We start from the raw sequence: 108,577 nt of genomic DNA, 5'->3' as shown, positions 1-108,577 counted from the left end.
GCACCCAGGCGAAATACAGGACCTTCAATACGCCACCCTGCCTGTCAGTAAGGGATGCTCAGTTGGGCACGATGCGGGTGCTGGTGCGGCCATCGGGGCCGATCCAGGTCTCCACATTGCCGTCGCGCACCACCGCGCCGCCGCCCTGCGGGCTGGTGAATCCCTGGACGCGGCTGGTGCCGGCCGTCCCCGTCGCCGCCTGGCCGGAGGGGCTGGTCAGCGCCCGGCCCTCGACGCGGGGCGGGGGCGGGGACAGGGCGCCCGGTGAGGCCGGCGTCGCGGGACTGCGGGCGAAGTCGCCGGGCGCGCCGGGGCTGGCCGGGGGCGTTGACGAGCTGCGCCGCGCCGGCCGGTCGCCCGGCGTCGGCACCGGGGAGGTGGCGGCAGGGGCGCCATCGATCAGGCTCGGGCGGTAGTCCGGGATGTTGCGCATCGCCTCATCCGGCCCGCCGAGCAGCGTCGGCCGCGGGGCTTCGGCCGCCGGCCAGACATTGCCGGCCTCCGGCACCAGCGGGTCCACCGTCGGATCGGCGCCGCGCACCCGCTGTACCGTCAGGCTATCTGAAGCCACCACATTGGTCGGGCCCATGAAGGGCGACCAGAGGCTATCGAAGCCGGCGGAGATGCTGGAGCCGACCGAGGAGAGGTCGCCCGAGCAGGCGGTGGCCAGCAGGGCCAGGCCCAGCACCGGGGATGGCAGCCGCGCACGACGCGGGCCGGCCAAGGGGGCGGCCAGGGAGGCGGGGGGGAGGGTTGTCGAAGGGGCGGCGGCCATGACGGCTCCCGTGATCGCGGTGTTCGGGGCGAAGATGCGCTGCACCATGGCGAGCCTCAAGGGGTAGGCCCCATCAGTGCAACGGCGTTTGTGCGGGCTGGCCACCGGGATCCCCCGGCACGTCCCGCGGCGGGGTGGCGGTGCCGGTGACGTGGCGGAGCCCGGCCTGGAGATAGTCCCACCCCGTCAGCAGGGTCAGCACCGCGGCCGTCCACAGCATCAGTTCGCCGATGAGGGACACCGGCAGCCAGCCCAGCCCGACCAGCGGCGCGGCCGAATCGCCCGCCAGCAGCGTGCCGAGCGCGCCCATCTGGAAGCCTGTCTTCCATTTCGCGAGCTTGGTCACCGGCAGGCCGAGCGACAGCCCCGCCAGGTATTCCCGCAGCCCGCTGACCAGGATTTCCCGCAGCATGATGACGATGGCGGGGAACAGGCCGAAATCGGTCAGCCGCCCCATCCCCGCCAGCAGCATCAGCGCCGCACCCACCAGCAGCTTGTCCGCGATCGGGTCCAGCATCCGGCCGAAATCGCTGATCTGCTTCCGGCTGCGGGCCAGCTTGCCGTCGAAATAATCGGTGATCGCGGCCACCGAGAAGATGATGCAGGCCGCGAGGTCCGCCCAGGGTTCGCGGATGGCCGCGAAGACCACCAGCAGCGGGATGGCGGCGATGCGCGACAGCGTCAGCAGGTTGGGCAGGTCTGTCGGCACGCGATCATCCGGTCCCGGAAGGGGCGCTGGGAGTGGGGCGGGGGGCGGGGGAGAGGGTCATGCGTCCCCCATCCTACCCGTCCCGGCCCCCGGGTGGAAATGCCCATGGATGCGCCGCGCCACGGCGGGGCCGATTCCGGGGCAATTCTCCAGATCCTCCAGCCCGGCCTGTCGCACGCCGCGGGCCGATCCGAAGTGGTTCAGCAGGCGGCGCTTGATGGCGGCCCCCACGCCCGGCACGTCATCCAGTTCCGACCGCACCATCGCCTTGGACCGTCCGGCGCGGTGGGTGGTGATGGCGAAGCGGTGGGCCTCATCCCGCAGGCGTTGCAGGTAGTAGAGGACGGCATCGCGCGGCGGCAGCTGGAAGGGGTCCTTGCCGGTCTGGTGGAACCATTCGCGGCCCGCATCCCGGTCCGGCCCCTTGGCGATGCCGACCAGCGGGATGTCGTGCAGCCCCATCTCGTTCAGGATGTCCCGCGCGGCCGAAAGCTGGCCGACGCCGCCATCGATCAGCACCAGGTCGGGCCAGCCCTCCCCCTCCCGCCCCGGATCCTCCTTCAGGGCGCGGCCGAAGCGGCGTTCGAAGACCTCCCGCATCATGGCGAAGTCGTCGCCGCCCGTCGGCGCGGCACTGGCGGTGCCGCCCGTCGGCGCGGTGCCGGCGGTGCCGCCGGCCGTGGGTGGGCGGGCGCCGCCCGAGGGCCCCTTGATGCCGTATTTCCGGTAGGCCGATTTGAGAAAGCCGGAGGGGCCGGCCGCGACCATGACGCCATAGGCGTTGGTGCCCATGGTGTGGCTGTTGTCGTAGATCTCGATCCGCTCCGGCGTGTCCGGCAGGTCGAACACCCGCGCGACGCCGGCCAGCAGGTCGGCCTGCGCGGCGCCTTCGGCCATCCGTCGCTCGATCGCCTCCCGCGCATTGGTGGCGGCGTGCTCCACGGCGGATTTCTTCTCGCCGCGCTGGGGGCGGTGGATCTCCACCTTGCGACCGGCCTTGAGGCTCAGCGCCTCCGTCAGCAGGTCGGCATCCACGGGGTCGTGGCTGACCAGCACCAGCGGCGGCGGGGGGAGGTCGTCATAGAGCTGGCCGAGGAAGGCGCCGAGCACCTCCTCCGGCGGCTGTTCCGACTTGGCGTGGGACAGGAAGAACGGGCGGTTGCCGTTGTTGCGGCCGCCCCGGAAGAAAAACACCTGGACGCAGGACTGACCCGCCATCTGGTGCAGCGCCACCACATCGGCGTCGTTCACCCCATCCAGGTTGATGCGGTCCTTGCCCTGCACATGGGTCAGGCCCCGGATGCGGTCGCGGATGGAGGCCGCACGCTCGAACTCCAGCCGTTCGGCGGCCTCCTCCATCTCGGTCGCCAGGCGCTTCTGGATGGTCGGGATGCCGCCGGACAGGAACTCCTTGGCCTCCCGCACCAGCGCCCCGTAATCCTCCCGGCTCACGCGCTCCACGCAGGGGGCGGAGCAGCGCTTGATCTGGTGCAGCAGGCAGGGGCGGGTGCGGCTGTCGAAGACCGTGTCCCGGCAGGAGCGCAGCAGGAAGACGCGCTGCAGGGCCGTGAGGGTCTGGTTCACCGCCCAGACGCTGGCGAAGGGCCCCCAGTAGCTGGCGCCCTTCCGCCGTTCGCCGCGGTGCTTGGCGATCTGGGGATAGGGGTGGTCCTCCGTCATCACCAGCCAGGGGTAGGATTTGTCGTCCCGCAGCACGATGTTGAATCGCGGGCGGAGCTTCTTGATGAGATTGGCCTCGAGCAGCAGGGCCTCGGCCTCGCTCGCGGTGGTGATGACCTCCATGCGCCTGGTCTCGAACACCATGCGGCGCAAGCGTTCGGGCAGGCGGGCGACCTGGGTATAGGCCACCACCCGCTTCTTCAGGCTGCGCGCCTTGCCGACATAGAGGGCATCGCCCTTGGCATCGAGCATCCGGTAGACGCCGGGCGCCAGCGGCAGGGTGCGCAGCATCGCCTCGATCACCTCCACGCCCTGCATGACGGGGGGCATGACGGGGGCGTCGGCTTCCTCGGGCGGCGGGGGCGGGTTGTCGGGCTCGTTCATGGGCTGTCAGGTGGGGTCTGGCTGGTGTCCCGGCGACGGATGAAGCGCGGCTTAAGCCCCGACCATCTTGTCCACCGAAGCTGTGGAAAACTCTGTGGGTGAGTGGTGTCGGGAGGGGCGGAAATGGCCGTCATCCGCCAGTCACATAGCATTGCCTAGTTTTTGGGCTGTTTTGTTAAGTCCTTGATTCATCATGCTTTAAGGACTGCACAATTCTTGTCGGCGACGTCAAGCCCATCTTCGGCATTGACACGAAAAACCAAACTCGCGCGGTCGTGAGCCCGGTGGAAAAGTCATGCGCCAAACCCTTGCGCGGGCGACAAACATCGCCTCAGCCGCCCCGGATGCGCTCCACCACCACGCCGACGGAGGCGACATCGGGAAAGGCATCGGGCTTTTCCACCGTCACCCGCGCCCGCTCCACCCGCGGATCGGCCAGCGCCGCCAGGGCCACGCGCTCCGCCAGGGTTTCCACCAGCAGCACATGGCCGGCGGCCACCACCTCCCGCGCCGTTTCCACCAGGCGGGCGTAGTCGACCACCCGGCGGAAATCATCGGGGCCGACGGCGGCCGGCGCGGCATCGTCCTGCACCACCAGCTCCACCCCCAGCACGATGCGCTGCGGGCCCGCCTTCTCATGCGGATGGATGCCGAGGCGGGCCATCAGTTCCAGGCCGCGGACGAAGACCACCCGGCGGCCGGATTCCGCCTGCGGCGCATAGGTCATTCAGCGATCTCCGCGGCGCCGGCCACCGGCGCCCATTGCAGATGCTGCCCGCCATCCAGGGCGATCATCTGCCCCGTCATGGAAGGCAAGGCGAGGATGGCGAGCACCGCGCGCGCCACTTCCCCGGCACTCGTCCCGTGCTTCAGCGGCACGGAGGCGCATTGCCGGTCGAACTGTGCCTGGCTCTGCCGTGGTGACGGCATGGCCGGGCCCGGCCCCACGCCATTCACCCGGATGCGCGGCGCGAGCGCGAGCGCCAGCGTCTGCGTCAGCGTCCAGAGCGCGGCCTTGGAGACGGTGTAGGAGATGAAATGCGGCGTCAGCGACCAGACGCGCTGGTCGAGGAGGTTGACCACCACGCCCTCCGCCCCCGCCGGCAGCCGTTTCGCCACGGCCTGGGCCAGCACGAAGGGGGCGCGGAGGTTGGGCTCCAGGTGCCGATCCCAGCTTTCCCGCGTCGCATCGTCCCATTCGTCGCGCTCGAAGGTGGAGGCGTTGTTCACCAGCACGCCGATGGGGCCGAATGCGGCCTCCGCCGCCGGGATCAGCCCGACCACCTGGGCCTCCAGCGCGAGATCCGCCTGCAGCGCGATGGCGCGGCGGCCCATGGCCTGGATGCGTGCCACCGTCTCCGCCGCTTCGGGGCCGGAGCTGGCGTAGTGGATGGCGATGTCGAAGCCCGCTTCCGCCAGGGCCAGCGCCGTCGCCTGGCCCAGCCGCTTCGCCCCCCCGGTCACGAAGGCGGTGCGCGGGATCGACCGCGGGATGACGTCGGAGAGGAGCATGGAACCTCGCTGATAGCCCGCGCCGGGGCGGATGGCCAATCTTGACCCGGCGCGGGAAGGCGCCGAAGGCTGGGGCTAGCTTGGGGGGAAGCCGTGATGCGCAAGGTTCTGGTGGTGCTGGCCGGCATGGCGATGATCGCGCCGGGCCTGTCGGGTCCGGCCCTGGCGCAGGGGTTCAGCCTGCCGAACCTCGGCGGAGGCCAGGGTGGGGGCCAGGGGGGCGGGATCGGCGGCGCCCTTGGCGGTGCGCTGGGCCAGGGCCAGGGGCAGGGACAGGGACAGGGACAGGGACAGGGCGGCGGCGGTCATGCGCCGTCCACCATGTCCGCCCTCCAGGGCGTGTTCGGCCAGCAGACCCCGGAACAGAAGCGCGCCTTCTGCACCCGCGTCGCCGGTGCCGCGCGGCAATGCGGGCTGACGCTGGACATGACGGCGCTGGGCAGCTGCCTGATTCGCACCCTGCCCGGGGAGGATTCAGCCCGCGTCGCCCGCGTGGCCAATACCGCGCGCGGCAACCCCACCGCGCTGCTGTCGGAATGTGGCGTCGGCCTGCGCTGAAACGCGACCGCGAGGGGCTACACCCCCCGCAGGAACCGGTCGTTCAGCAGCGCATCCAGGTCGATATCCGCCCGCAGCACGCCCGTATCCCGGAGCACGGCCAGCGACCGCTCGGCCAGCGGGCGCAGCTCCGACGCCACGAAGGCGCGGTTGCGGGGCGGGTCCAGCCAGTCGAAATGCCGGGCGCTGCGCGCGAATTCCGCCGCGGTCTGGCGGGTGCGCTGGCCCATGATTTCATGCGCCCGGTCCGGTTCGCGGCGGATCATCGCGACCGCCGCGAACCAGGCGCGGACCACGCGCTGCACGGCTTCCGGATTGCGTTCGGTGAAGGCGGGGGGGAAGGCCAGGGTATCGACGACGCAGGGGTGGTCCAGCGTCGTCGCCAGGACCCGCGCCCGGTCGGGCCCCAATTCGCGCAGCTGGCCGAGATAGGGTTCCGTCGTCACCGCGGCATCCACCTCACCCTCCGCCAGCGCCTGCGCGGCCAGGCGGGGGTTGCGGGTTTCCAGGCGCAGCGCGTCCAGCCCCAGCCCGTTCTCCCGCAGCATGCAGGCCAGGACGAAGAAGGGCGTGCTGCCGGGCCGGTCCACCGCCACGCGCTTCCCGCGCAGATCGGCCCAGCCCTGCACCCCGGGCCGTGCAGCGATGCCGTCGCTGCCGCGCGACCGGTCCAGGACCAGCACCTGCTGCAGCGGCATCGTCGCCGCCCAGCCCAGCAGCGTGTCCAGCGTGGTGACCACGCCGTGCAGGCTGCCGGATGCCAGCGCCGCCGCGCGGTCACGCTGCGGCACGAAGCGGGTCTCCACCTCCAGCCCCTGGGCAAGGAAGAGCCCGGCCTGTTCGGCGAGCGTCAGCGGTGCGAAGCCCGGCCAGCCGGACATGCCGATGATGATCCGCGGAAAGGTCTGCGCGCGGAGCACGCGGGGCGCGCCCAACGCGCCCACCCCCAGGGTCCCGGCCAGGACAAGGCGGCGACGCATCGCTGTTGTTCCCCCGAGGGCCTCCTGTGCCCGCAAGGGTAGCCATCCCGCCGGATGGCGCAAGCCGAGGCCATCCGCGCATCACCGTGATGCGCGGGAAGCGACGGTCAGCGCGTGATGGCGCCCACCGCGGCACCGCCCGCGCCACCGATCAGCGCGCCGGTGACGGCTGAGCCGCCGGTCAGCGCGCCGATGGCCGCGCCGCCCGCCGCGCCGATCGCGCCGCCGGACAGCGCCCGCTGCTGCGTGCGGTTCATGCCGGAGCAGGCGGCCAGGGGGGCGATCAGGGCCAGGGCCAGGGCCAGGCGCGAGAGCGAACGGATCGACAGGAACGGCATGCGGAATCTCCCATGTGGTTTGCGGGGCCACGCGCAATACAGCGGGCGGTTGCGGCGGGGATACGGCGAAGCCTGCCTTTTCCCCGCCATGAGCGATCACGGTCCGGCGACCGGAACGGAACGCCCGCCGCGGATCAGCGCCGGCCGCGCCCCTTGCCCTTGCCCCCGCGCCCCTTGTCGGGGTCGTAGCCGCCGCCCCCGGGGCCGAGCGGCTTCGGCTTCCAATCCTGCTTCGCCCGCCCCCCCTTGCCCGTGCTGGCGGAGCCGTTCGCGCCGGTGGGCGCGCTGTCCTGCAGCGATCGCCCGGCCAGGTTGGGTTGCAGGCCGAGTTCCAGCGCCTCCAGCCGCTTGATCTCGTCGCGGATGCGGGCGGCTTCCTCGAATTCCAGGTCGGCGGCGGCGGCGCGCATGCGCTTCTCCAACTCCTGGATCGCAGCGCCGAGGTCCTTGCCGACGAATTCGGCGGTGCTGTCGCCCTCCACTGCCTCCACCGTGACGTAGTCCTGCTCATAGACCGATTGCAGTACGTCGGAGATGTCGCGCTTGATGCTTTGCGGCGTGATGCCGTGGGCGGCGTTCCATTCCTGCTGCCGCGTGCGGCGCCGCGCCGTCTCCCCCAGCGCGTTCTTCAGGCTGTTGGTCATGACATCGGCATAGAGCACCACGCGCCCTTCCGCGTTGCGCGCGGCGCGCCCGATGGTCTGGATGAGGGAGGTGGTGGACCGGAGGAACCCTTCCTTATCCGCGTCCAGGATCGCCACCAGCGCGCATTCCGGGATGTCGAGCCCTTCCCGCAGCAGGTTGATGCCGATCAGCACGTCGAAGACGCCGCGGCGGAGGTCGCGGATGATCTCGATCCGCTCCAGCGTGTCGACATCGCTGTGCAGGTAGCGGCAGCGGATGCCGGTTTCCGTCATGTAGTCCGTCAGGTCTTCCGCCATCCGCTTGGTCAGCGTCGTGACCAGCACGCGGCCGCCCTTCTTCGCGACCTCCTTGCATTCCGCTAGCAGGTCATCGACCTGGCCTTCGACGGGGCGGATCTCGGTCACGGGATCGACCAGGCCGGTCGGGCGGATCACCTGCTCGGCGAAGGTGCCGCCGGTGCGCTCCATCTCCCACGGCCCGGGCGTCGCGCTGACGAAGAGCGTGTCGGGGCGATAGGCCTCCCACTCCTCGAACTTCAGCGGGCGGTTGTCCTTGCAGCTCGGCAGGCGGAAGCCGAATTCGTCGAGGATCGATTTGCGCGCGAAGTCGCCGCGATACATGCCGCCGATCTGCGGCACGGTCACATGGCTTTCGTCCACGATCAGCAGCGCATTCCCCGGCAGGTATTCGAACAGCGTCGGCGGCGGATCGCCCGGCGCGCGGCCCGTGAGGTAGCGGCTGTAGTTCTCGATCCCCTTGCAGCTGCCGGTGGTCTCCAGCATCTCGATGTCGAAGGTCGTGCGCTGGTCCAGGCGCTGGGCCTCCAGCAGCCTTCCCTGCGCCGTCAGCTCCGCGAGCCGTTCCTTCAGCTCCGCCTTGATGCTGATGATGGCCTGCTGCATCGTCGGCCGCGGCGTGACGTAGTGGCTGTTGGCGTAGATGGAGACGCGGTCCATCTCCGCCGTGATCTCCCCCGTCAGCGGGTCGAATTCCTTGAGGCCGTCGATCTCGTCGCCGAACAGGTTCACGCGCCAGGCGCGGTCCTCCAGGTGGGACGGCCAGATATCCACCGTCTCGCCCCGGATGCGGAAGGTGCCGCGCTGGAAGGCGCTGTCGTTGCGGCGGTATTGCTGCTCGACCAGGCCCTTGATGAGCTGGTCGCGCTCGATCCTGCCGCCACGCTCCAGCTTCACCACCATGCGCGAATAGGTCTCGACCGACCCGATGCCGTAGATGCAGGAGACGGAGGCGACGATCACGACATCCGACCGTTCGAGCAGCGACTGCGTGGCGGAATGCCGCATGCGGTCGATCTGTTCGTTGATCTGGGCGTCTTTTTCTATGTAGGTGTCGGTGCGCGGCACATAGGCTTCGGGCTGGTAGTAGTCGTAGTAGCTGACGAAGTATTCCACCGCGTTGTCGGGGAAGAAGCTCTTCATCTCCCCGTACAGCTGCGCCGCCAGGGTCTTGTTCGGCGCCAGGATCAGCGTCGGGCGCTGCACATGCTCGATCACCTTGGCCATGGTGAAGGTCTTGCCGGACCCGGTGACGCCGAGCAGCACCTGGTCACGCTCCCCCTTGCGGAGGCCCTCCACCAGCGTCGCGATGGCCGTGGGCTGGTCGCCCGCGGGCTCATAGGGGGAGACGACCTTCAGCGGGATGCCCGATTCGGGCACCGGGCGCTTCTCGGGGAAGAACTGGACGGGGGACATGACGTTCATCGCGCCCCTAATGTGGGCGCATGGCTGCCCTTCCGGTAGCCTTCTCTTTCACTCCGGGAACCGGCATGGGCATCGAGATCGAGCGGAAGTTCCTGGTGGCGGGCGATGGCTGGCGCGCGGCGGCGTCGGGCCTACCCGTGCCGATCCGCCAGGGCTACCTCTCCGCCCCCGGCGCCACAGGCGCCACGGTGCGAATCCGCCGGGCCGGCGCGGACGCCTTCCTGACCGTGAAGGGGCCGGGCGGGCTGGTCCGCGCCGAATTCGAATACGCGATCCCGCCGGAGGAGGCGGAGGCGATGCTCGCCCTCTGCACGACGCCGCCGCTGGCCAAGGCGCGGTGGTCCGTTCCCTATCAGGGGCATGTCTGGACCATCGACGTCTTCGAATCGCCCGCCAGCCTGGCCGGGCTGGTGCTGGCGGAGGTGGAGATGGAGGCCGCCGACGCCGATCCGCCCCTGCCGCCCTGGCTGGGGCGGGAGGTCACGGGCGACCCGGCCTATGCCAATGCCGCCCTCATCAGCCAGGGCCGGCCCGGCTGAGCGGGTCCTTGCGCTCGCGGTGCTGTGCGCCCTCGTGCCGCCGCCGAGACGAACAATAGCGGCGCGCTGCCGTTGATCTCCTGGAAGGCGCATCGCGCGCCACAGGAGGAACAAGGCCATGCGCAGCAGGCAGACCGTCATCGCGGGTGCGATCATCGCCACCCTGGGCTTCACCACGGCCGGGGCCTTCGCCCAATCCGTCACGCCCGCCACGCCCGATACCCCCCAGCGTGGCAATCCGTCCTCCATGCCGCAGGGCAGCCGCGCGGGCGATGCGCCCGGCATGAACAGCGCCACCCCCGGCCAGCGCCCCACCGCGCAGCAGGTGAACCCCAGCCCGATGCCCCCGGGCAGCCGGGCCAACCAGGCGCCGGGCATGGGCGCCACGAATACGGAGGTGGATCGCGCCGTCCAGTCCCAGGCCGCCGGCGCGCTGCCGGGAAGCAGCTCCCCGGCCGATCCCTCCGCGCCCCGCCCGGGTGTCACGGCGCAGGGCACCGCCGTGCCGGGCGGCACCGCGCCGGGCATGACGCCGGGCGCCGCCCCCGCCATGCGCGCGCAGAGCGACCCGCCCGGCAGCACGCCGGCCCGCCCGGCCGACCCGATGACGCCGGGTACTGGCGCCGCCACAGGCGCCACCACCCCCGGCCCGGCGACGCAGGGCGGCGGCGCCAGCACCAACCCGCCGGCCACCACCACCCAGCACACCGCACCCCGCACCGCCGCGGCCCCTGTCGCCGGCGCGAATTCCTTCACCGAGGGCCAGGCCCGCGCCCGGATCGGTGATGCCGGCTTCAACGACGTGCAGGAATTGCGCCTGGACGAGCAGGGCATCTGGCGCGGCCGCGCCATGCGCAACGGCCAGCAGACCAGCGTGGCCCTGGACTACCAGGGCAACGTCGTCGCCACGCAGTGACCCGCCCCTTCCAAGGAGAGACCATCATGGCTTCACGCACCATCGCCCGCATGTTCGACACCTCCGCCACCGCCCATGCGGCGGTGCGGGACCTGGAGGCCGCCGGCTTCCCGCATGACGACGTCACCTACATGGGCAACCAGGACGCGGCAGCGGCGAATGACTCGATCGCCGGCGGGCGGGCCGATTCCGTCTCGGGCAGCGATGCCGACAACTCCGGCGCGGGCACGGGCGCCACGCTCGGCACCGTGGTCGGTGGCGGCGCGGGGCTGCTCGCGGGCCTCGGCGCCATCGCCATCCCCGGCATCGGCCCTGTCGTCGCGGCGGGCTGGCTGATCGCCGCGCTGACCGGCGCCGGGGTCGGCGCCGCGGCGGGCGGGCTGCTCGGCGCGCTCACCTCCTCCGGCCTGCCGGAGGAACATGCCGCGACCTACAGCGAGGGCCTGCGCCGCGGCGGCCACCTGGTGGTGGTGCGCACCGACGATGTCCGCGCGGCGGAGGCCGAGCGCATCCTGGAGGGCCACAACCCCGTGGACATGGAACGCCGGGAATCCGAATGGCGCGAAGGAGGCTGGGCCGGCGGCGTCCCCGCGGACCCGATGCTCGGCGCCGCCACCACCGGCAGCACCGCCGGTGTCGTGCACCCCAGCGGCGTCCGCATGGCGGATACCGTGCCGGGTGCCAATGACCCGATCCGGGACCGGCGCGGCGACGTCGCCTGACGCAGCCGCGCTCCTGCCCCTGAGCGCGATGGATTGACCGGCCCCGGGCCCCGCAAGGCCCGGGGCCACGCGCTTGTGAGGCAACAGCGATGGTTTGCCGTGGGACATTGCGCGCAGTGCGCGATCGATTCGTGCCCCACGGGAGAGCCGGCGCCGCATGCGCCTTTCGTCGCGCATCATTGGCCTTTGTGCAGCCGCCGTCCTGCCCGCGCTGGCCATCCAGGCCTGGCATGAGGTCGCGCTGCGCGAGTCCCGCATCGCGGGCGTGGAACAGGAAGCGCGGCGCTTCGCCCTGCAATCCGCGTCGGAGGTCGCGCGCCTGCTCGAAGGGGCGCGGGGGATGCTGGCCGCGGTGGGTGAAGCCCATCTGCGCAACGGCACCTTTCCCGGATGCTCGGAGGGCCTGGCGGCGCTGAATGGCCGGATGGAGCGCTACGGCTCCATCGGCATCGCGGATGCGGAAGGCAACATCATCTGCAGTTCCAACGGTGTAGGACCGCCGCGCAACATCGCCGACCGTGCCTATTTCCAGGCGGCCCTGGCCACCGGCCAGTTCCAGGTCGGGGAACTCGTCACCAGTCGCGACAGGCCGCCCTTCCTGCCTGTCGCGCTGCCCATCATGGAAGCCGGCGTGCCCGCCATCGTGGCGATCGCGAGCTTCGACGGCTCCTGGCTTTCCGCGAATCTCGTCGTCTCCGGCGCCCTGCCGCCCGCCGGGTCCGTCACCGTGGCGGACCGGGATGGCGTGATCGTCGCCCGCTACCCGCAGGCGGAGCGCTTCATCGGCACGCGCATCCCCGAGGCCTTCCGGCACCTGGTCCACGCACCGGAATCGGGGGTGATCCAGGCGATGAGCCAGGACGGCACGCACCGGATGCTCGCCTATCTGCCGATCGATGCGCCGCCGCTGCCCGGTCTCTATCTCAGCGCGGGCTACGGCACGGAGGCCGCCTTCGCGGAGATCGACCGCGCGACGCAACGCGCGGTGCTGATGATCCTGGCCGGGCTGGTCTCGGCCCTGGTTGCCGCCTGGGTCTTCGGGCGCCTGGCGCTGCGCGATCCCGTGGACCGGCTGCTGGATGCCATGCGCCGCTGGACGGCGGGCGATCGCGGCGCGCGGACGGCGGCGACGCAGGGCTGGGAAGTCGGCCGCCTGGCCGCCGGCTTCAACGCCATGGCGGACGCCGTGGCGCTGCGGGAGGAGTTGCTGCGGCAGGAGGAAGCCCGTCTGCGCGCCGTGCTGGACCAGATGCCGGTCGCGGTGGTGCTGGCGGCGATTCCCTCCGGCCGGGAGACCTATCGCAACGCCCGTGCCCGCGCCTTGCTGCCCCCGCCCGCGGATGGCGACGATCCCGAACCGCTGGCGGAACCGCTGCGGCGCGCGGTGGCGGAGGGCCTGGCGACGGAGGGGCTGGAACTGCCGCTGCGCCGCGCCGATGGCAGCGAGACCACGCTCTCGGTCAGTGCGGCCCCCGTGGCCGCGGCAGGGGGGGAGAGGATGGCCGTGGCCGCCTTCCTCGATATCGGCGCGCGGCGCCATGCCGAGCGCCAGCAGGCGCTGCTGACGGCTGAACTGCGCCATCGCGTGAAGAACGCACTGGCCGTGGTGCAGGCCGTGGCCGCGCAGACCCTGTCGCATAGCGAGACCCTGGACCAGTTCCGGCAGGCCTTCTCCGGGCGCCTGACCCATCTGGCCCGCGCGCAGGACGCGCTGTTCGATTCCGCCGATGGCGCGGTGGAACTCTCCGCCCTGCTCGCCGCCACCCTGGCGCCCTTCGGGGAGATCGTGCGCTGGCAGGGCCCCTCCGTGCCCCTGCCGGCCAAGCAGACCCTGGCCATGGCCCTGGTGCTGCATGAGATGGCGACGAATGCCGCCAAGCATGGCGCGTTGCGGCCGGGCGCCGGGGGGGGCGTCTCCATCCAGTGGCGCCTGGCGGAGGACGGCTTCATCGAGCTGGAATGGGCGGAGGCGGCGGAGCATCCCGTGGCGCATGCCGTGCGGCGCGGCTTCGGCGGGAAGCTGATCGACCGCTGTGTGGCGCATGACCTCCGCGGCCAGGCGGAGCGTGAGATGCGGCGCGAGGGCCTGGTGTGGCGCCTGCGCTTCCCGCGCCCCGGCCGCCCGGCCGCCATCGATGCCGAGCCGATCGAGATGCTGGGGTAGCCACGCTGTCCGGGCGAATGCGGGTAGGGGGCAGGGGCCTGACGCGGCTGACCGCCGCAATCCGGCGGAAAGACTGGTGCCGGGTGAGGGGATCGAACCCCCGACCTTCGGTTTACAAAACCGCTGCACTACCGCTGTGCTAACCCGGCCCCGCCGCAGCACTAGCGCGCCCGGGCCGCGCGCTCAACCGCTTCGGCGCCGCCACGTCATCCGCGAATCGGTCGCGCGGTCACGGTGTTTTGTGCGGGGTGCCGGCATCGCCGCCACCGCTGCCGCGTCTTCCGCGACGGCATTGCGGGGATTTCGCCACATGGTTCCGGTCCTTCTGCGCCAGGGTGGCTCGCGCGCCGCCCTGGCGATCGTCCTGCTGGTCGCCACGCTGGCCGTCGGCGGGGGCGCCCTGCTGCGCTCCGCCGAATATGACGAGGGCTATACCAGCCTCGTCACCTCCCCCGTCCCGCGCCCCGGCTGGCCGGAAGCCCCCTTCACGCCGCGGGACGTCGCGCCGCTGCTGGAGGCGGTGGTCCCGCCGGCCGAGGTCTCTCGCCAACTGCGGGAGACGGATGTGCACCCGCCCCTCTATTTCTGGGCGGCGGGGCTGCTGCGCCAGGCGGGCGTCACGGATCTCGGGGCGCTGCGGGCCTTCTCGGTGCTCTGTGCCGTAGGCGCCGTCGCGGCCTTCATGGCCGCGGCGCGGGTGGCGGGCCTTCCGCCCCTGGCAGCGGGGCTGCTGACGGCGCTGTCCTACGGCTTCGCCTATACCGGCGGTGTGGCGCGGGGTTTCGCGCTGGCACAGCTGCTGCTGGGCCTGGCGGCGCTGGCGGTGGTGGTGGCGTGGCGGCGGGGCGGCGGCCGGATGGGCCTGGCCAGCGCCGGCGCGGCGGGGCTCGCGGCGGGGCTTGCCACCTTCACGAACTACCTGGCTGCCTTCCCGGCGGCAGCGCTGCTGGGGTGGCTGCTGATCGCCCCCGGCCTTGGCTGGGCGCGGGTGAAGCTCATGGCAGCTGCGGCGGTGCCGTTCCTGGCGATGCAACTCGCCACGCTGAGCTACTTCCTGCCGCAACGTGGCAGCCGGCCGGAGCAGTTCGAGCCCTTCGCCCTGCTGCCCGCCCTGAAGCTGCTTGGCCAGTTCAACGCCGCCAACCTGTTCGGCGGGCTGCCGCTGTATGCGGAGGGCTCGGGCCGCGTCGTGCTGGGGGCCGCGCTGGCCGCGCTGCTGCTGGCCGGGGCGATCGCCGTCGCCTGGCGCTGGCGGGGGCTCGGGCCGACGCGGTGGCTCTGGCTCGGTGCCTTCGCGGCGCCCTCGGCGGGGCTGCTGCTGCTGGGCGCCCTGGCCGGTAACACCCCGGTGGAGCTCCGCTACCTCGCCTTCGCCGCGCCTTTCGGGGCGCTGCTGCTGGCCGGTGCCGCCGGGGCGCTGGCGCAGCGCCATCCGCGGGCGGCGATGGCCGGGCTCGGGCTGCTGCTGGTGGTGCAGGGGGCGGGTATCGCCGGCATGGCGCTGCACCCCGCGACGCGCCAGGCCTATCGCGATGCCCTGGCGGCGCTGGCGCCGGCGCTGGGGCCGGACAGCCTGCTGCTGGTGCCGCGCGGCAATGACGGCGTCGGCATCGTCGTCGCTACGCTGCGGGAGGCACCGCCCGACCAGCCGATGCTGCTGCTGCGCCGATTGCAGTCCGCGCCGCTGAACGCGGATCTGGCGCGCTACCGCCGCCTGGTGCTGCTTGGCATCACGGACAGGGATGGCGCGCGGCAGGCGGAAGCCGCGCTGGCAACGCTTCGCGCCGACCCCGCCTGGCGGGAGGCCGCGTCGCCCTGGCGTGATGCGCGCCGCGGCTTCGCGGCCTGGGTGTTCCAGGCCGCGCCCGCTTCGGGTTCAGGCGTGGCCGACCTGCCCGAAGGCGTCGTCATTGGTCGCCCGCACCACGGCGGCGAAGAGCCGTAGCGCATCCGGCCCGCCGCGGTCGGACAGCGTGCCGCTTTCCATCTCCTCGGCGAGCATCTCGGCGTGTTCCGCGAGGGTCTCCGCCGCGCGGCGCAGCGCTTCGCGCGAGAGCACGAGCTGCAGATCCTCGGGCAGGTTGTTCCAGTTGGCGATTCGCATGGCTTTCCCGTGAAAGGATGCCTTTCTGGCGAGTCGCCGCCCGGGTGGTCGCGGCAGGGACAGAATGCCCGATTCGGGTTGCGCGATGATGAATGCGCGCCGCCCGTCACCCGCGCGTCACGTGAATTCCAGCGAGACCTGGCCGAGCGTGTCGAAATCCACCAGCACCGTCGTCGGGCCCTCGATCCAGGCGGGCGGCGTGACGGAGCCGAGGAACACCACCTGGCCGGCCTTGAGCCCGCCGAAGACCTGCGCCGCGCCGGACCCCGCCAGCCAGGCCAGCGCCTCCATCGGATGGCCGAGCAGATCGGCGCCGACGCCTTCGCCATAGAGGCTGCCGCCGACCTCCATCCGGCCCCGCGTGGCGCCGAGGTCGAGGTCCCGCCAGCCCGCGCGCGGCGCGCCGAGCACGCCGCCGGCATGGAAGACCTGGTCCGCGATCAGCGTCGGCGTGCCGAGTGCGGCCAGGTCGCCATAGCGCTTCTCCACGATTTCGATGGCCGGGAACACCTCCGCCACCGCGGCCGCGGCCTGGTCCCGCGTGCAGGGGCCGAAGGGGATGTCGGCGCCGAGCCGCAGCCCGACCTCGCATTCCACGCCCGGGGCGACGAAATCGGCGAAGCGCAGCCGCGCCGGCGTGGCGTTCAGGCCGCCGGCGGGCACGAAGCCGGCGGCGGGACCCGTGAGGCCAAGATAGGCCTGCATCTGCTTTGTCGTCGCGCCGATCTTGAAGCCGGCGGGCGGCACCGCGCCCATTGCCGCGGCGACCTCATGCTGCGCGGCATAGCCAGCCGCCGCATCGGCCGGCGCCGCATCGCCGAGCGGCACGAGCAGGCGGCGCCCGTGGCGGGCTGCCAGGATGGAAGCGGCGGCGGGGCTGGTCATTCCTCGGTGTCCTCTTCCTCGCCGGTCGTGTCCGGCTGAATCGCGGCCACCGGTTCCGGCGCGCCGCGCGCGATCTCGTACAACGCCACGGCGGCGGCCGCGGCGACGTTCAGGCTTTCGACACCGGGCGCCATCGGCAGGCGCACCAGCTCGTCGCAGGTCTCCCGCTGCAGGCGCCGCAGGCCCGCATCCTCCGCGCCCAGCACCAGCACCATGCGGCGGTCGCGCGCCACGCCTTCCGCCAGCGTGCGCTTGCCCTCCCCTGCCAGGCCCAGCACCCAGAAGCCGGCGCGCTGCAGGCCCACGATGGCGCGGGAGAGGTTCACCTCCCGCGCGATGGGCACGAGTTCGAGCGCGCCGGAGGCCGCGCGGGCCAGCGCCCCCGTCTCCGGCGGCGCGTGGCGGTCCTGCATGACGACGCAGGCAGCGCCGAAGGCGGCGGCGGAGCGGAGGATGGCGCCGACATTGCGGGGGTCCGTCACCTGGTCCAGCACCAGCACCGGGCCGGGGCGCGTCGCGATGCAATCCTCCAGCGGCAGCGGGGGCAGGGGCTCGGTCAGCAGGGCGGCGCCCTGGTGGACGGAATCCTCCGGCAGGAAGGTCTGGAAGCGGTTCTTCTCGACCCGCTCGGCGGTCAGGCGCCAGGGCTTCGGGAAGGTTTCCTCCAGCGCGGCCTCGGCCTCGATCGTCAGCAGCAGCCGGCGAGGGCGGCGGCGGGGGTTGGACAGCGCCGCGGCCACGGCGTGCAGGCCATGCAGCCAGATCGTGCCGCCCGGCGCCGCATCCCGCTGGATCGCGGCCTGGGAGGGGCGGGGCAGCTTCACCGGGACGGCGGGCTCCACCGGCCGGGGCTTCACATCGCCCATGCCGCGCCGGTCGCGGCCACGCGGCGCGGGGGCGCCTTCGACCTCCTCGCGCGGTGCGCGGAGCGGGGTGGGGAAGCCTGTGACCTCGCGCATCGGCCGGGGCCGATCCTCGCGGGGCCGATCCTCGCGTTGCCGGTCGGCATGGGCGGGGCGGGGGCGATCGTCGCGCGTCGGACGGGCGCGGTCGTCGCGGTTCGTGCGCGGGCGTTCGTCGCGGTTCGTGCGCGGGCGTTCGTCGCGGTTCGTGCGCGGGCGTTCGTCGCGCGCCGGCCGCGGGCGATCCTCCCGTGCGGTGCGGGGGCCATCATCCCGGGTTGGGCGGGGGCGTTCGTCGCGGGACGGGCGAGGGCGCTCATCCCGCGTCGGCCGCGGGCGTTCATCCCGACTTGGCTCAGCACCCTTCTGGCGATGCGGCTTGCCGACCAGGGGCCGGGGGCCGAAGCGGCCGGGGCGTTCCGCGCCATCCGAATCGGGCCGGCCTTCGCCGCGTGGCGGGCGGGGGGCGCCGCGTGGAGCCCCCTTGCCAGGCCCCTTGGGGGCCCCTCGGGACGCCCCATCCGGGGAAGGGCGACGGGGCGAACGCGGGGGGGTGGACGGGGTACGGGCCATGCCGCCCATGTCGCGCGCCCGAGCCACCCTGTCCAGCACTTCAGGCCGTTATCGCCCAAGGCGCCGTTGACAGCGGGCCCGCGACCGGGCAAAGCCCCGGCCGCTCAAGCTGGCAGGTCCGGGACGGACTGCGGAGGGGTGCCCGAGTGGCTAAAGGGGGCGGACTGTAAATCCGCTGGCTCAGCCTACGTTGGTTCGAATCCAACCCCCTCCATATCTCCCCAGGCCCGCCGCGCATGAGGCGCAACCCGGAACCACCGGGCGGCGCAGCGCCGCATTCCGGCGTCGCGGCGCGGGTGTAGCTCAATGGTAGAGCACCAGCCTTCCAAGCTGGCTACGGGGGTTCGATTCCCCTCACCCGCTCCACGCGGGCTGGCGGGGCTCGGTCTGCGCGCGGGACAGCAACAGATCTCCGGGACAGCCCCGGGCGAGAGCGGGAACAGGGCAGATGGCCAAGGCGAAATTCGAGCGGAACAAGCCGCACTGCAACATCGGCACGATCGGGCATGTGGACCATGGCAAGACGTCGCTGACGGCGGCGATCACCAAGGTTCTGGCGAAGACGGGTGGTGCGACCTTCACGGCGTATGACCAGATCGACAAGGCGCCGGAGGAGAAGGCGCGCGGGATCACGATCTCGACGGCGCATGTCGAGTACGAGACGACGAACCGGCACTACGCGCATGTCGACTGCCCCGGCCACGCGGACTACGTGAAGAACATGATCACGGGTGCCGCGCAGATGGACGGCGCGATCCTGGTGGTGTCGGCGGCCGACGGCCCGATGCCGCAGACGCGTGAGCACATCCTGCTGGCGCGCCAGGTCGGCGTTCCGGCGCTGGTGGTGTTCCTGAACAAGATGGACCTGGCCGATCCGGACCTGGTGGAGCTGGTGGAGATGGAGGTGCGCGAGCTGCTCTCCTCCTACAAGTTCCCGGGCGACGACATCCCGATCATCAAGGGCTCGGCGGTCGCGGCGCTGGAAGACAAGACGCCCGAGATCGGCGAGAAGGCGATCCTGGAGCTGATGGCGGCGGTGGACAGCTACATCCCGCAGCCCGAGCGTCCGGTGGACCTGCCGTTCCTGATGCCGATCGAGGACGTGTTCTCGATTTCCGGCCGCGGCACGGTGGTGACGGGCCGCGTGGAGCGCGGGATCGTCAAGGTCGGCGAGGAAGTGGAGATCATCGGCCTGAAGGACACCGTGAAGACGGTGGTGACGGGCGTGGAGATGTTCCGCAAGCTGCTGGACAGCGGGCAGGCGGGCGACAACATCGGCGCACTGCTGCGCGGCACGAAGCGTGAGGATGTGGAGCGCGGGCAGGTGCTGGCGAAGCCCGGCTCGATCACGCCGCACACCGGCTTCAAGGCCGAGGCTTACATCCTGACGAAGGAAGAGGGTGGCCGCCACACGCCGTTCTTCACGAACTACCGTCCGCAGTTCTACTTCCGGACGACGGACGTGACGGGCATCGTGAAGCTGCCGGAAGGCGTCGAGATGGTGATGCCGGGCGACAACATCACGATGGATGTGGAGCTGATCGCGCCGATCGCGATGGACCAGGGCCTGCGCTTCGCGATCCGCGAAGGCGGCCGGACCGTCGGCGCCGGCGTCGTCGCCCAGATCGTCAAGTAAGGCGTCCTTCCCGCCGGGGAGGGCTGGGGGCGGGTCGCGCAGGCGGCCCGCCCTTTTTCGTTTCGGCCCGGGGCAGGCGTCCCTCGACAAGGCAGGGGGCGCGGTCGTAGGGCTTCGTGGTCGCTGCGGCGGAGACGGTATGGAACAGCAGGAACTGGCGGGCTTCTGGCGCCGCGCCTTCGCCAACATCATCGACCTGATCTGGCTGCTGCCGCTCGCCCTCCTGCTGGGCGTGCTGGCGGAGGCAGTGAACGGGGGCGCGATCTCCGCGGCCGGGGAGTTGATGAGCAACGTCATCACCGGCCTGGTGGTGCTGCTGTTCTGGGTGGAACGCGGGGCCACGCCGGGGAAGCTGGCGCTCGGCATCCGGATCATCGATGCCGAAACCGGCGGGACGCCGCCCATCGGCCGGCTGGTGCTGCGCTACCTCGGCTACATCGTCTCCGCCATCCCGCTCGGCCTCGGCTATTTCTGGATGCTGTGGGATGCCCGCCGCCAGACCTGGCACGACAAGATCGGCGGCACGCTGGTGGTGAAGACAAGGCGCTGATTGACGCGGGTGCTCTCGACAGGCCGTTGCCGCTGATATAAGTCACGGCCCTCGCGCGGCCCCAGAGGGGCGTAGCTCAATTGGCTAGAGCGCCGGTCTCCAAAACCGGAGGTTGGGGGTTCGAGACCCTCCGCCCCTGCCAGCCGGCCGCGCTGTCTTCGCGGCCGCAGGCCCCCCGAAACCCGGGGGGCCGGCGGACGCGCAGGCCGGGACTTTATCGGGAGTCCCGGGCACCGGGGTCCGGGTGACCGTCCCGGTGTTCGGGTTGTGTCATCGTCAACACCGTGAAGGGGCCCGTCTTGGCCAAGCTCGATCCCGCGCTGTTCGTCCGCGAGGTGCGGCAGGAAGTGGCCCGCGTCACCTGGCCTTCGCGCAAGGAGACGCTGATCACGACCGGCCTCGTGCTCGCCCTGTCGGCCGCCGCGGCGGTGTTCTTCCTGGTGGTGGACCAGATCATCGCCTACGCGATGCGGATGCTGTTCGGGGTGGGTGGGTGATGGCCGACAAGAAGTGGTACGTGGTCCACGTCTATTCCGGGTTTGAGAAGAAGATCTCCCAGCAGCTGCGTGAGCAGGCCGCCCAGAAGGGCCTGGCCGACGCGTTCGAGGAGATTCTCGTGCCCGCCGAGGAGGTGGTCGAGGTCCGCCGCGGCACCAAGACGAACCAGGAGCGCAAGTTCTTCCCGGGCTACGTCCTGGTGAAGATGGAAATGACCGACGACGCCTGGCACCTGGTGAAGAATACGCCGAAGGTGACCGGCTTCCTCGGCGAGAAGAACCGCCCGACCCCGATTCGCGAATCGGAAGCGCAGCGGATGCTGAAGCAGGTGCAGGACGGCGCCGACAAGCCGAAGCGCCCCGCCATCGTCTTCGAGGTGGGCGAACAGGTCCGCGTGGCCGACGGCCCCTTCACCAGCTTCAACGGCACGGTCGAGGAAGTGGACGAGGAACGCGGCCGCGTGAAGGTCAGCGTCTCCATCTTCGGCCGCTCCACGCCGGTCGAGCTGGAATACGGGCAGGTCGAGAAGCTCTGACCTGACCCGCGGAGGGCGCGGCCAGGCCCTCCGCACCAGCGGAACGCTGGAATACGTTGTATAGTCGAAACGACATGCTATCTGTCCCGCGGGGTGGATAGAGCCCCGATCCAGGCCGGGAATTGACATGTCGTTCAGTGCCGGGCGCCGCGTGGCGCCATTCCTGCTGCTCCCCCTTCTCGCGGCTTGCGGTGGTGGCAGCGGCTTCCGCCAGAACATCGCCGTATCGAGCGAGCCCGTCGGTGCCGCCTGCCGCGTGACGCAGGGCGAAGCCGTGCTCGCGCAGGTCGCGGCCACGCCGGGCGTGGCCAGCGTGCCGAAATCCTCGAACCCGATCGCGATTGCCTGCGAGGCGCCGAACCACCTGCCGGCGCGGCTCGACGCCGCCTCCCGCCAGGACGGCGCGATGGTGGCGGCCTATGCGCTGACCGGCGGGCTGGTCGGCATCATGGCGGCCAGCGCCAGCGGCGACCTGTATCGCTACCCCGATGCGGTGACCGTGCGCCTGGCGCCGCAGCGCTTCGCCGATGCCGCCGCGCGCGACGCCTTCTTCGATGCGCGGGAAGCCGAGGCGACCGCCTTCGGCGAGGCGGTGCTGGCCGCGCGCCCGGCCTGCGGGGCCGGCGACACCGGCTGCGAGAACCGCCGCGCGGCCGACCGGGCGGCGACGGAAGCCAGGCTTTCGGAACTCCGCACCCAGCGGGCATCGGCGGCTGTCGGCCCCTGACCTGATGGCGGGGATGACGCGACGGGGCTGGACTCACCCCAGCCCCCCCGCTATACGCCCGCCTCCGCAGAGCGGCCCGGGTTTCCCGGGCCGTTCGGCGTTGTGCGAAATTTGACATTGGAACGCGGGAGAGCCGGGCGACCGGGTCGTTCGAACCGCGGGCCTCTGCCACCAACAGAGGACTGATCATGGCGAAGAAGATCGTCGGCTACATCAAGCTGCAGATCCCGGCCGGCAAGGCGAACCCGTCCCCGCCCGTGGGCCCGGCGCTCGGCCAGCGCGGCCTGAACATCATGGCCTTCGTGAAGGAATTCAATGCGGCGACGCAGGGGATGGAGCCGGGCACGCCGACGCCCGTCGTCATCACCGCGTTCTCCGACCGCACCTTCTCCTTCATCACCAAGACGCCGCCCAACACCTACTTCCTGCTGAAGGCGGCGAAGATCGAGAAGGGCAGCACGACGCCGGGCAAGGGCCCGACGGTCGGCCGCGTCACCAAGTCCCAGCTGGTCGAGATCGCCAAGGTGAAGATGAAGGACATGAACTGCACCGAGATCGACAGCGCCGTGCGCATGCTGGCGGGTTCCGCCCGCGCCATGGGCATGACCGTGGTGGAGGGCTGAGTCATGGCAAAGCAGGGCAAGCGCCTCAAGGCGATCGTCGCTGGTCTCGACCAGGAGAAGTCCTACGCGCTGGATGAGGCGATCAGCCTCGCCAAGGCGAACGCCAAGGCCAAGTTCGACGAGACGATCGAGATCTCGATGAACCTCGGCATCGACCCGCGCCATGCCGACCAGATGGTCCGCGGCGTGGTCGGCCTGCCGAACGGCACCGGCAAGACGGTCCGCGTGGGCGTCTTCGCCCGCGGCCCGAAGGCCGAGGAAGCCAAGGCCGCCGGCGCCGACGTGGTGGGCGCGGACGACCTGGCCGCCCTGGTGCAGGAAGGCAAGATCGAGTTCGACCGCTGCATCGCGACGCCGGACATGATGGCCCTCGTCGGCCGCCTCGGTAAGGTGCTCGGCCCGCGCGGCCTGATGCCGAACCCGAAGCTCGGCACCGTGACGATGGACGTGAAGGGCGCCGTGACGGCCGCCAAGGCCGGCCAGGTGGAGTTCCGCGCCGAGAAGGCCGGCATCGTCCATGCCGGCATCGGCAAGGCGAGCTTCGAGGCCGAAGCGCTGGTCGCCAACGCCCGCGCCTTCGTGGACGCCATCCAGAAGGCCCGCCCGACGGGTGCCAAGGGCACATATGTGAAGAAGGTCTCGCTCTCCTCCTCCATGGGCCCCGGCCTGAAGGTGGATGTGGCGAGCCTGTCTTCCGGCGGCTGAGTGTTGCAGGCCCGGCGCAGGCCGGGCCGATGAAATTCGGCGCCCGATGAGGGCGCCGGGCAGGGCAGGGGCCGCAAGGCCCTTGTCCGAACCTGTCGGAGACCTCCTGTGGCCAACCCGGCTTCGGCCGGCGGGCCTTGATGCGGCGGACGCCGCGCAGGGGATAGATGGGGTGCCGAGAAGCTTTCCGCTGCCGGGGCAACCCGGCGGCCTGGCTTGGCGGTCCCGATCCAGCAGGCCATTCGGGGTCCGGTTCCCTTCGGGGCGCGACGGACCCCGCGCTTGAACCGGCCGGGGCCCTTCCAAAAGGCCCTTGCCACCATCCGGATCGCCTTCGGCGCGGCGGGCCTGGCCCGTGGCGCGGTGGGCGTGAATCCGGGTGGCAACTGTAACGGAGACGGGACGTGGACCGTTCGGAAAAGGCTGCCTTCGTGGCGGCGCTTCAGGCGGTGTTCGCAGAGACGTCGTTCGTGCTCGTCAGCCAGAACAAGGGCTTGACGGTCGCGGATGCGACGAAGCTGCGGCGCCAGATGAACAGCGCCGGCGCGACCTACAAGGTGGCGAAGAACCGGCTGGCCGCCCTCGCCCTCACTGGTACCAGCTTCCAGGGCATCTCCCCGCTGCTGAAGGGTCCGACCGCGCTTGCGTGGTCGAAGGATCCGGTGGCCGTGGCGAAGACGGCCGTGGAATTCGCCAAGGGTAACGACAAGTTCGTGATCCTGGGCGGGGCACTCGGCAAGCAGACCCTGAACGCCGATGGCGTGAAGGCCCTGGCCGAACTGCCGTCGCTGGATGCGCTGCGTGCGTCGCTGCTCGGCATGATCCAGACCCCGGCCACCCGCATCGCGGGCGTGCTGCAGGCCCCTGGCAGCCAGCTGGCGCGCGTTTTCAGCGCCTACGCCAAGAAGGACGAGGCGGAGGCGGAAGCGGCCTGAGAAGGCCGGTTTCGCACAGCCTGAGACACCGACGACGCCCTGGCGGGTGATGACCCGCTCGGGTGTTGCAAATACCAAGCCAAGCCATTAGATCGAAGGACATACACCATGGCAGACCTCGCTAAGCTCGTTGACGAGCTCTCCGCCCTCACCGTCCTGGAGGCCGCCGAGCTCTCCAAGATGCTCGAAGAGAAGTGGGGCGTTTCCGCCGCCGCGCCGGTGGCCGTTGCCGCTGCCGCGCCGGCCGCCGCCGCCGCCGCCCCGGTCGAGGAGAAGACCGAGTTCACCGTGACGCTGAAGGCGGGCGGCGACAAGAAGATCAACGTGATCAAGGAGATCCGTACGATCACCGGTCTCGGCCTGAAGGAAGCGAAGGACCTCGTCGAGGGCGCGCCGAAGCTGGTCAAGGACGGCGTGAACAAGGAAGAAGCGCAGAAGATCAAGAAGGTGCTGGAAGAGAACGGCGCCACGGTCGAGATCAGCTGAGCATCCAGCGGAACCGGCCCCGGCAACGGGGCCGGCACCGCGGAAGCATCCGGGGGACCCCCTTGGGGGTCCGCCGGGCACTATCTGGCGGGAACGGGCGGGACTCCCGGAAGGGAATCCCGCCCGCGCCCGCGTTTGACGGTGGTTTCACCACCGGAATTGGCGATGAAGCGCCGCAGGGCCGGACCATGTGGGCCGGGCGGGCGGGGCACTCTGGCGAAGATCCTCCGGGCGCGTTTCGCGGCCGGCAGGCACGGGAAGCGGGACAGGCATGAACGCTATCACGAAGTCGTTCACGGCGCGCAAGCGGATCCGGCGGTCCTTCGGGCGGTTGCCCGAAGTGGCGCCAATGCCCAATCTCATCGATGTGCAGCGCGCTTCCTATGAAGCGTTCCTGCAGATGGGGGTGGACCCGGACAGCCGCACTCATACGGGGCTTCAGGAGGTCTTCAAGTCGGTCTTCCCGATCGACGATTTCGGCGGCCGGGGCCGCCTGGAATTCGTCCAGTACGAACTCGAGGAACCCAAATACGACGTCGAGGAATGCATCCAGCGCGGGCTGACCTTCGCCGCGCCGCTGAAGGTGCGCCTGCGCCTCATCGTCTGGGACGTGGATGAGGACACGGGCAGCCGTTCCGTCCGCGATATCAAGGAGCAGGACGTCTACATGGGCGACATGCCCCTGATGACGGACAACGGCACCTTCATCATCAACGGGACCGAGCGCGTCATCGTCTCCCAGATGCACCGCTCCCCGGGCGTGTTCTTCGACCACGACAAGGGCAAGACGCACAGCAGCGGCAAGTACCTCTTCGCCGCGCGCGTCATCCCCTATCGCGGTTCCTGGCTCGACTTCGAATTCGACGCCAAGGACATCTGCTATGTCCGCATCGACCGGAAGCGGAAGCTGCCGGCGACGACGCTGCTCTATGCCCTCGACAGCCAGTGGACGGAGAAGCACCGCGGCGAACGCGCTTCCGCCGGCCTGCCCGCGCTTGAGATCGGCGAGATCCGCGGCATGGACGCCGAGGAGATCCTGAACGCGTTCTACGGCCAGGTCGCCTTCTCCCGCGGTCCCAAGGGCTGGTCCCGCCCCTTCGACCCCGACGCCTTCCGCGGCATCAAGCTGCAGGAGCCGCTGGTCGATGCGAAGACCGGTGAGGTCGTCGCCGAAAAGGATGTGAAGCTGACGCCGCGCGCGGCGCGGAAGATCGCGGAAGGCGGCACGACGGAAGTGCTCGTCGGCCGCATGGACCTGCTCGGCCGCTTCGTGGCCGAGGACATGGTCAACATGCAGACCGGCGAGATCTGGGCCGAGGCCGGCGAGGAACTGACCGAGCCGAAGCTGATGGCGATCGAGGAGGCTGGTCTCGACCGCCTGCCGACGCTCGCGATCGACCAGTCCGCCGGCCCCTGGATGCGCAACACGCTGGCGGTGGACAAGAATTCCAACCGCGAAGAAGCGCTGATGGACATCTACCGGGTGATGCGCCCGGGTGAGCCGCCGACCGCCGACACGGCGGAGACGCTGTTCCGCGGCCTGTTCTTCGACGGCGAACGCTATGACCTCTCGGCCGTGGGCCGGGTGAAGATGAACATGCGCCTCGGCTTCTCGGCCGAGGATGTGCCGGATACCCAGCGGACGCTCCGCAAGCAGGACATCGTGCAGACGATGCGCGTGCTGCTGCAGCTGAAGGACGGCAACGGCTCCATCGACGACATCGACAACCTCGGCAACCGCCGGGTGCGTTCGGTGGGCGAGCTGATGGAGAACCAGTACCGCGTCGGCCTGCTGCGCATGGAGCGCGCGATCAAGGAGCGCATGGGGTCGGTCGATATCGACACCGTCATGCCGCATGACCTGATCAACGCGAAGCCGGCCGCGGCGGCGGTGCGCGAGTTCTTCGGCTCCTCGCAGCTGTCCCAGTTCATGGACCAGACCAACCCGCTGTCCGAGGTGACGCACAAGCGCCGCCTCTCGGCGCTTGGCCCGGGAGGCCTGACCCGTGAGCGCGCGGGCTTCGAGGTGCGCGACGTGCACCCGACGCATTACGGCCGCATCTGCCCGATCGAGACGCCGGAAGGTCCGAATATCGGCCTGATCAACAGCCTCGCGACCTTCGCCAAGGTGAACAAGTATGGCTTCATCGAGACGCCGTACCGCCTGGTGAAGGACGGCAAGGTCACGGGCGCGCCGCGCTACCTCTCCGCCATGGAGGAGGAGCGCCTGGTGGTCGCCCAGGCCGATGCCGAGGTCGATGCCGACGGCACCTTCAAGGCGGAGCTGGTGAGCGTGCGCGATGGCGGCGACTTCCGCCTGGTGAAGCCGGAGGAAGTGACGGCGATCGACGTCTCCCCGAAGCAGCTGGTTTCCGTCGCCGCGGCGCTGATCCCGTTCCTCGAGAACGACGACGCCAACCGCGCGCTGATGGGCTCCAACATGATGCGCCAGGCGGTGCCGCTGATCCAGGCGGACGCCCCCCTGGTCGGCACCGGCATGGAAGCGGCGGTGGCCCGCGACAGCGGCGCGACCATCGTGGCCAAGCGGGACGGCATCATCGACAGCATCGACGGTGCGCGCATTGTCGTGCGCGCCACGGCGGATGACGGCACCACCAAGGGCGTCGACATCTACCGCCTGCGCAAGTTCATGCGTTCCAACCAGTCCACCTGCATCAACCAGCGCCCGCTGGTGAAGGTGGGCGACAAGGTGAATGGCGGCGACATCATCGCCGACGGCCCGTCCACCGAGTTCGGTGAGCTGGCGCTGGGCCGCAACGCCCTCGTCGCCTTCATGCCCTGGAACGGCTACAACTTCGAGGACAGCATCCTGATCTCGGAGCGCATCGCGCGCGACGACGTCTTCACCTCCATCCACATCGACGAGTTCGAGGTGATGGCCCGCGACACCAAGCTGGGCCAGGAGGAAATTACTCGGGATATCCCGAATGTCGGCGAAGAGGCGCTTCGGAATCTGGACGAGGCAGGCATCGTCTATATCGGCGCCGAGGTTCAGCCCGGTGACATTCTCGTCGGCAAGGTGACACCCAAGGGCGAAAGCCCGATGACACCTGAAGAGAAACTCCTCCGCGCCATCTTCGGCGAGAAGGCGTCCGACGTCCGCGACACCTCGCTGCGCCTGCCGCCCGGCGTCGCCGGCACCATCGTCGATGTCCGCGTCTTCAGCCGCCGCGGCGTCGACAAGGATGAGCGCGCGATGGCGATCGAGCGTGCCGAGATCGACCGCCTGGCCAAGGACCGCGACGACGAGAAGGCGATCCAGGAGCGGTCCTTCTTCTCCCGCCTCCGGGAGCGCCTGCTCGGCCGCAAGGCCTCTGGCGGCTTCAAGGGCGTGAAGGCCGGCACCGAGATCACGCAGGACGTGCTCGACCAGTTCGCCAAGGCGACCTGGCGCCAGATCGGCGTTCAGGATGACGCCGCGATGGCGGAGATCGAGGCGCTGAAGCGGGAATTCGACGCGGCTGTCGAGCGTCTGCAGAAGCGCTTCGAGTCGAAGGTCGAGAAGCTGCAGCGCGGCGACGAGCTGCCGCCTGGCGTGATGAAGATGGTCAAGGTCTTCGTCGCGGTGAAGCGCAAGCTGCAGCCCGGCGACAAGATGGCCGGCCGCCACGGCAACAAGGGTGTCGTCTCCCGCGTCGTGCCGATCGAGGACATGCCGTTCCTCGAAAGCGGGCAGCCGGTGGACCTCGTGCTGAACCCGCTGGGCGTGCCGTCGCGCATGAATGTCGGGCAGATCCTGGAGACCCATCTGGGCTGGGCTTGCGCGAATATCGGGCGCCAGATCAGCGACCTGGTCGAGGAGTATCGCCGCGGCGGTGCGATGCGCGAGGAACTGATCACCAAGCTGCGCGAGGCCTATCCGGACGACGTCATCGCCCGGGAGATCGACCCGATGGATGACGACCAGCTGATCGAGCTCTGCGAGAACCTGAAGAAGGGCGTGCCGATCGCGACGCCGGTCTTCGACGGTGCCCGCATGGCCGACATCGAGGGCATGCTGGACAAGGCCGGCCTCGACAAATCCGGCCAGGTCTGGCTGCACGATGGCCGCTCGGGCGAGAAGTTCGAGCGCAAGGTGACGGTCGGCTACATCTACATGCTGAAGCTGCACCACCTGGTGGATGACAAGATCCACGCGCGCTCCATCGGCCCCTACTCGCTGGTCACCCAGCAGCCGCTGGGCGGCAAGGCGCAGTTCGGTGGTCAGCGCTTCGGCGAAATGGAGGTCTGGGCCCTCGAAGCTTACGGGGCGGCCTATACCCTCCAGGAGATGCTGACGGTGAAGTCGGACGACGTGTCCGGCCGCACCAAGGTCTATGAGGCCATCGTCCGCGACCAGGACAACTTCGAGGCCGGCATTCCGGAATCCTTCAACGTGCTGGTGAAGGAACTGAAGTCGCTGGGCCTCAACGTGGACCTCGAGAACCGCCCCAGCTGACCGGGCCGTTTTACTGCCCGCGCCGCCCCAGGGCGGCGCGGTTCTCTCTCCCTTTTCGTGGCGCGCAGGCCCAAGGGCTGACGCGCCGGACGGAGTGGACCGCATGAATGAACTGATGAAGATCCTCGGCCAGACCGGCCAGGCCATGACCTTCGATCAGATCCGCATCTCGATCGCCTCCCCGGAGCAGATCCGCTCCTGGTCCTATGGCGAGATCAAGAAGCCGGAGACGATCAACTACCGCACCTTCAAGCCGGAGCGGGACGGGCTGTTCTGCGCCCGCATCTTCGGGCCGATCAAGGACTACGAGTGCCTCTGCGGCAAGTACAAGCGGATGAAGTTCCGCGGCATCATCTGCGAGAAGTGCGGCGTGGAAGTCACGCTCGCCAAGGTCCGGCGCGAGCGCATGGGCCATATCGAACTGGCGTCGCCGGTCGCGCATATCTGGTTCATGAAGTCGCTCCCGAGCCGCGTTGGCCTGATGGTCGATATGAGCCTGAAGGAGCTGGAGAAGGTCCTCTACTTCGAGAGCTATGTGGTTCTTGAGCCGGGCCTGACCGATCTGAAGCTCCACCAGCTTCTCACCGAGGACCAGTACCAGAACAAGCAGGACGAGTTCGGCGAGGACGCCTTCAGCGTCGGCATCGGTGCCGAGGCGGTGAAGCAGATGCTCGCCGCCATCGACCTCGACAAGGAAGCGACGCGGCTGCGCACGGAGCTGAAGGAGACGACCTCCGAAGCCAAGCGCAAGAAGCTGGTGAAGCGCCTCAAGATGCTGGAGAGCTTCGCCGAGGGTGGCGCGCGTCCGGAGTGGATGATCCTGGACGTGGTGCCGGTGATCCCGCCGGAGCTGCGCCCGCTGGTGCCGCTGGATGGCGGCCGCTTCGCGACCTCCGACCTCAACGACCTGTATCGCCGCGTCATCAACCGCAACAACCGCCTGAAGCGGCTGATCGAGCTGCGCGCGCCTGACATCATCGTGCGCAACGAGAAGCGCATGCTGCAGGAAGCCGTCGACGCGCTGTTCGACAATGGCCGCCGCGGCCGCGCGATCACGGGCGCCAACAAGCGTCCGCTGAAGTCGCTGTCCGACATGCTGAAGGGCAAGCAGGGGCGGTTCCGCCAGAACCTGCTCGGCAAGCGCGTCGACTATTCCGGCCGTTCGGTCATCGTGGTGGGCCCGGAGCTGAAGCTCCACCAGTGCGGCCTGCCGAAGAAGATGGCGCTGGAGCTGTTCAAGCCCTTCATCTACTCGAAGCTCGAGAAGTACGGCCACGCCACCACCATCAAGGCCGCGAAGCGGATGGTGGAGAAGGAGCGGCCGGAGGTGTGGGACATCCTCGAGGAGGTGATCCGCGAGCACCCGGTCCTGCTGAACCGCGCGCCGACGCTGCACCGCCTGGGCATCCAGGCCTTCGAGCCGACGTTGGTCGAGGGCAAGGCGATCCAGCTGCATCCGCTGGTCTGCACCGCCTTCAACGCGGACTTCGACGGCGACCAGATGGCGGTTCACGTGCCGCTGTCGCTGGAAGCGCAGCTCGAAGCGCGCGTGCTGATGATGTCCACCAACAACATCCTCAGCCCCGCCAACGGCAAGCCGATCATCGTGCCGAGCCAGGACATCGTGCTCGGCCTCTACTACCTCAGCCTCGAGACGCCGGAATACCGCGCGGCCGATGAGAAGGCCGCCCCGGCCTTCGCCACGATCGGCGAGATCGAGCAGGCGCTGGCCGCGGGCTACATCAACCTGCACACCAAGATCCGTGCCCGCCGCAAGGCCGCGGACAAGGACGGCAAGGTGGTGACGGAACGGGTGGTGACCACGCCCGGCCGCATGTTCATGGGCGCGCTGCTGCCGCTGAGCGCCGCGGTGCCCTATTCGCTGCTGAACCGCCAGCTGACCAAGAAGACGATCTCCGACGTCATCGACGCCGTCTATCGTCATTGCGGCCAGAAGGAGAGCGTGATCTTCGCCGACCGGCTGATGGGTCTCGGCTTCCGCCATGCGGCGAAGGCGGGCATCAGCTTCGGCAAGGACGACATGGTCATGCCGGACAACAAGTATACGTTGATCGGCAACACCAAGGACCAGGTGAAGGAGTTCGAGCAGCAGTACCTCGACGGCCTCATCACCGCCGGCGAGCGCTACAACAAGGTGGTCGACGCCTGGTCGCGCTGCACGGAAGAAGTGGCGCAGGCCATGATGAAGGAGATCCAGAAGCAGGAGATCGGCAAGCCCGCCAACTCCGTCTGGATGATGTCGCATTCCGGCGCGCGCGGCTCGCCCGCCCAGATGCGCCAGCTCGCCGGCATGCGTGGCCTGATGGCCAAGCCCTCGGGCGAGATCATCGAGCAGCCGATCATCAACTGCTTCAAGGAAGGCCTCACGGTTCTCGAGTACTTCAACTCCACCCACGGCGCCCGGAAGGGCCTGGCGGATACGGCGCTGAAGACCGCGAACTCCGGGTACCTGACCCGCCGCCTGGTGGACGTCGCGCAGGATTGCATCATCGTCGAGGATGATTGCGGCACCGAGCGTGGCATCACCGTGCGCGCCGTGATGGATGGCGGCGAGGTCGTCTCCTCGCTCTCCGAACGGATCCTCGGCCGGACCACGCAGGAAGACGTCATCGACCCGGCCGACGGCAAGGTCCTGGTGAAGAACAACATCCTGATCGAGGAGCCGGAAGCCGAGCTCATCGAGAAGGCGGGCGTGGAGGCGGTGAAGATCCGCTCCGTGCTGACCTGCGATGCGCGCGTCGGCGTCTGCGGCCATTGCTATGGCCGTGACCTCGCCCGCGGCACGCCGGTCAACACCGGTGAGGCTGTCGGCGTCATTGCCGCGCAGTCGATCGGTGAGCCCGGTACGCAGCTGACCATGCGTACCTTCCACATCGGCGGTGCCGCGCAGCGTGGCGCGGAACAGTCGGCGGTGGAGGCGATCGCGGACGGCACGGTGAAGTTCCTGAACCGCGTGGTCGTGACCACCAGCGCCAACGCGACCATTGTCATGGCCCGCAACTGCGAAGCCCTGCTGATGGATGCCAATGGGCGCGAGCGCGGCCGTAGCCGCGTGCCCTATGGCGCCAAGCTGCTGGTCGAGGAGGGCGCCGTGGTCGCCCGTGGCCAGAAGCTGGCGGAGTGGGACCCCTTCACCCTGCCGATCATCACCGAGAAGAACGGCAAGGTGGAGTTCGCCGACCTGATCGAGAACGTCACCCTCATGGACCGCATGGACGAAGTGACGGGCCTGTCGTTCAAGGAGGTCGTCGAATACAAGTCGGTCGGCCGTGGTGCGGATCTCCGCCCGCGACTCATCTTGCGCGATGGCCAGGGCAATGTCGTGAAGCGCGACAATGGCGCGGAAGCGATCACCGTCCTGCCGCCGGGCTCGATCCTCTCGGTCGACAATGGCAAGGAAGTCAGCATCGGCGACGTCATCGCGCGCATGCCGCGCGAATCGTCGAAGACGCGCGACATCACCGGCGGTCTGCCGCGGGTGGCGGAGTTGTTCGAGGCACGGCGCCCGAAGGACGCGGCGATCATCGCCGATGTCGATGGCCGGGTCGAGTTCGGCAAGGACTACAAGGCCAAGCGCCGCATCCTGGTGGTGCCTGAACAGCTGGGCGATGAGCCGGTGACGCCGCGCGAATACCTGGTGCCGAAGGGCAAGCACGTCTCCGTCCAGGAAGGCGACTATGTGAAGGCCGGCGACCCGCTGGTGGACGGCCCGCGCGTGCCGCATGACATCCTGCGCGTGCTGGGTGTCGAGGCGCTGGCGAACTACCTGGTGAACGAGATCCAGGACGTCTATCGACTGCAGGGCGTGAAGATCAACGACAAGCACATCGAGGTCATCGTTCGCCAGATGCTGCAGAAGGTCGAGATCCTGGATCCGGGCGACACGACCTACCTGATCGGCGAGACGGTGGAGCGAATCGAGTTCGAGATCGAGAACGAGAAGCGCATCGCCGCCAAGGAACGCCCCGCGCGCGCCGAGCCGGTGCTGCAGGGCATCACCAAGGCCTCGCTGCAGACGACCTCCTTCATCTCGGCGGCCTCCTTCCAGGAGACGACTCGGGTGCTGACGGAGGCCGCGACGGCGGGCAAGGTCGACAACCTGATGGGCCTGAAGGAAAACGTCATCGTCGGGCGCCTGATCCCGGCGGGGACGGGCTCCGTCATGAACAAGCTGCGCGCCGTGGCGGCGCAGCGCGACCGCGGCCGCATCCCGACCAGCCCGGCACCCCTGCCGGGGCCGGCGCGGGCCGCGGAATAGGCTTCAGGGGGCTTTCACGGCCCTCTCACGCCACGATCCCGACCCATCCCCTGGGGGATGGGCCGGGCCGGCGGTGTGGAACGTCGGCGCGGCCCCTGTTGGCGGCGCCGATCCCCGGGAAGCTTCCGGGGGGAAGTTCCACTTCGCTTGACTCAACAGGATGCGGCGAATATATCGCCGGTCCTTGGTCGGGGTCGGTGCACATGCATCGCACGGCCAGGCTGTAATTTTGGTCCACAGCGATGCGTCGCCGGCGCCGCCGTCCCGAAGTCCGGGAAGGCTGAGGCCGGTGGCAGGACGGTAGCCCGCAGGATGCGCAATTGCGCGTTCACGCGGGCCAACGTGCTTGGCAGCGTTGTGGCGAGACGGGACGGGCACGAAGGGGCGTCATGCCGACGATCAACCAGCTCATCGCCACGGGGCGAGAGCCCATTGCGAAGCGGAACAAGGTTCCGGCCCTGGCGGGCAGCCCTCAGAAGCGGGGCGTCTGCACGCGCGTCTATACGACGACGCCGAAGAAGCCGAACTCCGCTCTCCGTAAGGTCGCCAAGGTGCGCCTGACAAACGGCCATGAGGTCGTGAGCTACATCCCCGGCGAGGGGCACAACCTGCAGGAGCACTCGGTGGTGCTGATCCGGGGTGGTCGCGTGAAGGACCTTCCCGGCGTGCGCTACCACATCCTGCGCGGCGTGTTGGATACGCAGGGCCTGCCGAAGCGGCGCAAGCGGCGCTCGCTCTACGGCGCCAAGCGGCCGAAGTGAGGATCTGAGATATGTCGCGCCGCCATAGCGCTACGAAGCGTGAGGTCCTCCCGGACCCCAAGTTTGGTGACCTCGTCCTCAGCCGTTTCATGAACGTGCTGATGTACGACGGCAAGAAGAGCACGGCAGAGGGCATTGTCTATGCCGCCATGGACACGCTGAAGCGCCGCGGGGGTCCGAACAGCGACCCGCTGCGCGTGTTCCATGAGGCGATGGACAATGTGAAGCCCGCCGTCGAGGTCCGCAGCCGCCGCGTTGGTGGCGCGACCTACCAGGTGCCCGTCGAAGTGCGCCCGGAACGGCGCCAGGCGCTGGCCATCCGGTGGCTGATCGACAGCGCGCGCAAGCGCGGCGAGCACACGATGGAAGACCGCCTCTCGGCGGAGCTGATGGACGCGGCCAACAATCGTGGGTCTGCCGTCAAGAAGCGCGAAGACACGCACCGGATGGCAGAGGCCAACAAGGCCTTCAGCCACTACCGCTGGTAAACACGACCCGATCCTGAGGACCTGAAGCAATGGCCAAGGCGAAATTCGAGCGGAACAAGCCGCACTGCAACATCGGCACGATCGGGCATGTGGACCATGGCAAGACGTCGCTGACGGCGGCGATCACCAAGGTTCTGGCGAAGACGGGTGGTGCGACCTTCACGGCGTATGACCAGATCGACAAGGCGCCGGAGGAGAAGGCGCGCGGGATCACGATCTCGACGGCGCATGTCGAGTACGAGACGACGAACCGGCACTACGCGCATGTCGACTGCCCCGGCCACGCCGACTACGTGAAGAACATGATCACGGGCGCGGCGCAGATGGACGGCGCGATCCTGGTGGTGTCGGCGGCCGACGGCCCGATGCCGCAGACGCGTGAGCACATCCTGCTGGCGCGCCAGGTCGGCGTTCCGGCGCTGGTGGTGTTCCTGAACAAGATGGACCTGGCCGATCCGGACCTGGTGGAGCTGGTGGAGATGGAGGTGCGCGAGCTGCTCTCCTCCTACAAGTTCCCGGGCGACGACATCCCTATCATCAAGGGCTCGGCGGTCGCGGCGCTGGAAGACAAGACGCCCGAGATCGGCGAGAAGGCGATCCTGGAGCTGATGGCGGCGGTGGACAGCTACATCCCGCAGCCGGAGCGTCCGGTGGACCTGCCGTTCCTGATGCCGATCGAGGACGTGTTCTCGATTTCCGGCCGCGGGACGGTGGTGACGGGCCGCGTTGAGCGCGGGATCGTCAAGGTCGGCGAGGAAGTGGAGATCATCGGCCTGAAGGACACCGTGAAGACGGTGGTGACGGGCGTGGAGATGTTCCGCAAGCTGCTGGACAGCGGGCAGGCGGGCGACAACATCGGCGCGCTGCTGCGCGGCACGAAGCGTGAGGATGTGGAGCGCGGGCAGGTGCTGGCGAAGCCCGGCTCGATCACGCCGCACACCGGCTTCAAGGCCGAGGCGTACATCCTGACGAAGGAAGAGGGTGGCCGCCACACGCCGTTCTTCACGAACTACCGCCCGCAGTTCTACTTCCGGACGACGGACGTGACCGGGATCGTGAAGCTGCCGGAGGGCGTCGAGATGGTGATGCCGGGCGACAACATCACGATGGATGTGGAGCTGATCGCGCCGATCGCGATGGACCAGGGCCTGCGCTTCGCGATCCGCGAAGGCGGCCGGACCGTCGGCGCCGGCGTCGTCGCCCAGATCGTCAAGTAAGCGGCGACGCGAAGGGATACGGGCCAGAGCGCCATGGACAGCCAGAACATCCGCATTCGCCTCAAGGCGTTCGATCACCGCGTGCTCGATGGCAGCACGCGGGAGATCGTCAACACGGCCAAGCGGACGGGTGCGCGGGTGCGCGGGCCCATCCCGCTGCCGACGCAGATCGAGCGTTTCACCGTCAACCGTTCGCCGCACGTCGACAAGAAGTCGCGCGAGCAGTTCGAGATCCGCACGCACCGTCGCCTGCTCGACATCGTCGACCCCACTCCGCAGACCGTGGACGCGCTGATGAAGCTCGACCTCGCCTCCGGCGTGGACGTCGAGATCAAGCTCTGAGCGGCGGGAGAGGATAGTACCATGCCCGCCCAAGTGGGTCGCACCGGGCTGATCGCCCGCAAGCTGGGGATGACCCGGCTGTTCAATGAGGACGGCTCGACCGTCCCCGTCACTGTCCTGCACCTCGATGAGGTGCGGGTGATCGCGCAGCGCACGGCCGAGAAGGATGGCTACGTCGCCCTCCAGGTCGGTATCGGCCGCGCGAAGCCGAAGAACGTGACGAAGCCCCAGAAGGGCCATTTCGCGAAGGCTGGCGTCGAGGCGCCGCGCAAGACCGTCGAGTTCCGCGTCGCTGACGACGCGGTGCTGGCGCCTGGCGCGAAGCTCTCGGTCGAGCATTTCGTGAAGGGCCAGAAGGTCGACGTCACCGGCGTGACGAAGGGCAAGGGTTTTGCCGGCGCCATGAAGCGCTGGAACTTCTCGGGCCTCGAAGCCTCTCACGGCGTGTCGATCAGCCACCGTTCGCACGGCTCCACCGGCAACCGCCAGGATCCGGGCAAGACCTTCAAGAACAAGAAGATGGCCGGCCATCTCGGCGTTGAGCGCGTGACCACCCAGAACCTGGTGGTCGCGGGCCACGATGCGGAGCGCGGCCTGCTGCTGGTCAAGGGCGCGATCCCGGGTGCCACGGGCAGCTACGTGCTGGTGAAGGACGCTGTGAAGCGCGCCCGCCACGCCGACGCGCCGTACCCCGCTGGTCTGGCGGCCGAAGCCGGGGCGCAGGGGTAAGATCATGGCGATCCAGGTTCCCGTCATCACGCTCGACAACGCCCCCGCGGGCGAGATCGAGCTGCCGGAGGCGCTGTTCGGCGCCGCGCCGCGCGCCGACATCATGGCCCGTGTGGTCCACTGGCAGCTGGCCAAGCGCCGCGCCGGCACCCACAAGGCCAAGGGCATGGGCGAGGTCTCCGGCACGACCAAGAAGCCCTACCGCCAGAAGGGCACGGGCAATGCCCGTCAGGGCTCTCTGCGTGCGCCGCAGTACCGCAAGGGTGGTGTCGTGCACGGCCCCGTGGTGCGCAGCCACGAATACAGCCTGAACAAGAAGGTCCGTCGCCTCGGCCTGATCAGCGCGCTCTCCGCCAAGCAGGCGGCCGGCAAGCTGGTGGTGCTCGACGCCGCCGCGGCCGGTGAGGGTGCGAAGACCGCGGCGCTTGCCGCCCAGCTGAAGAAGCTTGGCTGGACCAGCGCCCTGGTGGTGGATGCGACGGTGGATGAGGGTTTCGCCCGCATCACCCGCAACATCCCGAAGGTGCAGGTGATGCCGACGGTCGGCGCCAATGTGTACGACATCCTGAACCATGACGTGCTCGCGGTGACGCGCGCCGGCGTGGAGGCCCTGTCGGCGCGCCTGAACGGCTCGGACAAGGAGTCCGCCGAATGAGCGAGACCGCAACCAAGCCGCGCGGCGTCCAGCTGTCGGCGGAGCGCGTCTACCAGGTCATCCTGTCGCCGGTGGTGACGGAGAAGGCGACGCGCCTGAACGAGGCCAGCCAGGTCACCTTCAAGGTGACGACGGATGCGACCAAGCCCGAGATCAAGGCGGCGGTCGAGAAGCTGTTCAACGTCAAGGTCGAGGCGGTGAACACGCTGGTCATGAAGGGCAAGACCAAGCGGTTCCGCGGCCGTCCCGGCCAGCGTTCCGATTGGAAGAAGGCGGTGGTGACGCTCCAGGCGGGCCAGACCATCGACCTCACGACGGGGCTTGCGTGACGCCATGGCATTGAAGAATTTCAACCCGGTCACTCCGTCACTGCGCGGCACGGTCCTGGTGGACCGTTCCGACCTGTGGAAGGGCAAGCCGGTCAAGGGCCTGACCGAAGGCAAGTCGCACTCCGGCGGCCGCAACAACCTGGGCCGCACGACGGTCCGGTTCCGGGGCGGTGGACACAAGCAGTCCTACCGCATCGTGGACTTCAAGCGCCGGAAGTTCGACGTCCCCGCGACGGTCGAGCGCCTGGAATACGACCCCAACCGGTCGGCCTGGATCGCGCTGCTGAAGTATGCGGATGGCGAGCTGTCCTACATCATCGCGCCGCAGCGCCTGAAGGCGGGCGACCAGGTGATTGCCGCCGAGAAGGCGGACATCAAGCCGGGCAACGCGATGCCGTTGGCCAACATCCCCGTGGGCACGATCGTGCATTGCGTGGAACTGAAGCCGGGCGCCGGTGCCAAGGTCGGCCGTTCCGCTGGCACCTATTGCCAGCTGGTCGGCAAGGATGCGGGCTACGCGCAGGTCAAGCTGATGTCCGGGGAGCTCCGCCTGGTGCGCTCCGAGTGCATGGCGACGATCGGTGCGGTGTCCAACCCGGACAACAGCAACCAGCAGATCGGCAAGGCCGGCCGCACGCGGTGGATGGGCTTCCGCCCGCATGTCCGCGGCGTCGTGATGAACCCGGTCGACCACCCGCATGGTGGTGGTGAAGGCCGGACCTCCGGCGGTCGCCACCCGGTCACCCCGTGGGGCAAGCCCACCAAGGGTGCCAAGACCCGCAACAACAAGCGCACGGACCGGCTCATCGTCCGGCGCCGTAACGCGACGAAGGGCTGATCGGCGATGTCGCGCAGCGTCTGGAAGGGGCCGTTCGTTGACGGCTACCTGCTCAACAAGGCAGAGGCGGCCCGTGGTTCGGGGCGGAACGAGATCATCAAGATCTGGTCCCGCCGCAGCACGATCCTGCCGCAGTTCGTCGGCCTGACCTTCGGCGTCTACAACGGGAAGAAGTTCATCCCGGTGCAGGTGAACGAGAACATGGTGGGCCACAAGTTCGGCGAATTCTCGCCGACGCGGACCTTCACCGGCCATTCGGCCGACAAGAAGGCCAAGCGGGGCTGACATGAGCAAGCCGAAGCACGAACGCGGTCTCGAGGAGACCGAGGCGCAGGCGATCACGAAGAACATTCGTGTCAGCCCGCGCAAGCTGAACCTGGTGGCGGGGCTGATCCGCGGCCGCACGGCGCAGGACGCCGTCGCGACGCTGATCTTCTCCAAGCGCCGGATCGCGCAGACCGTCCGCAAGACGCTGGAAAGCGCCATCGCGAACGCCGAGAACAACCACAGCCTGGATGTCGACCGCCTGGTCGTCACCAAGGCCGAGGTCGGGCGCGCCGTGGTGATGAAGCGCTTCCACGCCCGCGGTCGCGGTCGTTCGGCGCGCGTCGAGAAGTGGTTCAGCCATCTCAAGATCGTGGTGGCCGAGCAGACGGTGCAGGCGCCGGCGGCACAGCAGGAGGCCGCGTAACATGGGTCACAAAGTCAATCCGATCGGGCTCCGGCTCGGCATCAACCGCACCTGGGACAGCCGCTGGTTCGCCAGCGCTGACTATGCGCGGATGCTGCATGAGGACCTGAAGCTCCGGAAGACGCTGCGCGACCGCCTGAAGGGCGCCGGCGTTTCCCGCGTGGTAATTGAGCGTCCGGCCAAGAAGCCCCGCGTGACGATCCATGCCGCCCGCCCGGGCGTCGTGATCGGCAAGAAGGGCGCGGACATCGAGAACCTGCGCAAGGACCTGGCGAAGATGGCCGGGGCCGAGGTGTCCCTGAACATCGTCGAGATCCGTAAGCCGGAAATCGACAGCACGCTGGTGGCGGAAAGCATCGCGCAGCAGCTGGAGCGCCGCGTGGCGTTCCGCCGCGCGATGAAGCGCGCCGTGCAGTCTGCCATGCGCCTCGGCGCTGGCGGCATCCGCATCAACTGCTCCGGCCGTCTGGGCGGGGCGGAGATCGCGCGCATGGAATGGTACCGCGAGGGCCGCGTGCCCCTGCATACCCTCCGCGCCGATATCGATTTCGGTACCGCGACGGCGAAGACCACCTATGGCACCTGCGGTGTGAAGGTGTGGATCTTCAAGGGCGAGGTGATGGCCCATGATCCGATGGCGCAGGACAAGCGCGCCGCGGAACAGGCCCCGCAGCGCTGAGGAATGATGTGACATGCTGCAGCCGAAGCGGACTACTTATCGAAAGGCCCATAAGGGCCGCATCAAGGGCGTCGCCAAGGGTGGCTTCACGCTGACCTTCGGCGGTTTCGGCCTGAAGGCGCTGGAGCCCGAGCGGGTGACGGCGCGCCAGATCGAGGCGGCTCGTCGTGCGATCACTCGCGCGATGAAGCGCCAGGGGCGCGTGTGGATCCGGATCTTCCCGGATGTGCCCGTCTCCACGAAGCCGGCCGAAGTCCGAATGGGCTCCGGCAAGGGCGCGCCTGAGTATTGGGTGGCACGGGTGAAGCCGGGCCGCATCATGTTCGAGCTGGACGGCGTCTCCAACGACATCGCGCGCGAGGCTCTCGCTCTCGGTGCCGCCAAGCTGCCGATCAAGACGAAGATCGTGACGCGCCTCGGCGCTTCGCCGGCGGAGGCCTGAGATGGCTGAGACCAAGATCGCGGACGTCCGGGCGAAGACCCCGGACGAGCTGCAGGATATGCTGGTTGGCCTTCGGAAGGAGCAGTTCAACCTGCGCTTCCAGCGGGCGACCGGCCAGCTCGAGGCGACGGGCCGCATCAAGCAGGTGCGGCGTGACATCGCGCGGGTGAAGACGATCATGGCCGAGCGCTCCCGCGCTGCGGCGAAACAAGCTTAAGGGGGCCGGACGATGCCGAGGCGCGTCCTCACGGGCCGGGTGGTCAGCGACAAGACCGACAAGACGGTGACCGTCCTTGTCGAGCGTCGCGTGATGCATCCGCTCTACAAGAAGTTCATCCGGCGCTCGAAGAAGTATGCCGCGCATGACGAAGCCAACCTGTGCAAGGAAGGCGACGTGGTGTCGATCGAGGAGTGCCGCCCGATCAGCAAGACCAAGACCTGGCTGGTTGTCGTGCGCAACGGCGCTGCCGTCGAACGGCCGGAGGGCTTCTCCGCCCCCGTCGTCGCGGACTCGCCGGCGACGCAGTCGGCAGCGGTCTGAGGCCGGGAGCAGGACATGATCCAGGTCGAATCCAACCTCGACGTCGCCGACAATTCCGGTGCGCGCCGCGTCCAGTGCATCAAGGTGCTGGGCGGGTCGAAGCGGAAGACGGCGTCCGTCGGCGACGTGATCGTCGTTTCCATCAAGGAAGCGATCCCGCGCGCCAAGGTGAAGAAGGGTGAGGTGCATCGCGCCGTCATCGTCCGCACGTCCTATCCCGTGCGGCGTATCGACGGTTCCGCGATCCGCTTCGACAACAACGCCGCCGTGCTGATCAACAAGCAGGGCGAGCCGATCGGCACCCGCATCTTCGGACCGGTCGTGCGCGAATTGCGCGGCAAGAAGTTCATGAAGATCATCTCGCTGGCGCCGGAGGTCCTGTAAGGCCATGGCCGCTAAGATCAAGAAGGGCGACCGGGTCCAGGTTCTGGCCGGTCGCGACAAGGGCAAGCGCGGGGACGTCATCCGCGTGGTGCCCGAGGAAAACCGCGCCTTTGTGCAGGGCGTGAACATGGTGAAGCGCCACACCAAGCCGCAGGGCATGGGCAAGCCGGGCGGCATCGTCGAGAAGGAGGGTCCGATCGACCTTTCCAATCTGGCGCTGATCGACCCGAGCTCCGACAAGCCCGCGCGGGTGGGGTTCAAGGTGCTTGAGGATGGCCGCAAGGTTCGCGTGGCCAAGCCCTCCGGCGAGGTGATCGACCGATGAGCGACTCGAAGAAGGGCGGCAAGGCTTCCAAGCCCGCCGCGAAGAAGCCCGCCGCTGGCGCGGCGGCCAAGGGCGAGCAGCGGGTTGCCCCCGCGGCGGCCGCGGCCGTCGCGAAGGCCGGCCCTGCCGCTGCCTCCCCGGCTGAGCTGCCGCGCCTGCGGAAGTTCTACGACGAGGTGGTGATCAAGCGCCTGTCCGACGAATTCGGCTACGCGAACGCGATGCAGGTCCCGAAGCTGGAGAAGATCGTCATCAACATGGGCGTCGGCGAAGCCGCCGGCGACCAGAAGAAGCTTGATGCCGCCGTATCCGACCTGATGGCGATCGCCGGCCAGAAGCCGGTGAAGACCAAGGCCCGCAAGGCCATCGCGGGGTTCAAGATCCGCGAAGGCCAGGCGATCGGCTGCAAGGTCACGCTGCGCAAGGCGCGGATGTACGAGTTCCTGGACCGCCTGGTGACGATCGCGCTGCCGCGCGTGCGTGACTTCCGCGGCCTGCCGGGCAATAAGGGCTTCGACGGCCGTGGCAACTTCGCCATGGGCCTGAAGGAGCAGATCGTGTTCCCCGAGATCAACTACGACAAGGTGGACACGGTCCGCGGCATGGACATCCAGTTCGTGACGACCGCGAAGACCGATAAGGAAGCGAAGGCCCTGCTCAAGGCTTTCGAGCTTCCTTTCGCCAACTGATTTTGGAAAACCGCTGGGCGTGGCCCAGCAGGTTCCGGAGGGTTTAAGACGGCATGGCCAAGACCTCGTCTGTCGAGAAGAACAAGCGTCGTGAGAAGCTGTCGAAGCTGCACGCCGGGAAGCGCGCTGCCCTCAAGGGCATCGTGATGGACCGGACGCTGCCGGTGGAAGACCGCTTCGAGGCGACGCTGAAGCTCGCGCAGCTCCCCCGCAACGGTGCGAAGAACCGTGTTCGCCTGCGTTGCGAGCTGACCGGTCGTCCCCGCGGCAACTACCGCAAATTCAAGCTTTGCCGGAACCAGCTCCGGGAGATGGCCAACACCGGCCAGATCCCCGGCCTGGTCAAGGCGAGCTGGTAAGGAGGGCCGCGAATGTCGCTGTCCGATCCGCTGGGTGACCTGCTCACCCGCATCCGCAATGCGCAGAGCGCGCGGCAGAGCCGCTGCGTTGCGCCTGCCTCCAAGCTGCGTGAGAACGTGCTCGAGGTCCTGAAGCGCGAGGGTTACATTCGCAGCTGGTCGACCGAACAGGTCCGCGCCGGCGTGAAGGTGATCAGCATCGAGCTGAAGTACTCGGAGGGCGAGCCCGCCATCAAGGAGATCGCTCGCGTCTCCAAGCCTGGCCGGCGCGTCTATTCGAAGATCGCGGAGCTGCCGAAGTTCTACTCCGGCCTCGGCATCTCGATCCTGTCCACGCCGAAGGGCGTGATGAGCGACAATGAGGCTCGCAGCGCCAATGTTGGCGGCGAAGTCCTCTGCCGCGTGTTCTGACGGGAGGGAAAGCATGTCTCGCGTCGGAAAATACCCGGTTCCCGTTCCTGCTGGCGTCCAGGTGGCGCTGCAGGGCCGTACCGTCGTCGCCAAGGGCAAGAATGGCGAGCTGAAGCTCGACCTGACGGATGAGGTGGATGTGTCCATCGATGCCGGCACGGTCGCGGTGGCGCCGCGTGGTGGGGACCGTCGGGCCCGCACCATGTGGGGCACGACCCGCAGCCTGATCCAGAGCATGGTGACGGGCGTCTCCACCGGCTTCACCAAGAACATGGAGATCACCGGTACTGGCTATCGTGCCGCTGTGCAGGGCAAGGACCTGGTCCTCGCGCTCGGCTACAGCCACGAGATCAAGTACGCGATCCCCACGGGCATCAAGATCACCTGCGAGAAGCCGACTTCCATCAAGGTGGAAGGCGCTGACAAGCGCCAGGTCGGTCAGGTTGCGGCGGAGATCCGCGCGTATCGTGGCCCCGAGCCCTATAAGGGCAAGGGCGTGCGGTACACGGACGAGGTGATCCTCCGGAAGGAGGGTAAGAAGAAGTAATGGCCGACAAGAAGCTCGCACTGACGGAGCGCCGCCGTTCGCGGCTGCGCTACCAGCTCAAGCAGAAGTCCGGTGGCCGTCCGCGGCTGTCCGTGTTCCGCTCCGGCAAGCACATCTACGCCCAGGTGATCGACGACAAGCAGGGCCGCACCGTGGCCGCCGCTTCGTCCATCGAGAAGCCGATGCGGGAAGGGCTGAAGACCGGCGCCGACAAGGATGCGGCGACGGCGGTCGGCAAGCTGGTGGCGGAGCGTGCGCTCGCCGCTGGCGTGACCGAGGTGGTGTTCGACCGTGGGCCCTATATCTACCACGGCCGCGTCAAGGCGCTCGCGGAGGCTGCCCGCGAGGGCGGCCTGTCGTTCTGAGGAGTTCGGGTATGGCACGGGAACCGCGGAGCGGCGGCGAAGGTGGCGGCGAGGGTGATCGCCGTCGTGGCCGGGGTCGGGATCGCAACAACGACAACCGGCAGGAACGGCAGGACGGCGACGAGCTGAAGGACAAGCTGGTCACCATCAACCGCGTGGCCAAGGTGGTGAAGGGCGGTCGTCGCTTCAGCTTCGCCGCGCTGGTTGTGGTTGGCGACCAGAAGGGCCGCGTCGGTTGGGGCGCCGGCAAGGCGCGCGAGGTGCCGGAGGCGATCCGCAAGGCGACGGAGCGTGCCAAGCGTGGCATGATCCGCGTGCCGATGCGCGAGGGCCGCACCCTGCATCACGACCAGGTCGGTGAGTTCGGCGCGGGTCGCGTGATCCTGCGGGCGGCGCCGGCCGGTACCGGCATCATCGCCGGCGGTCCGATGCGCGCGGTGTTCGAGACGTTGGGCATGGGCGACGTTGTCGCGAAGTGCACCGGCACCACGAACCCGCATAACATGGTCAAGGCGACTTTCGCGGCGCTGGGCAAGTGCACCAGCCCGCGGGCAGTCGCGGCGCGGCGTGGCAAGAAGGTCTCCGACCTGCTTGGCCCGCGCAAGGACGCGGCGGCCGATGGCGCCGCGGCGGAGGGTGCCAATGTCTGACGAGAAGAAGACCGTGAAGGTGATCCAGACCGGGTCGCCGATCGGTCGCAAGCCGGGTCAGCGGGAGACGCTGATCGGGCTCGGGCTGAACAAGATCCGTCGGTCGAGCGAGCTTGAGGATACCCCCGCGGTTCGCGGGATGATCCGCAAGGTCGCGCACCTGGTGAAGGTGGAGGGCTGATCCGATGAAGCTGAACGAGATCCGCGACAACGAGGGCGCTCGCCCGAAGTTCAAGCGCGTCGGCCGCGGCATCGGCTCCGGCAAGGGCAAGACCTCTGGCCGTGGCGTCAAGGGTCAGAAGGCGCGCACCGGCGTGCGGCTGAATGGGTTCGAGGGCGGTCAGCTCCCGATCTATCGCCGCCTTCCGAAGCGCGGCTTCACCAACATCTTCCGCAAGGTCTATGCGCCGCTCAACCTGGGCTCGCTGGACAAGGCAATTGCCGATGGCCGCCTGCCGGCCGAGGGCGCGATCGACGAGGCGATGCTGCAGGCTGCCGGCGTGGTTCGCTCCTCGCCGAAGTTTGCCGGCGTTCGCCTCCTCGGCACCGGTGAGATCACCCGCGCCGTGACGATCACCGTCTCCGGTGCCTCCGCCGCCGCGCTCGCGGCGATCGAGGCCGCAGGCGGCAAGGTGACTGTCCTTGGCGCCGAGGCGGCGGCCGAAGGCTGAGCCTGACATGGCCCGGCGCGCGCCGTCCGGCGTTGCGGCGGGTGTCATGCGGCCCTTGAACCCGAACGGGTGGGGCCGCACATTGATGGGGGTTGCGCAACGGCGTCCCGGGTCTGCCTCAGGGCAGGCCCCGGTGGCGCCGTTGTCGTGAGGAGGGATCGCGTATGGCGTCCGCCGCCGAACAGCTTGCGGCCAATCTGAACCTCGGCGTGCTCGCCAAGGCGACGGAGCTGAAGAGTCGGCTCTGGTTCACTCTGGGCGCGTTGATCGTTTACCGCATCGGCTCCTATGTGCCGGTGCCTGGCGTCGATGCCGGCGTGATGGGGGAACTGCTTGCCCAGATGGGTGGCGGCATCCTCGGCATGTTCGACATGTTCACCGGCGGTTCGCTGGGGCGCATGACGATCTTCGCCCTCAACATCATGCCCTACATCTCTGCCTCCATCATCGTGCAGCTGATGACGGCGGCGATCCCGTCATGGGAGGCGCTGAAGAAGGAAGGCGAGTCGGGCCGCAAGAAGCTCAACCAGTACACCCGCTACCTGACGCTGGTGATCGCCATCTTCCAGGCCTACGGCATCGCGGTCGGCCTTGAGTCGCTGCGTGGCAGCTTCGGCGCTGCCGTTCATGATCCCGGCTGGTTCTTCCGCGTGGCCTGCGTCATCACGCTTGTCGGCGGCACCATGTTCCTGATGTGGCTGGGCGAGCAGATCACGGCGCGCGGCGTCGGCAACGGCATCAGCCTGATCATCTTCGCGGGCATCGTGGCGAACCTGCCCTCGGCCCTCGCCAGCACCCTGGAACTCGGCCGCACGGGCGCGCTCTCCACCTTCTTCATCATCTTCTTCCTGCTGGTCGCGCTTGGCGTCATTGCCTTCGTGGTGTTCGTGGAGCGTGCGCAGCGCCGCATCCCCGTGCAGTACCCGAAGCGCCAGGTCGGCAACCGCATGTTCGGCGGCGAGAACACGCACCTGCCGCTGAAGCTGAACACGGCCGGCGTGATGCCGCCGATCTTCGCCTCCTCCCTTCTGCTGCTGCCCGCGACCTTCGCGGCCTTCCAGACGGATCGGGCGAGCGACTCGTGGCTGACGGACATCACCAACCTGCTGGCGCATGGCCAGCCGCTCTACATGGCGATGTATCTGGGCCTGATCGTCTTCTTCGCCTTCTTCTACACGGCGGTCGTCTTCAATCCGCAGGAGACGGCGGACAATCTGCGCAAGTATGGCGGCTTCGTGCCGGGCATCCGCCCGGGCCAGCCCACGGCGCAGTATTTCGACCGGGTGCTGACGCGGCTGACGGCGGTGGGTGCGATCTACCTGTCGATCGTCTGCCTCCTGCCCGAACTTCTCATTGCGAATTACGGTGTCCCCTTCTACTTCGGCGGAACCTCTCTGCTGATCATCGTGTCCGTCACCATGGACACGGTGGCGCAGGTGCAATCGCATCTCTTCGCGCACCAGTATGAGGGGCTGATCAAGAAGGCCCGGCTGGGTGGCCGCGGCACACAACCGGGGGGACGTGGACGATGAGGCTTATCCTGCTGGGGCCTCCCGGCGCCGGCAAAGGGACGCAGGCCAAGCGGCTCGAGGAGCGGTACGGTATCTCCCAGATCTCCACCGGCGACATGCTGCGGGCGGAGGTCAAGGCGGGGTCGCCCATCGGGCTGGAGGCGAAGGCGATCATGGAACGGGGCGACTTGGTCCCGGACGCCATCATCACCGCCATGCTGGCCGCCCGCGTGTCCGCCCCTGGCAGCGCCAAGGGGTTCATCCTGGACGGCTTCCCGCGGACCGTGCCGCAGGCCGAGGCGCTGGACCGGATGCTGGCCGAGAAGGCCATGCCGCTGGACCATGTGATCGAGCTGAAGGTGGACGACGCCGCGCTGGTCGAGCGCATTGCGGGCCGCTTCACCTGCGCGAAGTGCGGCGAGGGCTACCACGACAGCTTCAAGAAGCCGGCCCAGGCAGGCGTCTGCGATTCCTGCGGTGGCACGGAATTCACCCGCCGCGCGGACGACAAGGCGGAGACGGTAGCGGCGCGACTCGATGCCTATCACCGCCAGACCTCGCCGCTGCTGCCGCACTATGCGGCGCAGGGGAAGCTCCGCCAGGTCGATGGCATGGCGGAGATGGACGAGGTGACGCGGCAGATCGCCGCGGTGCTGGGGGCTGGCTGAGGCGGCGCGCTTGACTCCCCCGGCGGCGCTGGTGTAACCCCCCGCGCCTGCGGTCCGGGGTTCACCCCGGCCGCTCTTTGCCGTTGCAAACTTGGACCAAGACGGTCGCGCCAGCCAAGGCTGGCGTGGTCCACCGCCCCGGCGGTCCGGTTTGAAGTGTTTGTTCGGGCCCGCCGGCCCGGTGTGATCGTCCCCCATCGCAGGATGGGGATTTTGGTTCCAACGGGCCTCGCGCCCGGCGTTTTGAGAAGCGGGCCATCGGCCCGATGAGGAGAGAGGCACCGTGGCGCGCATCGCCGGCGTGAACATCCCAACCAACAAGCGGGTGCTCATCTCGCTTCGCTACATCTTTGGCATTGGTCCCTCCAACGCCAAGGTCATCTGCACGCAGCTGAACATCCCCGAGGATCGCCGGGTGAACCAGCTGACGGATGACGAGATCCTCCGCATCCGCGAGCTGATCGACCGGGAATACCGCGTCGAGGGCGACCTGCGGCGTGAAGAGGCGATGAACAAGAAGCGCCTGATGGACATGGCCTGCTACCGCGGCCTGCGCCATCGCAAGGGGCTTCCGGTCCGCGGCCAGCGCACTCACACCAATGCGCGCACCCGCAAGGGCAAGGCGGTTGCGATCGCCGGCAAGAAGAAGGTGACGAAGTAAGATGGCTCGCGAACCCCGCGCCGGCGCCGGCCAGCGGCCGCGCAAGAAGGAACGGAAGAACATCTCTTCCGGCGTCGCCCATGTTCTGGCGTCCTTCAACAACACCGTCGTGACCATCACCGACGCGCAGGGCAATGCGATTGCCTGGTCGTCCTCCGGCAGCCAGGGCTTCAAGGGCAGCCGCAAGAGCACGCCCTACGCCGCCCAGGTCGCCGCGGAAGACGCCGGCAAGAAGGCCCGCGAGCATGGCATGGAGACCCTGGAGATCCAGGTCTCCGGCCCCGGCTCGGGCCGTGAATCCGCGCTCCGCGCGCTGCAGGCCGTGGGCTTCTACGTCACCGCGATCCGGGACGTGACGCCCATCCCGCACAATGGCTGCCGTCCCCGGAAGCGCCGCCGCGTCTGAGGACGCAGCAGCTGCCGCGGCGCGCCTGATTGCAGGCGCGCCCCTCCGGGCCGGGCAAGGGAAAAGACCGTGATCGAGAAGAACTGGCGTTCGCTGATCGAGACCAAGAAGGACGTCGAGCTCGGGTCCGATCCGACCCGCGTGGCGACGATCGTGGCGGAGCCGCTGGAGCGCGGCTTCGGCATGACGCTTGGCAACGCGCTGCGCCGCATCCTGCTGTCGTCCCTCCAGGGCGCGGCCGTGACGGCCATCCGCATCGACGGCGCGCTGCATGAATTCAGCAGCCTCCAGGGCGTGCGTGAGGACGTGACGGACATCGTCCTGAACGTGAAGCAGCTGGCCGTGCGCATGCAGGGCGATGGCCCGAAGCGCCTGCAGCTGACCGCGACCGGCCCTGGCGAGGTGACCGCCGGCCAGATCCAGACGACCGGCGACATCGAGATCTCGAACCCCGACCTCGTCATCTGCTCGCTGGATGACGGTGCCCGCCTGTCCATGGAACTGACCGTGGACACCGGCAAGGGCTACGTCCCGGCCAGCGAGAACCGGCCCGAGGACGCCCCGATCGGCCTGATCCCGATCGATGCCATCTATTCTCCGGTGCGGCGCGTCGCCTACCAGGTCCAGCCCACCCGCGTCGGCCAGAAGACCGACTACGACAAGCTGGTCCTGACGGTCGAAACCGATGGCACCGTTTCCCCGGAAGACGCGGTCGGCATCGCCGCCCGCATCCTCCAGGAACAGCTGCAGCTCTTCATCAACTTCGAGGAGCCGCGCCAGCGCGTGGTGGAGGAGATCCGCGACGATCTCCCCTTCAACCGCAACCTGCTGCGCAAGGTGGACGAGTTGGAACTGTCGGTCCGTTCGGCGAACTGCCTGAAGAACGACAACATCGTCTATATCGGCGACCTGGTGCAGAAGACGGAGCAGGAAATGCTCCGGACTCCGAATTTCGGCCGCAAGTCGTTGAACGAGATCAAGGAGGTCCTCGCCTCCATGGGTCTCGGCCTGGGGCTCACCGTCCCGGGCTGGCCGCCCGAGAACATCGAGGACCTCGCGAAGAAGCTCGAGGAGCCCTTCTGAGGGCGCCCCGGGAAGTAAGGAAACAGGACCATGCGTCACGGCGTTGCCGGCCGTAAGCTCGGCGTTACCACCAGCCACCGCCTCGCCATGCTCCGCAGCATGGCGACCGCGCTGCTGAAGCACGAACAGATCAGCACCACGCTGCCGAAGGCAAAGGAGCTGCGCCCGTATGTCGAGCGCATCATCACGCTCGGCAAGCGCGGCGACCTGCATGCCCGCCGCCAGGCCTATGCCCAGGTGCGGGACGAGAAGGTGGTGGACAAGCTCTTCACCACCATCGCGGAGCGCTACAAGGGCCGCGCCGGTGGCTATACCCGCGTCCTGAAGGCCGGCATGCGCTATGGCGATGCCGCCGACATGGCGATCATCGAGCTGATCGACCGCGACCCTGCGGCCAAGGGCCTCGACAGCGGCCCGGTGGCGGAGAAGGTGGAGAGCGAGGCGGACGCGGCGTAAGCCAGCTTCGCATCGACGGAGTACGGGGAGGGCGCCGCAAGGCGCCCTTTTTCGTGGGCGCTCAAGCCGGTGCGAGCCAGCCGCGATATCTCACCACCCGCCCGAGGCCGAGCGGCATTCGCACCGTGACGTCGAAGCGGAAGCGACCCTCAGCGTCCTCGCTTTCGCGCGCATCACCCAGCGGGGCGAGCGCCAGCGGCAGCGGCACGCCGAGGCAGCGCCAGCCCTGCACCACGACTCGCAGGCCGGTGTTGTCCGCTGGCACGGCCACACGGAAGGAGAGGGGGCCGAACCGCTCCTCCAGCCCTGTGGCGACCGGCACCATGTGGCTCCGGAATCGCCGCCTGCCGAAGTCGCGCTCCCAGGTTTCGCCCTCGCCATCTCGCGTGATGGTCACCCGGACCGGCACGCGGGCGGCGCTGGCGGGGAAGCCGACGAGCCAGGCCGCGAGGCGCGTCAGCACTCCCTCCGGCCCCTCCACCGCTGCCTCGCCGGCGAAGACGCCGCCCTCATGAAGTCGCCGCACGGCCGGCGGTAGCCGCGCGAAGGCGTCCTCGCCCAGCAGCCGGGCGAAGAGCGGCCTCACTCGTCCCGCGCGACGTGCCGCCGCAGTTCCGGCCCCGGCACCAGGCAGGTCTCCGTCTTGCCGAACAGCCGGTAGCGGTTGCGTGCCACCCGGTCATAGACCCAGTTCCGCAGCCCCCGCGGCACATGACGCAAATGGCGCGCCCAGCCGTAGCGGGGCAGGCGGGCCAGCACCTGGATGGCGGCGTCGGACTTCATGTAGGCGATGCCGTCGATCACCACGGCATTGCTCTCCGGCATCACCGCATCGATTCCGAGCAGCCTCGCCATGCGCTGCCCCAGCCGGTCCTGCACCGCCGTGAATTTGAAGCGGGCCTCCGGGTCGCTCGCGGCGACGAAGCGGAAGGCGGCGGAGCAGATCACGCAGACCCCGTCATACAGCACCGTCCCGTCCGGGATGCCCTGCACGGGCTTCGGCGCCCAGCGATCGCCCATCACGCCCCCTTCCGCGCGTCTTGCAACTCCATCCGGGTCAGCCAGAAGCCGGCCGCGATGATGACGGTCGCGCCCATCAGCATCAGCGGCTCCGGTACCTCGTTGAAGAAGATCCAGCCGAACAGGATGCCCCAGAGAATCATCGCATATTGCCAGGGCACGACGACCGGCGCCGGCGCCAGGGCGAGCGACCGGGTGACGGCCAGATGCGCCGCGACCCCCACCACGCCGAGCGCCATGAGGAGCAGCACATCCACCCACACCACCGGCACCCAGGTGAAGGGCGCCATGACCAGGCCGAAGACCAGCGCGCCCAGCATCTGGTAGGTCGCCAGCACGCGGGCGGAGGTCCCGCGCAGCGCGCGGGTGGACATCAGGTAGCCCGAATAGACCACCACCCCGAAGACCGCGATCGCCATCGGCTTCCAGCCCGCATCCAGCCCTGCCCCCAGCGTCAGCATCACGCCGAGGAAGCCCAGCACCACCGCGCCGAAGCGCCAGCGGTCCAGGCGCTCGCCCAGGAACAGGGCGGAGGCGACGGCCACGAAGATCGGCGTTGCCATCCAGAAGGCCATGGTGTCCGCCAGCGGCATCATGGAGACCGCCCAGTAGAAGCAGGCGACCTCCACCGTGCCGAACACCACGCGCATCACCTGCAGCCCCGGCCGCTTCGGCCGCATCAGCGGTGCCGGCCCCTCCCGCACCAGCAGCGGCGCCAGGATCAGCAGGGCCGCGATGGAACGCAGCACCAGCACCTGGCTGACGGAATAGGTCGCCATCAGCCATTTGCCGAGCACGTCGTTCAGCGAGAAGCCGAGCACGGCGGCCGACATCAGTGCGATGCCGGCCAGGTTGTCGCGTGCGGCCATTACTCGGCGCGGATATTCGCCTCGCGCACCAGGGTCGCCATCGCCTCGCGCCCCTCGCGGACGAAGCGGGTGAAATCCTCGGGGCTGGTCGCAAGCGGCACGCAGCCGATCTGGACCAGGCGCTGCCGGATCGTGGGCTCCGCCACCGCTTCCGTCAGCGCCGCGGACAGTTGCCGCACCACGGCGGGCGGCGTCGCGGCGGGGCCGAAGAAGCCCGCCCATTCATTGCTGTCGAAGCCGGCATAGCCGCTTTCATGGATGGTCGGCACATCCGGTCGGCTTTCGACGCGCGTCAGCGTGCCGACGGCCATGAACCGTGCCCGCCCCGCATCCACCACCGGCCCGGCCGAAACCAGCGTCGTGAACACCGCATCGATCGCGCCACTCGCCAGGTCCTGCGCCGCCGCGGACCCGCCGCGATAGGGCACATGCACCACCTCGATCCCCGCCCGCCGGGCGAAGGCCACCAGGCCGAGATGCCCCGCTGTCGCATTCCCCTGGGTGCCTACCGTGATCGCCCCCGGCCGCGCCTTCGCCGCCGCCACGAACTCCGCGAGGTTCCGCGCCGGGAAGTCGTGCTTCACCGCGACGGCGGAGGGGAAGGACACCACCAGCGAGATCGGCGCGAAGGCCGTCGCATAGTCGAAGGGCAGGCCCCGCAGAAGGGATGGGTTCACGATGTGGCTCGACGCATCCCACAGGAAGGTATGGCCGTCATTGCTCCGCGCGACCTCGCCGCCGCCGAGGCTCCCGCTCGCCCCGGTCCGGTTCTCCACCACGAAGCCCTGGCCGAGCCGTTCGCCCATGCGCGGCGTGATGACGCGCGCCGCGCTGTCCGCCGCGCCGCCGGCGGCGAAGGGCACGATCAGCCGGATGGACCGGCTGGGCCAGGCGGTCTGCGACAGGGCAGGGGAGGCGAAGGCGAGGCTGCCGGCAGCCCCCATCAGGGCACGGCGGGACACGGTCATGGCGGCGTTCTCCGGGCTTTCGTTGCGCGCGAGATCGGGCCGCGCGCCGCCCGGGTCAAGCGTCACCCCACCTCGATCCGCGTCTCCCGCACCAGCCGCGCCATCGCGTCGCGCTGCTGCGCCACGTAGCGCGCGAAATCACCCGGTGAGGACCCGACCGGGAAGGCGCCCAGCGCCTCCAGCCGCTGCTTCACGCCGCCATCGGCCAGCGCGTGCAGGGCGGCGGCGTGCAGCCGCTCCGTCACCGCCGCCGGCAGCCCGGCCGGCGCATAGAGCCCGTTCCATTCGTTCAGCTCATAGCCAGGGAAACCCTGCTCCGCGACGGTCGGTACGTCCGGCAGGGAGGAGATGCGTTGCGCGGTGCTGACGGCGATGGCGCGGACCCGCCCCTCCCGCGCCAATTGGACGGAGGACGAGACCGTCCCGAAGACGAAGGCGATCGCGCCCCCCATCAAATCCGCCAGCGCCGGCGTGCCGCCGCGATACGGCACATGCTGGATGTCCAGCTCCGCCCGCGCCGCGAACAGCGCCGCCGCCAGATGCGCCGCCGTGGCATTGCCGGAGGAGCCGTAGGAGAGCTGCCCCGGCCGCGCCTTCACATAGGCCACGAATTCCTGGAGGTTCCGCACCGGCAGCGACGCATTCACCACCAGCAGCTGCGGCAGCACCACCACCTGGCTGATCGGCGTGAAGGCCGTGGCGTAGTCGAAGGTCAGGCCGCGCAGCAGCGCCGGGTTCACCGTATGCGCCATGGCATCGATCATGATGGTGTGGCCATCCGGCGCGCTCCGCGCCACTTCCGCCGCGCCGATCGACCCGCCCGCCCCGGCCCGGTTCTCCACCACGATGGGCTGGCCCAGGAACTGCCCCATCGGCGCGCCGAGCAGCCGCGACGTGGTGTCGACGCCGCCGCCCGGCGGATAGGGCGCGATCAGCCGGATGCTGCGCGTCGGCGCCCATTGCGCGCGCGCCGGCCCGACAACCAGCGGCGCGGCGAGCAGACCCAGCGCCGCGCGGCGCCCGAGGCGTTCAGACATGGCATCCTCCATCGATTTGGCGCGGAGGATACCGTCCCTCAATCGCCCTTCACAGGGGCTGGTCGAGCGTCGGCGAAACGTCCCTCACCGTCACGCGCCGCATGTCCCGGGGGTGGCGCGTATCCGCGAAGGGGCGGGCGCGGTGCATGGTGCAGCGGTTGTCCCACATCACGAGGTCATGCGGCTGCCAGCGATGGCGATAGACGAATTCCCGCTGCGTCGCGTGCTCCGCCAGGTCCCGCACCAGGCACATTGCCTCCGGCACCGGCCACCCATGCAGCCGCCCGATATGTGCCGAGAGATACAGCGACAGCCGCCCCGACCCCGGATGGCGCCGCACCAGCCGCTGCGGCACCGGCGCGAAGTTGTGCCGCTCCGCCTCCGTGAAGGCGTCGAAGCCGAGCGTACCGCGGGAGAAGATCAGGCTGTGGTCTGCGATCAGGTCACGCAGCTCCGCCTGCTGCGCCGCCGGCAGCGCATCCCAGGCTGCGCGCATATCGGCGAATTCCGTGTCGCCCCCCTCCGGCGGGATCACCCGGGCATGCAGCGCCGAATACTTGGCCGGTGTCGGCTTGAAGCTGCTGTCGCTGTGCCACAGCCGGTTGCCGAGGTTGAACATCCGCCGCCGGTCATCCGCCGCCAGCAGCCGGCCCTGCTCGTCCAGGTTGGAGATGTCGTTCATCCGCGCATGCTTCAGGCGCTGCTTGTGCAGGTCGATGGTGCCGGTGTTTTCCTCCATCGCGCCGAAATGCTCGATGAAGCGCATCTGCTGGTCGTCATCGATGTCCTGGCCGCGGAACACCAGCACCGCATGCTCATCCATCGCCGCCTCGATCGCCCGTGCGTCGTCGGGCGTCAGGGGCTGGCGCAGATCGATCCCCTCGACCTCCGCCACGAACAGGGGATGCAGCCGCGTCACGCGCAGCGCCGACAGGGTTGCGCCCATGCCACCGTCTCCTCCGCCAGGGGTCGTGAAGCCGCCCCGTGATGGGATGATCCGCCGGCAAGGCGCGCGCGTCCAGCCACGCAGCCGTGTCGCGCGCCCCGTGGCCCGGACGGCGCCGCGACGCTAGGCTCCCCGCATGGCCGCCCGCCCCCCCGACCTCTTCGGCTCTCCCGACCCTGACGCCGATACGCCGCGCCCCGGCCCGCCGCCCGGCCCGCGCCCACTGGCCGACCGCCTGCGCCCGAAGGAACTGCCCGAGGTCGTCGGCCAGGACCATCTGGTCGGCGCGGATGGCACGCTCTCCGGCATGCTGGCGCGCGGCAGCCTGTCGTCGATCATCCTCTGGGGCCCGCCCGGGGTGGGGAAGACGACCATCGCCCGCCTGCTGGCGCAGCGCGCCGGCCTGTCCTTCGTCGCCCTCTCCGCCGTCTTCTCCGGCGTCGCCGACCTGAAGCGCGCCTTCGACGAGGCCCGTGCCCGTCGCTCCAACGGCCGCGGCACGCTGCTCTTCGTGGATGAGATCCACCGCTTCAACCGCGCCCAGCAGGACGGTTTTCTTCCAGTCGTCGAGGACGGGACCGTGACGCTGGTGGGCGCGACGACGGAAAATCCCTCCTTCGCCCTGAACGGCGCGCTGCTGTCGCGCTGCCAGGTCCTGGTCCTCAAGCGCCTCGACGATGGCGCGCTCATGCTGCTGATGGACCGCGCGGAGGCGGAGGAGGACCGCCCGCTGCCCCTTACTGCGGAGGCCCGCGCCTCGCTCGCCGCCATGGCCGATGGCGATGGCCGCTACCTGCTGAACATGGTGGAGCAACTGCTCGCGCTGCCGCCCGGCGGCGATCCGCTCGACCCCGCCGCGCTCGCCGCCCTGCTCGCGAAGCGCGCCGCGCTCTACGACAAGGATCGGGAGGAGCACTACAACCTCATCTCCGCGCTCCATAAGTCGATGCGCGGTTCCGACCCCGACGCCGCCCTCTACTGGTTCGCCCGCATGCTGACGGGCGGCGAGGACCCCCGCTACATCGCCCGCCGCCTGCTGCGCTTCGCCAGCGAGGATGTCGGCATGGCCGATCCCCGCGCCATCCAGATCGCGATGGCGGGCTGGGAAGCCTATGAACGCCTCGGCAGTCCGGAGGGCGAACTCAGCCTCGCCCAGGTCGTGGTTCACCTGGCGACGGCGCCGAAATCCAACGCGCTCTACACCGGCTTCAAGGATGCGATGCGCGCGGCGAAGGAGACGGGAAGCCTGATGCCGCCGCCCAACATCCTGAACGCGCCGACGAAGCTGATGAAGGAACTCGGCTACGGCGACGGCTACGAATACGACCATGATGCGGAGGATGGCTTCTCCGGCGCCGATTACTGGCCGCCCGGCATGAAGCCCGCCCGCTTCTACAGTCCGACCGATCGCGGGGCGGAGGCCGCCGTCGCCGCCCGCATGGCCGAATGGCAGCGGCTGCGGGCCCGGAAGCGCCGCGGATGAGGCTGCTGGACGTGCTCCTCGTCGCACTCGGCGGCGCCACGGGCTCCGTCCTGCGGTACTGGCTCTCGACGCTGGCCATCGCCCATCTCGGCACGGCCTTCCCCTGGGGCACGCTCGGCGTGAACATCGCCGGCAGCGCGGCCATCGGCGTGGCGGCGGGGCTGGGCCTGCAGGGGGAGGCCCGCCTCCTCCTCGTCACCGGCCTGCTCGGCGGCTTCACCACCTTCTCCGCCTTCAGCCTGGAAACCGGCGCCCTGTTCGAACGCGCCTGGTGGCTGGGCGCGTTGTATGTCCTGGCCTCGGTCGGGCTCGGGCTCGCTGCGTTTTCGATCTGTTACGCAGTACTGAAGAAGTAATGGATCAACTGAAAATAGAAACCGCTACCCCGGTTCTTTGAACCGCCACCCAGGCACAAGCGGCATTGTCCTGCACACGCGCCGGTGAGTAGAACCCTTCCACCCCCGGGGGTCCCCATTTGTTGGAAGGGACCAGCAGCATGTCCGACTTCTCCACCGTGTTCTTTGATGATTTCAGCGGCAATTCCGTTGACCGCAGCACCTGGCGTACGCTCTATTCGGGCGACTATGGCAATGGCGCCTTCGCCTGGACGCCTGGCCAGGTCAGCGTGCATGGCGGCATCCTCGACGTCTCCATCGAACGCCAGGGCGGCGGCTGGGTGGCCGGCGGCCTGTCCACCATCCCCGACGGCCAGACCTACGGCTCCTACGAATTCCGCGCGCGGATCGAGGAAGGGCAGGGCACCGCCGGAGTCATCCTCCTCTGGCCCAGGAACAACACCTGGACGGATGAGGTCGACATCGTCGAAAGCCATCGCGGCGATCGACAGGGCTTCGCCTTCACCAATCACGGCACGCCGTGGGAGACCCAGTACATCGATACCGATGTCGCGGATTGGCACACCTACCGCCTGGACTGGACGCCCGGTGAGCTGACGCTCTTCATCGATGGCCAGCAGGCCGGCCGCATGACGAATGACGTGCCGGACCAGCCCATGTCCTTCGGCATCCAGGGCCATGTCCTGTCCGACAGCGAATGGTGGTATGGCGGCGGCCCCGATGGCTCCACGCCCAGCGAGGTGAATATCGAGGTCGATTGGGTCCGCGTCTCCGCCTACACCCCCGGCCAGGGCGACGGCGCCAGCACGCCGGTCGCTGCGCCGCAAGCCGCGCCCGTGGTGGCGCCCGTCGTCGCATCCGTGGCCGCCCCGGTCGTCGATGCAGTGGTCGATACCGTCGCCGCCCCGGCCGAGGCCTTCATCGCCCCGGCGGCGGACCTCGACGATCCCTGGTCCGCCTTCATGGTCGATGGCGTGATCGATTGGGGCGCCGCAGCGGCCCATGTCACCGCCAATCACGAAGCCACCGGCCAGTGGTGGATCTGACCCGCGGCGCCTGCTTCCCCGCGCCCGAAAGCCCTCTCCCCCCAGCGGGGGGAGAGGGTTGGGCGAGGGGGGACAGCGCCAGCCCGGTGCAGGGCGGGGCCACCGGCCCCGGCCAGGCCGCCGGCGCCGACCTCCATGTCGGCCGCAAACTGCGGGAGGCCCGCATCCAGCGCGGCCTCTCGCTCGCCGAGCTCGCCGCCGGGCTCGGCGTCTCCACCCCCCAGGCGCGGAAATACGAGGCAGGGCGCAACGCGATGCCGGCCACGCGCCTGCCCGCCCTCGCCGCCACGCTCGGCGTCGATCTGGCCTTCTTCTTCGAAGGCCTGCACACCGAACAGCGCGCGGGCCCCTACCGGCCCATGCTGCCGACCCGCCCGCGGATGCTGCTGGACCTGGTCCGCGCGACGGATGCGCTGCCGGAGGCGGGGCTCGCCGCGCTGCTCGCCGCCGCGCGGGCCTTTGCGGGCCAAGGCGGCACAGACCAGGGTGGCACGGCGGCGTAGCCGCCACGCGTGCGGTGCCGGCCCTTCGTGCTACACCCCACCATCATGACCGTTCAGCTCAAGACCGTCTCGACCGACGAGAACGACACCCGCCTCGACCGCTGGCTCAAGCGCCACGTGCCCGCGCTGACGCAGGGCGCGTTGCAGAAGATGCTGCGCACCGGCCAGATCCGGGTGGAGGGCAAGCGGGCGGAGGCCAACACCCGCCTCCTCGCCGGCCAGGAAGTCCGCATCCCGCCCATCGCGGAAAACCCGCTCGCCAAGCTGCCGCGCGCGCCGAAGCCGGTGGATGAACGGGACGCCAAGGCGCTGGAGCGCATGGTCATCTACAAGGACCATGAGGTCCTGGTGATCGACAAGCCGCATGGCCTGCCCGTGCAGGGCGGCCCCAACATCACCAGGCACCTCGACGGCATGCTGGATGCCCTGAAGTTCGAGGCCGAGGACCGTCCCCGCCTGGTCCACCGGCTGGACCGCGACACCTCCGGCGTCATGGTCCTGGCCCGCACCGTGGGCAGCGCGGCGAAGCTCGCCGCGGCCTTCCGCGGCCGCGACGTGGAGAAGACCTACTGGGCCATCGTCATCGGCGAACCCACGCCCCCCGCCGGGCTGATCGAGATGGCGCTGACCCGTACCGGCGGCCCGCGCGGCGAACGCACCGTCCCGGCCGAACCCGGGGACCGCAACGCCGCCCGCGCCAGCACCGATTTCCGCATCCTGGACGCGGTGCGCCGCCGCGCCGCCTGGCTGGAGATGAAGCCCCATACCGGCCGAACCCACCAGCTTCGCGTGCACGCCGCGGAGGCCCTGGGCTGCCCCATCCTCGGCGATGGCAAGTATGGCGGCACGGCCGCGCATCTGGACGGGCTGCCGAACCAGCTCCACCTCCATGCCCGCGCGCTGCGCCTGCCCCATCCCGCGGGCGGGATGCTTGAAGTGGCGGCCCCGCTGCCACCCCATATGAAGGAAAGCTTCGCCTTCCTGGGGTTCGAGGTGCCGCGCACGCCAAAGGCACGCCGCACCACCTGAACGATTTCCCACCGGGGCGTTGAAGCTGGCAAACCGGGAGCTTTCTTCAGTGTCCGACACGCCATCCCCGACGATCTCCCGCAAGCGCCATTGGCCCTGGGTGGTGCTGGCCGTCGTGGTCGCGCTGCCCGTCGCCGCCGCCGGCGCCGCCTATGTGCTGCTGGATGCGGATGCGCTTCGCCCCCGCCTGGTCGCCGCCGTCGAACAGGCGACGGGACGGCGGTTCGAGGTCGGCGCGATGCGCCTCGCCCTCTCGCTGCGCCCGACCGTCGAACTGCGTGACATCACGCTGGCGAATGGCGATGGCTTCAGCCGCCCCGCCATGCTGACCGCGAAGCGGATGGAGGTGCAGGCCGCGCTCCTCCCCCTGCTCTCCCGCCGGGTGGAGATCGCCCGCGTGGTGGTGGAGGAACCGGACCTCCTCCTCGAAACCCGGGCCGATGGCCGCGCCAATTGGCAGTTCGAACGCGCTGCCGCCCCCAGCCCCGGCGCACCCGCCGGACCGCCCACGCCGCGCCAGCCCCTGCAATTCGCCGTCGATTCGCTGCGCGTGGATCGCGGCAGCGTCACCTGGCGGGATGGCCGCCCTGCCGGCCGGACGGAGACCATCGGCATCCCGGCCATCGAGGCCGCCGCCCCCCTGGCCGGGCCGCTGCGCGCCGATGGCCAGCTTGCGCTGCGCGGCCAGGCCGTGACCCTCGCCTTCCAGGGCGGCGCGCTTTCCGCCTTCGGCGCGGCGGAGGCCTGGCCCCTCGATGCCACAATCGGCGCGGCGGGCGCGGAGGCCCGGCTGCGCGGCAGCCTCGCTGCCGGCCAGGCCTGGACCGCGCGGGTGGAAGCCCGCAGCGCGGACCTCACGCGCCTCGCCCCCCTGATGCCGGATGTGCCCCTGCCGCCGCTGCGCGACGTGGCGGCCGCCGGCGCCGCGACCGGCACGGGCGGCACGCTCTCCAGCCTCGCCGACCTCAGCCTGCGCATCGGCGATTCCGACCTTTCCCTCATCCGTCCCGGCCTCCGCCTGGCCAGCGCGACGCTGGCGGCGGAACGCCCGGACGCGCCCATCGCGATCCAGGCGGAAGCGCGGCTCGCCGACCGGCCGCTGCGCCTGTCGGGCCGGTTCGGCACGCCCGCGCAACTCGCCGGCCAGGCGCCGGGCCCGCTGCCTGTCGACCTGCGCGTCGAGACCACCGGCGCCGTCGCGACCCTCGCGGGGCGCATCGCCGATCCGCGCGCGCTGGCGGGCGTGGACCTCGCTTTGGGGGCGGAGGTCGCGGACCTCGCCGCCCTCTCGCCCCTGGCGGGCACGCCGCTGCCCGCGATCCGCGACCTGACGATCGGCACCCGCCTCGCCGAACGCACCCCCGGTTTCGCCGGCGGCGCGCATCTGCGCGGCCTGACGATTGCCTCCTCCGCCGGGGCGGCCGCGGGCGAATTGACGCTGGTGGTGGGTGAACGCCCCGGCATCACCGGCCGCCTCGCCTTCCTGCGCCTCGACCTCGATGCCCTGCGCGCCGCCGCGCCCGCGCCGGCCCCCGCCGGCGCGCCCGCCCCACCCGCACCGGCGCCCGCCGCCGCGGCGGGCCGCGTCATCCCCGACGTCGCGCTGCCCATGGCGGCGCTGCGGGTGATGGATGCCGATCTGCGCATCGACATCGCGGCGCTGACGCTGAACGGCCAGGCCTGGCGGCAGGTGGTGCTGCCGGTGAAGATCGATGCCGGGCGCGGCAGCATCGCGCCGCTGACCGCCGAGACCCCCGCCGGCCCCATCAGCCTCGACCTCTCCGCCGATGCGCGGGCGGAAACGCCGACGCTGCGCCTCGTCGCGCGCTCCCCGGGCCTCGACCTCGTGGCGCTGCAGGCCATGGCCGGACAGCCCAACCGCCTGTCCGGCCGGGCGGAGCTGGATGTGGATCTGCGCGGCCAGGGCAACGGCCTGCGCCAGGTCGCCGCCACGCTTGCGGGTCATCTCGGCATCGCCATGCTCGGCGGCCATGCGGAGCCCGCGCTGGTCCAGCCCGCCCAGGCCGCGCTGCGCGACAGGGTGCCGGTGCTGCCGCCGCTGCCCAACCGCCTGCCCGTCGAATGCATCGCCATCCGTGCCGATGCGGAAGGCGGCGTCGCGCGGCTTTCCACCCTGCTGCTGGACAGCCCCGCCGCCAAGGTCGCCGGCACCGGCACCATCAACCTGGCCGACGAAGCCCTGGCGCTGCGCATGCTGCACGATGTCCGCGCCGCGGGGACGGAGGTGCGGGTTTCCGCCGACCTCGGCGGCACGCTGGCCAGCCCCGCTTATCGCGGCGTGCGGGCGGAGAACCTGGCCGCGGTGCTCGGCAACCTCGCCGGGCAGGTGGGGGGCGACCTTGGCGCCGTGCTGGGCGCGCTCGCCCCGCGCGGTGGCAATGCCGCCCGCCCCGCGCCGCTGCCGGATTGCGGCCCGGCGCTGACCGCGGCCCGCGGCGGCCGCGAAGGTACCGTGCCCGCCGCGCGGCCGGCGCCCGCCGTGGAAGCCGCGCCCGCGGCGCCGCAGCCCACGCCGGAACGCCGCCCCGGCATCCCCCAGCCCGCCGACCTGCTGCGCGGCCTGTTCGGCCGTTGACGAAAACTCCCTCCCCCGCGCTTGCGGGGAGGGGTTGGGCTGGGGGATATCGGAGCCAGGCTGAAACGGGAGACAAACGCGATGGACCTCGGCCGAGTCCTTGGCGCCCTGCTGGGCGGTGCCGCCGCGCCGCCGCGCCGTCGCCGCCGCGCCGCGCCGTCCCCCTTCGGCGGTGGTGGCTCCTCCAACCAGCTTGGCCGCATCCTCGGCACCGCCGCCGCGACGGCGATCGAGGCGATGATCCGCAATAGCCAGCGCGCGCCCGAACCCGCCCCCCGCGAAGCCGCCCGCCCGGCATCCCGGCCGGTGCGTGACGTGCAATCGCGGGATGGGCGATCCGGCCCCTGGTCGTCGCCGGCTGAGCCCCGCCGGATGCCGACCACCGGCGCCTCCCCCTGGAACCGCCCGGCCGAAGCCCCGGCGCCGGAGCCCGAGCCGCTGGGCGCCGAGGATACCGAATCCCTGCTCCTCATCCGCGCCATGATCGCCGCTGCCAAGGCGGATGGTGCGGTGGATGGGGCGGAGCGCCGGGCCATCGCCGAACAGCTGGATGGCGCCGGGCTGGAGGCCGATGAACGCGACTTCGTCCTGGCCGATTTCGACAAGCCGATGACGCCGGAGGCCCTGGCGAAGCAGGCGACGGACCCGATGCTCCGTGCCCGCCTCTACGCCGCCGCCGTCGCCGCGATGGGGGAGGTGACGGCCCCCGAACGTGAATGGCTCGACCGCCTGGCCAAGGCGATGAAGCTGGACCGCGCCGCCGCCGCGGCCATCGAGGAAAGGTTGCAGGGATGAGCGCTGCCGACGGTCTCACGAAGGAACAGGCCGCGTTGCGTGACCGCGCCCGCGAATTGGCGAAGGACGCCGCCGCCCAGGCGGCCGAGACCGACCGTTCCGGCCAGTACCCCTGGCCCATGGTCCGCAGGATGACCGAGGCCGGCTTCATGGGCCTCACCATCCCGCGCGAATGGGGCGGGCCGGGCGGGTCGGTGATGGACGCCGTCCTGGTCGTGGAGGAATTCTCCAAGGCCTGCGCCGTCTGCGGCCGCATCGCCGTGGAGGCCAATATGGGCGCCGTCGGCGCCATCATGGCCTATGGGACGGAAGCGCAGAGGAAGCTCGCGGCGGGCATCGTGCTCTCCGGCGACAAGCCCGCCATCTGCATCACGGAGCCCGAGGCCGGCTCCGCCGCGACCGAGATGGCCACCACCGCGGTGAAGCGCGGCGACCGCTGGATCATCAACGGGTCCAAGACCTGGATCACCGGCGGCGGCGTCTCCCGCCTCCACCTCATCTTCGCGCGGGTCGTCGAGGATGGGGAGTTCAAGGGAATCGGCGGCTTCATCGTGGTCCGGAACGGGGAGGGGGACCCGGCCGGCCTGGTGGTGAAGCGCCGCATCCCGTCGCTCGGCCTCTGCGGGATGCCGGAGGCGGAGCTGGAATTCCACGACCTGGCCGTGGCGGATGACATGGTGCTGCGCGCCCCGGGCGGCTGGCAGCGCGGCTTCGGCCGGCTGATCGATGCCTATAACGGCCAGCGCGTCGGCGCCGCGACCGTGGCGCTGGGCCTGGCCGCCGGCGCGCATGACCATGCCCTGGCCCGGGCCGGAGACCGCCGGCAATTCGGCCGGCCGATCGCGGAGTTCCAGGGGCTCGGCTGGATGCTGGCCGACATGTCGATCGAGTTGGAAGCCGCCCGCGCCCTGATCCACCGTGCCGCCCGCAGCGCCGGCCCGGCCGGTTTCCCCGACCGCCTCGCCGCCGCCCAGGCCAAGGTTTTCGCCAGCGAAATGGCCATCCGCGTCACCAACTCGGCGCTGCAAGTCTGGGGCGCTGCCGGATATTCGAAGGACAACCCGATGGAGCGCTACCTGCGGGATGCGCGCATGTTCGCCATCGCCGGCGGCACGGCGCAGGTGCTGCGGAACCAGGTGGCGGAGCAGATCCTGGGGCGGAAGCTGCCGCAGACGCGCGATGGCTGGCTGAAGCTGATCGCGCAGGAGCAGTCGGCCGGCAAGCTGGCGGCGGATTGATGGCGGCCCAGTGGGCACCGCCCCCCTGCACCGGGGCCCATTGACGATGGTCCAGGGGGCTCTGCCCCCTGGCGGATGGGGCATGGGGAAGGCAGCGCCTTCCCCATCACGCCGTCACCCGTATCGCGTGCCCGACAGCCGCAGCATCGTCCGCAGGATGGCATTGACGGCGTGGGGGCAGGAGCCGTTGTGGTCCTTGAAGGCCTTGCCGCAGGCCTCCTTCAGCTTGGCCAGCGCGGCGGCATCCTTCGGCGTCTCCAGGGAGGCGTTGAAACCGCCCGGCAGCACACCATCCAGCCCGGTTGAAGCCGCCTCGTTCATGCCCATTCCCCCCGGCGGCGTGGCTGATCCAACCGCTGGGGGGGCGGTATCGCTTTCGATGTCCGAAACCATTTCGTGGCACTTCGCGGCCGCCGCGGGGGGCGCCCGGGAGCCTCCCGGGACCGGCCCAAGGTTGACAGTCCCGTCCTTGCCGCCTATCCCGCCGCACCCCACCAGGACCACGACCATGAAGATCCGCAACAGCCTCAAGACCGCCAAGACCCGCGACAAGAACTGCTTCCTGGTTCGCCGCAAGGGCCGCGTCTACGTGCTGAACAAGAAGAACCCGCGCCTGAAGGCCCGCCAGGGCTGAGGCTGCGCGCCCCGGGCTACAAGCCCGGGGATGCTTTCGTGGGGTTCTGAAAGCCGCGCCGGGGCAACCCGGCGCGGTTTTCCGTCGTGCGCGCTGGCCCGCCTCAGCGTGGGATCAGGCGCTCCGTCCCCACGCCGCCCTCGCGCCCCGCGGTCCAACTGCCGAGCATCGTCCCATCCGGCCCGATGTCGTACAGCACGGCGCCCAGCGTACCGCCCTGCGTGTAGGCCACGGCCAGCACCTTGCCGTTGGACACGCCGATGCCGTTGATCGTCTCCCCGCCCACGCGCCAGGACAGCCGCCAGGTCTGCGGCCCCGTGGGCGTGAACTGCACCGCGCCGGTGTAGCGCGTGCCATCCCCGCCCACGCCTTCCACCGCGTAGAAGCCCGCGCGCTGCGCCGCGGCGGGGCTGGCCAGCATCGGCAGCGCCAGGGCCGTGGCTGCCAACATCAATCGTAGCATGGTGCCTCCTTCTTCCATTGGCGCCCCCGTCCTGCCACGGCCCGGTTACGCAAGGGTCAAGGGCCGCATGGTCGCCCGCTTGCCGCAAGCGCGCCGCGCCGCCATCTTCCTCGCAACCAGAACGCCCCCCCCAGAAGCTGGTCCACGGGAAACGAGGTCTCCATGATCGCGCTGCCGCCGCCGAAGCCCGGTATCCTTGCCCGGCGCGACGAGATCATCGCCGCGCTCCGCAGCTTCATCCCCGGGGAAGGCGTGATCGGCGACGCCACCCGCCTGAAACCCTATGAGACCGACGGTCTCTCCGCCTATCGCCAGCCGCCGCTCGCGGTGGTGCTGCCGACGACGACGGAGCAGGTGGCGGCCGTGATGCGGTACTGCCACCAGCAGGGCATCCGCGTGGTCCCCCGCGGCGCTGGCACCTCGCTATCCGGCGGTGCGCTGCCGCTGGAGGATGCGGTGGTCATCGGCCTGATGCGCATGAACCGCATCCTGGAGATCGATTTCGACGACCGGCTCGCGGTGGTGGAGGCCGGCGTCACCAACCTCGGCATCACCAAGGCCGTGGAGCATGAGGGCTTCTTCTACGCCCCCGACCCCTCCTCCCAACTGGCCTGCATGATCGGCGGCAACGTCAACATGAACTCCGGCGGCGCGCATTGCCTGAAGTATGGCGTCACCGCCAACAACCTGCTCGGCCTGAAGCTGGTGACGCCGGAAGGCGAGATCGTCGAGGTCGGCGGCGATCACCTGGACACCGCCGGCTATGACTGGCTCGGCCTGATGACGGGCAGCGAGGGCATGCTCGGCATCGTCACCGAAGTCACCGTCCGCATCCTGCGTGGCCCGGAAGGGGCGCGCGCGATGCTCGCCGCCTTCAAGGGCACGGAGATCGCCGGCGCCGCGGTGGACGCCATTATCGGCAGCGGCATCATCCCCGTGGCGCTGGAGTTCATGGACAAGCCCTGCATCCATGCCTGCGAGGCCTTCGCCCATGCCGGCTACCCGCTGGACGCCGAGGCGATGCTGATCATCGAGGTCGAGGGCAGCGTCGCCGAGCAGGATTTTCTCCTGAACCGCATCAAGGAGATCTGCGCCCGCTTCGACCCGATCAGCCTGAAGGTCGCGACGAGCGTCGAGGAATCCATGGCGATCTGGAAGGGCCGCAAGGGGGCCTTCGGCGCGGTCGGCCGCATCTCCCCCGACTATCTCTGCATGGACGGCACCATCCCGACCGGGGAGCTTCCCTTCGTGCTGAAGCGGATCGGGGAGATGAGCACGCAATACGGCCTGCAGGTCGCCAACGTCTTCCACGCCGGCGACGGCAACCTCCATCCGCTGATCATGTTCGATGCCAACAATCCCGACAGCTTCCGGCGCGCGGAGGATTTCGGCGCCGACATCCTGAAGCTCTGCGTCGAGGTCGGCGGCTGCCTGACCGGCGAGCATGGCGTGGGCGTCGAGAAGCGGGACCTCATGCATGTCCAGTTCCAGCCCCATGAACTGGCCCAGCAGCGCGCCATCAAGACGGCCTTCGACCCCGCCTGGCTGCTGAACCCGCACAAGGTCTTCCCGCTGGAAGCCCTTCCCCAGTGAACGCGCCGGATACCGAGGCCGGCATCGTGGCGGCCGTGCTGGCCGCCCGCGTGCCGCTGGCGATCGAGGGCAATGGATCGAAGCGCGGCCTGCTCCGCCCCGTCCAGGCGGCGGAGACGCTCTCCACCCGAAACCTCTCCGGCATCACCCTCTACAAGCCGACCGAGATGGTCCTCTCCGCCCGCGCCGGCACGACGCTGCCGGAGATCGAGGCGGTGCTGGCGGAACGTGGCCAGATGCTGGCGCCGGAGCCCATCGATGTGCGCGCCATCTTCGGCGGCACGCAGCCAGCGACCCTCGGCGGCACCGTCGCCACCAACCTCTCCGGTCCGCGGCGGATCAATGCGGGATCGGTGCGGGACCATCTGCTCGGCATTCGCTTCGTTAATGGCAAGGGCGAGGTGGTGCGCAGCGGCGGCCGTGTGCTGAAGAACGTCACGGGCCTCGACCTCTGCAAGCTGCTGGCCGGCAGCCATGGCACGCTGGGCGTGCTGACCGAGATCACCATGAAGGTCCTGCCGGCCACCGAGGCGACGGCCACCCTCAAGGTCTCGGTCCCCGATTTGGCGGCCGGCATCCGCGCGCTGAGTGCCGGCCTCACCAGCCCCTACGGCGTCACCGGCGCCGCCCTGCTGCCGGACAGCCTGACCGCCCTGCTGCGGCTCGAGGATTTTTCCGAATCCGTCACCTACCGGTCCGGCCGCCTGCGCGCCGACCTCGAGAAACTGGGCGGCGTCACGCTGGTGGAGGGCGATGAATCCCGCGCCCTCTGGCGCCAAATCCGGGATGCCGAACCGCTCGCCGCAGCGCCTGACGATGCCATCTGGCGCCTGTCCGTCCGCCCCTCCGCCGCGCCCGCGCTGGTCGCGTCCCTGGCGCAGGCCTTCGGCGCGCGGACCCTGCTGGATTGGGGCGGCGGCCTGGTCTGGGTCGCCGGCCCCGCCACGGAAGCCGCGCATCAGGCGGTGGTCGCCGCCACCCAGGCCGCGCGCGGCAGCCACACCCTGTTCCGCGCTCCCGAACCGCTGCGCGCCGCCGTGGCCGTCATCCCCGACGAGGCCCCGGCGCTGGCCGCCATCGCCGCCCGCGTGAAGGCCGCGCTGGACCCGGCCGGCCTGTTCAACCCCGGGCGGATGAGGGCCGGGACGTGACCGGCCTGCGGGTCGCGATCTGCGGCCTCCACCTGGAGGTCAACGCCTTCTCCCCCCTCACCACCCGCCAGGACTTCGAAGCCCTGTCCTGGGTTGAAGGTGAGGCCATCACCGAAGCCGGCCGCGCCCCCGTCTCCGCGACACCGGCCGAGGTTCCCGGCTTCTACCGCCGCATGGACGAAACCGGCCCCTGGCAGCCCATCCCCCTCATCATGATCAGCGCGCCGCCCGGCGGCATGATGGAGCCCGGGCTGTTCCCCGATTTCATGGCCCGCCTGGCCAGGCACCTCGACGCCGCCGGCCCGATCGACGCCGTCTATGTCGGCAGCCACGGCGCCAGCCGGTCGGTCGAGGAAGCGGACACGGACGGCGCCATCCTCGCCCTGCTGCGCGAACGCCTCGGCCCGGATGTGCCGATCGTCGGCACGCTCGATTTGCATTGCAATGTCAGCGACCGCCAGGTGGCCCTCGCCGACCTCCTCATCGGCTACCGCACCAACCCCCATGTGGACATGCGCGAAAGGGCCGCGGAGGCCGCGGACGCCATCCGCCACCTGCTGGCGACGCACGAACGGCCGGAGAGCCACTTCATCCGCCTGCCGCTGACGCCGCCGACCGTCACGCTGCTGACCGCCGAACGATCCCCCTATGCCGACGCCATCCGGCAGGGAGTCGCGATGCGCGAATCGGACCCCGACCTGCTCGGCATCTCCGTCACCGGCGGCTTCGCCTATACCGACATCCCGAAATGTGGCCTCTGCGTCTGGGCGACCGCGCGGGCAGGGCAGGGGGCCAAGGCCCGCGCCGCCGCCGAGTCGCTCGCCACCGCCATCTGGACCAACCGCGCCGCCCTCTCCCGCACCCTGACCAGCATCGAGGCCGCGGTGGCGGAGGCGGTCGCGACCGGCGCGGACCCCGCCCGGCCGCGCCTGATCCTGGCCGATGTCGCGGACAACCCCGGCGGCGGCGGCGGCGGCAACACCACCGCGCTGCTGGCGGCGCTCCACGCATCCGGCGCGAAGGGGGTCGTCTTCGGCGTGCTGGTGGATCCGGTCCTGGCCGCGGCGGCCCATGCCGCCGGGCAGGGCGCGCGGATCGAGGCCGTGGCCAATGCCACCCCGTCCCCGTTTGCGGAAACCTTCCGCGCCACCGCCCGCGTGCGCGCCCTGTCGGATGGCCATGGCGTCGGCCGCCGCGGTGGCCTGGCCGGCCGCGCCTTCACCCTCGGCCCCTCGGCGCTGCTGGAACTGGAGGGCAGCGGTCTTCTGCTCGCCGTCGGATCGCTCCGCCGGCAATTGCAGGACCCGGCCATGCTGGAAATGCTGGGCGTCGATGTGGACGCCGCCCGCACCATCGTCGTGAAGTCCCGCGGCCATTTCCGCGCGGGCTTCGACATCTATGCAGGCCCGGACCGCACCTGGGAGGTCGATGCCCCCGGCCTGGTCAGCCCCGTCCTGTCGCGCTTCGCCTTCACCGGCCTGCCGCGCCCCGTCTTCCCGCTGGATGACAGGGCCGCCTGGCCGTAGCGGGTCAGCGGCTGGCCTGTTCCCGGCGGTCGCCCCGGCGTCGGTCGCCGTCGCGCCGGTCCGCCTTCACGCCGCCATTCACCCGCAGCAGCGCCTGCTGGCGGGCAGCCTCGACCGGCCCCAGCCACGCGATGCGCGACTCCGTCAGGGACTGGTCCGTCACCGGGCGATGCCGGCCTTGGTCGTTCCGCATTCTGCGTTCCTCCGATCCACGGAGCATATGGGAGCCGGTTTGAATCCGTCGATGGAGAAGTGTCATGAAATCGGCATCCTGCGTCGCAAGTTGCAAGTCGCCCGTCCTGGGCGGGTGATCTTCGCAAGCCGCGTGCCGCCCGCTTCCCCGACGGCGCCCCAGGCCCCATCTTCCTCCCCCCAGGGGGACGGGGCAGGGGACGAGCCACGATGCAGACCAGTTTCACCGCCGAGCAGTTGCGCGACCCCGACATGGCGGAGAGCAACCGCATCCTCCGCACCTGCGTGCATTGCGGCTTCTGCACCGCCACCTGCCCGACCTTCGCCTTGCTGGGCGACGAGCTGGATAGTCCCCGCGGCCGCATCTACCTCATCAAGGACATGCTGGAGAATGACCGCCCCGCGACGGCGGAAGTGGTCAAGCATGTGGACCGCTGCCTCTCCTGCCTCTCCTGCATGACCACCTGCCCCTCGGGCGTGAACTACATGCACCTGGTCGATCACGCCCGCCGGCATATCGAGGAAACCTACCAGCGCCCGAAGGCCGAACGCGCGCTGCGCCGCCTGCTGTCCTTTCTGCTGCCCCACCCCACGCGCTTCCGCCTGGCCCTCATTGGCGCCTCCCTCGGCCGGCCCTTCGCGCGCTTCGTCCCCGGCACGTCGATGACCGCCCAGCGGCTCCGCGCCATGCTGAAGCTGGCGCCCGTGAATGTGCCCTCGCCCAGCGCGCTGGACCGCCCCGGCATCCACAAGGCGGTGGGCGAACGCCGCGGCCGGGTCGCGCTGCTCACGGGCTGCGCCCAGCAGGTCCTCGCCCCCTCCATCAACGACGCCACCATCCGCCTGCTGACGCGCATGGGGATCGAAGTGGTGGTGACCCGCGAACAGGGCTGCTGCGGCGCGCTCGACCACCATATGGGCCACCACGACCCCGCCATGGCGCTGGCCCGTGCCAATATCGCCGCCTGGACCGCGGAGCCTGACCTCGACGGCATCATCATCAATGCCTCGGGCTGCGGGACCACGGTGAAGGATTACGGCTTCATGTTCCGCGCGGAGCCCGGCGACTGGCCCGCCAGGGCCGAGCGGGTCAGTGCGCTGGCCATGGATATCTCGGAGGCCCTGCTGAAATTCGGCTACGCGCCGACCCGGCCGGCCCCCGGCCTGACGGTCGCCTATCACGCCGCCTGTTCCCTCCAGCACGGGCAGAAGATCACCGCCGCGCCCAAGGACCTGCTGAAGCGCGCCGGCTTCACGGTGAAGGAACCGGCGGAGGGGCACCTCTGCTGCGGCAGCGCCGGCACCTACAACATTCTGCAGCCCGAAATCGCGGGGCAACTCCGGGACCGGAAGCTGTCGAACCTCGACCGCACCCGCGCGGACCTGATCGCCGCCGGCAATATCGGCTGCCTGACCCAGCTCAGCGGCGGGACCATGCCCACCGTGCACACCGTGGAGTTGCTGGACTGGATGGCCGGTGGTTCGGAACCGCCCGCGGTCACCGCCGCGCTGAAGAAGTCCCGCTTACCCGGAGAAGCTTGACAGCCCGGCGGCCCCCGGCTTCCTGCGGCGCAAAACCCGCCGAGAGGAAGCCCATGCGCCGCCGTCACCTGCTCGCTGCCCTGCCGCTGATCGCCGCGCCCCGCCTGGCGCTGGCCCAGGGAAGCGCAGTCCCGGCGAACTGGCCGGAACGCCCCGTCTCCCTCGTCGTCCCCTTCACCCCCGGCGGCTCCACCGACATCGCCGCCCGCATCATCGCCGAACGCCTGGCGCCCCGGCTCGGCCCCAATGCCCGCCTGGTGATCGAGAACCGCGCCGGCGCCGGCGGGTCGCTGGGGGCCGATGTCGTCAAGCGCGCCAACCCGGATGGCTACACGCTGCTGGTGGCGACCGCCTCCTCCCACGGCACCAACCCTGCCGCCCTGCCGCAGACCACCCCCTACGACGCGCTGGAGGACTTCTCCTCGATTGCCATCCTCGGCGGAGGGCCGATGGTCATCGTGGTGCCGGGCCGGTCGCGCTTCCGCAGCATCCAGGACCTGATCGCCGCCATGCGCGCGGAACCCGGGCGGCTGTCCTTCGCCACCTCCGGCGCCGGCGGCATCGGGCACCTCACCGGCGAATACTTCATGGCCCGCGCCGGCGGCCCCGCCGGGCCGCTGCGCTCCGAACACATTCCCTACCGCGGCGGCGCCCAGGTCCTGGCCGCCATGGCCGCGGGCGAAGTGGACTGGTCCTGCGAGGTCCTGGCCTCCGCGGCGCCGCACCTGCGGGACGGCACCTCCCGCGGCCTGGCCATCTCCGGCCGCACCCGCCACCCGCTGATGCCGGACCTTCCCACCCTCGCCGAATCGGGCCTGGCGGATTTCGACGTCACCACCTGGAACATGCTGCTCGGCCCGAAGAACCTGCCGGCCGCCCTCACCACCCGCCTGAACGAAGCCGTCAACGCCACCCTCGCCGAACCCCAGGTGCGCGAACGCATGGCCAATGCCGGCGTCGATGCCGCAGCCCCCAACAGCCCGGCCGAGGCCCGCGCCTTCCTGGCGGCCGAACTCGCGAAGTTCCGGGACATCGTCCGGGTGGCGGGGATCGCCTTGGGGCGATGAGGGCGCTGTTGCGCCAGCGATTCGCGAGGGGCGCTGCCCCTCGCGCTCCCCGCCGAGGGGCAGCGGCCCCTCGGAACCCATGAGATTGGTCGATGGAGGGAGGGGCACGGCGCTACCGCGGGTTCGGAGCGCGCGAGGAGCCCCTCCCTCCATCGACCAATAGCCTCGCGGTCCAGGGTCCCGCTGGACCCTGGTGGGGGGTGCCGGGGGGCAAAGCCCCCTGGCGACATCACCCGCGCGACACGGCCCTCACCGTCCCAGCCACTCCAGCAGCACCCGGTTGAAGTCCCCGGGCTTCTCGACGTTCGGCAGGTGGCGGGCCTCGGGGATGCTGATGAAGCGCCCGTCCGGCACCAGGCTTGCGATGCGCTGGCCTTCGGCGGGGGGCACCGCGTGGTCGTCCTCCCCGCACAGCACCAGGGTTGGGATCGCCAGGCTGGGCAGGCGGGCCACGTGGCTGAAGCGCATGATGGCTTCGACGCAGCCGCAATAGCCATCGGCGGTGGTGGCTTCGATGGTGGCCAGGATCTCCGCCCAGCGGGCGGGGTTCGCGGCCTGGAAGGCCGGTGTCAGCCAGCGCTCGATGGTGCCCTGGGCCACCGGCTGCACCGATCCGGCGGCGCGGACGGCGGCCAGGCGCGGCCCCCAGATGGCGTCCGCGTTCGGCAGGGATTCCGGCAGCGCGTCGCAGATCACGATGCTCCGCAGCAGCCCGGGATGGTCCAGCGCCAGCGCCTGGCCGCTCATGCCGCCGAGCGAGAGCCCGACATAGTCCACGGGGCCGAGGTCGAGGCGCCGCAGCATGAAGGCCAGGTCGTCGCCGAGCATCGCCATGGTGTAGGCGCCGGCGGTGGCGCCGCTGCCGCCATGGCCGCGCAGGTCGATCCGCAGCACGCGATGGCCGGCCGCCAGCAGCACCGGCACCTGTTCGGCCCACATGCCGCTGTCGGCACCCAGCGAGTGGACCAGGCAGACCGTCCGGGCGCCCGGCGCGCCCAGCAGGTCGGCGGAGAGGGTCACGCCGTCCGGCGTCCGGATCAGCATGGCGTCAGTCGATCTGGATGTTGATGGTGCGCACCACCTCGCGCCAGCTGCGCACTTCCTCCGCCACGTAGGCCTGGGCCTGCTGGACGTTGCCGCCGATCGGGTCGAAGCCCGCGGCGGCCAGGCGCTGCTGGAAGGCGGGCAGGGCCATGACGCGCTGGATGTCGGCGTTGACCTTCGCCAGCACGGCGGGCGGCACCGCGGCGGGGTAGAGCACCGCGACCCAGGCGACATCGATGATGGGCGGGAAGCCCGCCTCCGCCACCGTCGGCACGTCCAGCATGGTGGAATTGCGCGTGGCGCTGGTCACCGCCAGGCCGCGCGCCTGCCGCCCCTGCACCTGCGACACGGCGGAGGGGAGGGAGGTCGCGACCATGTCCACCGTGCCCGCCAGCAGTGCCAGCATGGCGGGGCCGGCGCCGGTGAAGGGGATGTGCTGCGCATCGACGCCGCCTTCGCGCTTGAAGAGCAGTTCCGCCGAGAGATGGGCCGCGACGCCGACGCCGGCGGTGCCGTAGTTGATCGGCCGCCGCCGCCCCAGCTCCACCAGGTCCCGCATCGTGCGCACGGGGCTGTCGGCGCGCACGACGAACAGGTTCGGCGTTCCCGCCACCACGCCCGCCACGGCGAATTCCTCCGGCCGGTAGCCGGGCGCGCGGGACAGGCTCGGGTTGATCGCGAAGGCGCCGGTGGTGACCAGCGCCGTGTAGCCATCCGCCGTGGCGCGCGCGATCTGCTGCGCGGCGACGTTGCCGCCGGCGCCGCCGCGATTCTCCACGACCACCGGGTGGCGCCAGATCTCCGCCAGGTATTCGCCCAGCATCCGCCCGATCAGGTCGGCGAATCCGCCGGGGGCGAAGGCGACGACGAAGCGCACCGGCCGTTCCGGCCAGGCCGGCTGCGCCTGTGCGAGGCCGGTTGCGGGCAGCGTCAGGGCCGCCCCGAGAATGCCTCGTCTTGTCGTCATGTGGGATTTCCTCCGCCGGTTGACCGCCTTTACGCAGCGCGGCCCGAACCGACAACCCAAGGCTTGCGCGCCGGGGTGGGGATGCCGAATTCTTCCCTCATGGTCCATCGCCTGGCGCTGTCGCTCCTCCTCCTCGCCGCACCGGCCACGCCCGTTTGGGCGCAGCCCGCCACGCCGCCCGCGCGCCCCAACCCGGCGGAGACCCGCCGCGCGGAGCTGGACCGGCTGTTCGAGGCGCTGAAGGCCGCCCCCGACACCCAGGGCGGCCAACTGGTCGAAACACGCATCCGCGCCCTCTGGAGCCAGTCGGTCTCCCCGGCCACCGGCCTGCTGCTGCGCCGCGGGCTGCGCAACCTGCAGGGGAATGAGGCCGCGGAAGCGCTGGAGGATTTCGACGCCGCCCTGGTGCTCGACCCCGCCGCGGCCGATGCCTGGCTGCTGCGTGCCCGCGCCCAGGCGCGGCTCGGCGACCGCGTGGCGGCGGCGGGCGATTTGCGGGAGGCGCTGCGCCTGGAGCCCCGCCATTTCGGTGCCCTGCTGCAATTGTCCGAGTTGCAGGACGAAGCCGGCGACCTGGCCGGCGCGCTGCGCAGCCTGGATGCCGCGCTGGCGCTGCACCCCAGGATGCCGGGCGGGACGGAGCGGCGCCGTGAACTGGCCCGGCGCGCGGAAGGCGACGCGCTGTAGGAAAACGCTGGCGCCTGCCTCTCTGTTCCTGTTATGTTCCGTTTCACCATCGCCCGTTCCCCCGCGCGCGGTGGCCTCTCCCTCCCAGTGGCCTACCCTGCCCCCTCTCCCCCCATCGGGGGGAGGGGGAGGCTTGTCGGTCCTGGCGGCGCCAAGCCCGGCTGGAATCGCGTCTAAACGGGCTAAAACGGCTAAAACGGCTAAATCGGCTTAAGGACGGAGGGCGGCACGCCGCCGCAACCCGCGGATGGTCCCCGCCCACCGGATCGCGTCACAACCCGCCACCGAACCCCGGAGGCCCCGACCATGCCCGACGCCATGCCCGACCCCGACGCGCTTCGCTGGCAGGCCGTGCTGGCGCGGGACCCCGCGCTCGCCGGCGCGCCCTTCCTCTATGCCGTCACCACCCAGGGCGTCTTCTGCAAGCCTGGCTGCCCCTCCCGCCCCCCGCTCCGCCGCAATACCCGCTTCTACGCCGATGCCCCGCAGGCCGAGGCCGCCGGCTTCCGCGCCTGCAAGCGCTGCGACCCCAAGGGCGATCGCGCGCGCCTGCATGCCGAGGCCGTCGCCGCCGCCTGCGCCCTGATCGAGGCGGCGGAAACGATCCCGAGCCTGGAGACGCTCGCCGCCCGGGCCGGCTATGCGCGCCACCATTTTCTCCGGTTGTTCCGGGACATCACCGGCGTCACGCCGCGCAGCTATGCGGAAGGCGTGCGCGCCCGCCGCCTGCAAGCCGCGCTCGCGGCCGGGGACCGCGTGGCGGATGCGGTGGCGGGCGCCGGCTTCGGCAGCGAATCGCGGGTCTATGAGGATACCGCCCGCCACCTCGGCATGACCCCCGGCGCCGCCCGCCGCGGCGGGGAGGGGGAGGTGATCCGCATCGCCCGCGCCGACAGCGCCATGGGCCCGCTGCTGGTGGGCGCGACCGGGGCCGGCATCTGCTTCATCGGCTTCAACGAGACGCCCGCCGCGCTGGAAGGCGACCTCCGCGCCCGCTTCCCGAGCGCCCGGATCGAGGAAGCGCCGGAAGCCCTGGCCGAGACCATCCGCCAGGTGACGTCCTTCATCGAGGAACCGGCAGCCGCCCTCGCCCTGCCCCTCGACCTTCGCGGCACCGCCTTCCAGCGGCGGGTGTGGGAGGCGCTGGTGGCGATCCCGCTGGGGGAGACGCGCACCTATTCCGGCCTGGCGGCGGCCATGGGCCAGCCCGCCGCGACGCGCGCCGTGGCGCGGGCCTGCGCGCAGAACCCGGTGGCCCTCGCCGTGCCGTGCCACCGCGTCATCGGCGCCAGCGGCGACCTCACGGGCTATCGCTGGGGTGTGCCGCGCAAGGCCGCGTTGCTGGCGGGCGAAAGGCGCGCCAGGGGGCGATAGGTCAGGGGGCGATAGGTCAGGGGCGATAGGTCAGGGGCGATAGGTCAGGGGCGATAGGTCAGTTCGGTGCGGGCGTGGGTCGCGCCGCGGGCGGCGTGGCGGGCGCCGGCGTCGCGGCGGGCGCAGCCGAGGCGGCAGGCGCCGGCGGCGTAGCGGACGCGGCCGGGGGTACGGGCGCGGCCGCGCGGGGCACCAGCCTTTCGCGCGCATTCGCGGGCGCGCCGACGATGGTCCACTCCCCATCCATGCTGCCATCGGGGTTCAGCGTGTAGATCCCCATGCCCGGCCGGGACGCCAGGCCATAGGCGACGGAGATCGTGCGCCCGGAGGCAAAGCCCACCCCCTCCACCACCTGGCCCGAGATCCGCCAGGCAATGAAGAAGGAGGACAGGCCCGCGGCCCGGATCTGCGCCACGCCGGTATAGGGCGAGCCATCCAGGTTGATCCCCGTCACGTCATAGACCCCCTCCCGCTGCGCCGCCGCCGGGGAGGCCAGGGCGGCAAGCAGGGGCAGGGCAAGGGCAAGGCGTCGGGCGGTCATCGTCGCGGCTCCTGGCAGGCGGACGCAAGGAAGACGCAGCGCCCGCCTTCGTCAACTGTCGCCCTATTTGACGATGGCGACCCGCAGCGCATTGGTCGTGCCCGGCGTGCCGAAGGGCACGCCCGCCGTCACCACCACCTCGTCCCCATGCTTCGCGAAGCCTTCCTGGCTGGCGGCGCGGATGGCCTTGGCGACCATGTCCGTCATCGAATGCGGCTCCACCGACATCAGCGGATGCACCCCCCACACCACCGCCATGCGGCGGGAGGTCTGGAGCGAGGCGGTCAGGCCGAGGATCGGGCAGCTCGGCCGTTCCCGCGCCACGCGCAGCGTGGTGGACCCGGTGGAGGTGAAGGTCGCGATCACCTCCGCCTCGATCGTCTGTGCCACCTGGCGCGCCGCGGCGGCGATGGCGCCGGCGGAGGTCTTCTCGGGGGAGGGCCGCTCCGCATCCGTCAGCGTCCGCCAGCCCGGATCGCCTTCGACGCGGGCGATGATGCGGTCCATGATGTTCACGGCCTCGAAGGGGAACTGCCCCGCCGCGGTTTCCGCCGACAGCATCACCGCATCCGCGCCGTCGAACACCGCCGTCGCGACGTCCGAGGCTTCGGCCCGGGTCGGGGAGGGGGCGGTGATCATGCTCTCCAGCATCTGCGTCGCCACCACCACGGGCTTGCCCGCGGCGCGCGCCGTGCGGACGATCCGCTTCTGGATCAGCGGCACTTCCTCCGGCGGGCATTCCACGCCGAGGTCGCCGCGCGCCACCATCACGCAATCCGCCAGCGCCACGATGGCGTCGAGGTTCTCGACCGCCTGCGGCTTCTCCATCTTCACCATGATCCAGGCCCGGCCGGCCGCGATCTGCTTGGCCTCGATCACATCCTCCGGCCGCTGCACGAAGCTGAGGCCGATGTATTCGACGCCCTGCTCCAGCACGAAGGCCAGGTCCGCGCGGTCCTTTTCCGTCAGCGCGGGGATCGGCAGCACTACATCGGGCACGTTCACGCCCTTGCGGTCGGACAGCGCGCCGCCGACCAGCACCTCCGTCTCCAGGTGGTCCTCCCGCTTGTGCAGCACGCGCAGCCGCAGCTTGCCGTCATCCAGCAGCAGCGTGGTGCCGATGCCGGCGGCGGAGATGATCTCGGGGTGCGGCAACTGGACGCGGCGGACGTCGCCGGGATTGGGGCTGAGGTCGAGGCGGAATTTCTGCCCCGTCTGCAACTGCACCCGCCCGCCCTGGAACTTGCCGACCCGCAGCTTCGGGCCCTGCACATCCGCCAGGATGCCGATCGGCCGGTCCACCTTCTGCTCCAGCGCCCGGATGATGGCGATCCGCTCCGCATGGTCGGCGTGGGAGCCGTGGGAGAAGTTCAGCCGGAACACGTCGGCGCCCGCGCGGAACAGGCGCTCGATCACCTCCGCCGAGGAGGATGCCGGGCCGAGGGTCGCGATGATCTTCGTCCGGCGCCGGCGTCGCAGCGGGATTCGTGTGGCCATGATTCTCGGGAATCCTTCGCGGCGTGGGGTCTCGGGCAGCACCTCCGGCACGTCGGACCGGACGGTGGTGGGCGGCACGCCTAGGGCACGCGCCACTTCGGCAACGCGGTCGTCCGGCACGCGCTTCCATTGGGAAACAGCGGCGGTGGAGATGCCGAGGGCGGTTGCGATACGGGTGACGGCGCCCCGCTGGGTCAGCAGGGCTTCAAGGGCTGGGTCGCGCATGGGCTTACCTTAGGTCAAATAAGCCATCGACGCCAGTTTCGGATTGTAGCTTAATTTACGTAAGTATCGGCGCGCTGCGGCCTGGGTGTTACACACCGGCCACCAGGGGGTGTGGCCCATCCGCCACATGCCCCCCGAATCATTTTTCGCCCTGGCGACTTTTCCGGGGAACCGCGTTGGGACCTACGGACACGGTGGCCAGCACGGCCGCTGGGCAGCCCGTCCGGCCTTCCCACGGAGACACGCTCATGAGCCTCAGAAATACCCTCCTCGCCACCACGTTGCTGGCGCTGCCCATCACGGCGGCGCAGGCGCAGCAGGTCAACGGCCTCTATATCGGCGCCGGCGCCGGCGTGAACTGGCTGATGGATGCCGATTTGTCGGCGACCGGCCAGCTCGGCCAGTCCCTCGCCGCCGGCGGCCGCAGCACCCGCGGCGATATCTCCTTCGACATGGCCTATGTCGGCGTCGTCAGCCTCGGCTACGGCTTCGGCAACGGCGTCCGCGCGGAACTCGAAGGCAGCTTCCGGGAGAACGAGGTCGACAGCATCTCCGGCTTCGGCGGCACCACCAACGCCACCGGCAAGGCCCGCAGCTACGGCGTGATGGCGAATGCGCTGTATGATTTCGACCTCGGCCTGAACTTCGGCGGCTTCTCCTTCCAGCCCTATGTCGGCGTCGGCGCCGGCTATGTCTGGCGCGAATTCGACAATGTCCGCGCCAATGTCCTCGGCGGCCAGGTCCGCACCGACGGCACCGATGGCCGCTTCGCCTACCAGGCCATCGCCGGCGCCTCCGTGCCGCTGACCGCCTGGGCCCCGGGCCTCGCCTTCACGGCGGAATACCGCTTCATGGGCACGCTGGAGCACAAGCTCGATACCAGCAGCGGCGGTGGTTCCTTCACGGTCTCCCGCGGCGATACCCGCAGCGAGAACTACAACCACTCCATCCTGCTCGGCATCCGCTACGCCTTCGGCCAGACGCCGCCGCCGGCGCCGGTCGTGGCCCCGGCCGCGCCCGTCGTCGCCGCCCCGGCACCCGCGCGCACCTACCTGGTGTTCTTCGACTTCGACCGCGCCGATTTGACGGACCGTGCCCGCCAGATCATCGCGGACGCCGCGCAGAATTCCGGCCGGGTGCAGACCACGCGGATCGAGGTGGCCGGCCACGCCGACCGCGCCGGCACGCCGCAGTACAACCAGCGCCTGTCCGAACGCCGCGCCGCGGCGGTGGCGAGCGAGCTGGAGCGCCAGGGCGTCGCCCGCGGCAACATCAGCGTCCAGGCCTTCGGCGAGAGCCGCCCGCTGGTCGCGACCGCCGACGGGGTGCGGGAGCCGCAGAACCGCCGCGTCGAGATCGTGCTGCGCTGATCTCGCCCGCAACGGGCTGAACGAAGGCGGCCGGGGGAGCGATCCCCCGGCCGTCTTCATGTCAGGCCCTGACCACGCCACGCTCCAGGTTCGGCCACAGGAAGAAGACCCGGCCATAGGCCGCGTATTCCCGCTTCCAGGCCTGCGCCGCCAAGGCGAGGGAGGTGGCGCCCCAGAAGGCGATGTATTCGACGCCGCCGAAGTTCCACAGCCACACCGGGCCCTTGGTCATCACCACCGCATAGCCGGCCAGGGCCATGACGAAGGCGGAGACGAGCCCCATCCACTTGACCTGGATGTTGAGGGTCAGCGCCACCGCGCAGGCCAGTTCCGCGGCGATCGCCAGCCAGACCCAGAGCATCGGGGGCTGGAAGCCGATGCGCCCGAACAGCCCTGCGGCGCCTTCCAGCCCGTTCAGCTTGAAGGCGACATGCGGCAGGTAGAAGAGCCCTGCCATGAGCCGCACGGCGACGGCGGGCTCGGTCACGTCGAAGTCGGATTTCTGGAAAGCCATGAGTGCCTCCTCGGCCAGTGCGGCGCGCCGTCGGCCGGCGCGCCTTGCATGGCGGGACCTTGCGCCCGCGGAGGGGTGAGGGGCTTGATGCGGATCAATCGACCGATTTGTCGGTACGATGGCCGTCATTCACCGCGCCGATGGCGGGCTCGAAAAGCCCTCTCCCCCGGCGGGGGAGAGGGTTGGGTGAGGGGGGGCCTTCCGGCGGGTCCCGCCAGTCATCCCCGCAGCTTCGCCGTCCAGCGCCCCTCGACATGCACGGCCTCATCCGGCCCCGGCCAGGGCGGCATGGTGATGGCCACCGCCTCGAAGGCCTCGTCCGCCGCCGCGCGGAACTGGAATTCCGTGCCCAGCGGGATGCTGATGCTGATGCCCGGCACCAGGGGCGTCACTTCCTCCCGCGTCGCGTCGCGCCGCCACATCTCGCCCCGCCCCGCGACCACATACCAAAGCTCCTCCACCGTGCGATGGGTCACCGCCATGGAGACCTCGCCCGGGTTCAGCTTGAAATGCGCCATGGTCCCGCCGGCCGCGCGGACCAGCAGCCGCACCTCCGCCCCATCGGGGGCCAGCACGTCCGGCGCCTGGTGCAGCGCCCGCGTCTCGAAGGTCATGCCACCAGCACCGCCCGGAAATCGTTGACGTTGGTCAGCGTCGGCCCGGGTTCCAGCAGGTCCCCGAGGGCGCTGAACAGCGAATAGCTGTCATGACGCCCGAGAACCGATCGCGGGTCCAGGCCCTTCGCGCGGGCGCGGGCCAGGGTGTCGGGCGTCGCGATCGCGCCCGCATTGCCCTCCGACCCGTCGATCCCGTCGGTGTCGCCCATCAGCGCCCAGATGCAAGGCGCCCCGGCCAGGGTCACGGCGCAGCCCAGCAGCGCCTCCCCGTTCCGCCCGCCGCGGCCGTGGCCTTCCTTCCCGATCGTCACGGTGGTCTCCCCGCCGGAGAGCAGCACGCAGGGGCCGGGCAGGGGGTGGCCATGGGCGCGGGCGGACAGCGCGATGCCCGCGATGGCCTTGCCGAGTTCCCGCGCCTCGCCTTCCAGCGCGTCGCCCAGGATCAGCGGCGCCAAGCCCAACTCGCGCGCCTTCGCTGCCGCAGCCTCCAGCGCCATGCGCGGGGTCGCGATGAAGCGGTAGTCGACGTCGCGGAGGCGCGGGTCCCCCGGCTTCGGGCTCTCCTCCTCCCCGCGCGCCAGATGCGCCACGACGGCATCCGGCAGCGCCATCCCGTAATGCGCCACCAGCGCGCGGGCTTCCGCGAAGGTCGAGGGATCCGGCACCGTCGGCCCGCTGGCGATCACCGTCGGATCGTCGCCGGGTACGTCGCTGATCGCGAGCGTCACGACGCGCGCCGGATGCGCCGCCACCGCCAGCCGCCCGCCGGAGAAGGCCGACAGGTGCCGGCGGATGCAGTTCATCTCGTTGATCGTGGCCCCCGACGCCAGCAGCGCCCGGTTCACCGCCATCAGGTCATCGAGCGTCAGGCCCGAGGCCGGCAGGGTCGTCAGCGACGATCCGCCGCCGGAGACCAGGAACAGCACCAAATCGCGCGATGTCAGCCCGGCCACCGCATCCAGCACCCGCCGCGCGCCGGCCGCACCGGCGGCATCCGGCACGGGGTGGGACGCCTCCAGCACCTCGATCCGCGTTGTCGGATAGCCATGGGCATAGCGGGTGACGACAACGCCGGAGAGCGGCACTTCCGGCCAGGCGGCTTCCACCGCCGCCGCCATCACCGCGGCCGACTTGCCCGCCCCCACCACCACCACGCGACCATCGGCAGGTGGTTCCGGCAGGTGGCGGGCCAGCACCACCCGCGGATCGGCACTCGCCACCGCGGCGGCAAACAACTGTTCCAGCGCCGCGCGGGCGGAAGCGTCATCCCAGGCCATGCATCACCCCTCCGGCTGCGGGCGCATCATGACGGCGCGGCGGCGGCGATCAACCGCGGCGGCCCTCGGCGCGCTTGTGGAATTCTTCGTGGTATGGAAGAACGCATGCAAGATGACGCGCCCGCTCCCGACCGTCCAGGCCGCCTCAGCGCCCCAGCGCCCGCAGGATGTCCGCGCTCGCCCGGGCGCGGTGGCGGGCCAGCGCCGTCCGCGCGGCCTCCGGGTTCCCCGCCGCCAGCGCGGCCATGATCGCCTCATGCTCGATGCCGGAGGTTTCGGGCTCCGGCCGCCGTGCTGCCGTGGCGGCGCGGGCGCGCTGCGCCTGGTCCGCCGCATTCTCGGCCAGGCGCGCCAGCTTCGGGTTGCCGCAGCCCGCCAGCAGGGCGCGGTGGAAGCGGTCATCGGCTGCGGCCCAGGCCGCGCGGTCGCCCGCTTGCAGCGCCGCTACCATCACGTCGGTCGCCTCCCGCATCGCCGCCCGCGTCGCGGCGGCGGCCTCGCCGCGCGCCGCCAGCAGCGCGGCGGCCTCGCCCTCCAGCGCGATCAGCACCTGGTAGGTCTGGCGGAGGTCCTCGGGGTCGATCGGCAGCACCATCACGCCGCGGCGCGGCAGGATGCGGACCATCCCCTCATGCTGCAGCCGCAGCACGGCTTCATGCACCGGCGTGCGGGACATGCCGAGTTGGTCGGCGATCGCCTGTTCCACCGCCTCATGCCCCGGCGGCAGCAGCCCTTCCAGGATGCTGGCCTTCAGCGCCGCATAGGCGGCTTCCGCCAGGCTGGGCCGGGTGGGGGAGGGGGCGCCAGGCGTCACCCGGTCCTGTCGCAACACGCGTTCCATCCCACCACCCATACCACCAACCCATAAGGTTCCGCATCCATGCGCACCCACAAGATCGCCGCCATCCCCGCCGACGGGATCGGCCAGGAAGTCATCCCCGCCGGCCTCGCCGTGCTGCGCGCCCTGGCGGAGCGCTGCGGCGACTTCACCCTGGATGTCGAGCATTTCGACTGGGGCAGCGACTACTACCGCGCCAATGGCCGCATGATGCCGGAGGATGGGCTGGAGACGCTGAAGCGCTTCGACGCCATCTATTTCGGCGCGGTCGGCGACAAGGACCTGCCGGACGACATCACGCTGTGGGGCCTGCGGCTGAAGATCTGCCAGGGCTTCGACCAGTACGCCAATATCCGCCCGACCCGCGTCCTGCCCGGCCTCACCAGCCCGCTCCGCGCCGTGGAGCCCGGGGACATCGACTGGGTGATCGTGCGTGAGAACAGCGAGGGCGAATACGCTGGCCATGGCGGCCGCGCCCATCGCGGCCACCCCGAGGAGATCGCGACCGAGACCGCGATCTTCACCCGCGCCGGCGTCACCCGGATCATGCGCACGGCCTTCGAGATCGCGAAGTCCCGCCCGCGGCGCCTGCTGACGGTGGTGACGAAGTCCAACGCCCAGAAGCACGGCATGGTCTTCTGGGACGAGATCGCCGCCGAGGTCGCCAGGGACTATCCGACCGTCACCTGGGAGAAGGAGCTGGTGGACGCCATGGCCGCGCGGATGATCCAGCGCCCGGGCAGCATCGACACCGTCGTCGCCACCAACCTGCACGCCGACATCCTCTCCGACCTGGCCGGTGCCGTCGCGGGCTCCCTCGGCGTGGCGCCGACCGCCAATCTCGACCCGTCCCGCCGCTACCCCTCGATGTTCGAGCCCATCCACGGATCGGCCTTCGACATCGCCGGCAAGGGCGTGGCGAACCCCGTCGCCACCTTCTGGACCGCGACGATGATGCTGGAGCATCTGGGCGAGCCCGTCGCCGGCCGCCTGCTGATGGAGGCGGTGGAGCGCGTCTGCGCGGCCGGCATCCGCACCCGCGACGTCGGCGGCACCGCCACCACGGCCGAGGTCACGGAAGCCGTCATCGCCGCCATCAAGGGCGCGAATCTCTGACCCTGCCGCTCCCTCCCCCGCGCTTGCGGGGGGGGGGGGGCAGCGCGCCCTGGTCCGAGCCTTCGCTGTCACTCCCGGAGGAAACAAGCCAATGACCGTCACCCGCCGCGCTGTCCTGGGCACGCTCCTCGCCACCCCCGCCTTGGCCCAGACCGGCTTCCCCAGCCGCGCCATCACCATCACCGTTCCCTTCGCCGCCGGCGGCCCGACCGACGTCATCAGCCGCCTGGTGGCCGAAGGGATGGCAAAGGACCTCGGCCAGCCCGTGGTGGTGGAGAACACGACCGGCGCCGGCGGCACCATCGCCGCCGCCAAGGTCGCGCAGGCCAGGCCCGACGGGCATGCGCTGCTGATGCACCATATCGGCCACGCCGCCAGCGCCACGCTCTACCGCCGCCTGCCCTACAGCGTGACGGAGGGCTTCGCGCCGCTCGGCATCGCGACGGACGCGGCGATGACGCTGATCGCCCGCCCGGACTTCCCGGCCAATGACCTGGCCGGCCTGATCGCCGCGATCCGGGAGCAGGGGGACAGGCTGAACCTGGCCCATTCCGGCCTTGGCGGCGCGAACCAGCTCTGCGGCATGCTGCTGCAGGCCGCGGCGGGGCGGGCGATGACCAGCGTCGTCTTCCGCGGCAGCGCGCCGGCCATCACCGAACTCATGGCCGGCCGCATCGATGTCTTCTGCGACCAGGCCACCAACACCGCGCCCTTCATCCGCGACGGCCGCGTGAAGGCCTATGCCGTGACGCTGCCCAACCGCGTCCAGGGCCTCGACCTGCCGACCACGGCGGAAGCCGGCCAGCCCAGCATCGCGATGAGCACCTGGCATGGCCTCTACGCCCCCGCCGCCACGCCGGCGCCGATCCAGCAGCGCCTCTCGGCCGCGTTGCGCGCCGCCCTGAAGGAGGAACGGCTGCTCGCCCGCCTCGCCGATCTGGTGACGGTCGCCGCCAGCGAGGATCGCGCGACGCCCGAGTATCACCGGCGCTTCCTGGCCGAGGAGGTCGCGCGCTGGCGGCCGATCATCCAGGCCGCCGGCGAATACGCCGACTGACGCCGGGCCAGCCCCTGGCGCCGCTGGTCCTCCGCGCCCAAATTCGCGGGCTACCGGAGGACCAGCCATGCCCGATATCGACCAGCAGACCCAGACCGAGTTGGAAGCCGCGGCCTTCCGCCGCCTGGTGCAGCATCTGCGCGACCGCAACGACGTGCAGAACATCGACCTGATGACCATGGCCGGCTTCTGCCGCAACTGCCTGTCCAAGTGGTACCGCGCCGCGGCCGAGGAGAAGGGCCTGCCCCTGACCGATCCCGAGGCGCGGGAGATCATCTACGGCATGCCCTACAAGGAATGGCAGGCGAAGTACCAGAAGGAAGCGACGGCCGAGCAGAAGGCCGCCTTCGCCGCCTCCAACCCGGGCCATTGAGGGCGCCGGGGGGCAGGGCGTGGTTTGCGCCCCCCCTCTCCCACGGGTATATCGCGCCCCTTCCTAGCCCCGTCGCGCGCCCCCGTGGGCGCGCGCGGCCGCACTGCCCGGAGCACCCTTGATGAGCGACGTAGACCTGCAGGAAGCGGCCGCCAGCCGTGACCGCCAGGAGAAGGACCCGGATCCCGAGGTGGGCGGCATCGCCGTCGATCGCCTGCGCTCCATCATCGAGCGCGTCGAGCGCCTGGAGGAGGAACGCAAGGCCCTGGCCGGGGACATCAAGGACATCTTCGCGGAAGCGAAGTCCGCGGGCTTCGAGGTGAAGGTGATCAAGCAGATCATCTCCATCCGCAAGAAGGAACCCGCCGAGGTGGAGGAGCAGGAGACGCTGCTCGACCTCTATCGCCGCGCACTCGGCATGTAGTGCCGTGCCCGGGATGACGCGCCGCCATGCAGGCGCGCCCGGGCCTTCTGCCTCGGCCGCGCGCCGGCGCGGCCATGCTCCGCGGCACGATGATGCGAAAGCAGCCGGCCGCGGCGACCACCATCAAGCCGCCGCCGGGTCCTCGGTCTCCTGTGGCGCGCAGCCGAAGCGCAGCAGGTTGCCGTGCGGATCGTGAAGGTGGAATTCCTTCATGTCCCACGGCTTCACCTCGAAGGGCGAAAGCCCCGGAACGCCGCGCGCGGCGAATTCCGCATGCAGCGCCGGAACCTGCCCGCCACGGATGTAGCAGGCGGTATGTTCGGGATGGATGCGGTCGCGCGCCAGCCAGAAGTGCATCTCCATCGCATCGCGACGGACGATGGCGTAGTCCCCCCATCGCTCCCCCTGGAAGCCGAGGTGATCGCCGTAGAAGGCGAGCGTCTCCGCCAGGTCGAGGGAGGCGAGGATGGGAATGCAGCGCGCGGGATTCGTCATGCCAGGCCCCCCCGCGCGTGCCATTCCCGCCAGAAGGCTTCCGGGCCGGGCCGTGCGGGGCGGGGGCGTTCCGCCGCCGGCGTGCCGGCATAGATCCAGCCCAGCAAGACATCGGTCGCCGCGAAGCCCAGCGCGGCCTTGGCGCCGTCATCGCGCAGCGCGGCGGAAGACAGCCAGATGGCGCCCAGGCCCTGCGCGTCCAGCGCGTTCATCAGGTTCATGACACCCGCGGCGGCGCAGGCCTCCTGTTCCCAGACCGGCACCGGATGCTCCGGGCGCAGCGCCGCCCCCGCCACGATGACGACCGGCGCGCGCAGCGGCTTCGCCCGTTCCATCGCCAGCCGGTCCGGTGACGAATCCGGCGCCCGGCGAGACAGGGACTGGGCCAGCACCTCGCCCAGCGCCGCACGGGCCGCACCGCGGATCACCACGAAGCGCCAGGGCCTCAGGCCCCCGTGATCCGGCGCGCGCAACGCGGCCGCCACGGCAAGGTCGATCGCCGCATCGTCCGGCCCCGGATCGAGCAGCAGCCGCGCGGGCACGGAGGCGCGGGCAAGCAGGGCGGCCAGCGCCGGGCGATGGGCAGGGAGGGTGTCGGGCATGATCGGTTCCATCGGGGATGCCGAAGCTTACTTGCGAACGACTCGCATTCGCAATACGCTTCCACCCCGTTGGAGAACCCTGATGCCGAAACCGCCGCTCTCGCCCTTCCTGCTGGACCCGATGTCCGATCCGCTGCCCCCGGCGGGCGCGCGCCCGGCGCGTGCGGCGCTCGACCTCGACGCGGCGGCGCTCTTCGTCGTCGCCACCCTGCGAAGCTGGGTCGCCCCCCTGATCCGCCCGGGGGAGGATCATCCGGATTGCCGCGAATTGTTCGGCATGGCGGGTGTCGGCGCGCCGGGCGTCATGGCCTTCGATGCGCTGATGTCCATCATCGGTTCGCAGGCCATCCGGCTGATCGACATGCGGTGCTGCAATTGCTGCGGGGTGGGGGAGGATGAGGAAGCGATGCTGCGCCTGGTCGCCGCGCTGCAGGCGGCCGATCGCCCCGCCGGTCTTGCCGTGCTGCGGGACTGGCTGCCGGAGGACGCGGTCCCGGCGGCGCTGCACGCCGCCTGGCGCTTCGCCGCCGCCATGGCGGAAGCGGGCCTCGTCCTACGCCCCAGCGGGCGGATCATCGCCTTCCCCGCGGGCAGGACGATGCACTGACCGCGCGCGTGGCGCGGTGCCCCGCCGGGCTGGGGTTGTTTTCCCGTTCCGGCGAAGCGTATCTATCCGCGACAGGCAGCCAGGCCTGCATCGAGCCATGCTGGGGATGTGACGACGACAATGTTCTATGAGCCCAGCCGCGGCCACGGCCTGCCGCATGACCCCATCAAGGCCATCATCGCGCCACGGCCGATCGGCTGGATCTCCACGCTCGATGCCGAAGGGCGCCCGAACCTGGCGCCCTACAGCTTCTTCAACATGGTGCAGACGCGCACGCCGCTCTGCATGTTCGGCAGTGATGGGCTGAAGCACACCGCGGCGAATGCCATCGCCACCGGCGAATTCGTCTTCAACCTCGTCTCCCGCCCGCTCTTCGACGCGATGAACGCGACCTCGGCCGCGCTCGGCCAGGGTGTCGATGAGTTCGAGGCCGCGGGCCTCGCCAAGGCCGCCTGCCACAAGGTGGCCGCGCCGCGAGTCGCGGTGTCCCCCGCCGCGCTGGAATGCAAGGTCGTGCATTCGATGGAACTGCACACGGTGGACGGCACCAGCACCGGCGGCTGGCTGATCGTCGGCCAGGTCGTCGGCGTGCACATCAACGAGGATTTCCTCACCGACGGGTTGTTCGACACGGTGAAGGCGGAGGTTGTCGCCCGCTGCGGCTACCGCGATTATTCGCAAGTCACCGAGATGTTTGCCGCCCTCCGCCCGACCGACAACGGCGCCTATCGCCCCGGCGGCGGGGACCACTGAGCATGGACGGCAAGGTCGCGATCTCGATGGACAAGGTCGCCATCATCACGGCGGCGGGGCGCGGCATCGGCGCCGCGGTCGCGCAGCGCCTGTCGAAGGATGGCTGGCGCGTCGCCGTCATGTCCCCCTCCGGCAATGCCGAGAAACTGGCGGCGACCCTGCCCGACGCGCTCGGCGTCACAGGATCGGTGACCGAGGCCGCGGATATCGAGCGCCTGGTGGCGGCAACGCTCGCGAAGTGGGGCCGCATCGATGCGCTGGTGAACAATGCCGGCCACCCGCCCAAGGCGCCCCTGTTCGATTTGACGGACGCCCAGTGGCACGCCGGCTTCGACATGGTGATGCTGAGTGCGATCCGCGCGCTGCGCTGCGTGCTGCCGACCTTCCAGGCGCGGAAGTCGGGCGCCGTGGTCAACCTCTCCTCCTACGCGGCGCTGGAGCCGGAGGGCGATTTCCCCGCCACCACGCTGCGCGCCGCGCTCGGCGCCTGGACCAAGCTTGCCGCCGATACGCTGGCGCCGCAGGGCATCCGCGTGAATGCCGTGCTGCCGGGCTTCGTGGACAGCCTGCCGGAGAAGGAAGCGCGCCGCGCCCGCATCCCGCTGGGCCGCTACGCCCATGCGCCGGAAATCGCGGCCGCCGTCGCCTACCTCCTGTCCGAGGACGCCTCCTACGTCACCGGCCAGTCGCTGCGCGTCGATGGCGGGCTGACCCGGCACGTCTGAGAGGGGGCACGTCTGAGAGGGGGCACGTCTGAGAGGGGGCACGTCTGAGAGGGGGCACGTGTGAGGCGCGAGCCTCACCGCCTGAACAGCCCCTCCGTCACCGCCGCGTGCTGTTCCAGCACCACGCGGCGCTTCACCTTCATCGTCGGCGTCAGCATCCCGTTTTCGACCGAGAAGGGCGGGACCACCGCCGTGTGGCGGATGCGCTCGATGCTGGACAGCTTGCGGTTCACCCGCTCCACCGCCGCCTTGGCCTTCTCCTCCATCCCCTCCGCCGGCACCAGCAGCGCGACGATGCCGGGCCGGCCTTCGCCCGCCACCACGGCCTGGGCGATCTCGGGTTCCGCCATCAGCAGGGATTCCAGCTTGGCGGGGCTCACCATGTCGCCACCCAGCGTCTTGATGAAGTCGCGCTTGCGGTCGGTGATGCGGATGTAGCCGCCGGTGCCGATCTCCCCCACATCGCCGGTGTGCAGCCAGCCATCGCGCAGCGCGCGGGCGGTGGCCTCCGGGTCGTTCCAGTAGCCATCCATCACCAGATCGCCGCGGACGCAGAGTTCGCCGTCATCGGCGATTCGCGCCTCCACCCCCGGCAGCGGCGGGCCCACCGTTTCGCGCCGGATGGCCCAGGGCGGGTTCACGCTGATGACCGGCCCGGCCTCGGTCTGGCCGTAGCCCTGGATCACCGGCAGCCCCATGGCGAGGAAGAAGCCGGAGAGGTCGGGGTCCAGCCGAGCGCCGCCCGACACCATGGCCTGCAATTTGCCCCCGAAGAGGTCCCGCACCTTGGCCCGCACAAGCCGGTCCAGCACGACATCCTGCACGCGTTCCAGCAACCCCAGCGGCGGCCCATCCAGCTTGCGCAGGCCGAGTGCCAAGGCGCGGCGGAACAGCGCGGCCTTGTAGCCGCCCTCCTTCTCCACCCCCGCCTCGATCCGGCCGCGCAGCACCTCGAACAGCCGGGGCACGGCGGTGATGATGCTGGGGCGGATCTCCTGGAACTCCGCCGCCAGCCGGTCCGCGCCGCGGGAATACACCACCTCCACGCCCAGTGACGGCAGCAGGAAGCCACCCACCGTGTGTTCGTAGCTGTGCGACAGCGGCAGGAACGAAAGGTAGGGGGTGCCATCCAGGTGCAGCTTGCGCGCCAGGCTGGCCACGCCTTCGCGGTTGGACAGCATGGCGCGGTGGGGCAGCATCACGCCCTTGGGCAGGCCGCCCGTGCCGCTGGTATAGACGATGCAGGCCAGCCGCCCTGGCGGGATCAACTCCGCCTCCGCCAGCAGCGATGTGGGGTCGGAAGGCGTCGCCTCCGCCCGCGCCCAGGCATGGCTCACCAGCGCGGCGCCCGCGGCCTCGCCCTCCATGCACAGCAGCAGGTCCAGCTGCCGCCCGGCGATGGCGGAGGCCGCCGCCACCGCCGCCGCCAGCTTGCGGGTGGAGACGATGGCCGCCGTCGCGCCGCTGTCACGCAGGATATGCGCGTGGTCGGCCACGGTGTTGGTCGTGTAGGTCGGCACGGTCACGCCGCCGATCGCCATGATGGCGGTGTCGGCGATGGGAAATTCGGGACGGTTTTCGCTGACCAGCAGCACGCGGTCGCCCGGCGCCACGCCTTCCGCCCGCAGGAAGGCGGCGAGGGCGGCGGTGCGGGCGGCGAATTCCCCCCATGTCACCTGCCGCCACCCCTTGTCCTGCCAGGCCCGCAGCATCGGCCGCCCATGCCAGCCGCGCGACAGGTCCAGCATCATCTGCGGCAGGCTGGTCCAGCCATCGGCCTTGGCGCTGCTCATGCCCTGAAGACGCTCCCCCGTTATCCGGGGCACCATGCCACGCGCCCCCGCGGCGCGGCAGATGGCGACGATCCCGCCCTGGCAAAAGGGGGCGGGGGATCGCCGCCGTAACGAAGCGTCAGGCCGCGCGCAATTCCACCATGAAGCGCCCGACCTCCGCCCGCAGCTTCTCCGCCTGGCGCGACAGGTCGGCGGAGGCCGTCCGCACCTCCGCCGCCGCCTGGCCGGTGCGGTCCGCATCCGCGTTCACCCCGGTGGCGTGGCCGGAGACATCGGCCGTGCCCCGCGCCGCTTCCGCCACGGCCCTGGTGATCTCCCGCGTCGCTTCCGCCTGTTCGGAGGCCGTGGTCGCCACCTGGCTCGTCGCCTCTCCCACCACCGCGATGATGCGGGAGATCTCGGCGATGGCGGAGACTGTGCGCCCCGTCTCCGCCTGCATGGCGGCGATCTGGCTGCCGATCTCCTCCGTCGCCTTGGCGGTCTGGGCGGCCAGCGCCTTCACTTCGCCCGCCACCACGGCGAAGCCCTTGCCGGCCTCTCCTGCCCGCGCGGCCTCGATCGTGGCATTCAGGGCGAGGAGGTTGGTCTGCCCCGCGATGTCGCTGATCAGGCGGACCACGTCGCCGATCCGCTCCGCCGCCTCCGCCAGCCCGCGCACGGTATGGCCGGCCTGTTCCGCCGCACCGGTCGCCGCCTGCGCCTGGTCGGAGCCATGGCGGATCTGGCGCGTCACCTCACCGAAGGAGGCCGCCAGTTCCTCCGCCGCCGCGGCCACCGTCTGCACCCCGCCATTCGCCTGGTCGGCGGCGGAGGCCACGGCGGCGGCGTGGCGGCTGCCATCGGCGGCGATGCCGGCCATGCCTTCCGCCGTCGCGTTCAACTCGGTCGATGCGGCGGCGACGCCTTCCAGCATGGTGCCGGCCTTCTCCTCGAACTGCCGCAGCAGCGCGTCGACGCGTTCCGCCCGTGCCAGGCGCTGCGCCTGCTCGGCCGCGCGCGCCTCGGCCTCCGCCACCCGTTCGGCGCTGCCGGCTCGCAGCGTCTCCACCGCCACCGCCATCTCGCCCAGTTCGTCGGTCCGCCCCTGGCCGGGCACCGCCACCGCCAGGTCGCCGCCGGCGATCCGGCCGACCGTCACGGTCAGGTCCCGGATCGGGCCCACCAGGCGGCGCAGCAGCAGCAGCGCGCCGCCCAGCGCCAGGGCGAAGCACAGCGCTGCCAGCCCGAGCGCCAGCCACAGCGCCCGCGCCGCCGCTGCGCCAGCGGCCTCCCCGCCCCGCAGCGCCGCCGCCAGCGCGGCGTCGCGGAGTTCCAGGATGGAGGCCTGCGCCTCGCGCGACCAGTCGCGATAGGTCTGCACCGTGATGCCGAACTCCGTCTCCGGCGCCGCCATGCGGCGCTGCGCGATGCCGATGTAGCGCCGCCATTCGCCCTCATCCCGCCCGGCATAGCTCTGCCGCTGCCGGGCCAGCGCTTCGGACAGCGCCGCATTGGCCGGCACGGATTCGATCAGCCGCTGCGCCGCCAGCCAGGCCTGCTCCGCCCGGCCCGTCGCGGCCTGGGCGCCCAGCAGGGCGTCCATCTGCACCGGCGTGCCGCTCAGCCAGGCCAGGATCTGTGCATTGCGGCGCCCGACCACGTCCCGCAGGTCCATGACGGCGGAGGATACCTCCACCAGCAGCGCAAGTTCCGGCTCCGCCTGCGCGACGCCCTTCGCGCCCCGCGTCGCGATCGTCAGCAGGCCGTCCACGGCCCGGTTCCGCGCCGCCACCGCCGCGGCGGCCAGCCCCGCATCCCGCCGGTCCAGCGGCTGGTCCAGGGCCTGGTGCACGCTGCCGCGCACGGCGTCGATCTCCGCCGCCAGCCGGCCGATGGCCGCGCCATCCAGCCCCGCCGCCGTCGCGCTGCCGGCGGCGGCCTGCATCAGCCGGCGCGTCGCCTCCGCATCGCCGTTCAGCTGTGCCCGGTCCGGGGCCGCCTGGCGCAGCACCGTGCCGAAGGCGCCCACTTCCACCGCGATGGCGCTGACCGCGCGCTGCGAATCCGCCACCGCCTGCAACTGGGCCATGGCGCTGCCGACCCGCCGTTGGTCCTGCACCGCCTCCCCGGCCACCCAGAGGCTGGCCAGCAGGCCCGGAATGGCGACGAGGCAGAAGCCGATGATGAACAGAAGCCGGATGCGCATGGGCTGATCTTCCACGGATTCGAAACGACCATCGCCGAAACAGTTTGCCGCTTCGTTGATGGCGGCTTCGGCGATGGGCGGTTCGTCGGTGTTTGGCCCGCCTTGGGCCTGTCCCGCCTTGGGCCGGCCCTGCTTTTGCGCCGCGGGCCTGAAAGGATCGCGCCCGCACCCGTTGGCCTCGCGCCATGGCGGGCTATATGCAGGACGTGACCCAGACCCGCACCGACGCCCCCGATTCCGCCGCCTCCATGGCATCCCCGCCGGCCGCCACGCAGGCCCTGCCGGCCTGGGACCTGTCCGACCTCTACGCCGCGCCGGATGATCCGCGCCTCACCGCCGACCTCGACCGCGCGGAAGCCGAATCCCGCGCCTTCGAGGCTGCCCATGCCGGCCGCCTGGCCAGCCTGTCGGGCGATGCCCTCGCCTCCGCCATCGCGACCTATGAGGGGATCGAGGAGATCCTCGGCCGGGCCATGTCCTTCGCCCAGCTCGTCTTCTCCGGCGATGCCCAGTCGGCGGAGAATGGCCGCTTCTACCAGACCATCCAGGAACGGGTGACGACGATCAGCAGCCACCTGCTGTTCCTCACCCTCGAACTGAACCGGCTGGAGGATGCCAGCCTGGAGCAGAAGATGCTCTCCTCCGCCGCGCTGGCGCGCTGGCGCCCCTGGCTGCGCGACCTTCGCGTCTTCCGCGCCCACCAGCTCTCCGACGATCTGGAGAAGCTGCTGCATGAGAAGGAGGTGACGGGCCGCTCCGCCTGGAACCGCCTGTTCGACGAAACCGTCGCCTCCATGCGCGTCGATGTGGGCGGTGAGGAGCAGACCGTCTCCGCCGCCCTCAACAAGCTCTCCGACAATGACCGTGCGGTGCGCGCCGCCGCCGCCAAGGGCGTCTCCGCCGCCTTCGGGGACCGTGTCCGCCTGTTCAGCCTGATCACCAATGTCCTCGCCAAGGACAAGGAGATCATCGATGGCTGGCGCCGCTATCCCCGCGCCACCTCATCGCGCAACCGCGCCAACATGGTGGAGGATGAGGTGGTGGACGCCCTCGTCGCCGCCGTGCGGGAAAGCTTCCCCCGCCTGTCCCACCGCTACTACGGGATGAAGGCCAAGTGGCTCGGCCTGCCGAAGCTGATGCACTGGGACCGCAACGCGCCCCTGCCGGATGATGCGGACACCACCATCTCGTGGCCGGAGGCCGTCGCCCGCGTACGCGCCGCCTATGGCGCCTTCAGCCCGGAGCTGGAGCGCATCGCCGCCCCCTTCTTCGAGAAGCCCTGGATCGACGCCGCACTCCGCCCCGGCAAGGCATCCGGCGCCTTCGCACACCCGACGGTGCCGAGCGCGCACCCCTACCTGCTGCTGAACTACCACGGCAAGGCGCGGGACGTGATGACGCTGGCCCATGAACTCGGCCATGGCGTCCACCAGGTGCTGGCCGCGCAGCAGGGCTACCTGATGTCGTCCACGCCGCTGACGCTGGCGGAGACGGCGAGCGTGTTCGGGGAGATGCTGACCTTCCGCGCCGTGCTGGACGCGGAGCGCGACCCGCGCAAGCGCCGCGCCCTGCTGGCCGGCAAGGTGGAGGACATGCTGAACACGGTGGTCCGCCAGATCGCCTTCTACCGGTTCGAGACGCTGCTGCACGAGGAACGCCGCAAGGGCGAGGTCGCGCATGAGCGGATCGGCGAGATCTGGATGCAGGTGCAGACCGAAAGCCTCGGCCCCGCCTTCGACTTCACGCCGGACTACAGCGTCTACTGGGCCTATATCCCGCACTTCGTGCACACGCCCTTCTACGTCTACGCCTATGCCTTCGGGGATTGCCTGGTGAACGCGCTCTACGGCGTGTTCCGCGAAGGCCATCCCCGGTTCCAGGAGAAGTACCTGGAGATGCTGAAGGCTGGCGGCACGAAGCGGCACAAGGAACTCCTCGCGCCCTTCGGCCTCGATGCCTCGGACCCCGCCTTCTGGCGCAAGGGGCTCGACGTCATCAGCGGTTTCATCGACGAACTCGAACAGGCGGGGTGATCGCGATGGCCGAGGACCAGAAGGGTTCGACCCTGTTCGGGGAAATGCGGCGCATGGTCCGCACCTCCGGCGCCGTGGGCGGCATCGCCGCCCGTGTGGCCGGGGAACGCTTCCTCGGCATCAAGACCGACAAGGCCGCGCATGCGGAGGATCTGAAGCAGATCCTGGGCGGGCTGAAGGGTCCATTGATGAAGGTGGCGCAGTTCCTCTCGACGGTGCCGGAAGCCCTGCCGGAGGAATACGCCCAGGAACTGGCGACGCTGCAATCCAACGCGCCGCCCATGGGCTGGGCCTTCGTGCGCCGGCGGATGCAGGGGGAGCTGGGCCCCGCCTGGCAGTCCCGCTTCAAGAGCTTCGGCCAGGAAGCCGCCGCCGCCGCCAGCCTCGGCCAGGTGCATCGCGCGACGCTGCCCGATGGGCGCGACGTCGCCTGCAAGCTGCAATACCCCGACATGCCCTCCGTCGTGGAAGCCGATCTCCGCCAGCTCAAGATGGCGATGAGCCTCTACCGGCGCATGGACAACACGCTGGACAATGAGGAAGCCTACAACGAACTCGCCGCCCGCCTGCGGGAGGAACTGGATTACGAGCGGGAGGCCTCGCATATGCGCCTCTACGGCGCCATGCTCGCCGGCACGCCCGGCGTCGCGGTGCCGGAGGCGATCGCGGACCTCACCACCAAGCGCCTGCTGACCATGACCTGGCTGCAGGGCCGCCCCATCCTGCGACGGCTGGAGGAAGACCCGCCGGAGGAGGAGCGCAACGCCTATGCCCGCGCGCTGTTCAAGGCATGGTACGTGCCCTTCTACCGCTACGGCGTCATCCACGGGGACCCGCACCTCGGCAACTACGCGGTGCGGCCCGATGCGGAAGTCGGCCATGGCGTGAACCTGTTCGATTTCGGCGTCATCCGCATCTTCCCGGCCAGCTTCGTCACCGGCGTGGTGATGCTGTACGAGGCCGTGCGCGACCACGATATCGAGAAGGCGGCCCATGCCTACGGCATCTGGGGCTTCCAGAACCTGTCGAAGGAGACGATGGAGGTGCTGAACCTCTGGGCGCGCTTCCTCTACGAACCGCTGGTGGAGGATCGCGTCCGCTCCATCACCCCGTCCGACGACCCGAGCTATGGCCGCAAGGTCGCGCAGACCGTGCATGAGGGGCTGAAGCGCACCGGCGGCGTGAAGATCCCCCGCGAATTCCCGCTGATGGACCGCGCGGCCATCGGCCTCGGCTCCGTCTTCTTCCGGCTCAAGGCGCAGGCCAACTGGCACCGCCTGTTCATGGAACTGGTCGAGGATTTCTCCGAGCAGGCCGTCGCGGAACGGCAGGCGGCGGCGGTGGCCGCGGCGGGCGTGCCGAAGGGCTGACGCGCAAGGCGGGACTGGCAAATCCCGCCTATTGCATACGCCTTGGGGCGCGGCGCAGGGCGGTTAAGCCTTGGCCAACATTTTTCTACCACCCTGGTCCGGACCCAGGAGTGTTCCATGTCGCTTGCCGCCTTCAGGACCATCGGCGCCCGCTTCGCCATCCTTGCCTCCCTCCTCGGCCTGCTGGCCCTGGGTGGCGCCTTCGTGGCCTTCGAGGCCGACCGGCGGCAGGCCGAAAGCGCCGAGGTCCTGCGCGCCCAGGCCAGCGCGCGGCCGATGATCGAACGGATGCGTGGAGCCATTTATGCGGTCGTCATGGAAAGCCGCGGCCTCTACCTCGCCGCCGATCGTGCCCAGGCGGAACGCTTCGCCAACGGCCTGCGCGCCCATCTGCGCGATACGGAGACCGAATGGCAGGCGCTGCGTCGCGTGCTGCCGGCCGAGTTGCAGCCCATGGCCGCCGGCGTCGAACCCGCCGTCCGCGCCTTCATCCAGGCCCGCACGGAACTCGCCCGCATCGGCGTGGAACAGGGGCGGGAGGCCGCCGACCGCTTCGGCAACAACGAGCAGAACCGCAGCGCGCGCGAAGCCTTCAACCGCGGCCTGGACCAGTTGAACGAAGCCCTGACCGCCGTACTGGAACGGGAAACGGCCGCCGCCATCGCCGCCGGCCATCGCACCGCCGTGCTGCTGCTGGCCGTCACCGCCATCAGCGTGGTGCTGGTGCTGGCGCTGATCCTCTGGCGCGTCCGCGCCACCGTGGCGCAGCCGCTCCGTCGCCTGACCGCCGCCATCGACACCATGGCGCAGGGCAGGCTGGATCAGGTGGTGCTGCCCGCCGCCGGGGTGGATGAGGTCGGCCGCATCGCCGCCGCCGCCACGGTGCTGCACGCCAAGCTGCTGGATGGCAGGCGGCTGGAGGCCGAGGCCGCGGTGATGCGCGAACAGGCGGAACGCGACCGCATCGCCACCACCCGCCGCGCCGCTGATTCGATCGAGCATGCGGTCGGCGGCATCGTCGAGGCGCTGGGCCGCTCCGCCACCGACCTGGCCGGCGCCACCACCGTCCTGCGCGGCACGGCGGAAAGCGCCTCCACCCAGGTGCAGGAAGTCGCCGCCGGCGCGCAGGAGGCAAGCGGCAACGTCCAGACCGTGGCCGCCGCGGCCGAGGAACTCTCCATGTCGGTGAACGAGATCACGCGCCGCGTGGACGATGCCGCCGCCGTCGCCCGTCGCGCGGTGGAGGAGATGCGCCGTGCCGATGTCGCCGTCGGTGGCCTGACGGAAAGCGCGGCGAAGATCGGCGACGTGGTGCGCCTGATCTCCGGCATCGCCGGCCAGACCAACCTGCTGGCCCTGAACGCGACGATCGAGGCGGCGCGGGCCGGGGAAGCCGGCAAGGGCTTCGCCGTGGTGGCGGAGGAGGTGAAGACCTTGGCCGGCCAGACCGCCAAGGCGACCGACGAGATCGCCGCCCAGATCGAGGCCATCCGCGGCGCCGCCGCCGGCGCGGTGGAAGCCATCCGCGGCATCGGCACGGTGGTGGGGGAGGTCGATTCGATCGCCCAGTCCATCGCCGCCGCCGTGACCGAACAGGGCGCCGCAACGCAGGAGATCGCCCGCAGCGCCACCGTCGGCGCCGGCGGCACCACCCGGGTCTCCGAAGCCGTGGTGCATCTGCGCCAGGGGGTGGAAGCCACCTCCGGCGCCGTGCGGGACCTCCAGGTCATCAGCACGGAGGTGGCCCGCCAGGGCCAGGACCTGCGCGGCGGCATCGGCCAGGCGCTGGGCGCGCTGCGGGCGGCCTGACCCCTCAGCCGGGTACCAGCCGCGCCGTCACTTCCTCCACCGGCGCGGCGGCCAGGCTGGCGCGCATGGCCGTTTCCGTCATCCAGACCTGGCCGCGGCCGAAGCGTCGGCCGCGCCAGGAAATCCGCACCTCCTTCACCCGGAACGGCCAGGGGGCGATGGCCAGCACGCCATCGCCTTCCTCCAGAGCCAGCGGCACCAGGCTGCCATCCGGCATCGGCGCCCGGCCCACGCCGCCCATGGTGGCGATCCCGCCGCAGACCGCCAGGCTCAGCGCATCCGTGACGGCGACGAGGGCGGAGGCGGTGGCCACCTCCGCCTCCGTCGCGCCGATCCGGGCCATCAGTTCCGCCTGCACCGCGGCCTGGCTTTCCCGGTAAAGGCGCGCCGCCGGGCCATCCTCCGGATGGTCCTGGTGACGGTCGTCATAGTGGGAATAGATCAGGCTGCCATGGCGGCTGACCAGCAGCCCGACCCAGGGCCCCCAGCCCGCCGTCGCGCGGGCGACGCCTTCCGCCCACATCGGCGCATGGAATCGGGCGCCCACCGCGCGGAACACATGCGGCCGGCCCGTGGCGGGGTCGAGGGTCGGCGCCGCCTCCCACCCCATCCAGCCGACATCGTGATGGGCGGCGGCCGTCGCCACATCCTCGAAGGGCGCCGGCAGGGCGAAGCCGGGTGCCCCCCAGGCGCGCAGCATCTGGCCGGAAACAAGGGCATGCATGGGCTGGCTCACCGCCAGCCAGCTGCCATCCGCCGCTTCCCGGAACAGCATCCACGCCCCCTTTTTCGCAAAGGTTTGCAGAATGGCGCGGAATCCGGCAGCCCGCCAAGCCCGGCGCGCTTGCCATACGGTGATCCGCCGTTCATATGGCCCGCCGCTTTGGCTGAGCACGGGGGTCGGATTGATGCGCGTTGCGGTTTTGCGCGAACGGCGCGCGGCGGAGACACGAGTGGCCGCCACGCCGGAGACGGTGAAGAAGATCATCGCCATGGGATGCACGGTCTCGGTGGAGGCCGGCGCCGGCCTCTCCTCCGGCATCCCTGACGCCCAGTACGCCGAAGCGGGCGCGGAGGTCGCGGCCGATGCCGCCGCCGCGCTCGCCGGTGCGGGCCTGGTGCTGAAGGTCCGCGCGCCGCTCGGCGCCGGAGAAGGGGAGGTCGATGAACTCGCCCTGATCCCGCGCGGCGCCGTGCTGATCGGGACGCTGCAGGCGGACAAGGCGATGGCCGATGCCTACGCCGCCGCCGGCATCGATGCCTGCGCCATGGAACTGGCGCCCCGCATCACCCGCGCCCAGTCCATGGACGTGCTGTCCAGCCAGGCCAACCTCGCCGGCTACCGCGCGGTGGTCGAGGCCGCGGGCGCCTTCGACAAGGCCTTCCCGATGCTGATGACGGCGGCCGGCACGATCAGCGCCGCCAATGTCTTCGTCATGGGCGCCGGCGTCGCGGGCCTCCAGGCCATCGCGACCGCGCGGCGCCTCGGCGGCCGCGTCTCCGCCACCGATGTCCGCCCGGCGGCGAAGGAGGAGATCAAGTCCCTCGGCGCCAGCTTCGTCGGCTATGAGGATGAGGAGAGCAAGGCGGCCCAGACCGCGGGCGGCTACGCCAAGCAGCTTTCCGCCAATTTCTACGCCGAGCAGGCCAAGGTCGTCGCCGCCCACATCGCCAAGCAGGACATCGTCATCTGCACGGCGCTGGTCCAGGGCCGCAAGGCGCCGATTCTGGTGACGGAAGCGATGGTCGCCTCCATGAAGCCGGGCAGCGTCATCGTCGACATCGCGGCGGATGCGGGCGGCAACGTCGCCGTCACCCAGCCGGGGCAGGAGACGCTGACCGCGAACGGCGTGAAGGTGCTGGGCTTCACCAACTGGCCCGGCCGCATCCCCGCCGCGGCCTCCGCCCTCTATGCGCGCAACCTCCTGACCTTCCTGACCACCTTCTGGGACAAGGAAGCGAAGAAGCCCGCGATGCCGGCGGATGATGACATCGTGAAGGGCGTCACGCTCACCCGCGGCGGCGCCGTGGTCCACCCCTCGCTGGCCTCGGCCTGAGGAGCGTCTCCATGAACCCGATTGATATCGCCAACCAGGCCGCGGCCCGCGCGAATGAAGCGCTGACCCTGGCCGAGCAGGCGCGCCGCCTGGCGGAGGCCGCGGCCCCCGTGGCCGCCGCCGCCGAGCCCTTCCTGCTGCTGCTGACGATCTTCCTCCTCGCCTGCTTCGTCGGCTACCATGTGGTGTGGAACGTGACGCCGGCGCTGCATTCGCCGCTGATGGGCGTCACCAACGCCATCTCCTCCGTCATCGTCGTGGGCGCGGTGCTCGCCACGGGCCTGTCCGACAGCATCGCCGCCAAGATCTTCGGCTTCCTCGCCGTGACGCTGGCTTCGGTGAACATCTTCGGCGGCTTCATGGTCACGCGCCGAATGCTCGCCATGTTCAAGAAGAAGGGGAGCTGAGCCGATGGCACAGACGCTCTCGACGCTCGCCTACCTGGTCGCGTCGGTCCTCTTCATCCTGGCCCTTCGCGGCCTGTCCAACCCGGAAACCAGCCGCCAGGGCAACCTGTTCGGCATGGTCGGCATGGCGATCGCCATCGTCGCGACCCTGCTGAAGCCCGGCATGGGCGCGGGCGGCATCGTCATCGTGCTCGCGGGCCTGGCCATCGGCGGCACCATCGGCACGGTGCTGGCGCAGCGCATCCAGATGACGTCGCTGCCCCAGCTCGTCGCGGCCTTCCACAGCCTGGTCGGCATGGCGGCGGTCTTCGTGGCGGCGGCGGCCTTCTATTCGCCGGAAAGCTTCGGCATCGGCACGGTCGGCAACATCAAGGGCGCGTCCCTGGTTGAGATGTCGCTCGGCCTCGCCATCGGCGCCATCACCTTCTCCGGCTCCGTGATCGCCTTCGCGAAGCTCGATGGCCGCATGTCCGGCTCGCCCATCATCTTCAAGGGCCAGCACATGCTCAACGCGGCGCTGGGCGCGCTGCTGCTGGTGCTGGTCATCGCCTTCGTCATCACCGGCAGCCCGGTGCTGTTCTGGCTGATCGCGCTGCTGTCCTTCGCGCTGGGCTTCCTGCTGATCATCCCGATCGGCGGCGCAGACATGCCGGTCGTCGTCTCCATGCTAAACAGCTATTCCGGCTGGGCGGCGGCGGGCATCGGCTTCACCATCGGCAATCTGCTGCTGATCGTGACCGGCGCGCTGGTCGGTGCCTCCGGCGCAATCCTGTCCTACATCATGTGCAAGGGCATGAACCGCAGCATCATCAACGTGCTGCTGGGCGGCTTCGGTGGCGACAGCGGCGCGGCGGCGGGCCCCGGTGCGGGCACGGCGGACCGTGCGCCCGTGAAGGCCGGTTCGCCGGAAGACGCGGCCTACATCATGAAGAACGCGCAGAAGATCATCATCGTGCCGGGCTACGGCATGGCGGTGGCCCAGGCGCAGCAGGTCGTCCGCGAAATGGCCGACCTGCTGAAGAAGGAAGGCGCGGAAATCTCCTACGCCATCCACCCCGTCGCGGGCCGCATGCCCGGCCACATGAACGTGCTGCTGGCCGAAGCCAACGTCCCCTATGACGAGGTGCATGAGCTGGAGGAGATCAACGCGGAATTCGCGGATGCCGACGTCGCCTACGTCATCGGCGCGAATGACGTGACGAACCCCGCCGCCAAGACCGACAAGTCCTCCGCCATCTACGGCATGCCGATCCTGGACGTGGAGCGTGCGAAGACCGTGTTCTTCGTCAAGCGCGGCATGGCCAGCGGCTACGCCGGAGTGGAGAACGAGCTGTTCTTCCGCCCCAACACCATGATGCTGTTCGGCGACGCCAAGAAGGTGACGCAGCAGATCGTGCAGAGCCTGCAGAAGTAATCCGGGCCGCCAGGCACCGGGGTGGGGAAGGGGGGCGCGAAGGCGTCCCCCTTTTTCGTGTCACGCCGCCTGGGCCATCGCCCCGAAGGGCGTCCCCGCGAAGGCGGCGGGCCCACCCCGCACCACGCCGCGCAGCGTCTGCACCAGCGCCATCGCGTCATGGCCCTTGCCCATCTCCGGCGGGATCAGGTCGAGGTCCGACAGATAGGCCATCGTCCAGGTGGCGAAGCAGCGTGCCGGGCTCGGCGCCTGGTGCAGCAGCCGCACATCGTGATGCCGTTCATCCTGCCGGATCAGGTCGAACATGTCCGTCACCATGTCGGGTGGGCCCTCCAGCGTCTGCGCGAAGCGCCCATTGCCGGATACCAGAAGCCCCGACAGTCGCCAGATCGCGTTCTTCGTGCGGGAGACACCCAGGATCTGCTCCACCAGCGCCTCCTCCTCCAGATGCATCGTCCCGGCGGCACGGCGGCTGGTGTAGATGATTCGCATCAGCGGAGCGGATCGGCCTTGCATGGGAATTCTCGCATGAGGTGATGCGAGTATCTTATCTGGGACGTCCCTTCCGAGGCGTTACCGCCGGACTCACGCCCCCAGCTCCCCCGTATGCAGCAGCGTCCGCATCCGCATGAGCATGAGCAGGGAGGCATTGCCGTCCGCGAATTCCGCCGGCACTTCATCGAGGTCCCGCAGCAACGCCATGCTCCAGGCCGGGAAGATGCGGTCCTCCACCACATCGACCTTCACGATGCGCATGGCGGTGTGACGGGGGTCGCGCTGGATCACGGTCAGCAGGCCGCGCACCACCAGGGGCCTTCCTTCCAGCACCTGGGCGAAGCAGCCCTTGCCATGCACCAGCACACCCGTCACGCCGCGGCGCGGGTTGTTGCGGCGGGCGGAGTCCATGATGCTCGCCACGGTCGCCTCCTCGGCGGCCAGGGCCTCCCCGTGCAGGCGGCTCGTATAGATCACCCTGTGCAGCCGCCGATCGCCCGAATCCATGCTTCCAGTCCCGGCCCCATTCGCCCGGCGCTGGTGTCGTCCCGGTTTGTGAATGGCGGATTGCCCGAGGCGCCCGTCAGGCGGCGCGCCCCGGCAGGCTGCGCATGGCGCCGCGGAAGGCATCCAGCGCCTGGTCGATGTCGCGGCCCTCATGCGCCGTGCTGATGTAGTATTTGCTGTCGCCCTTGAGGATGCCGCCGGCGCGCATCACCTGGTTCACATGGGCGGCCATCGCCCGGTCCGCCCGCAAGGTGGCGCGATAGTCGCCCACCGTGCCCTCCGTGAAGACCAGGTCGAAGAGCGGCGGCTCACCCACCACCTGGGCCGGGATGCCGGCACGGGCCACCTCCGCCTCCAGCCCCGCCATCAGCCGCCGCCCGGTGGCGAAGACGGCCTCATAGGTCCCGGGCCGGCGCAGCACCTCCAGCGTCTTCAGCCCCGCCACGGCGGCCACGGGATTGCCGGACAGGGTGCCCACCTGCATCAGGAAGCGGTCCTCGCCCACCGCCGCGCGGTCGAACAGCGCCATGATGTCGGCCCTGCCCACCACCGCCGCCAGCGGGAAGCCGCCGCCGATCACCTTGCCCAGCGTGCAGAGATCGGGGGTCACGCCGTAGTAAGCCTGCGCGCCGCCATAGGCGAAGCGGAAGCCCGTCACGACCTCGTCGAAGATCAGCACGATCCCGAAGCGCGTGCACAGCGCCCGCAGCCCTTCGAGAAAACCCGGCGCCGGCGGGATCAGCCGCTGCAGCGGTTCCACGATGATCCCCGCGATCTCCTCATGCCGCGCCTCCACCAGCCGCGTCACGGCATCGAGGTCGTTGAAGGGGCTGACCAGTACCTCATCCCGCACGGCGCGGGGGATGCCGGCGCTGTCCGGCACCGCCTGCGGGAAATTCGCCAGCTGCTTCGGCGCCAGGGACATCAGCCCGTAGTCGCTCATGCCGTGGTAGCCGCCCTCGAACTTCACGATCCGGTCGCGGCCGCGGAAGGCGCGGGCCAGGCGCATGGCATAGAGGTCCGCCTCGGAGCCTGAGGAGACGTAGCGCAGCTGCTCCGCGCAGGGCACGGCCTCGACGATCGCCTCGGCCAGGGCGATCCCCGCCTCGTTGTTCGCGAAGAAGGTCGTGCCGCGGGAGAGCTGCTCCCGCACCGCCTCCAGTACCTCCGGATGGCCATGGCCGATGAACATCGGACCGGAGCCCAGCAGGAAATCGACGTATTCCCGCCCCGCCACGTCCCACACCCGGCCGCCCTGGCCATGGCTGAGGATCACATCGCCGGGGAAATTGCCGAAGGTCCCGCCGGGCAGCACGCGGCGCGCCCGTGACCGCAGCGCCTCCTCTCGGTCCATCGCATCCATCGCTCAGCCTCCGCCGGGTCCTTGGAAGTAGAGGGCGCGGCGGGCAGGGCGGCAAGCCCACGCGTTACGCCGCCCGATACGCCTCCACCAGGAAATCCAGCAGCCGGCGCAGCTTCACCGGCATCATCCGCGTCGCGGGGAAGACGGCGTGCAACTCGATGAACCGGGTCGGATGGTCCGCCAGCAGGCGCACCAGCCGCCCGTCGCGCAGCGCATCCTCCACGATGAAGGCGGGTTGCAGGATGATGCCCTGTCCGGCGATGGCGGCGCCGAGCAGCGCATCGCCATTGTTGCAGTCGAAATTGCCCCGCACCGGCACCACCGCCGTGGTCCCGTCCGGCCGCGGCAGTTGCCAGCCCTTCATCTGGGCGGATCGCGAATAGCGCAGGCAGTTATGCGCCAGCAGGTCCTCCGGCAGGCGCGGCGCCGCATGCCGCGCCAGATAGGCCGGCGCCGCGCAGGCCAGCACCGCGAAGCGCGCCAGGCGCCGGGATGCCAGGCTGCCATCCGTGAGCTGCCCGATGCGCAGCGCCAGGTCGAAGCCATCCTCCACCAGGTCCACCTGCCGGTCGCTCAGCATCAAATCCACCTGCAAGGCCGGGTAGGCTTCGCTGAAGCGCGCCAGCACCGGGCAGAAGCTGCGCAGGCTGAAGGATAGCGGCGCGCTGATGCGCAGCGTGCCGCGCAGGCTGGATTGGAACTCGCTCGCCTCCTCCGCGGCCTGCTGCAGCAATTGCATCGCCTGGCGGGCCTGTTCGAAGAAGGCGGTGCCGGCTTCCGTCAGCACCTGCCGCCGGGTGGTCCGTTGCAGCAGCCGGACGCCAAGCCGCTGTTCCAGCCCCTGGATCTGCCGGCCGACAGCCATCCGGGACAGTCCCAGCGCCGCCGCCGCCGCCGCCTGGCTGCCGAGTTCGACGGTGCGGATGAAGGCAGTGGTGCCGGCCAGGTGTTCCATCCGTGGGATTGTATCGACTAGCGCGCTAATCTGTAAACGAAGCGACAGATTGTCCCGCAGGGATGGCAGCGCCGATACAGCGCGCACCGATAACCCCGGAGCATGTTCCATGACCGCCGACCCCACCCGCCGCGGCATCGCCGCCCTGCTGGCCGCCGCCCCCGCCCTGCTGGCGACCGCCCCCGCCCTGCTGGCGACGCGCGCCGCCCAGGCCGATGCCACCCCCGCCCGCCCCGCGCCGGCGGTCGAGAGCCGCAGCCTCGATGAACTGCATCGCGCCGCGATGGCGGAGGGCGGGCGCCTGGTCGTCTATGCCGGGGGTGACATCCCGAACGCCTATGCGGGGCTGGAGGCGATGTTCCGCGCGCGCTTCCCCGGCATGCAGATCCGCATCGTCGCCGACCTCAGCAAGTATCACGATGCCCGCATCGACAATCAGCTCGCCCGCGGGCGGCTGGAGGCCGACATCGCCATCCTCCAGACCCTGCACGATTTCGATCGCTGGAAGGCGGAGGGCAAGCTGCTGCCCTACAAGCCGCTGGACTGGGACATGCTGGTGCCGGATGCGAAGGACCCGGAAGGCGCCTTCCACGCCATCGGCTTCATCGCCTTCAGCAACAACTGCAACACCACCCTGCTGCCGGCGGACCGCGCGCCGCGCGATGCGCTGGACTACCTGGACCCCGGCCTCAAGGGGCGGCTGGTGCTGACCTATCCCCATGATGACGACGCGGTGCTGTTCCAGTTCGACCGCATCGTGGGCCTGCATGGCTGGGACTATCTGGACCGGCTGATGGCGCAGGATGTCCAGTGGGTGCGCGGCACCGTGCCGGCGCGACTCGTCGTGCAGCGGGGGGAGAAGGTGGCGACCTTCACCGCTTCCGGCACGCTGAACCCGGTGGCGGGCAATCCGCTGCGCTTCCAGCTGCCGCGGCGGGAGGCCTTCCTGTCCTGGCCACAGACCGCCGCCATCTTCGCCGAGGCGCGCAACAAGGAAGCCGCCCGGCTGTTCCTGAGCTGGTTGGCATCGCGGGACGTGACGGTGGCCCGCACCGGGCAGTGGACCGTGCGGCGTGACGTGACGGCGGCGCCGGGCTTCGGCCCGATCGGCGACTACAACACCGCACCCCATGCCTTCCGCATCTTCATGCGGGACCGGGCGCGGGTGGAGCGGCTGAAGACCCAGTTCGAGCACATCATCGGCGTGCCGCAGGGCCCGAATCCGACCGGCGTGACCGGCCTCTACCCCGCCGCCACCGCCTGATCCCAGGGGCGCCGCGCCCCCTCCTCCGGCCCGCCCGGCTCCCCTGGAGTCACGGCGGGCTTTTCGCGTTCCCCCGCCCGGAATCCTTAGGGCCTGTGGACAGTTAGCCCCGGGATGCGGGCGGCGAGGGATTTTTCGTGCCTGCCAGGGCCGCGGCACTGCCGCGGCGGCGCCGCCGATACCCTTTGGTATCGGCAAGCCGCCTGACGCCGCAGGCGTGGAAAAGCGCCGCCGAACGCGCCCGCAGGCTAACTGTCCACAGGCCCTGGGCCCCGAACGCCAAAAAACCGCGACATGCGAGGGCAAGAGCCATCGCACCGCGGTTGTTCAGCGCAGTTGCTGATCGGGGCCGTGACGGCCGGGATCGACGATCCTGTGATCCACCCGCCGGGGAGGACGGGTCACCGCGAGGGGTCTGCCTCGCGCTCCTGGATGCCCGACCCACCCGGAACCCGGCGCCTGCGCCGGGATTCGGGTCAGCCGGAGAAAAGGCTCAGAAGCCTTCCCGCTCCAGGCGCTTCCGCTCCACCTTGCGGGCGCGGCGCACGGCTTCCGCGGCCTCGCGGGCGCGGCGCTCGGACGGCTTCTCGTAATGGCGGCGGAGCTTCATTTCACGGAACACGCCCTCACGCTGGAGCTTCTTCTTCAGCGCCTTCAGGGCCTGGTCGATGTTATTGTCGCGGACGACGACCTGCACGCGGTGGAACCTCCTTGGTTCACTGGGGGTTGATGGCAAGAAACGCGGATACGCGTCGACCGGTTCCGGACTGGCCGGGACCTGCCGACGCGAAGGGCGCTGCCATAGCATGGGCTGGCGCGTGAGCGAAAGACCCTCCCGCACCGCGCCGCACGCATTACCTTAGGGAACGCGCAGTACCAGCGCCCGCAGCATCCGGAATCCGCGCCGCCATGGCCATCCTGAAGATCGCCCGCATGGGCCATCCCGTCCTCATCAAACCCGCCTTGCCGGTGCAGGACCCGACCGCGCCCGAGATCCGCCGCCTGGTCGCCGACATGGCCGAGACGATGGAGGACGCCCAGGGACTCGGCCTCGCCGCCCCCCAGGTCCATGTCGGGCTCCGCCTGTTCGTCTGGCGCGGCGGCGCCGGCAACATCCTCGCCCTCATCAACCCCGAACTCGAAGCGGTGGGGGAGGAGACGGAGGAAGCCTGGGAAGGCTGCCTGTCCATCCCCGGCCTGCGCGGCTGCGTCCCCCGCGCCGCCCGCATCCGCTTCCGCGGCTTCGACATCGACGGCAAGCGCGTGGAGGGCGAGGCCGCCGGCCTGGCCGCCCGCGTGATGCAGCATGAGGCCGACCACCTCGACGGCG

The 108,577-nt window shown here is 70.3% G+C and carries 118 protein-coding genes and 4 tRNA genes (2 of these 122 cut by a window edge); 82 read left to right on the top strand and 40 right to left on the bottom strand.

Annotated features, from left to right (window positions below; genetic code table 11):
• The 6 genes from moaD to BM041_RS17235 form a co-directional block, all read right to left on the bottom strand.
• Nucleotides 1-28: the start of a molybdopterin converting factor subunit 1 gene (moaD, locus tag BM041_RS17260; protein WP_092961111.1), read on the bottom strand. Its footprint begins 224 nt before the window's first position; 28 of the gene's 252 nt are visible here — the first part of the coding sequence; it begins with the start codon at nt 26-28; the stop codon falls past the left edge of the window.
• 30 nt (nt 29-58) lie between these two features.
• Complete coding sequence (locus BM041_RS17255) at nt 59-823, bottom strand: hypothetical protein (RefSeq protein WP_092961110.1); 765 nt, start codon at nt 821-823, stop codon at nt 59-61.
• Between the two features lie 25 nt (nt 824-848).
• Nucleotides 849-1,484 carry a CDP-diacylglycerol--glycerol-3-phosphate 3-phosphatidyltransferase gene (gene pgsA, locus BM041_RS17250; protein WP_092961109.1) on the bottom strand — a complete coding sequence of 212 codons (636 nt, stop codon included), beginning with the start codon at nt 1,482-1,484 and terminating at the stop codon, nt 849-851.
• Nucleotides 1,485-1,541: 57 nt separating this feature from the next.
• A complete protein-coding gene (uvrC, locus tag BM041_RS17245) occupies nt 1,542-3,548 on the bottom strand; it encodes an excinuclease ABC subunit UvrC (RefSeq protein ID WP_092961108.1) in 2,007 nt (668 codons plus the stop codon).
• A 331-nt stretch (nt 3,549-3,879) separates the two neighbouring features.
• Nucleotides 3,880-4,275, bottom strand: coding sequence for a dihydroneopterin aldolase (gene folB, locus BM041_RS17240; RefSeq protein ID WP_092961107.1), 396 nt, complete (start codon nt 4,273-4,275; stop codon nt 3,880-3,882).
• On the bottom strand, nt 4,272-5,060 hold the full coding sequence (locus tag BM041_RS17235; RefSeq protein WP_092961106.1) for an SDR family oxidoreductase: 789 nt from the start codon (nt 5,058-5,060) through the stop codon (nt 4,272-4,274). Before BM041_RS17235 ends, folB begins: the two co-directional genes overlap by 4 nt.
• A gap of 96 nt (nt 5,061-5,156) precedes the next feature.
• On the opposite strand from BM041_RS17235, the gene BM041_RS30655 reads away from it, so the two are divergent.
• Nucleotides 5,157-5,618, top strand: a complete 462-nt coding sequence (locus BM041_RS30655; protein ID WP_092961105.1) for a hypothetical protein — start codon at nt 5,157-5,159, stop codon at nt 5,616-5,618.
• A 17-nt stretch (nt 5,619-5,635) separates the two neighbouring features.
• Here BM041_RS30655 and BM041_RS17225 read toward each other — a convergent pair whose 3' ends face one another.
• The 3 genes from BM041_RS17225 to uvrB all read right to left on the bottom strand — a co-directional run bounded on the left by BM041_RS17225 (nt 5,636) and on the right by uvrB (nt 9,302).
• Entirely contained in the window at nt 5,636-6,598 is a 963-nt protein-coding gene (locus tag BM041_RS17225) for an ABC transporter substrate-binding protein (protein WP_092961104.1), read from the bottom strand.
• Between the two features lie 107 nt (nt 6,599-6,705).
• Nucleotides 6,706-6,936, bottom strand: coding sequence for a hypothetical protein (locus tag BM041_RS17220; RefSeq protein ID WP_092961103.1), 231 nt, complete (start codon nt 6,934-6,936; stop codon nt 6,706-6,708).
• 134 nt (nt 6,937-7,070) lie between these two features.
• Nucleotides 7,071-9,302: an excinuclease ABC subunit UvrB gene (gene uvrB, locus BM041_RS17215; protein WP_092961102.1), complete on the bottom strand. Its 2,232-nt coding sequence runs from the start codon at nt 9,300-9,302 to the stop codon at nt 7,071-7,073.
• Between the two features lie 65 nt (nt 9,303-9,367).
• On the opposite strand from uvrB, the gene BM041_RS17210 reads away from it, so the two are divergent.
• The 4 genes from BM041_RS17210 (at nt 9,368) to BM041_RS17195 (ending at nt 13,643) form a co-directional block, all read left to right on the top strand.
• Nucleotides 9,368-9,841, top strand: coding sequence for a CYTH domain-containing protein (locus BM041_RS17210; RefSeq protein ID WP_092961101.1), 474 nt, complete (start codon nt 9,368-9,370; stop codon nt 9,839-9,841).
• 118 nt (nt 9,842-9,959) lie between these two features.
• Nucleotides 9,960-10,757: a hypothetical protein gene (locus BM041_RS17205; RefSeq protein ID WP_092961100.1), complete on the top strand. Its 798-nt coding sequence runs from the start codon at nt 9,960-9,962 to the stop codon at nt 10,755-10,757.
• 26 nt (nt 10,758-10,783) lie between these two features.
• Nucleotides 10,784-11,479, top strand: a complete 696-nt coding sequence (locus tag BM041_RS17200) for a hypothetical protein (protein WP_175533996.1) — start codon at nt 10,784-10,786, stop codon at nt 11,477-11,479.
• Between the two features lie 157 nt (nt 11,480-11,636).
• Complete coding sequence (locus tag BM041_RS17195; RefSeq protein ID WP_092961099.1) at nt 11,637-13,643, top strand: HWE histidine kinase domain-containing protein; 2,007 nt, start codon at nt 11,637-11,639, stop codon at nt 13,641-13,643.
• A gap of 74 nt (nt 13,644-13,717) precedes the next feature.
• Here BM041_RS17195 and BM041_RS17190 read toward each other — a convergent pair.
• A tRNA-Thr gene (locus tag BM041_RS17190) sits at nt 13,718-13,792 on the bottom strand.
• 161 nt (nt 13,793-13,953) lie between these two features.
• Here BM041_RS17190 and BM041_RS17185 point away from each other — a divergent pair.
• Entirely contained in the window at nt 13,954-15,588 is a 1,635-nt protein-coding gene (locus BM041_RS17185) for a hypothetical protein (RefSeq protein ID WP_092961098.1), read from the top strand.
• Here BM041_RS17185 and BM041_RS17180 read toward each other — a convergent pair.
• The 3 genes from BM041_RS17180 to rlmB all read right to left on the bottom strand — a co-directional run bounded on the left by BM041_RS17180 (nt 15,520) and on the right by rlmB (nt 17,591).
• Nucleotides 15,520-15,747 (bottom strand): hypothetical protein, encoded by a 228-nt coding sequence (locus tag BM041_RS17180; protein ID WP_092961097.1) that lies wholly within the window; start codon nt 15,745-15,747, stop codon nt 15,520-15,522. The two genes, BM041_RS17185 and BM041_RS17180, sit on opposite strands and share 69 nt — an antisense overlap.
• A 117-nt stretch (nt 15,748-15,864) precedes the next feature.
• Nucleotides 15,865-16,632: a 2-keto-4-pentenoate hydratase gene (locus BM041_RS17175; protein ID WP_092961096.1), complete on the bottom strand. Its 768-nt coding sequence runs from the start codon at nt 16,630-16,632 to the stop codon at nt 15,865-15,867.
• On the bottom strand, nt 16,629-17,591 hold the full coding sequence (gene rlmB, locus BM041_RS17170) for a 23S rRNA (guanosine(2251)-2'-O)-methyltransferase RlmB (RefSeq protein ID WP_456303963.1): 963 nt from the start codon (nt 17,589-17,591) through the stop codon (nt 16,629-16,631). Before rlmB ends, BM041_RS17175 begins: the two co-directional genes overlap by 4 nt.
• Before the next feature lie 648 nt (nt 17,592-18,239).
• Here rlmB and BM041_RS17165 point away from each other — a divergent pair.
• The 44 genes from BM041_RS17165 (at nt 18,240) to rplQ (ending at nt 50,438) form a co-directional block, all read left to right on the top strand.
• Nucleotides 18,240-18,321: transfer RNA gene (locus BM041_RS17165), tRNA-Tyr, on the top strand.
• A gap of 78 nt (nt 18,322-18,399) precedes the next feature.
• Nucleotides 18,400-18,473 (top strand) — tRNA-Gly (locus tag BM041_RS17160).
• Between the two features lie 82 nt (nt 18,474-18,555).
• On the top strand, nt 18,556-19,743 hold the full coding sequence (gene tuf / locus BM041_RS17155; RefSeq protein WP_092961083.1) for an elongation factor Tu: 1,188 nt from the start codon (nt 18,556-18,558) through the stop codon (nt 19,741-19,743).
• 139 nt (nt 19,744-19,882) lie between these two features.
• Nucleotides 19,883-20,293, top strand: a complete 411-nt coding sequence (locus BM041_RS17150; protein ID WP_092961095.1) for an RDD family protein — start codon at nt 19,883-19,885, stop codon at nt 20,291-20,293.
• 65 nt (nt 20,294-20,358) lie between these two features.
• Nucleotides 20,359-20,435, top strand: a tRNA-Trp gene (locus BM041_RS17145).
• Between the two features lie 142 nt (nt 20,436-20,577).
• Nucleotides 20,578-20,790 (top strand): preprotein translocase subunit SecE, encoded by a 213-nt coding sequence (gene secE / locus BM041_RS17140; protein ID WP_456303962.1) that lies wholly within the window; start codon nt 20,578-20,580, stop codon nt 20,788-20,790.
• On the top strand, nt 20,790-21,326 hold the full coding sequence (gene nusG / locus BM041_RS17135) for a transcription termination/antitermination protein NusG (protein ID WP_092961093.1): 537 nt from the start codon (nt 20,790-20,792) through the stop codon (nt 21,324-21,326). The genes secE and nusG overlap by 1 nt, the downstream gene beginning before the upstream one ends.
• A 127-nt stretch (nt 21,327-21,453) precedes the next feature.
• Complete coding sequence (locus BM041_RS30650; RefSeq protein ID WP_092961092.1) at nt 21,454-22,053, top strand: hypothetical protein; 600 nt, start codon at nt 21,454-21,456, stop codon at nt 22,051-22,053.
• Between the two features lie 188 nt (nt 22,054-22,241).
• Nucleotides 22,242-22,676 (top strand): 50S ribosomal protein L11, encoded by a 435-nt coding sequence (rplK, locus tag BM041_RS17125; RefSeq protein WP_092961091.1) that lies wholly within the window; start codon nt 22,242-22,244, stop codon nt 22,674-22,676.
• 3 nt (nt 22,677-22,679) lie between these two features.
• On the top strand, nt 22,680-23,381 hold the full coding sequence (gene rplA, locus BM041_RS17120) for a 50S ribosomal protein L1 (RefSeq protein ID WP_092961090.1): 702 nt from the start codon (nt 22,680-22,682) through the stop codon (nt 23,379-23,381).
• 404 nt (nt 23,382-23,785) lie between these two features.
• The gene (gene rplJ, locus BM041_RS17115) at nt 23,786-24,316 is read left to right on the top strand and encodes a 50S ribosomal protein L10 (protein WP_092961089.1); all 531 of its coding nucleotides are present in this window, start codon (nt 23,786-23,788) and stop codon (nt 24,314-24,316) included.
• A 108-nt stretch (nt 24,317-24,424) separates the two neighbouring features.
• Entirely contained in the window at nt 24,425-24,802 is a 378-nt protein-coding gene (gene rplL, locus BM041_RS17110; protein ID WP_092961088.1) for a 50S ribosomal protein L7/L12, read from the top strand.
• Nucleotides 24,803-25,073: 271 nt separating this feature from the next.
• Complete coding sequence (rpoB, locus tag BM041_RS17105) at nt 25,074-29,261, top strand: DNA-directed RNA polymerase subunit beta (protein WP_092961087.1); 4,188 nt, start codon at nt 25,074-25,076, stop codon at nt 29,259-29,261.
• 103 nt (nt 29,262-29,364) lie between these two features.
• Nucleotides 29,365-33,540: a DNA-directed RNA polymerase subunit beta' gene (gene rpoC / locus BM041_RS17100; protein ID WP_092961086.1), complete on the top strand. Its 4,176-nt coding sequence runs from the start codon at nt 29,365-29,367 to the stop codon at nt 33,538-33,540.
• A gap of 389 nt (nt 33,541-33,929) precedes the next feature.
• The gene (gene rpsL / locus BM041_RS17095; RefSeq protein WP_092961085.1) at nt 33,930-34,301 is read left to right on the top strand and encodes a 30S ribosomal protein S12; all 372 of its coding nucleotides are present in this window, start codon (nt 33,930-33,932) and stop codon (nt 34,299-34,301) included.
• Between the two features lie 11 nt (nt 34,302-34,312).
• Nucleotides 34,313-34,789: a 30S ribosomal protein S7 gene (gene rpsG / locus BM041_RS17090; protein ID WP_092961084.1), complete on the top strand. Its 477-nt coding sequence runs from the start codon at nt 34,313-34,315 to the stop codon at nt 34,787-34,789.
• A 29-nt stretch (nt 34,790-34,818) separates the two neighbouring features.
• Nucleotides 34,819-36,006, top strand: coding sequence for an elongation factor Tu (tuf, locus tag BM041_RS17085; protein ID WP_092961083.1), 1,188 nt, complete (start codon nt 34,819-34,821; stop codon nt 36,004-36,006).
• 33 nt (nt 36,007-36,039) lie between these two features.
• Nucleotides 36,040-36,348, top strand: a complete 309-nt coding sequence (rpsJ, locus tag BM041_RS17080; protein ID WP_092961082.1) for a 30S ribosomal protein S10 — start codon at nt 36,040-36,042, stop codon at nt 36,346-36,348.
• A gap of 21 nt (nt 36,349-36,369) precedes the next feature.
• Nucleotides 36,370-37,077, top strand: a complete 708-nt coding sequence (gene rplC, locus BM041_RS17075) for a 50S ribosomal protein L3 (RefSeq protein WP_092961081.1) — start codon at nt 36,370-36,372, stop codon at nt 37,075-37,077.
• Between the two features lie 10 nt (nt 37,078-37,087).
• Nucleotides 37,088-37,732, top strand: coding sequence for a 50S ribosomal protein L4 (gene rplD, locus BM041_RS17070; protein ID WP_092961200.1), 645 nt, complete (start codon nt 37,088-37,090; stop codon nt 37,730-37,732).
• Nucleotides 37,729-38,061: a 50S ribosomal protein L23 gene (locus BM041_RS17065; protein WP_092961080.1), complete on the top strand. Its 333-nt coding sequence runs from the start codon at nt 37,729-37,731 to the stop codon at nt 38,059-38,061. The genes rplD and BM041_RS17065 overlap by 4 nt, the downstream gene beginning before the upstream one ends.
• 4 nt (nt 38,062-38,065) lie before the next feature.
• A complete protein-coding gene (gene rplB, locus BM041_RS17060) occupies nt 38,066-38,899 on the top strand; it encodes a 50S ribosomal protein L2 (protein WP_092961079.1) in 834 nt (277 codons plus the stop codon).
• 6 nt (nt 38,900-38,905) lie between these two features.
• Entirely contained in the window at nt 38,906-39,184 is a 279-nt protein-coding gene (gene rpsS, locus BM041_RS17055) for a 30S ribosomal protein S19 (RefSeq protein ID WP_092961078.1), read from the top strand.
• Between the two features lies 1 nt (nt 39,185).
• A complete protein-coding gene (rplV, locus tag BM041_RS17050) occupies nt 39,186-39,590 on the top strand; it encodes a 50S ribosomal protein L22 (RefSeq protein WP_092961077.1) in 405 nt (134 codons plus the stop codon).
• Nucleotide 39,591: 1 nt separating this feature from the next.
• The gene (gene rpsC, locus BM041_RS17045) at nt 39,592-40,269 is read left to right on the top strand and encodes a 30S ribosomal protein S3 (protein WP_092961076.1); all 678 of its coding nucleotides are present in this window, start codon (nt 39,592-39,594) and stop codon (nt 40,267-40,269) included.
• Between the two features lie 13 nt (nt 40,270-40,282).
• A complete protein-coding gene (rplP, locus tag BM041_RS17040; RefSeq protein WP_092961075.1) occupies nt 40,283-40,711 on the top strand; it encodes a 50S ribosomal protein L16 in 429 nt (142 codons plus the stop codon).
• Between the two features lies 1 nt (nt 40,712).
• Complete coding sequence (gene rpmC, locus BM041_RS17035; RefSeq protein ID WP_092961074.1) at nt 40,713-40,928, top strand: 50S ribosomal protein L29; 216 nt, start codon at nt 40,713-40,715, stop codon at nt 40,926-40,928.
• A gap of 12 nt (nt 40,929-40,940) precedes the next feature.
• A complete protein-coding gene (gene rpsQ / locus BM041_RS17030) occupies nt 40,941-41,252 on the top strand; it encodes a 30S ribosomal protein S17 (protein ID WP_092961073.1) in 312 nt (103 codons plus the stop codon).
• 15 nt (nt 41,253-41,267) lie between these two features.
• Entirely contained in the window at nt 41,268-41,636 is a 369-nt protein-coding gene (gene rplN / locus BM041_RS17025; RefSeq protein WP_092961072.1) for a 50S ribosomal protein L14, read from the top strand.
• A 4-nt stretch (nt 41,637-41,640) separates the two neighbouring features.
• Nucleotides 41,641-41,961, top strand: a complete 321-nt coding sequence (gene rplX, locus BM041_RS17020) for a 50S ribosomal protein L24 (protein ID WP_092961071.1) — start codon at nt 41,641-41,643, stop codon at nt 41,959-41,961.
• Between the two features lie 146 nt (nt 41,962-42,107).
• Nucleotides 42,108-42,650, top strand: a complete 543-nt coding sequence (gene rplE / locus BM041_RS17015; protein WP_245762146.1) for a 50S ribosomal protein L5 — start codon at nt 42,108-42,110, stop codon at nt 42,648-42,650.
• Nucleotides 42,651-42,703: 53 nt separating this feature from the next.
• Nucleotides 42,704-43,009, top strand: coding sequence for a 30S ribosomal protein S14 (rpsN, locus tag BM041_RS17010; protein ID WP_092961069.1), 306 nt, complete (start codon nt 42,704-42,706; stop codon nt 43,007-43,009).
• A gap of 12 nt (nt 43,010-43,021) precedes the next feature.
• Nucleotides 43,022-43,420 (top strand): 30S ribosomal protein S8, encoded by a 399-nt coding sequence (gene rpsH / locus BM041_RS17005; RefSeq protein WP_092961068.1) that lies wholly within the window; start codon nt 43,022-43,024, stop codon nt 43,418-43,420.
• 13 nt (nt 43,421-43,433) lie between these two features.
• Nucleotides 43,434-43,967, top strand: a complete 534-nt coding sequence (gene rplF, locus BM041_RS17000) for a 50S ribosomal protein L6 (protein WP_092961067.1) — start codon at nt 43,434-43,436, stop codon at nt 43,965-43,967.
• Entirely contained in the window at nt 43,967-44,332 is a 366-nt protein-coding gene (gene rplR, locus BM041_RS16995) for a 50S ribosomal protein L18 (RefSeq protein WP_092961066.1), read from the top strand. Before rplF ends, rplR begins: the two co-directional genes overlap by 1 nt.
• A gap of 11 nt (nt 44,333-44,343) precedes the next feature.
• Nucleotides 44,344-44,982, top strand: coding sequence for a 30S ribosomal protein S5 (gene rpsE, locus BM041_RS16990; protein ID WP_092961065.1), 639 nt, complete (start codon nt 44,344-44,346; stop codon nt 44,980-44,982).
• Nucleotides 44,975-45,163 (top strand): 50S ribosomal protein L30, encoded by a 189-nt coding sequence (gene rpmD / locus BM041_RS16985; protein ID WP_092961064.1) that lies wholly within the window; start codon nt 44,975-44,977, stop codon nt 45,161-45,163. The genes rpsE and rpmD overlap by 8 nt, the downstream gene beginning before the upstream one ends.
• A 4-nt stretch (nt 45,164-45,167) precedes the next feature.
• Complete coding sequence (gene rplO, locus BM041_RS16980; protein WP_092961063.1) at nt 45,168-45,653, top strand: 50S ribosomal protein L15; 486 nt, start codon at nt 45,168-45,170, stop codon at nt 45,651-45,653.
• 164 nt (nt 45,654-45,817) lie between these two features.
• Nucleotides 45,818-47,185 carry a preprotein translocase subunit SecY gene (gene secY, locus BM041_RS16975; RefSeq protein ID WP_092961062.1) on the top strand — a complete coding sequence of 456 codons (1,368 nt, stop codon included), beginning with the start codon at nt 45,818-45,820 and terminating at the stop codon, nt 47,183-47,185.
• Complete coding sequence (locus tag BM041_RS16970) at nt 47,182-47,832, top strand: adenylate kinase (protein WP_092961061.1); 651 nt, start codon at nt 47,182-47,184, stop codon at nt 47,830-47,832. The genes secY and BM041_RS16970 overlap by 4 nt, the downstream gene beginning before the upstream one ends.
• A gap of 283 nt (nt 47,833-48,115) precedes the next feature.
• The gene (gene rpsM, locus BM041_RS16965) at nt 48,116-48,493 is read left to right on the top strand and encodes a 30S ribosomal protein S13 (protein ID WP_092961060.1); all 378 of its coding nucleotides are present in this window, start codon (nt 48,116-48,118) and stop codon (nt 48,491-48,493) included.
• Between the two features lies 1 nt (nt 48,494).
• Nucleotides 48,495-48,899 (top strand): 30S ribosomal protein S11, encoded by a 405-nt coding sequence (rpsK, locus tag BM041_RS16960; RefSeq protein WP_092961059.1) that lies wholly within the window; start codon nt 48,495-48,497, stop codon nt 48,897-48,899.
• 69 nt (nt 48,900-48,968) lie between these two features.
• Nucleotides 48,969-49,982 carry a DNA-directed RNA polymerase subunit alpha gene (locus tag BM041_RS16955; protein ID WP_092961058.1) on the top strand — a complete coding sequence of 338 codons (1,014 nt, stop codon included), beginning with the start codon at nt 48,969-48,971 and terminating at the stop codon, nt 49,980-49,982.
• A 30-nt stretch (nt 49,983-50,012) separates the two neighbouring features.
• Nucleotides 50,013-50,438, top strand: coding sequence for a 50S ribosomal protein L17 (gene rplQ, locus BM041_RS16950; RefSeq protein ID WP_092961057.1), 426 nt, complete (start codon nt 50,013-50,015; stop codon nt 50,436-50,438).
• 61 nt (nt 50,439-50,499) lie between these two features.
• Here rplQ and BM041_RS16945 read toward each other — a convergent pair whose 3' ends face one another.
• The 6 genes from BM041_RS16945 to BM041_RS16920 are packed head-to-tail and all read right to left on the bottom strand — an operon-like array spanning nt 50,500 to nt 55,278.
• Nucleotides 50,500-51,024, bottom strand: a complete 525-nt coding sequence (locus BM041_RS16945) for a DUF4166 domain-containing protein (protein WP_175533995.1) — start codon at nt 51,022-51,024, stop codon at nt 50,500-50,502.
• The gene (locus tag BM041_RS16940; RefSeq protein ID WP_092961055.1) at nt 51,021-51,458 is read right to left on the bottom strand and encodes a thiol-disulfide oxidoreductase DCC family protein; all 438 of its coding nucleotides are present in this window, start codon (nt 51,456-51,458) and stop codon (nt 51,021-51,023) included. Before BM041_RS16940 ends, BM041_RS16945 begins: the two co-directional genes overlap by 4 nt.
• A complete protein-coding gene (locus tag BM041_RS16935; protein ID WP_092961054.1) occupies nt 51,458-52,327 on the bottom strand; it encodes a DMT family transporter in 870 nt (289 codons plus the stop codon). The genes BM041_RS16940 and BM041_RS16935 overlap by 1 nt, the downstream gene beginning before the upstream one ends.
• Nucleotides 52,327-53,361 carry a Bug family tripartite tricarboxylate transporter substrate binding protein gene (locus BM041_RS16930; RefSeq protein WP_092961053.1) on the bottom strand — a complete coding sequence of 345 codons (1,035 nt, stop codon included), beginning with the start codon at nt 53,359-53,361 and terminating at the stop codon, nt 52,327-52,329. The genes BM041_RS16935 and BM041_RS16930 overlap by 1 nt, the downstream gene beginning before the upstream one ends.
• Complete coding sequence (locus BM041_RS16925) at nt 53,358-54,332, bottom strand: tripartite tricarboxylate transporter substrate-binding protein (RefSeq protein WP_092961199.1); 975 nt, start codon at nt 54,330-54,332, stop codon at nt 53,358-53,360. Before BM041_RS16925 ends, BM041_RS16930 begins: the two co-directional genes overlap by 4 nt.
• 49 nt (nt 54,333-54,381) lie before the next feature.
• The gene (locus tag BM041_RS16920) at nt 54,382-55,278 is read right to left on the bottom strand and encodes a TauD/TfdA dioxygenase family protein (protein ID WP_092961052.1); all 897 of its coding nucleotides are present in this window, start codon (nt 55,276-55,278) and stop codon (nt 54,382-54,384) included.
• Nucleotides 55,279-55,414: 136 nt separating this feature from the next.
• Between BM041_RS16920 and BM041_RS16915 the strand changes: the two genes are divergently transcribed.
• From BM041_RS16915 to acdA, 8 genes are all read left to right on the top strand, one after another.
• Entirely contained in the window at nt 55,415-56,761 is a 1,347-nt protein-coding gene (locus BM041_RS16915; protein ID WP_092961051.1) for a replication-associated recombination protein A, read from the top strand.
• Complete coding sequence (locus BM041_RS16910; RefSeq protein WP_245762134.1) at nt 56,758-57,117, top strand: fluoride efflux transporter FluC; 360 nt, start codon at nt 56,758-56,760, stop codon at nt 57,115-57,117. The genes BM041_RS16915 and BM041_RS16910 overlap by 4 nt, the downstream gene beginning before the upstream one ends.
• 140 nt (nt 57,118-57,257) lie before the next feature.
• Nucleotides 57,258-58,163 (top strand): glycoside hydrolase family 16 protein, encoded by a 906-nt coding sequence (locus tag BM041_RS16905; protein ID WP_092961050.1) that lies wholly within the window; start codon nt 57,258-57,260, stop codon nt 58,161-58,163.
• A gap of 86 nt (nt 58,164-58,249) precedes the next feature.
• Nucleotides 58,250-58,666 carry a helix-turn-helix domain-containing protein gene (locus tag BM041_RS16900; RefSeq protein ID WP_092961049.1) on the top strand — a complete coding sequence of 139 codons (417 nt, stop codon included), beginning with the start codon at nt 58,250-58,252 and terminating at the stop codon, nt 58,664-58,666.
• A gap of 45 nt (nt 58,667-58,711) precedes the next feature.
• A complete protein-coding gene (locus tag BM041_RS16895; protein WP_092961048.1) occupies nt 58,712-59,695 on the top strand; it encodes an RluA family pseudouridine synthase in 984 nt (327 codons plus the stop codon).
• Between the two features lie 49 nt (nt 59,696-59,744).
• Nucleotides 59,745-62,291, top strand: coding sequence for an AsmA family protein (locus BM041_RS16890; protein ID WP_175533994.1), 2,547 nt, complete (start codon nt 59,745-59,747; stop codon nt 62,289-62,291).
• A gap of 81 nt (nt 62,292-62,372) precedes the next feature.
• On the top strand, nt 62,373-63,086 hold the full coding sequence (locus tag BM041_RS16885; protein ID WP_092961046.1) for a DUF533 domain-containing protein: 714 nt from the start codon (nt 62,373-62,375) through the stop codon (nt 63,084-63,086).
• Nucleotides 63,083-64,324: a 3-sulfinopropanoyl-CoA desulfinase gene (gene acdA, locus BM041_RS16880; RefSeq protein ID WP_092961045.1), complete on the top strand. Its 1,242-nt coding sequence runs from the start codon at nt 63,083-63,085 to the stop codon at nt 64,322-64,324. The genes BM041_RS16885 and acdA overlap by 4 nt, the downstream gene beginning before the upstream one ends.
• Before the next feature lie 114 nt (nt 64,325-64,438).
• Here the strand turns inward: acdA and BM041_RS16875 are convergent, their stop codons facing one another.
• On the bottom strand, nt 64,439-64,645 hold the full coding sequence (locus BM041_RS16875; RefSeq protein WP_139226093.1) for a hypothetical protein: 207 nt from the start codon (nt 64,643-64,645) through the stop codon (nt 64,439-64,441).
• Between the two features lie 187 nt (nt 64,646-64,832).
• Between BM041_RS16875 and ykgO the strand changes: the two genes are divergently transcribed.
• The gene (gene ykgO / locus BM041_RS16870; RefSeq protein WP_092961043.1) at nt 64,833-64,958 is read left to right on the top strand and encodes a type B 50S ribosomal protein L36; all 126 of its coding nucleotides are present in this window, start codon (nt 64,833-64,835) and stop codon (nt 64,956-64,958) included.
• Nucleotides 64,959-65,061: 103 nt separating this feature from the next.
• On the opposite strand, the gene BM041_RS16865 is transcribed toward ykgO, so the two are convergent.
• Complete coding sequence (locus tag BM041_RS16865) at nt 65,062-65,421, bottom strand: hypothetical protein (RefSeq protein ID WP_139226092.1); 360 nt, start codon at nt 65,419-65,421, stop codon at nt 65,062-65,064.
• Between the two features lie 162 nt (nt 65,422-65,583).
• Between BM041_RS16865 and BM041_RS16860 the strand changes: the two genes are divergently transcribed.
• Genes BM041_RS16860 through BM041_RS16850 form a run of 3 tightly spaced genes read left to right on the top strand, consistent with a single transcriptional unit; the run spans nt 65,584 to nt 69,691 of the window.
• On the top strand, nt 65,584-67,014 hold the full coding sequence (locus BM041_RS16860) for an FAD-linked oxidase C-terminal domain-containing protein (RefSeq protein ID WP_092961041.1): 1,431 nt from the start codon (nt 65,584-65,586) through the stop codon (nt 67,012-67,014).
• Nucleotides 67,011-68,165 (top strand): glycolate oxidase subunit GlcE, encoded by a 1,155-nt coding sequence (glcE, locus tag BM041_RS16855; RefSeq protein ID WP_092961040.1) that lies wholly within the window; start codon nt 67,011-67,013, stop codon nt 68,163-68,165. The genes BM041_RS16860 and glcE overlap by 4 nt, the downstream gene beginning before the upstream one ends.
• Nucleotides 68,162-69,691: a M81 family metallopeptidase gene (locus BM041_RS16850; RefSeq protein ID WP_092961039.1), complete on the top strand. Its 1,530-nt coding sequence runs from the start codon at nt 68,162-68,164 to the stop codon at nt 69,689-69,691. The genes glcE and BM041_RS16850 overlap by 4 nt, the downstream gene beginning before the upstream one ends.
• A gap of 4 nt (nt 69,692-69,695) precedes the next feature.
• Here the strand turns inward: BM041_RS16850 and BM041_RS16845 are convergent, their stop codons facing one another.
• A complete protein-coding gene (locus BM041_RS16845) occupies nt 69,696-69,884 on the bottom strand; it encodes a hypothetical protein (protein WP_092961038.1) in 189 nt (62 codons plus the stop codon).
• Between the two features lie 209 nt (nt 69,885-70,093).
• On the opposite strand from BM041_RS16845, the gene glcF reads away from it, so the two are divergent.
• Nucleotides 70,094-71,425 (top strand): glycolate oxidase subunit GlcF, encoded by a 1,332-nt coding sequence (glcF, locus tag BM041_RS16840; RefSeq protein ID WP_092961037.1) that lies wholly within the window; start codon nt 70,094-70,096, stop codon nt 71,423-71,425.
• Nucleotides 71,426-71,478: 53 nt separating this feature from the next.
• Complete coding sequence (locus tag BM041_RS16835) at nt 71,479-72,492, top strand: Bug family tripartite tricarboxylate transporter substrate binding protein (RefSeq protein WP_092961036.1); 1,014 nt, start codon at nt 71,479-71,481, stop codon at nt 72,490-72,492.
• A 249-nt stretch (nt 72,493-72,741) separates the two neighbouring features.
• Here the strand turns inward: BM041_RS16835 and BM041_RS16830 are convergent, their stop codons facing one another.
• Nucleotides 72,742-73,536 (bottom strand): alpha/beta fold hydrolase, encoded by a 795-nt coding sequence (locus BM041_RS16830; RefSeq protein WP_092961035.1) that lies wholly within the window; start codon nt 73,534-73,536, stop codon nt 72,742-72,744.
• 4 nt (nt 73,537-73,540) lie between these two features.
• Nucleotides 73,541-74,503 carry a Bug family tripartite tricarboxylate transporter substrate binding protein gene (locus BM041_RS30645; protein ID WP_175533993.1) on the bottom strand — a complete coding sequence of 321 codons (963 nt, stop codon included), beginning with the start codon at nt 74,501-74,503 and terminating at the stop codon, nt 73,541-73,543.
• 99 nt (nt 74,504-74,602) lie between these two features.
• Here BM041_RS30645 and BM041_RS30640 point away from each other — a divergent pair, with 99 nt between their 5' ends.
• Nucleotides 74,603-75,190 carry a tetratricopeptide repeat protein gene (locus BM041_RS30640; protein ID WP_175533992.1) on the top strand — a complete coding sequence of 196 codons (588 nt, stop codon included), beginning with the start codon at nt 74,603-74,605 and terminating at the stop codon, nt 75,188-75,190.
• A gap of 318 nt (nt 75,191-75,508) precedes the next feature.
• Complete coding sequence (gene ada / locus BM041_RS16815; RefSeq protein ID WP_175533991.1) at nt 75,509-76,564, top strand: bifunctional DNA-binding transcriptional regulator/O6-methylguanine-DNA methyltransferase Ada; 1,056 nt, start codon at nt 75,509-75,511, stop codon at nt 76,562-76,564.
• Between the two features lie 58 nt (nt 76,565-76,622).
• On the opposite strand, the gene BM041_RS30635 is transcribed toward ada, so the two are convergent.
• Together BM041_RS30635 and pyk are read right to left on the bottom strand one after the other, a co-directional pair.
• Entirely contained in the window at nt 76,623-77,105 is a 483-nt protein-coding gene (locus tag BM041_RS30635) for a hypothetical protein (protein WP_175533990.1), read from the bottom strand.
• A gap of 63 nt (nt 77,106-77,168) precedes the next feature.
• Nucleotides 77,169-78,602: a pyruvate kinase gene (pyk, locus tag BM041_RS16805; RefSeq protein WP_092961030.1), complete on the bottom strand. Its 1,434-nt coding sequence runs from the start codon at nt 78,600-78,602 to the stop codon at nt 77,169-77,171.
• 473 nt (nt 78,603-79,075) lie between these two features.
• Here pyk and BM041_RS16800 point away from each other — a divergent pair, with 473 nt between their 5' ends.
• Nucleotides 79,076-80,197: an OmpA family protein gene (locus BM041_RS16800; RefSeq protein ID WP_092961029.1), complete on the top strand. Its 1,122-nt coding sequence runs from the start codon at nt 79,076-79,078 to the stop codon at nt 80,195-80,197.
• A gap of 61 nt (nt 80,198-80,258) precedes the next feature.
• Here BM041_RS16800 and BM041_RS16795 read toward each other — a convergent pair whose 3' ends face one another.
• From BM041_RS16795 to BM041_RS16780, 4 genes are all read right to left on the bottom strand, one after another.
• Entirely contained in the window at nt 80,259-80,711 is a 453-nt protein-coding gene (locus tag BM041_RS16795) for a DoxX family protein (protein WP_175533989.1), read from the bottom strand.
• Nucleotides 80,712-80,929: 218 nt separating this feature from the next.
• Nucleotides 80,930-81,325 carry a cupin domain-containing protein gene (locus tag BM041_RS16790; protein WP_092961027.1) on the bottom strand — a complete coding sequence of 132 codons (396 nt, stop codon included), beginning with the start codon at nt 81,323-81,325 and terminating at the stop codon, nt 80,930-80,932.
• Nucleotides 81,322-82,605, bottom strand: coding sequence for a glycerate kinase type-2 family protein (locus BM041_RS16785; RefSeq protein WP_092961026.1), 1,284 nt, complete (start codon nt 82,603-82,605; stop codon nt 81,322-81,324). Before BM041_RS16785 ends, BM041_RS16790 begins: the two co-directional genes overlap by 4 nt.
• Before the next feature lie 145 nt (nt 82,606-82,750).
• Nucleotides 82,751-83,434, bottom strand: coding sequence for a GntR family transcriptional regulator (locus BM041_RS16780; protein ID WP_175533988.1), 684 nt, complete (start codon nt 83,432-83,434; stop codon nt 82,751-82,753).
• 51 nt (nt 83,435-83,485) lie between these two features.
• Between BM041_RS16780 and BM041_RS16775 the strand changes: the two genes are divergently transcribed.
• From BM041_RS16775 to BM041_RS16760, 4 genes are all read left to right on the top strand, one after another.
• Nucleotides 83,486-84,559, top strand: coding sequence for a tartrate dehydrogenase (locus BM041_RS16775; protein WP_092961024.1), 1,074 nt, complete (start codon nt 83,486-83,488; stop codon nt 84,557-84,559).
• Between the two features lie 91 nt (nt 84,560-84,650).
• Nucleotides 84,651-85,616, top strand: a complete 966-nt coding sequence (locus BM041_RS16770) for a tripartite tricarboxylate transporter substrate-binding protein (protein WP_092961023.1) — start codon at nt 84,651-84,653, stop codon at nt 85,614-85,616.
• 67 nt (nt 85,617-85,683) lie between these two features.
• Entirely contained in the window at nt 85,684-85,989 is a 306-nt protein-coding gene (locus BM041_RS16765) for a DUF1244 domain-containing protein (protein WP_092961022.1), read from the top strand.
• Between the two features lie 121 nt (nt 85,990-86,110).
• Nucleotides 86,111-86,413 carry a DUF2312 domain-containing protein gene (locus tag BM041_RS16760; RefSeq protein WP_235951542.1) on the top strand — a complete coding sequence of 101 codons (303 nt, stop codon included), beginning with the start codon at nt 86,111-86,113 and terminating at the stop codon, nt 86,411-86,413.
• Nucleotides 86,414-86,536: 123 nt separating this feature from the next.
• On the opposite strand, the gene BM041_RS16755 is transcribed toward BM041_RS16760, so the two are convergent.
• A complete protein-coding gene (locus BM041_RS16755; protein ID WP_092961196.1) occupies nt 86,537-86,908 on the bottom strand; it encodes a bleomycin resistance protein in 372 nt (123 codons plus the stop codon).
• A complete protein-coding gene (locus BM041_RS16750) occupies nt 86,905-87,510 on the bottom strand; it encodes a nitroreductase family protein (protein ID WP_217648747.1) in 606 nt (201 codons plus the stop codon). The genes BM041_RS16755 and BM041_RS16750 overlap by 4 nt, the downstream gene beginning before the upstream one ends.
• A gap of 82 nt (nt 87,511-87,592) precedes the next feature.
• Here BM041_RS16750 and BM041_RS16745 point away from each other — a divergent pair, with 82 nt between their 5' ends.
• From BM041_RS16745 to BM041_RS16735, 3 genes are all read left to right on the top strand, one after another.
• The gene (locus BM041_RS16745; protein ID WP_092961020.1) at nt 87,593-88,117 is read left to right on the top strand and encodes a hypothetical protein; all 525 of its coding nucleotides are present in this window, start codon (nt 87,593-87,595) and stop codon (nt 88,115-88,117) included.
• Between the two features lie 120 nt (nt 88,118-88,237).
• Complete coding sequence (locus tag BM041_RS16740) at nt 88,238-88,870, top strand: flavin reductase family protein (protein ID WP_092961019.1); 633 nt, start codon at nt 88,238-88,240, stop codon at nt 88,868-88,870.
• A gap of 2 nt (nt 88,871-88,872) precedes the next feature.
• Nucleotides 88,873-89,595, top strand: coding sequence for an SDR family oxidoreductase (locus BM041_RS16735; protein WP_245762133.1), 723 nt, complete (start codon nt 88,873-88,875; stop codon nt 89,593-89,595).
• Nucleotides 89,596-89,669: 74 nt separating this feature from the next.
• On the opposite strand, the gene BM041_RS16730 is transcribed toward BM041_RS16735, so the two are convergent.
• Both BM041_RS16730 and BM041_RS16725 read right to left on the bottom strand, forming a co-directional pair.
• Nucleotides 89,670-91,388: an AMP-dependent synthetase/ligase gene (locus BM041_RS16730; RefSeq protein ID WP_245762132.1), complete on the bottom strand. Its 1,719-nt coding sequence runs from the start codon at nt 91,386-91,388 to the stop codon at nt 89,670-89,672.
• 118 nt (nt 91,389-91,506) lie between these two features.
• Nucleotides 91,507-93,573: a methyl-accepting chemotaxis protein gene (locus BM041_RS16725; RefSeq protein ID WP_092961017.1), complete on the bottom strand. Its 2,067-nt coding sequence runs from the start codon at nt 93,571-93,573 to the stop codon at nt 91,507-91,509.
• Nucleotides 93,574-93,821: 248 nt separating this feature from the next.
• Here BM041_RS16725 and BM041_RS16720 point away from each other — a divergent pair, with 248 nt between their 5' ends.
• The 3 genes from BM041_RS16720 to BM041_RS31875 all read left to right on the top strand — a co-directional run bounded on the left by BM041_RS16720 (nt 93,822) and on the right by BM041_RS31875 (nt 98,785).
• Entirely contained in the window at nt 93,822-95,606 is a 1,785-nt protein-coding gene (locus BM041_RS16720; protein ID WP_245762145.1) for a M3 family oligoendopeptidase, read from the top strand.
• 5 nt (nt 95,607-95,611) lie between these two features.
• The gene (locus BM041_RS16715) at nt 95,612-96,976 is read left to right on the top strand and encodes an ABC1 kinase family protein (protein WP_092961194.1); all 1,365 of its coding nucleotides are present in this window, start codon (nt 95,612-95,614) and stop codon (nt 96,974-96,976) included.
• Nucleotides 96,977-97,093: 117 nt separating this feature from the next.
• Nucleotides 97,094-98,785, top strand: coding sequence for a methyl-accepting chemotaxis protein (locus BM041_RS31875; protein WP_092961015.1), 1,692 nt, complete (start codon nt 97,094-97,096; stop codon nt 98,783-98,785).
• Between the two features lie 4 nt (nt 98,786-98,789).
• On the opposite strand, the gene BM041_RS16705 is transcribed toward BM041_RS31875, so the two are convergent.
• Nucleotides 98,790-99,560, bottom strand: a complete 771-nt coding sequence (locus BM041_RS16705) for a DUF3891 family protein (RefSeq protein WP_175533986.1) — start codon at nt 99,558-99,560, stop codon at nt 98,790-98,792.
• A 133-nt stretch (nt 99,561-99,693) separates the two neighbouring features.
• Between BM041_RS16705 and BM041_RS16700 the strand changes: the two genes are divergently transcribed.
• From BM041_RS16700 to BM041_RS16690, 3 genes are read left to right on the top strand one after another with little or no spacing between them, the layout of a single operon-like run.
• Nucleotides 99,694-100,842 (top strand): Re/Si-specific NAD(P)(+) transhydrogenase subunit alpha, encoded by a 1,149-nt coding sequence (locus tag BM041_RS16700; RefSeq protein ID WP_175533985.1) that lies wholly within the window; start codon nt 99,694-99,696, stop codon nt 100,840-100,842.
• A gap of 11 nt (nt 100,843-100,853) precedes the next feature.
• Nucleotides 100,854-101,249, top strand: coding sequence for an NAD(P) transhydrogenase subunit alpha (locus BM041_RS16695; RefSeq protein ID WP_092961013.1), 396 nt, complete (start codon nt 100,854-100,856; stop codon nt 101,247-101,249).
• A gap of 4 nt (nt 101,250-101,253) precedes the next feature.
• Nucleotides 101,254-102,663, top strand: a complete 1,410-nt coding sequence (locus tag BM041_RS16690) for an NAD(P)(+) transhydrogenase (Re/Si-specific) subunit beta (protein WP_092961012.1) — start codon at nt 101,254-101,256, stop codon at nt 102,661-102,663.
• A 60-nt stretch (nt 102,664-102,723) separates the two neighbouring features.
• Here the strand turns inward: BM041_RS16690 and BM041_RS16685 are convergent, their stop codons facing one another.
• The 4 genes from BM041_RS16685 to BM041_RS16670 all read right to left on the bottom strand — a co-directional run bounded on the left by BM041_RS16685 (nt 102,724) and on the right by BM041_RS16670 (nt 105,983).
• Nucleotides 102,724-103,155 carry a BLUF domain-containing protein gene (locus BM041_RS16685; protein ID WP_175533984.1) on the bottom strand — a complete coding sequence of 144 codons (432 nt, stop codon included), beginning with the start codon at nt 103,153-103,155 and terminating at the stop codon, nt 102,724-102,726.
• A 93-nt stretch (nt 103,156-103,248) separates the two neighbouring features.
• On the bottom strand, nt 103,249-103,665 hold the full coding sequence (locus BM041_RS16680; RefSeq protein WP_175533983.1) for a BLUF domain-containing protein: 417 nt from the start codon (nt 103,663-103,665) through the stop codon (nt 103,249-103,251).
• Nucleotides 103,666-103,741: 76 nt separating this feature from the next.
• Nucleotides 103,742-105,028: an aspartate aminotransferase family protein gene (locus tag BM041_RS16675; RefSeq protein ID WP_092961009.1), complete on the bottom strand. Its 1,287-nt coding sequence runs from the start codon at nt 105,026-105,028 to the stop codon at nt 103,742-103,744.
• Between the two features lie 64 nt (nt 105,029-105,092).
• Nucleotides 105,093-105,983, bottom strand: coding sequence for a LysR family transcriptional regulator (locus BM041_RS16670; protein ID WP_175533982.1), 891 nt, complete (start codon nt 105,981-105,983; stop codon nt 105,093-105,095).
• 109 nt (nt 105,984-106,092) lie between these two features.
• Here BM041_RS16670 and BM041_RS16665 point away from each other — a divergent pair, with 109 nt between their 5' ends.
• Nucleotides 106,093-107,247: an ABC transporter substrate-binding protein gene (locus BM041_RS16665; RefSeq protein WP_139226091.1), complete on the top strand. Its 1,155-nt coding sequence runs from the start codon at nt 106,093-106,095 to the stop codon at nt 107,245-107,247.
• Nucleotides 107,248-107,740: 493 nt separating this feature from the next.
• Here the strand turns inward: BM041_RS16665 and rpsU are convergent, their stop codons facing one another.
• The gene (gene rpsU / locus BM041_RS16660) at nt 107,741-107,944 is read right to left on the bottom strand and encodes a 30S ribosomal protein S21 (RefSeq protein ID WP_007006360.1); all 204 of its coding nucleotides are present in this window, start codon (nt 107,942-107,944) and stop codon (nt 107,741-107,743) included.
• Between the two features lie 212 nt (nt 107,945-108,156).
• Between rpsU and def the strand changes: the two genes are divergently transcribed.
• Nucleotides 108,157-108,577, top strand: partial view of a peptide deformylase gene (gene def / locus BM041_RS16655; RefSeq protein WP_092961006.1) — the 5' portion only. It continues 110 nt past the right edge of the window; only the first 421 of its 531 coding nucleotides appear in the window; it begins with the start codon at nt 108,157-108,159; the stop codon falls past the right edge of the window.

The organism is Falsiroseomonas stagni DSM 19981, assembly GCF_900114315.1.
Classification (GTDB): domain Bacteria; phylum Pseudomonadota; class Alphaproteobacteria; order Acetobacterales; family Acetobacteraceae; genus Falsiroseomonas; species Falsiroseomonas stagni.
The sequence above is the reverse complement of the archived record's forward strand: the minus strand, read 5'-3'. Positions and strand labels throughout refer to the sequence as shown.

Excerpts from the sequence above, each read along its gene's own strand:
- BM041_RS17255 (WP_092961110.1), bottom strand. The coding sequence starts at position 823 with ATGGTGCAGCGCATCTTCGCCCCGAACACCGCGATCACGGGAGCCGTC.
- uvrC (WP_092961108.1), bottom strand. The coding sequence starts at position 3,548 with ATGAACGAGCCCGACAACCCGCCCCCGCCGCCCGAGGAAGCCGACGCC.
- folB (WP_092961107.1), bottom strand. The coding sequence starts at position 4,275 with ATGACCTATGCGCCGCAGGCGGAATCCGGCCGCCGGGTGGTCTTCGTC.
- BM041_RS17235 (WP_092961106.1), bottom strand. The coding sequence starts at position 5,060 with ATGCTCCTCTCCGACGTCATCCCGCGGTCGATCCCGCGCACCGCCTTC.
- BM041_RS30655 (WP_092961105.1), top strand. The coding sequence starts at position 5,157 with ATGCGCAAGGTTCTGGTGGTGCTGGCCGGCATGGCGATGATCGCGCCG.
- BM041_RS17225 (WP_092961104.1), bottom strand. The coding sequence starts at position 6,598 with ATGCGTCGCCGCCTTGTCCTGGCCGGGACCCTGGGGGTGGGCGCGTTG.
- BM041_RS17220 (WP_092961103.1), bottom strand. The coding sequence starts at position 6,936 with ATGCCGTTCCTGTCGATCCGTTCGCTCTCGCGCCTGGCCCTGGCCCTG.
- uvrB (WP_092961102.1), bottom strand. The coding sequence starts at position 9,302 with ATGAACGTCATGTCCCCCGTCCAGTTCTTCCCCGAGAAGCGCCCGGTG.
- BM041_RS17210 (WP_092961101.1), top strand. The coding sequence starts at position 9,368 with ATGGGCATCGAGATCGAGCGGAAGTTCCTGGTGGCGGGCGATGGCTGG.
- BM041_RS17205 (WP_092961100.1), top strand. The coding sequence starts at position 9,960 with ATGCGCAGCAGGCAGACCGTCATCGCGGGTGCGATCATCGCCACCCTG.
- BM041_RS17200 (WP_175533996.1), top strand. The coding sequence starts at position 10,784 with ATGGCTTCACGCACCATCGCCCGCATGTTCGACACCTCCGCCACCGCC.
- BM041_RS17195 (WP_092961099.1), top strand. The coding sequence starts at position 11,637 with ATGCGCCTTTCGTCGCGCATCATTGGCCTTTGTGCAGCCGCCGTCCTG.
- BM041_RS17185 (WP_092961098.1), top strand. The coding sequence starts at position 13,954 with ATGGTTCCGGTCCTTCTGCGCCAGGGTGGCTCGCGCGCCGCCCTGGCG.
- BM041_RS17180 (WP_092961097.1), bottom strand. The coding sequence starts at position 15,747 with ATGCGAATCGCCAACTGGAACAACCTGCCCGAGGATCTGCAGCTCGTG.
- BM041_RS17175 (WP_092961096.1), bottom strand. The coding sequence starts at position 16,632 with ATGACCAGCCCCGCCGCCGCTTCCATCCTGGCAGCCCGCCACGGGCGC.
- rlmB (WP_456303963.1), bottom strand. The coding sequence starts at position 17,591 with ATGCGCGAGGTCACAGGCTTCCCCACCCCGCTCCGCGCACCGCGCGAG.
- tuf (WP_092961083.1), top strand. The coding sequence starts at position 18,556 with ATGGCCAAGGCGAAATTCGAGCGGAACAAGCCGCACTGCAACATCGGC.
- BM041_RS17150 (WP_092961095.1), top strand. The coding sequence starts at position 19,883 with ATGGAACAGCAGGAACTGGCGGGCTTCTGGCGCCGCGCCTTCGCCAAC.
- nusG (WP_092961093.1), top strand. The coding sequence starts at position 20,790 with ATGGCCGACAAGAAGTGGTACGTGGTCCACGTCTATTCCGGGTTTGAG.
- BM041_RS30650 (WP_092961092.1), top strand. The coding sequence starts at position 21,454 with ATGTCGTTCAGTGCCGGGCGCCGCGTGGCGCCATTCCTGCTGCTCCCC.
- rplK (WP_092961091.1), top strand. The coding sequence starts at position 22,242 with ATGGCGAAGAAGATCGTCGGCTACATCAAGCTGCAGATCCCGGCCGGC.
- rplA (WP_092961090.1), top strand. The coding sequence starts at position 22,680 with ATGGCAAAGCAGGGCAAGCGCCTCAAGGCGATCGTCGCTGGTCTCGAC.
- rplL (WP_092961088.1), top strand. The coding sequence starts at position 24,425 with ATGGCAGACCTCGCTAAGCTCGTTGACGAGCTCTCCGCCCTCACCGTC.
- rpoB (WP_092961087.1), top strand. The coding sequence starts at position 25,074 with ATGAACGCTATCACGAAGTCGTTCACGGCGCGCAAGCGGATCCGGCGG.
- rpoC (WP_092961086.1), top strand. The coding sequence starts at position 29,365 with ATGAATGAACTGATGAAGATCCTCGGCCAGACCGGCCAGGCCATGACC.
- rpsL (WP_092961085.1), top strand. The coding sequence starts at position 33,930 with ATGCCGACGATCAACCAGCTCATCGCCACGGGGCGAGAGCCCATTGCG.
- rpsG (WP_092961084.1), top strand. The coding sequence starts at position 34,313 with ATGTCGCGCCGCCATAGCGCTACGAAGCGTGAGGTCCTCCCGGACCCC.
- tuf (WP_092961083.1), top strand. The coding sequence starts at position 34,819 with ATGGCCAAGGCGAAATTCGAGCGGAACAAGCCGCACTGCAACATCGGC.
- rpsJ (WP_092961082.1), top strand. The coding sequence starts at position 36,040 with ATGGACAGCCAGAACATCCGCATTCGCCTCAAGGCGTTCGATCACCGC.
- rplC (WP_092961081.1), top strand. The coding sequence starts at position 36,370 with ATGCCCGCCCAAGTGGGTCGCACCGGGCTGATCGCCCGCAAGCTGGGG.
- BM041_RS17065 (WP_092961080.1), top strand. The coding sequence starts at position 37,729 with ATGAGCGAGACCGCAACCAAGCCGCGCGGCGTCCAGCTGTCGGCGGAG.
- rplB (WP_092961079.1), top strand. The coding sequence starts at position 38,066 with ATGGCATTGAAGAATTTCAACCCGGTCACTCCGTCACTGCGCGGCACG.
- rpsS (WP_092961078.1), top strand. The coding sequence starts at position 38,906 with ATGTCGCGCAGCGTCTGGAAGGGGCCGTTCGTTGACGGCTACCTGCTC.
- rplV (WP_092961077.1), top strand. The coding sequence starts at position 39,186 with ATGAGCAAGCCGAAGCACGAACGCGGTCTCGAGGAGACCGAGGCGCAG.
- rpsC (WP_092961076.1), top strand. The coding sequence starts at position 39,592 with ATGGGTCACAAAGTCAATCCGATCGGGCTCCGGCTCGGCATCAACCGC.
- rplP (WP_092961075.1), top strand. The coding sequence starts at position 40,283 with ATGCTGCAGCCGAAGCGGACTACTTATCGAAAGGCCCATAAGGGCCGC.
- rpmC (WP_092961074.1), top strand. The coding sequence starts at position 40,713 with ATGGCTGAGACCAAGATCGCGGACGTCCGGGCGAAGACCCCGGACGAG.
- rpsQ (WP_092961073.1), top strand. The coding sequence starts at position 40,941 with ATGCCGAGGCGCGTCCTCACGGGCCGGGTGGTCAGCGACAAGACCGAC.
- rplN (WP_092961072.1), top strand. The coding sequence starts at position 41,268 with ATGATCCAGGTCGAATCCAACCTCGACGTCGCCGACAATTCCGGTGCG.
- rplX (WP_092961071.1), top strand. The coding sequence starts at position 41,641 with ATGGCCGCTAAGATCAAGAAGGGCGACCGGGTCCAGGTTCTGGCCGGT.
- rpsN (WP_092961069.1), top strand. The coding sequence starts at position 42,704 with ATGGCCAAGACCTCGTCTGTCGAGAAGAACAAGCGTCGTGAGAAGCTG.
- rpsH (WP_092961068.1), top strand. The coding sequence starts at position 43,022 with ATGTCGCTGTCCGATCCGCTGGGTGACCTGCTCACCCGCATCCGCAAT.
- rplF (WP_092961067.1), top strand. The coding sequence starts at position 43,434 with ATGTCTCGCGTCGGAAAATACCCGGTTCCCGTTCCTGCTGGCGTCCAG.
- rplR (WP_092961066.1), top strand. The coding sequence starts at position 43,967 with ATGGCCGACAAGAAGCTCGCACTGACGGAGCGCCGCCGTTCGCGGCTG.
- rpsE (WP_092961065.1), top strand. The coding sequence starts at position 44,344 with ATGGCACGGGAACCGCGGAGCGGCGGCGAAGGTGGCGGCGAGGGTGAT.
- rpmD (WP_092961064.1), top strand. The coding sequence starts at position 44,975 with ATGTCTGACGAGAAGAAGACCGTGAAGGTGATCCAGACCGGGTCGCCG.
- rplO (WP_092961063.1), top strand. The coding sequence starts at position 45,168 with ATGAAGCTGAACGAGATCCGCGACAACGAGGGCGCTCGCCCGAAGTTC.
- secY (WP_092961062.1), top strand. The coding sequence starts at position 45,818 with ATGGCGTCCGCCGCCGAACAGCTTGCGGCCAATCTGAACCTCGGCGTG.
- BM041_RS16970 (WP_092961061.1), top strand. The coding sequence starts at position 47,182 with ATGAGGCTTATCCTGCTGGGGCCTCCCGGCGCCGGCAAAGGGACGCAG.
- rpsK (WP_092961059.1), top strand. The coding sequence starts at position 48,495 with ATGGCTCGCGAACCCCGCGCCGGCGCCGGCCAGCGGCCGCGCAAGAAG.
- rplQ (WP_092961057.1), top strand. The coding sequence starts at position 50,013 with ATGCGTCACGGCGTTGCCGGCCGTAAGCTCGGCGTTACCACCAGCCAC.
- BM041_RS16940 (WP_092961055.1), bottom strand. The coding sequence starts at position 51,458 with ATGGGCGATCGCTGGGCGCCGAAGCCCGTGCAGGGCATCCCGGACGGG.
- BM041_RS16935 (WP_092961054.1), bottom strand. The coding sequence starts at position 52,327 with ATGGCCGCACGCGACAACCTGGCCGGCATCGCACTGATGTCGGCCGCC.
- BM041_RS16925 (WP_092961199.1), bottom strand. The coding sequence starts at position 54,332 with ATGTCTGAACGCCTCGGGCGCCGCGCGGCGCTGGGTCTGCTCGCCGCG.
- BM041_RS16920 (WP_092961052.1), bottom strand. The coding sequence starts at position 55,278 with ATGGGCGCAACCCTGTCGGCGCTGCGCGTGACGCGGCTGCATCCCCTG.
- BM041_RS16915 (WP_092961051.1), top strand. The coding sequence starts at position 55,415 with ATGGCCGCCCGCCCCCCCGACCTCTTCGGCTCTCCCGACCCTGACGCC.
- BM041_RS16910 (WP_245762134.1), top strand. The coding sequence starts at position 56,758 with ATGAGGCTGCTGGACGTGCTCCTCGTCGCACTCGGCGGCGCCACGGGC.
- BM041_RS16905 (WP_092961050.1), top strand. The coding sequence starts at position 57,258 with ATGTCCGACTTCTCCACCGTGTTCTTTGATGATTTCAGCGGCAATTCC.
- BM041_RS16895 (WP_092961048.1), top strand. The coding sequence starts at position 58,712 with ATGACCGTTCAGCTCAAGACCGTCTCGACCGACGAGAACGACACCCGC.
- BM041_RS16885 (WP_092961046.1), top strand. The coding sequence starts at position 62,373 with ATGGACCTCGGCCGAGTCCTTGGCGCCCTGCTGGGCGGTGCCGCCGCG.
- acdA (WP_092961045.1), top strand. The coding sequence starts at position 63,083 with ATGAGCGCTGCCGACGGTCTCACGAAGGAACAGGCCGCGTTGCGTGAC.
- BM041_RS16875 (WP_139226093.1), bottom strand. The coding sequence starts at position 64,645 with ATGAACGAGGCGGCTTCAACCGGGCTGGATGGTGTGCTGCCGGGCGGT.
- ykgO (WP_092961043.1), top strand. The coding sequence starts at position 64,833 with ATGAAGATCCGCAACAGCCTCAAGACCGCCAAGACCCGCGACAAGAAC.
- BM041_RS16865 (WP_139226092.1), bottom strand. The coding sequence starts at position 65,421 with ATGCTACGATTGATGTTGGCAGCCACGGCCCTGGCGCTGCCGATGCTG.
- BM041_RS16860 (WP_092961041.1), top strand. The coding sequence starts at position 65,584 with ATGATCGCGCTGCCGCCGCCGAAGCCCGGTATCCTTGCCCGGCGCGAC.
- BM041_RS16845 (WP_092961038.1), bottom strand. The coding sequence starts at position 69,884 with ATGCGGAACGACCAAGGCCGGCATCGCCCGGTGACGGACCAGTCCCTG.
- glcF (WP_092961037.1), top strand. The coding sequence starts at position 70,094 with ATGCAGACCAGTTTCACCGCCGAGCAGTTGCGCGACCCCGACATGGCG.
- BM041_RS16835 (WP_092961036.1), top strand. The coding sequence starts at position 71,479 with ATGCGCCGCCGTCACCTGCTCGCTGCCCTGCCGCTGATCGCCGCGCCC.
- BM041_RS16830 (WP_092961035.1), bottom strand. The coding sequence starts at position 73,536 with ATGCTGATCCGGACGCCGGACGGCGTGACCCTCTCCGCCGACCTGCTG.
- BM041_RS30645 (WP_175533993.1), bottom strand. The coding sequence starts at position 74,503 with ATGACGACAAGACGAGGCATTCTCGGGGCGGCCCTGACGCTGCCCGCA.
- BM041_RS30640 (WP_175533992.1), top strand. The coding sequence starts at position 74,603 with ATGGTCCATCGCCTGGCGCTGTCGCTCCTCCTCCTCGCCGCACCGGCC.
- ada (WP_175533991.1), top strand. The coding sequence starts at position 75,509 with ATGCCCGACCCCGACGCGCTTCGCTGGCAGGCCGTGCTGGCGCGGGAC.
- BM041_RS30635 (WP_175533990.1), bottom strand. The coding sequence starts at position 77,105 with ATGACCGCCCGACGCCTTGCCCTTGCCCTGCCCCTGCTTGCCGCCCTG.
- pyk (WP_092961030.1), bottom strand. The coding sequence starts at position 78,602 with ATGGCCACACGAATCCCGCTGCGACGCCGGCGCCGGACGAAGATCATC.
- BM041_RS16800 (WP_092961029.1), top strand. The coding sequence starts at position 79,076 with ATGAGCCTCAGAAATACCCTCCTCGCCACCACGTTGCTGGCGCTGCCC.
- BM041_RS16795 (WP_175533989.1), bottom strand. The coding sequence starts at position 80,711 with ATGGCTTTCCAGAAATCCGACTTCGACGTGACCGAGCCCGCCGTCGCC.
- BM041_RS16790 (WP_092961027.1), bottom strand. The coding sequence starts at position 81,325 with ATGACCTTCGAGACGCGGGCGCTGCACCAGGCGCCGGACGTGCTGGCC.
- BM041_RS16785 (WP_092961026.1), bottom strand. The coding sequence starts at position 82,605 with ATGGCCTGGGATGACGCTTCCGCCCGCGCGGCGCTGGAACAGTTGTTT.
- BM041_RS16775 (WP_092961024.1), top strand. The coding sequence starts at position 83,486 with ATGCGCACCCACAAGATCGCCGCCATCCCCGCCGACGGGATCGGCCAG.
- BM041_RS16770 (WP_092961023.1), top strand. The coding sequence starts at position 84,651 with ATGACCGTCACCCGCCGCGCTGTCCTGGGCACGCTCCTCGCCACCCCC.
- BM041_RS16765 (WP_092961022.1), top strand. The coding sequence starts at position 85,684 with ATGCCCGATATCGACCAGCAGACCCAGACCGAGTTGGAAGCCGCGGCC.
- BM041_RS16760 (WP_235951542.1), top strand. The coding sequence starts at position 86,111 with ATGAGCGACGTAGACCTGCAGGAAGCGGCCGCCAGCCGTGACCGCCAG.
- BM041_RS16755 (WP_092961196.1), bottom strand. The coding sequence starts at position 86,908 with ATGACGAATCCCGCGCGCTGCATTCCCATCCTCGCCTCCCTCGACCTG.
- BM041_RS16750 (WP_217648747.1), bottom strand. The coding sequence starts at position 87,510 with ATGCCCGACACCCTCCCTGCCCATCGCCCGGCGCTGGCCGCCCTGCTT.
- BM041_RS16745 (WP_092961020.1), top strand. The coding sequence starts at position 87,593 with ATGCCGAAACCGCCGCTCTCGCCCTTCCTGCTGGACCCGATGTCCGAT.
- BM041_RS16740 (WP_092961019.1), top strand. The coding sequence starts at position 88,238 with ATGTTCTATGAGCCCAGCCGCGGCCACGGCCTGCCGCATGACCCCATC.
- BM041_RS16735 (WP_245762133.1), top strand. The coding sequence starts at position 88,873 with ATGGACGGCAAGGTCGCGATCTCGATGGACAAGGTCGCCATCATCACG.
- BM041_RS16730 (WP_245762132.1), bottom strand. The coding sequence starts at position 91,388 with ATGAGCAGCGCCAAGGCCGATGGCTGGACCAGCCTGCCGCAGATGATG.
- BM041_RS16725 (WP_092961017.1), bottom strand. The coding sequence starts at position 93,573 with ATGCGCATCCGGCTTCTGTTCATCATCGGCTTCTGCCTCGTCGCCATT.
- BM041_RS16720 (WP_245762145.1), top strand. The coding sequence starts at position 93,822 with ATGGCATCCCCGCCGGCCGCCACGCAGGCCCTGCCGGCCTGGGACCTG.
- BM041_RS16715 (WP_092961194.1), top strand. The coding sequence starts at position 95,612 with ATGGCCGAGGACCAGAAGGGTTCGACCCTGTTCGGGGAAATGCGGCGC.
- BM041_RS31875 (WP_092961015.1), top strand. The coding sequence starts at position 97,094 with ATGTCGCTTGCCGCCTTCAGGACCATCGGCGCCCGCTTCGCCATCCTT.
- BM041_RS16705 (WP_175533986.1), bottom strand. The coding sequence starts at position 99,560 with ATGCTGTTCCGGGAAGCGGCGGATGGCAGCTGGCTGGCGGTGAGCCAG.
- BM041_RS16700 (WP_175533985.1), top strand. The coding sequence starts at position 99,694 with ATGCGCGTTGCGGTTTTGCGCGAACGGCGCGCGGCGGAGACACGAGTG.
- BM041_RS16695 (WP_092961013.1), top strand. The coding sequence starts at position 100,854 with ATGAACCCGATTGATATCGCCAACCAGGCCGCGGCCCGCGCGAATGAA.
- BM041_RS16690 (WP_092961012.1), top strand. The coding sequence starts at position 101,254 with ATGGCACAGACGCTCTCGACGCTCGCCTACCTGGTCGCGTCGGTCCTC.
- BM041_RS16685 (WP_175533984.1), bottom strand. The coding sequence starts at position 103,155 with ATGCGAATCATCTACACCAGCCGCCGTGCCGCCGGGACGATGCATCTG.
- BM041_RS16680 (WP_175533983.1), bottom strand. The coding sequence starts at position 103,665 with ATGGATTCGGGCGATCGGCGGCTGCACAGGGTGATCTATACGAGCCGC.
- BM041_RS16675 (WP_092961009.1), bottom strand. The coding sequence starts at position 105,028 with ATGGATGCGATGGACCGAGAGGAGGCGCTGCGGTCACGGGCGCGCCGC.
- BM041_RS16670 (WP_175533982.1), bottom strand. The coding sequence starts at position 105,983 with ATGGAACACCTGGCCGGCACCACTGCCTTCATCCGCACCGTCGAACTC.
- BM041_RS16665 (WP_139226091.1), top strand. The coding sequence starts at position 106,093 with ATGACCGCCGACCCCACCCGCCGCGGCATCGCCGCCCTGCTGGCCGCC.